This is a genomic window from Pseudomonas sp. RW409, from assembly GCF_003184125.1.
Taxonomy (GTDB): domain Bacteria; phylum Pseudomonadota; class Gammaproteobacteria; order Pseudomonadales; family Pseudomonadaceae; genus Aquipseudomonas; species Aquipseudomonas chlororaphis_I.
Map to the genome: position 1 here is coordinate 665,547 of NZ_QHHP01000004.1, position 103,429 is coordinate 768,975.

The following is a 103,429-nucleotide window of genomic DNA, read 5'->3' on the forward strand; positions in this document are numbered from 1 at the left end:
AGGTGCAGCGCCGGGTGATCGGGACGCAGCAGGGTCATGCCGTGCTCGCCTCGGGTCACCAGCAAGGCACCCAGCTCCAGGTCGTGCATCAGCTTCGCGCCTTTGCTGACCAGGTCGTGCTCGTCGACGCAACCGCCGACTATGGTTTCGAACTCGCTGAGGTTCGGGGTGATCAGGCTGGCGCCGCGGTAAATCGAAAAGTCCTTGCCTTTCGGGTCCGCCAATACCGGGATGCCACGGGCACGCGCGGCCTGGATCAGCGCCTGATGGTTCTTCAGGGCACCCTTGCCATAGTCGGACAACACCAGCACCTTGATGCCGTCCAGCAACTGGTCGACTTCAGCGCCCAACGCCAGGGCGTCGGTGGCGAAAGGTTCTTCGAAATCGATACGCAGCAATTGCTGGTGCCGACTCATGACCCGCAGCTTGACGATGGTCGGCTGATGGGCAATGCGCTGGAACAAGGCGCGGACGCCCGCCCCTTCAAGACTGTTGGAGAGACTGTCGGCAGCCTCGTCGTCACCGGTGACGCCGACCAGCGAGGCCGGTGCGCCGAGCGCGGCAATGTTCAAGGCAACGTTCGCGGCACCGCCCGGGCGGTCCTCGATTTGCTCGACCTTGACCACCGGTACCGGCGCCTCAGGGGAAATCCGTGAGGTACCACCATGCCAGTAACGGTCGAGCATGACATCGCCGACCACCAAGACAGGGGCTTGATCGAATCGCGGCATGGACAACTTCATGGAGCAACCCACATACAAAATGAACAGGGGCGCGATATTAACACAGGGTGAACGCTGCCTAGTTCTACCGCTGCACGAGTATTCGCGATCGCGCCAAACTGTTCATTTATTGAGCAAAAGCGCCATGAGCCGGTCTGTCGCACAGGCCAGCCCGACCGTTTCGGTATCGATCTCGCAGTCGGGATAAAGCGGCGCTTCGTAGGGGCTGTCGAGCCCGGTGAAGTCCCGGATACGCCCTGCGCTTGCCGCCTGATACAGGCCCTTGGGGTCGCGTCGGGCACAGGCAGCGAACGATGTACTCACGTACACCTCGAGAAAATCCCCCTCTGCGAACAAGGCCCGGGCAGCGGCGCGCTCCGCGCGAAACGGTGAAATTGCCGAAACGATCACGATCAACCCCGCCTCCACCATCAACCTCGCCACCTCGGCCAGGCGCCGGATGTTCTCCTTGCGCGCCTCGGCGCCCATGCCCAGGTCACGACACAGGCCGCCGCGCACGTTATCGCCATCAAGGACAAAGGTATGCAGGCCCTGCCCGTTCAACCGCAACTCCAGCAGATTGGCCAGAGTCGACTTGCCAGCGCCGGACAAACCGGTCAGCCAGATGCAACACGGACGCTGCTGCTTGAGCGCCGCCCGCTCGACCGCGGTCAGGGACAGGCTGCAGGGGTGGATATCCGGTCGCGGGCAATGCGCCGGCAGGGGGTCATTCATAGCCGAGCATCTCGTAGTCGCGCTGGTACGCCCGACGCACCAGCCGCCGGGTACGCACCGAACAGAAGTCCCGGGCAGGCTTCTGGTGCCGTTGCCGCGATTCATTGAGGTACGGCAGGGATTTGCTCACCCCCAGGTGCTCGCTGAGCAACTGATAGTCGCGCTGCAGGTGCTCCTGATAACCGATGAAGTCCATGTCCAGGCGCCCCATGGAATCCACCAGGAAGTCGGTCTGCGGAGCGAAATGCAGCTGTTTGTGGATATTTTCCGGGTGCAGCCAGCGGCCGACAAAATCGTCGAAATCACGATAGTGGCTGACCAGCCGCTGGGCGGCCTGGTCGCGGCGACTGAGTTCGTTGCCACGCAGGAAGGCATAGGCCGAATAGGCTCGTTCCAGGGGATCGCGGACCACGGCGAACTTGAAGCTGCCGGCGAACTGCTGGGGAAACTGTTGCTCGTACCAGTACAGAGGCAGGTGGCCTGGCGTCCAGCCATCGAACAATGCCGAACACAGGCTGCTGCCCGCGCACTTGGGCACATGGATGAACACACAACCGTGCTGACGGAACGGCTCCGGAAAACGGACGTTGGCGGACATGACCTTGTTCACCACCTGCCGGTCCACCACAGACAGGCGCCCAAGCAAGAAGGCCCGTTGCGACTTGGGCAATAACTTCCACAGATAACGTTGCAGCATTCCAGTACCCGCGCGACGGGGTTGGCCCCCTCGATTCAGTCGACGATTGAGGCTGGAACCATAACAAGCACGAGACGCGGAATTATTTAGGCTTGGTCAAGACTGTAAGGGGCGGGATACAAAGACCGGCCGGCGCATTGCACGCCGGGGTCGTTCCAGGATGGGCAGTGCCCACCCTGAAGCTCGGTCAGGCAATGCCTTCGGACGCAGGCTCGTCCAGGCCCATGGCATGCAGGCGCGAGTAGTAGCCGTTCTGCGCCAGCAGGTCGACATGGGTGCCGCGCTCGACGATCCGCCCCTGGTCCATGACCAGAATCAGGTCGGCCTTCTCGATGGTCGACAGGCGGTGTGCGATCACCAGGGTGGTGCGCCCCTTCATCACCTTGTCCAGGGCCGCCTGGATATGCCGCTCGGACTCGGTATCCAGGGCCGAGGTGGCTTCGTCGAGAATCAGCAACGGCGCATTTTTCAACAGGGCCCGGGCAATCGCCAGGCGCTGGCGCTGACCGCCGGAGAGCAGCACGCCGTTCTCGCCGACCTGGGTGTCCAGGCCTTCGGGCAGCTGCGAAATGAAATCCATGGCATAGGCATCCGCCGCCGCCTTCTCGATATCTTCCCGCGGCGCCCCGGCCAGATCGCCATAAGCAATGTTGGCGGCCACGCTGTCGTTGAACAGGGTCACATGCTGGGTCACCTGGGCCACATGCCGGCGCAGGTTGCGCAGACGGTAATCCTCGATCTCCACGTCATCGAGGAGAATCTGCCCCGTCTCATGGTGATAGAAGCGTGGAATCAGGCTGGCCAGGGTCGACTTGCCGCTGCCGGAGCGGCCGACCAGCGCGATCATCTGCCCGGGAGCCGCGGAGAAACTGATGTCCTTCAGCACTTCACGGTCGGTGCCCGGATAGGTGAAGCTCAGGTTGCGCACGTCCAGGCGACCCTCGATGCGCTCACGCTCGACCTGGCCCCGATCGACCTCAGGCTCGACGTCCAGCTGTTCGAAGATGCTTTCCGCGCCCGCCACGCCTTTCTGGATGGTCGAACTGACTTCCGAGAGCTGGCGAATCGGCTTGGGCAGCAGGCCCGCCGCGGTGATGTAGGCCACCAGGTCGCCCGCGGTGGCATCGCCACGCAGGAACAGCACCAGGAACATCAGCACCGCCATGGCGGAGTAGATCACCAACTGCAGCATCGGCGTGTAGACCGCACCAGTCTTGGTCATGCGCAGCTGCTTGTCGGTGTTGCTCTGGCTGGCGTCGACGAAACGCTGCTGCTCGTAGCTTTCGCCACCGAAGCTGCGCACCACGCGATAGCCTTGAATGGTCTCGGAGGCCACGTGGGTCACATCGCCCATCGCCACCTGGATCTTCTTGCTCTGCTTGCGGAATTTCTTGCTGGTGCTGCCGACCATGACCGCAATCAACGGCAGGATCGCCAGCATCACCAGGGTCAGCTTCCAGTTCATCCACAACAGGTAGACGAACAGGAACACCACCGTCAGGCCTTCACGAATCACTACCTTGATGGCGTCGGTGGCGGCACCGGTGACCATGGTGACGTTGAAGGTGATGCGGGAAATCAGATGCCCGGAGTTGTGGGTGTCGAAGTAGCGGTTCGGCAGCACCAGCAGCTTGTTGAACAGTTCGACCCGCAGGTCATGCACCAGCCCCAGGGAAACCTTCGCCAGGTAGTAGTTGCCGAGGAAGGAGCCGAGCCCCTGCCAGGCCGCGATCAGGATGATCAGCAGCGGTACCGCCATCAATAGCTGCAAGTCGCGCAGATAGGGAACGTTGGGGAAGAGCACCGCTTCGGGATTGCTCAAGCCGTCGACGAAATATTTGAGAATGCCCGCCAGCATCGGCTGGGTGGAGGCAAATATCACGAAGCCCACGATACTCAGCAGGAAAATGCCAATGTAGGGTTTTACATACCCCAACAGCCGAAAATAGATTTTCAGGCTGGAGTCCTGTTCCGCTTTACGCGGTGCGTCACTCATCGTCGAGCTCACTGTTTAGGAGGAACGCGGGATTTTATCACAGCCTGTGTGACTGCCCCGCGCCCAGACCAAAACAGTAGCCAGACCGATCGGCAGCCAACTGATGAACCATTCGGCGCGAGGGGTTCCGGTCAGGCTGGCGGCATCGAACTGCATGGCCAGGAAGGAGAACAGCCAGATGCCGATGACGCCCCGGCCATAGAGCGTTTCACGGGCGCGCCAGGCTTCGCGCAGCGCTGCAAACCAGGCCACGACCCAGAGCAAGAGCCCGGGGATCCCCAGTTCGATGGCAATGTGGCTGAACAGGTTATGGGCATGATCGAAAGCCTGCCCTTCGGCATGCACGCTATAGCCTGAACCCAGGCCGAGGCCTGTCCATGGATGTTCGGCGATCATCTGCAGGCTGGCCATCAGGATCTGCGGGCGAAAGGAAACGCCACGCGCCAGGACCAAAGGCTCGAGAAACCAGAACGCCGACATTGCCAGCAACAATGCTGCCGCCGCGAAAATTCGGCTGAGTCGGTCACGGCACCAGATCGGCATCGCCAGCACGGTCAGGAACAGGGCCAGGGCAGCACCGCGGCTCTGGCAGAGCACGACAAACCCACCGAGCACCGCCAACGCCACCAGCCACACCGTTTGAAGGGCGCGAGTACGCGGCACCCAGTGCAGCAGCCAGATGGCGGCCAGGCCGATGACATAACCACCCAGGATCGGATGCGCCAGCTCACCCAATCCCACAAGGCGTGCCCACCAGACATTTCCGTTGATCCAGTAGAACTGGATGATGGCCATCAGCGCCGTCACCGCCAGCCCCAGTCCGCCCCACTGCATGACGCGAATCACCCGCTCAGTCCGGGCACTGGCGAAAACCGGGAAGAACAGCAGGAACACTACGATGTACAGCAGGCGCTTGGCCTCACGCGATGGGTCCGCCGCCTGCGTCCATAGCAGGCTGACCAGCCCCCATACCGCCAACCCCAGCAACGCCAGGCCAAGCCAGCGTTGGGCATGCCACCATTCAACCAGGCGTTGACGCGCGGGCCAGGCCAGAATCATCGCCGGCAACCACAAAAAGGCCACCAGCCCCTGTTGGTAGAGCTTGTTGGTGGGCGCCAGTGCGATGGCCAGCAAAAACCATAGCAACCCGATTGTCATCCATACTTGCGCCCAACGTGTGGCCTGCATCTACTCGCTCCTAAATGATTCACCAGCCAACCCGGCATGGTTAAAACAGCAACTTTTCGGCATCATTGCCCGCCACTGTGCCCGCCACTTCGACAAGGCTTCCTACGATGCAATGCTCCCGGCTTCCCCAAGCCACTTTGAATCAGATGATTGAAGGCGCCAGAATTCTGGAGGCCGACAGTTACGGCCCGAAAGTCTACCTGTTGCAGGATGGGAATATTCTGAAACTGTTTCGGCGCAAGCGTCTTTTTTCATCCGCCCTGTTTCGGCCCTATTCGAGGCGCTTCATCGACAACGCCGCGCGCCTGGAACAACTCGGCGTTCCCACGCTGCAGGTTCTGGACTTCTACCGCCTGGAACAACCCGGCATGACCGCGGTGCTCTACCGACCGCTGCCAGGCGAAACCCTGCGTCAGGTCGCCAGCAAGGAAGGCTTCGACTGGCAACAGACCTTGCCGGCCCTGGTCGAGCTGATTCGCAGCCTGCACAACTCGGGGATCTACTTTCGCTCGCTGCACCTGGGCAACATCGTCATCACCCCAGATAACCGCTTCGGCCTGATCGATGTGGCCGACATGCGTTTTTTCCGCGGACCATTGCCGCGCCATCTGGTCAAACGCAACCTGCAACACTTCGCCCGTTATATTGCCCGGGAGAAGCTGAACGGGAGCTTTCCGATACAAGCGCTGGAACAGGCCCTACTTTCGGCATGACAGCAGGGAGGTAGCGGCCTGGCTGAAGCGTTGCCAGGCCAGGTCGGGGGCCAGAGCAGCATACTGATCCGCCGCGATGCTCTGGACGGGCAGGCCGAGGGCCTGAAAAATGGCCTCCTGCCAGGCGTCGATATCATTCACCGGCGCATAACGCCCGGTTTCAGCCAACTGCTCACGGAACACTGGCAAATCGCTGGTCAATACCGGCACACCGGACATCACGGCTTCCTGCAGGATCAACCCCAGGCCCTCGTCCAGCGACGGGATGGCCACCCAGTCGAATGCCTTGTAAAGCATTGCCGCATGCTTCAGATGTCCAGGCAGCGAAACCCTGTCCTGCAGGCCCAGCTGGTTGATGCGGGCCTCGAGCGCTGTACGATTCGAGCCCTCGCCGATAATCACCAGACGCATCTCCGGCCGGCTCGCCAAGGCCTTGGCGAAAGCCTCCAGCAGACAAGCAAAACCTTTATCGTCCACCAGACGGCCGACCGCGCCGAATACCGGAACATCGTCCACGGGCAGGCCGAGGGTGGCCCGGGCCTCGGCACGCGGCAGCAGCCTTGCATTGAACTCCTGCGGGTCGAACGCGCTGCGCAAGGCCGTCACTGGCATCTGCAAATCGTATTCGAGGGAAGACGCCAGGGTCTGCGAAACGGCCGCGAGCGTCAGCTGCGAGGCGGGGAACTGCCGGAACAGCTGCTGATCCTTGCGGTGCAAGCGCGTGGAGCCGTGGATCACCACCACCGCACGCATGTGCGGCAATGACTTGAGGACCGGCAACAAGGTACGCGCCACCCCCAGGCCATCGAGCAACAGCACCTGGGCATCAGTCTCCTGCAGAGCCTTGCGAAAGCGGGCCCGCAGCCAGGGTTTGAGCAAGCGCCAGAAATGCTTGCCCTTCAGGCGCACCGACGACAGGTTCCACTCCCGGCATTCCCCCACTTCGGCAACGCATCCGGTGGACGAGCCTTGCAGCAGCCAGGTCTTGACCACAGTGCCTGGCTCGGCCTGAGAGAGGATCTGCTGGTGAACCTTGTGAACGGAGGCAAATGCACTGCCGCCTGCCCACATGACGTTGAGAATGCTCATTGGGCACATAGCCCTTTCGCGGTATTCGGGTAAGTGAAACCGGTAGAACTAATTGATAAACCAGCCAATACCGACTCCAACCAACAGGACTAGAACAAGCTTGATTTGCTCGCGACGACTGCGCCGAGCCTTACGCTGCCGCTCGGCGGCAGTCTCCACATGCAGACCGAAGCCTGTATGCAGCACCGCGTCGCCTTCCAGGCTGACAGCCGTCAGGTTCAGCTCAGCATAGCGCTTGGACAGCGCTTTCTCGCCTCCGTGCCCGGCGAAAGGCGCGCACAGTCGATACTCTGCCATCCGGCGCAAGCCCGGGTTCAGGGAGAAACTCTGCCACTCGGGTTTATCGGAGATCAGCGGATAACAAGGCACACCACCGATCAACTCGCGGGCCCCCAAGTGGATGTAGGGACTATGGACTCGCAGGTCGTGGGCATAACTGCGCAACCAGACCTGCAGGATGTCCGGGCGCTGCTCGAGAATCGCTTTCGAATCCTCGACAAAACCCGGGCGATAGAACTCCCAATCGTCTTCGCAATGGAAGATATAGGGGGTCTTGACCTGCTCGTAGGCCAGGTCGATCGACGCCAATTGCCCGAGCTTCGGCCGGTTGACGAAGAAGGTACAGTGATCTTTCCAATGGGCGGGCACCGCCGTGCGCACCCGCTCGTCGCCAGCATCTTCAGTGATGAAGACTTCGCGGATCGGCGCGCTGTTGAAGCGATCGAAACTCTCCAGCGTGAGCTTGAGCAGGTCCAGACGACCGCAACTGGTGACCACCAGGGTGATGTCACTCTCTTGACTAAACTGCACTTGATTCTCACCTACGACAAAGTGCGATCACTATTAAGGGCTCAGTGATCGCTGTCAAACACCCAGCTTCGAGCGTACGCGCTCGATAAGGCTCAAGGGTGCACGAGGCCGCAATGCGGGCTGGAGTTCCTCGACAATACGCTGCCCGATACGGGCGAAGCTGAACTGAGAGACCGCCAGATCGCGGCCGTTTCGCGCGATGCTCTGCGCCAGGGCCGGATCGGCGCGCAGCATGGCGAGTTTTTCCTGCAATTGCGGGATGTTCTGATAAAAGACCACGTTGTGCAGGTCCTGCAAGCCCAGCGCGCGGTTTTCCGCCTCACCCTGGTCGAATGCCAGCAACACACAGCCACAGGCCATGGCCTCGAAATTCTTGATCATGTATTCGCCCATGCCGACGTCGGCACTGACGAAAAAGCGGATACGGTTGAGGGTGTCGCAATACTCTTCGCCCGACTTGGTCCGCGTCACCACCAGGGGCTCGACCTGGCCAAGTTCGTCGAGCAGCGCCTTGCGCCCGCTGTAGGCCACGCTGTTGGTGCTGCCGACGAATGCCAGTTCGATATCCCGCTCGCGGCCCTGATCCTGCAGCAGGGTCTGGTCGTAGCCCTTGGGCACGAATACCGCGTCGAAACCTTCCTGGCGCAAGCGCTCGCTGACCATGAACCCCGAGCTGATCACCCGTGCCCACGGCAGGCGGCGGTAGTGCGCGCTGAACTTGCCGGTGTACTTGCAAGGGATGTAGTTCTGGTAGGCGTCGTGCTCGAGGATCACCAGATTGGGAATGCTACGGATGAAACTCGCCTGGCGGATTTCCTGCTTGAAACGCAGGAAGAACACGATACGGTCGTAGCGCGATACATCCACCTCACGGCGGAAATAGCCACGCAGGTTGCGCTGCTCGTCGCTGCTCAACCACCGCAGGTCGCATTCGCAATGAGCGGCAACGCCTTCGTACAGGCGGTCCAGAATGGCCCGCTGTTCTTTCTGCACCAGAAATAGAACCTTCATCATCTTCCTTGCAGCCGTGAGCAACCGGACAAAAGAGCGAAACTACCCTGGCCGACAGGCAAAAGGGTGTCATGCAATATCAATTTACAAACGCCAGAACAGCTCATGCCGGCGTACCGCCTTGCGGAAAAACTCGTTCTCGCCATAAGGCGAAGCGGCGCGGCCGGCCAACACACGCTGCAGGACCCGGCGCAGGCGGCGCTTGAACGGCGCCCGCGGCTGCAGGTCATGCATCATGCCCAGGGCCATCGCCTTGTCGCGTTGCTGCTCGACCGACAGCGGCAAGCAGCAGGGCCTGAGCTCCTGGGCCGGGTCGAACACCGGTGGCAGGGCAATGCCCGCCCCCGAATCGCCCATCGGCCAACGGTCGTTGTCATGCAAGTGATTGGCGTAACCGAGCAAGGTGGTCGGCTGCCACTCCAGCCCCTGCAACGCTTCCAATACCGCCTGCTGGGCGCAGAGGTGGTCCGGGTGCGGGTCGAGTGTCGGATGCGGCAGCACGATCACCTCGGGGCGCGCCTTGAGCAACAGCGCCCGCAGGTCGGCCAAGAGGTTGTTCCAGGTCGGCGCGCCATCGGCATCCGCTGGCAGCGGGAACGGATTGAACTGGCGGAACAGGCGGATATCCGACAGCTCGGCCTCGCGGGACGCCACAGGGCGATTCGGCGCTGCCTGCATGGCCGGCAGTTGCAGGCAGAAGTACCCCAGCTGCACACAGCGCGCCTCGGCAACCCCGGCCCAACGCGGCACCGCGATGCTGTCCCAGGCCCGCAGCCGGCCCTTGATCCGCGCCGCATCGGCACCGTTCATGCCCATCTGCCGGTAATGCTCGGCCTCGATCTCGCCCGCGGTCAGCGTGACGATCCAGGTTTCGTCGGCCTGGCTGTACAGACCGAAGGCGGCCAGTTCGGCATCGTCGGCATGGGGGGCGATGACCATCACCCGCTGGTGGCGATAGTCCGGCTCGCGGAACACCGACAACAGCGGCTCGCCGTGCACCCGGCAGAAACGCCCGCGCAGTTGCAGCTTGCCGCTGGCCAGAGGCCGTGCCAGCCCGCTGAGGTTGAGATAACGCAAGCCGTTCACGCCGCGCTCGAATGTCTGCCGATCCTGCCCCGCCAAAGAGACGCAAGGGTCGAAAAAGCGCCCCAGCCAGGTGCTGCTGACCTTTACCGCGAGGATCAGGGTTTCATCCCCCGCCAGGTCGATCGCCTGGTCCAGCACCAGGCGCTCCTTGTCCAGGTGGACCTTGGGCTGCTCGGTGCCGAACGGAAAGCTGTACTGATAATCGTCCCGGGGCGAATAAAACAGGTGGTCGGCGAACCAGGCCTCATGGGCCACCCAGGCCAGCACCGCGAGCAGCAGCGGCAACCACCAGGCCACCAGCACACCGACGGCCACCAGTACCAGCAGGCCAATCAGCAGAGCGAGGCGCTTCTGCCGGCGATGGCGTTTGAGCAACTGTTGCTTGCGACTCGGTGGCTGATTCATACCGTGAACACCGGAACGGGGTTGCACCAGCGATCCTTGTACTCGCGATCGGCGCGACCGAAGGAAAAACGCAGCGGCTTGTCGATGGCCCGCGCCTGTTCCCAGGCACTTTGCGTATTGAGGAAACTCAACACGCTGCCAGGGCTGAACTCGCGGGTTCCAGGATCGACGCCACCGTTGATGTATTCGACGCTGATCCACTCCGGCGCTTCGACCCGATACACCAGTTGAATGGCGATCGGCGCATCGTTGAGGAAAATCACCGAGCCGATCAGCAGCTCGCGCAGCAACTCGATGACTTCGGCCATGCGCTCGGCACCGGTGGCCGGGAACCCCCAGCGCCGCTGGAACAGATCGCAGTAGATGGCCGCCAGCTCCTGGCTGGAGAACTCGCCGACCGGACGCACCACGCCGCCCGCCTCTTCCAGCAGGCGCAGCTCGCGGCGCTGGTTGTAGCGAAACTTCTTCGACAGCTCTTCAGGCGTGCGAGCCATGGCCAGTTGTTCGGCCTGGAGCTTGAGGGTGCTGAAGCGGCCCTGGTTCAAGGCCGACAGGTAACGGCCGCGATGACGCAGCGGGGCCTGGGCCTCAGGCGCGGCCGGCAGGATCAGCTCGGCGTTGCCCAGGTCGAACAGGCCTTTCTTGCCGCGACGCTTGAGCACGTCCTTGGACAGCGCCAGGTCGCGCCCCCAGGTCGGGATCGCCGCCCGCAGTTCGCCGGCTTGTTCCCAGGCCAGGTAGCGGACCGGAATGCCCGCCAGGTTCGCCAGGCGCTCCACCACCAAAGGATGGGTGGCGACACTGCCGCCAAAACGCTGCCAGGCAGCGGCATAAGTCGAGGCGTCGACGACCGACCAGCCACGCTCGCGCCAGCCTTGGAATCGATTGAGCATCAGGGCCTCGCGGTCAGATCGGTAACTTGCGGCAGACGCCAGAAGGCGTCGCGAACAGCGCGGTCGGAGAATCGCTCGCGCAGGCGCTCGAACATCAGTTCGGCGCACAGCAGGCGCTGGTTCTCATCCATTCCGGCCAGGTGTTGCAGACCTTGGGCCATATGCTCGGCATCGCCCAGCGGAAACAGGATGCCGACGCCTTCGACCACTTCCTTGGCCCCGCCACAGGCCGTCGCCAGCAGCGGCACGCCGGCGGCCATGGCCTCCAGCAACACCATGCCGAAGGGCTCGTGGTCGGAGCTCAGGGCGAAGGCATCGAAAGCGCGGAAGAAACGCCGGGCTTCTGTGACCTGGCCGAGGAACAGCACGCGGTCGGCGATGCCCAGCTCGCGGGAAAGATCCTTGAGGTTCTGCTCCAGGCGCCCGCTGCCGAGAATCGCCAGCTGGCTTTCCCGAGGCAGTCCCGGCAAGGCCGCGGCAAATCCGCGCAGCAAGGTGGCCTGATCCTTGTCCGGATGCAGACGCCCGACATTGCCGACGGTCCAGGCGGAAGACGACAGCCCCAGCTCCCGGCGCGCTTCGGCCTTCGGTAGCTGGGTCGCTTGCAAGGCTTCGACGTCGATCCGGTTGTACAGCGTCTGGATCCGCGCCGCCGGCCACTGCGGCAGGCAGCCGCGCATGTCGTCGCGCACCGCATCGGACACACCGAGCAGGCTCAGGCGCTTGCGGAACAGGTTGGCGAACAGGCGGCGACTGCCGCGCTGATAGTCGCCAAACGCGTGATGCACGCCAATCACCGGCAATGCGGTGCCCAGCAATGCGATGTAGATCGGCTTGAAGCGGTGGGCGATGCAGAAGCTGAAGTTGCGCGACGCGGCGATCTTGCGCAGGTCGCGTATCGCCCCCAGCTTCAGGCCACGGATGGCCTTGGAGCTGTATTCCATGAACAGCACTTCGTCGCTGGCACAGCCATCGGCCACCTCGGCATCGGCAACCCCGGTGAGGAACACCGTGGTCACGCGATAGCCGCTGCCCGCGAACAGGCTGGCATATTGCCGGGCGCAGTCCAGGAACGGCCCGTCATAGCCGTGGCAGAACTGCAGGACGTGACGCTCAGCCGAGCGTGTCATAAGGGTCCACGCCGTCTTTGACCACCAGGATGTCTTCCATGATCAGGTACTGCAGATCGGAGCCGAAGAACATGTTCAGGGCGTCGGTCGGCGAGCAGATCATCGGCTCGCCACGGCGGTTGAGCGAGGTGTTCAGCGACACGCCGTTGCCGGTCAGGACTTCCAGGGCCTTCATCATGTCGTAGTAGCGCGGGTTGTATTCGCGCTTGAGCACCTGGGCCCGGGAAGTGCCGTCTTCGTGGACCACTTCCGGCACGCGGGTCTTCCACTCTTCCGCCACTTCGAAGGTAAAGGTCATGAACGGTGCGGGGTGATCGACCTTGATCATCTGCGGACCGACGGTGTCGAGCATCGACGGGCAGAAAGGCCTCCAGCGCTCGCGGAACTTGATCTGCTCGTTGATCCGGTCGGCCACGCCGGTAGCGCTCGGGCAACCGATGATCGAACGACCGCCCAGGGCACGCGGACCGAACTCCATGCGACCCTGGAACCAGGCCACCGGGTTGCCGTCGACCATGATCTTGGCGATACGCTCGGGGGTGTTGTCGATCTGGCGCCAGGCCGGCTTGTTCGGGTGACGGGCACAGGCGGCGATCACGTCTTCGTTGCTGTAGGACGGGCCGAGATAGACGTGTTCCATCTTCTCCACCGGCACGCCGCGCGCGTGGGAAACATAGGCCGCGGCACCGACCGCGGTACCGGCATCGCCGGACGCCGGTTGCACGAACAGCTCTTTGACTTCCGGACGGGCGATGATCTTCTGGTTCAGCTTGACGTTCAGCGCACAGCCGCCGGCGAAGGCCAGCTTGCCGGTTTCCTTGAGGATGTCGCCCAGGTAGTGGTCGATCATCTGCAGCGCCAGCTTCTCGAACAGCGCCTGCATGCTAGCCGCGTAGTGGATGTACGGCTCGTCGGCGATGTCGCCTTCGCGCTTCGGCCCCAGCCACTCGATCAACTTCGGCGAGAAGTAGAAACCCTTGCCCTTCTCTTTATAGCGGCGCAGGCCGATGACGTTGGCGTAATCGGTGTTGATCACCAGTTCGCCGTTTTCAAAGCTGGCCAGGCGGGAGAAGTCGTACTTGCTGGCATCGCCGTACGGCGCCATGCCCATGACCTTGAACTCGCCGTCGAGCATCTCGAAGCCGAGGAACTCGGTGATCGCGCCATACAGGCCGCCCAGGGAGTCCGGATCGTAGAATTCCTTGATCTTGTGGATCTTGCCGTTTTCGCCGTAGCCGAAGAAGGTCGTGGCGTACTCGCCCTTGCCGTCGATCCCGAGGATCGCGGTTTTCTCCTTGAAGCCGGAGCAGTGGTAGGCGCTGGAAGCGTGGGCCAGGTGGTGCTCGACCGGCTCGATCTTGATCTTCTTCGGATCGAAGCCCAGTTGCTCGAGGCACCAGACGATCTTGTTGCGATAACGCTTGTAGCGACGGTTGCCCATCAGGATCGCGTCGAGGGCGCGGTCCGGGGCGTACCAGTAACGCTTGGCGTAGTGCCAGCGGGCCTTGCCGAACAGGCTGATCGGCGCGAACGGAATCGCCACCACGTCAACGTCGGAAGGCTTGATGCCGGCCTGTTCCAGACAGAACTTCGCCGATTCGTAGGGCATGCGGTTCTTTGCATGTTTATCGCGTACGAAGCGCTCTTCTTCGGCAGCCGCCACCAGCTTGCCGTCGATGTACAGCGCTGCGGAAGGATCATGGCTAAGGGCGCCGGACAGGCCAAGAATCGTCAATGCCACAGGGGTCTAGCCTCTTAAGTCTGCATGCAGGCGACGTGCGCCTGGAATTAATGTGCTCCCCGCCACGGGCGAGAAACAGCTAAAGGGCGGGATTATAGCGTAAACCTGCCGCGGGATGATCCCTGACGTTTCAGCGCCGGGCGCTGGCGCCAAATATGGCTTGCGAGGGATCTGTAGCCGCTGCCGCAGGCTGCGATAAGGCTCGAAGAGCCTTTCTGCGATCTCCAGAGCGCGACCGCTTCGCGCTCGATCGCAGCCTGCGGCAGCGGCTACAGGCCTTAGCCTACGGACGATTCGGCGGTTTTAGGCAGACGCTGGTCGATGACCTGATACAGCGCGCTGCTCTGCGGCCAGTTGCGCATGAAGCGCGCCCGGTCGCGGGCGTAGGCCGGGGCGAAGCTGCCGAGGCTGTGGTGCTGGCACATGGAGTCCAGGTCGATCAGCGCCCAGCGATCCTCTTGCCAGAACAGGTTGTGCCCCTTGAAGTCGCCATGGCTGATGCGTTCGCGGATCAACTCGGCAAACAGCCGGTCCAGCGCCTGCAGCTCGGCCTCTGGAGCCGCGCCGCTGTCGATATAGGGCGCGAAGCGCTCGATGATGTCCGGCCCGGCCAGGTATTCGGTCACCAGGTAGGCCCGGCTGCGCAGCCAGAGGAAACGCTTTTCCAGCAAGGCCAGCGGCTTGGGCGTGGCAATGCCGAGGAATGCCAGGCGATTGCCTTCCTGCCACGAATGCCAGGCCCGGCTGGGGCGCCAGAAGCGTTTGAGCCAATGGGCAAAACCCTTGATGTTGTAGCGCTTGACCACCAGGGTGCGGCCCGCCACTTCGACCCGGCCGACGCTGGCGGCGCCACCGGTCTTGTACAGGTGCCCCCGGTCCAGCAGCGCGTCTGCCTGTTCCAGCACCGGCAGCATCGCTGCTTCTTCCTCGCGCCGAATCGCCCGCAAGGCGAAGGGACCGCGCAGCACGCTGAACAGGGTGCACTCGCGACCGACCTTGTTGAGAAAATCCTTCAAGCGCCAGCTGCGCACCTTGTCCACCTGCTTCTGCAAGGCTTCCAGCGGCAAGGCATGCTCGGCATTGTTCAGCAGGTAATGCACCAGCAGCTCTTCGGTGAAGGGCTCCAGGCTCTTGGGCAACTGGGCGAAAAACACTCCGAGGTTTTCCAGGACCTTCTGCCGGGACAGCGGTTTGCCTGCCTGTTCCACGCAGATCCCGGCACCGTCGATCAGGTACAGCTTGCCCTGATGACGCAGCAGGTTGTCCAGATGCAGGTCTTCCTGCCACAGGCCCTTGCTGTGCAATTCGGCGATGGCGGCCAGGGCTTCGGCGAGTACCGCCTGCTGCTCATCGGCCAGCGCCGGCAACGATTCCACCTGTTTCCAGGCATCGCCCAGGCTCTCGGAACCTTCCAGGAACTCGAACAACAGCCAGCCGCCCTCGCCTTCCTTCAGGCCGTCGGCCAGCAGCAGCGGCGTGGTCATGCCCTGTTCTTCAAGCAGGCGCACGCCCTGCAGCTCACGCTGGAAATGCCGCGCTGCCTTGGCGCCCACCAGCAACTTGGCCAGCACCGGACGCCCGCGCCAGACACCGGCGCCGACATAACGCTGCCCTGGCAGCACCCGCAGCAGACTGAGCAACTGCAACGTCGCAGGTCCAGCAGCGTCGGCCAGCTCCAGGCTCAACGGCAGGCTTGGCGCACGGCCGGCCTGCTTGAGTTCGGACAGGCGCATCAGCGAGTCTCCTTATGGCTGCGGCGTGCACTCAGGCGGTTCAGCCAGGCATCGACCAGCGAGCTGTCCTGCGGCTGATCCAGGTAGGTCGCGAGCAAGGCACGTACATCGCCCTCACTCCAGACCGGGGCGCGACGCAACAGCGGCTCCAGGTCCTTGACCCGATCACGCTGGCCGAACAACAGCGGACGGGTCTTTTCCAGGTCGATCAATTGCGCCTGGTAACCGTCGCCGGTGGCCCGCAGAAAAATATGCTTGGGATAAAAACAGCCGTGCACCTGGCGCACCGCGTGCAGCTGGCGCGCCAGCAGGCCGCAGGCCCGCAGGATCGCCGCGTGCTGGTCCGGGCTGAGCTGCGCCCACTGTTGCAGCAGCGAGTCCAGGTCGTTCCAGCCATCCAGCGCCCGGGTCAGCAGGATCGCCCGGGTTTCGCCTGCCACCTTGCGCTCGCCAAAGAAGGCCGCCTGCAAAGCCGGAATACCCAACTGCTGGTAGCGGCTGATATTGCGAAATTCGCGGGCGAAGCTCGGCTCGCCGAACGGCCGGTGCAGGGTCCGCGTCAGGTAGTTGCTCTGGCGCTTGAGGTAGTAGCCGTGGCCTTCCAGGTCGAGGCGATACACGCTGCTCCAGCCACCGCCGTCGGTATTGGGCTCGTCCACTGCCTCAAGCTGCTTGGCCCACAACGCGTCGAAGCTGTCGAGGCCGTGGCGCTCCAGCAACGCACGGTCCTGAGCCGCCAGGAAATCGGTCATTCGCGTCCCTCGAAAAATCTCAGCACATGCCGGATACGGCACTTGTCCGCGGCGTTCAGCCGGGTGCGCTGGCGGTACTGCAAGTAGAAGCGCAGGCGCTGGGTGGCGGACAAATGATACTTGGCCACCTTGTCCAGGCACGCCAGGTCCTTGGTGATCCGGTACTTGAGCCAGAAACCGCGCCAGAAATCGCCATTGGGGCAATCGATCAGGTACAGCCGCGCATCGTCGTCGATCAGCAGGTTGCGCCACTTCAGGTCGTTATGAGTGAAGCGGTGCTCATGCATGATCCGCGTGTAGCGTGCCAGCTGCTGGCTGACCCGGTCCACCCAGGCCCGATCGGCCAGCAGCGGGTCGTTGCGCTCGGCCAGGACCGACAGGTCTTCGGTGCGTGGCAGCTCGCGGGTGATCATCGCCCCCCGGTCGTAGGCCAGGCCACGACGTTCCAGGCCCCAGGCCACCACCTCCGCCGTGGGAATGCCCCACTTGGCGAAACGCTTGAGGTTCTGCCACTCGGACTTGACCCGCGGCTTGCCCAGATAGCGCCGCAGGTTCTTGCCGGCGCCGGTGTAGCGCTTGACGTAATAGTTGATGCCGTTGCGCTCGACACGGATGACCTCCGACAACGGGTCGCGGGTCAGATGTTCACCCTTGAGGGCAAATACCGCATCCAGACTGCCGAAGTCCTGCGCCAGCTCCCGATACCCAGGTTCAAGGTTCCAACCCGCCATCAGAGCGCATCTCCGTACCGCTGCTTGCGTGCGTACAGCTTGTTGGCCTTGCCCTCCAGCCAGGTCAGCAGCGCCGCCTCGTCGCTCAGGATCTGCCGCAGCGGCTGCTGGAAATAGCCCTTGAGGAAACGCAGCTTGTCGCGCCGGGCCAGGCCAATATCCAGGGCCGAGAAATACAGCGCCGCCAGGTCCTTGTCGCGCCAGCGCCGGGTGATTGCCGGACGGGTCTGGGCGCGGTGCAAGTCGATCACCGAGAGCTTGAAGTCATCGGGCGTCACCGGCTTGTCGGTGTGCAGCAGGAAGTGGCAGATGTAGCAGTCGCGATGGTTGACCCCGGCGCGGTGCATCATGCCGGTCATGCGCGCCACTTCGGCGATCAGCGCGCGCTTGAGCCTGGGCTGCGGCGGCTGCTTGACCCAGTCGATGCTGAAGTCTTCGAGGCTGATGGTCGGCGCCAGCTCTTCGGTCACGATGAACGAATGCTGGTTGGCCGGGTTGCTGCCGCGCTCGCCATAGGCCACGGCGGTCATGGTCGGCACGCCGGCTTCCTGCAGGCGCTGGATGGCCTGCCATTCCTGGCCCGCGCCGAGCACCGGCAACTTGGCGGTGAGGAGGTTCTTGAAGATCTCGCCCCAACCGATACCGCGGTGAATCTTTACGAAGAACCCTTCGCCGGCCACCTCGGTACGCAAGGTACGGCGGGCTTCGAGTTCACGGTAGACCTGGCCGTCCAGACGCTCGACTTCGGCGAACGCATCGCGTCCGGCCCAAAGGGTCTTGAACGGTTCGGCAAGAATCAACTTCATCAGTGTTGCTCCGCCAGAATCACATCCGCAGCGTGCTGCGGCATGCTATAGAGGTCGGCCGTCTCGGCGAACGCCAGGCCGTTACGGCTCCAGGTCGCGCGTGCAGCGTCGTCGGTCAACATGGTGTTCAGGTATTGATTGAGCTGTCCCTGCTCCAATGGCTCGTCCAGCACCAGGCCGCTGTCGGCCTCGGCGATGTAATGGGCATAACCGCAGACCGCGCTGACCAGCACCGGCAAGCCGGCCACCAGCGCTTCCAGCAGCACAGTACCGGTGTTTTCGTTGTACGCCGGATGGATCAACAGGTCGGCGCCCAACAGGAAACGCGGGATATCACTGCGCCCCTTGAGGAACTGCACATGCTCGCCCAGGCCCAATGCGGCGCTCTGCAATTGGAATACTTTGGGGTCGTCCTGGCCAATTACAAATAGCCGGGTGCGTTTCTTCAGCTCCGGCGGCAAGGCGGCCACAGCCTTGAGGCTGCGATCCACGCCCTTGGTCTTGAACCCGGAGCCGATCTGCACCAGCAGCAAGTCATCGTCTTTCAGGGCGAACTCGCGACGGAATTCGGCGCGGATCTCCGCCGCGTTGGCCGGCGCGCGACGGTCCTGGGCGATGCCGGGCGGCAGCAGGTGGAAACGTTCCACCGGGGTGTCGTAATGCTTGATGAACAGCGGCTGCTGGACCTCGGAAATCATCAGCACTTCAGTCTTCGCGTCCCGGGCGAACACCGCCCGCTCGTATTCGGCGAAGTGCCGGTAGCGGCCCCAACGGCGGTACAGCGAATGACGCAGGTTCTGCGCCTTGTCTTCGAAGCAGCCGTCGGCGGCGTAATACACGTCCAGCCCGGGCATCTTGTTGAAGCCGATCAGGCGGTCCACCGGACGCTTGGCCAGGTCGGCCTCCATCCAGGCGCTGAGCTTCTCGTTACGCCGATGGTTGAAGAACGCCTTGACCGGCGCCACCAGCACTTCGAAACCTGGCGGTACATCGCCTTCCCAGATCAGCGTGTAGACACGGATCTGGTGCCCGCGCTTCTGGCACTCCAGGGCGATGCGCATGAAATCCCGCTGCAGGCCGCCGAACGGGAAGTATTTATAAAGGACAAAAGCCAATTGCATCAGCGCAGCTCCTCAGCCAGTAACAACCTGCTCAGCCGGCTGGCGACACGCTCAGGATTCAGACGCGTGAAGCACAACGGCCACTCGCGTTTCAGGTCGAACCGCCGCTGATCTTCAGCCGTCGGTTGATAGGTGCATTTTTTCTGCAGGCACGGCGCGCAAGGGAAGTCGCTGGCCATATGGATCTGCGCCTTGCCATAGGCGCCGGTCAGGCCCGGGTTGGTCGGGCCGAACAGGGAAATGGTCGGCACATCCAGCGCCGCTGCGAGATGGCCAAGCCCGGTATCCACCGCGACACAGGCCCGGGCTTGCGCCAGCACCTTGGCGACACCCGCCAGGTTCAGCTTCGGCAGCACAGTGGCGTTGCCCAAGCCCTTGGCAATACGCTCGGCCCGGGCCTTTTCCGCCGGGTTGCCCCACGGCAGCTTGACCTCGACGCCCAGTTGGCCCATGCGTTCGGCCAGCTCGCGCCAGTAGGCTTCCGGCCAGTGCTTGGTGTCCCAGGTGGTGCCGTGCAGGAACACCACGAACGGCTTGGGCCGCGGCAGTTCCACCAGCTTCTCGACGTTCAGGCCGTAATCGCCCAGCCCCTGGGGCAAGTCATACCCCAAGGCCACGGCGAACAGCTGGCGCACACGCTCCACGGCATGCTGGCCGCGGGCAACGGCCAGGCGCCGCGAGTAGAAACGCGCCGCCAAGGGCTCGCGCGCGGACTGTTTGTCCAGGCCGGCCACCGGCGCCTTGACGTAGCGCGTCAGCCAGGCGCTTTTCAGCAAGCCCTGGGCGTCGATCACCAAGTCGTATTGAGTCGCACGCACGCTCTGCTTGAAGCGCCGCCACTCGCCACTCTTGATGGTCTGCCAGATGTTCTTGCGCCAGCGGCGAATCGCCACCGGGATCACTTTATCCACAGCCGGGTGCCAGGTCGGGATTTCCGCGAAACCCTCTTCCACCACCCAATCGAACTTGATCCCCGGAATCGCCCGCGCCGCATCGGTCAACGCCGGCAGCGCATGGATCACGTCACCCAGGGAGGAGGTCTTGATCAACAGTACCCGCACTTACCGAACCTCGACCGCGGTGCCCTGCAACCGCTGCAAGGCCTGGTCCACCGAGTCTGGCAGCAGCTGGCGCAGGCAGTTGTAATGGCCAAAGCGGCAGGTGCGATCGAAGCACGGGCTGCACTCGATGCCCAGGCGCACGACTTCGACCTGGTCGGCCAGCGGCGGGGTGAAACCCGGCGACGTCGAGCCATACACCGCCACCAGCGGGCGATTCAGCGCCGCCGCCACGTGCATCAGCCCGGAGTCGTTGGACACCACGGAATCGGCGCAGGACAGCAAGTCGATGGCCTCGGCCAGGGAGGTGCCGCCGCAGAGGTTGACCGACTCTTCACGCAGCCCCGGAATCAGCCGGGCGCGAATATCTTCGCCAACCACGTGATCGTTCTTCGAGCCGAACAGCCAGACCTGCCAGCCCTCGCGGATCTTCAGCTCGGCGACCTTGGCGTAATGCTCGGACGGCCAGCGCTTGGCCTCGCCGAACTCGGCCCCCGGACACAGCGCCAGCACCGGGCGATCCAGGGTCAGGCCGAACTTGGCCAGCGCCGCTTCGCGGCTGGCCGGGTCGATCTGCAGGTCGGGACGCGGATACGGCTTGGGCAGCTCGGCACCCGGCTCGTAAGCCAGCGCCATGAAGCGCTCGATCATCAGCGGATAACGTTCTTTGTCCAGCGTGCGCACGTCGTTGAGCAGGCCGTAGCGGAACTCGCCACGCCAGCCGGTACGTTGCGCGATGCCGGCAAAGAACGGCACCAGCGCCGACTTCAACGAGTTGGGCAGCAGGATGGCCTGGTCGTACTGGCCGGCCAGGGATTTGCCGATGCGCCGGCGGGTCGCCAGTTCCAGCACGCCGTGGCCGAGCGGGAAGCTCAAGGCCTGCCGCACTTGCGGCATGCGCTCCAGGATCGGCCGGCTCCACTCGGGGGCCAGCACGTCGATCTCGCACTGAGGATGGCGTTGTTTCAGGCACTGGAAGAGTGTCTGCGCCATCACCATGTCACCGACCCAACTGGGCCCAACGATCAGAATATTCATGTGGTTTCCAAAAACGAACCGGGGAGGCTTACGCCTCCCCGCCTCGAGAATCCAGCCCTGCGGCATTCACCGCCAGCTCATTGTGGACGAGCCAAAACAGGGCTCGCCGGATACATTTGTGGCAACGCAGCGCACGCTGCCTAGCTTAGCCCCAGCTCGCGCCAAATCCGCAATACCTCCCGTCGCTCGCTGGCGAACTGGTCGCCGGCGATGACCCCGGCCTCGTTCTGCAAGGCCTGGCGGTGAGCCGCGGAACGGTAGGCCTTGTAGACCTCGCGCAGCAGACTGGCGTCGGTCGCGGGCATCAGCCCGACTTCCTCCAGACCTTCCAGAATGCGGATATTGTCGGTGTAGCGCAGCAATGACGGGTGCTCTTGCGACCACGCCAGGGCCGCGTATTGCACCATAAATTCGATGTCGACGATACCTCCGGCGTCCTGCTTGAGGTCGAACGGCGCCGTGGCCTCGAAGGCATTTGCCGCGGTTCCGGCGGCCGTCGCCTTGGTCCCCAGGTTGTCGCGCATCTTGGCCCGCATCTCGCTGACCTCCTGCTGCAACTTGGGCAGGTCACGGGCACGCCCCAGCACCGCAGCCCGCACTTTCTCGAAGGCCTGGCCGACATCCTGGCTACCTACCAATACCCGGGCGCGCACCAGCGCCTGATGCTCCCAGGTCCAGGCTTCGTTCTCCTGATAACGGGCGAACGCCCCCAGCGAACTCACCAGCAAGCCCGACGCCCCGGACGGCCGCAGGCGCATGTCCACTTCGTACAGCTGGCCGGAGTTGGTCTGGGTGGTCAGCAGGTGAATGATCCGCTGGCCCAGGCGGGTGAAGAACTGCGCGCCGTCGATCGGTTTCGGGCCATCGGTTTCCGCCTGCGGATCGCCGTCATGGATGAACACCAGGTCCAGGTCGGAACCATGCCCGAGTTCCAGGCCGCCGACTTTCCCATAACCGACAATAATGAAGCCGGGATCGCACAAGGTGCCATCGGTGCGCTGCGGAGCGCCGTATTTGGCCACCGTCTGGCGCCAGGCCAGGGCCAGCACCTGCTCGAGGATCGCCTCGGCCAGCCAGGTCAGGTAATCGCTGACTTTCATCAACGGCAGGCTGCCGGCGATTTCCGAAGCCGCCACTCGCAGACGGTGGGCCAGCTTGAAGTGACGCAGCGCCTCCATCTGCTGTTCCAGATCGTCCTCGGGGATGCGCGTCAGGCGCTCGCGCAACTCGGCGGCCAGTTCCGGCGCCAATGGCGGCTTGAACAGCCGGCCCTCGTTAAGCAACTCATCGAGCAGCAGCGGGAAGCGGGTGATCTGCTCGGCGATCCACGGGCTGGCAGCACACAGGGTCAACAAGCGGCGCAAGGCCCCGGGGTTCTCGGTGAGCAGCACCAGATAGGCGGAACGTCGCGCCACCGCCTCGACCAGCGGCAACACGCGCTCCAGCACCAGGTCCGGATCGGCGTGCTCCACTGCCTGAGCCAGCAGGCGGGGAATAAAGGCATCGAGGCGCTCGCGCCCCAAACGCTGCATGGCTCGCAATTGCGGGCTGCCACGCAGGCCGGCCAGCGCCCTGAGCGCCTTGGGTGCGTCATTGAAACCGCCTTCCTGCAACTGCCGACAAGCCGCTTCTTCGTCCTGGGCTTCTTCCCACAGCGGCAGCCATTCGCCGCCGACCACCACTTCGCACTCGTTGCCTTCGTCTTCATCCGGGTCGGCGATCACCTGGCGGAAATGCCACTCCACCCGACCGCGCCAGTACATCAGGCGCTCATGGAACGCCGCCCAGTCGGCAAACCCCAGCATGAAGGCAATGCGCGCCTGATCCTGCGGATTGTCCGGCAGCATCTGCGTCTGCCGGTCGGCGATCGCCTGGATCGCGTGCTCGGTGTAACGCAGGAATTCGTAACCTTCACGCAGTTCGGCGATCACCGCGAGCGGCAGGTAACCCTGCCCCTCCAGGGTGGTCAGCACCTTTAATAGAGGACGCTGCTGCAGGCTCAGATCGCGCCCACCATGGATCAGCTGGAAAGCCTGGGCGATGAACTCGACTTCGCGGATCCCGCCGGAACCCAGCTTGATATTGTCGGCCATGCCCTTGCGCCGCACTTCCTGCTGGATCAGCTGCTTCATGGTGCGCAGCGCTTCGATCGCCGAGAAGTCCAGGTAACGCCGGTAGACAAAAGGCCGCAGCATATCGAGCAACTGCGCGCCGGCGACCTGGTCGCCCGCCACCACCCGTGCCTTGATCATCGCGTAGCGTTCCCAGTCGCGGCCCTGATCCTGGTAGTACTGCTCCAGCGCATTGAAGCTCAGCACCAGGGCGCCCGCCGAACCGTAGGGCCGCAGGCGCATGTCGACGCGGAACACGAAACCGTCGACGGTCATCGGGTCCAGCGCCTTGATCAGGCGCTGCCCCAGGCGGATGAAAAATTCCTGGTTATCCAGCGCACGCTTCACGCCCACGGTTTCCCCGCCTTCGGGGTAGGCGAAGATCAGGTCGATGTCGGACGACAGGTTCAGCTCGACGGCGCCCAGCTTGCCCATGCCGAGGATGACCATCTGCTGCGGCTCGCCGCTGCGTCGGCCGGTGGGAACACCGAACTGCTCGCAGTGGCGCTGGTACAACCATTGATAGGCCTGGTCGATGCAGGCGTCGGCCATGTCCGACAGGTCGCGGCAGGTCTGCACCAGATCCGCCTGGCGCGTCAGGTCGCGCCAGATGATCCGCACCTGATGACGATTGCGCTGACGCCGCAGCACCCGCCCCAGTTCGTCTTCACTGGTGGCCTGTTGCACCGCTGCGGCGATCTGCGCGCACAGCTCGCCCGGGCCGAAGCCGCGGTCGAGTTCGCCGCCGTGCACCAGCTCCAGCAACATCAAAGGGTCACGAAGGCTCTGTTCAATGAAGAAGTCGCTGGCGGCGCTCACCCGGGCAAACTCGGCCCAGCGTTCAGGGGTCCAGGCGGCGAACCCGTGATCGTCGTCCAGGGTCGCCACGGCGCTACGGAACGACTGCTCCGCACGGCTGACAAAAGGCAGGAGAATCGCTGGGAGTTCGGCAAGCGCGGGCAGGCTCATGGGCTATCCTTGATCGGCGTAGAAAGGGGCGGTCGGGGCAAATTCTGCGGGCGCGGCCCTTGAAGGACTGTCGAACAAAAGTTAGAAATAGCTGAAATTTTTATTATTTTGGCAGCCAGCATCAAATTCTTACCCATTGGTGTTGGAAATCGACCAACAGTAACGATTATTCTCACAACACAGCAGGAGGCCACAAGCCAATCTTCTGTAGTTTTACTACTCGTCTATACATTCGAAAGGCTGAAATGGCCGACGATTTGTAGTAAAACTACACGCCGCCGTATCAACCTCCGGCAATCCAAGAATTTTATCGTCTGCCCACAAGGCCAGTCGCAAACTCAGGCAACCGATTCTGGAAGCCTTTCCGCCCTGGAGCAAGCCATGCAAGACCTCGATCCCGTCGAAACCCAGGAATGGCTGGACGCCCTGGAATCGGTTCTCGACAAAGAAGGCGAAGACCGTGCTCACTACCTGATGACCCGTATGGGCGAACTCGCGACCCGCAGCGGCTCGCAACTGCCCTACGCCATCACCACGCCGTACCGCAACACGATTCCCGTCACCCACGAAGCACGCATGCCTGGCGACCTGTTCATGGAACGCCGCATTCGCTCGCTGGTACGTTGGAACGCGTTGGCCATGGTCATGCGTACGAACCTGAAAGATTCTGACCTGGGCGGTCACATCTCCAGCTTCGCCTCCAGTGCGACTCTGTATGACATCGGCTTCAACTACTTCTTCCAGGCGCCAACCGAAGAACATGGCGGCGACCTGATCTACTTCCAGGGCCACGCCTCCCCTGGCGTCTACGCTCGCGCTTTCATGGAAGGCCGCATCAGCGAAGACCAGATGAACAACTTCCGCCAGGAAGTGGACGGCAACGGCCTGTCCTCCTACCCGCACCCATGGCTGATGCCTGACTTCTGGCAGTTCCCGACCGTATCCATGGGTCTGGGTCCGATCCAGGCGATCTACCAGGCGCGCTTCATGAAGTACCTGGAAGCCCGCGGCTTCATCCAGCCAGGCAAGCAGAAAGTCTGGTGCTTCATGGGCGACGGCGAGTGCGACGAGCCGGAATCCCTGGGCGCAATCTCCCTGGCCGGCCGCGAGAAGCTGGACAACCTGATCTTCGTCATCAACTGCAACCTGCAGCGCCTCGACGGCCCGGTTCGCGGCAACGGCAAGATCATCCAGGAACTCGAAGGCGTGTTCCGTGGCGCCCAGTGGAATGTGAACAAAGTCATCTGGGGCCGTTTCTGGGACCCACTGCTGGCCAAGGACACCCACGGCATCCTGCAACGCCGCATGGACGAAGTCATCGACGGCGAGTACCAGAACTACAAGGCCAAAGACGGCGCCTTCGTGCGTGAGCACTTCTTCAACACGCCTGAACTCAAGGCAATGGTCGAAGACCTGTCCGACGAGGAAATCTGGAAACTCAACCGTGGCGGCCACGACCCGTACAAGGTCTATGCGGCCTACCACGAAGCGGTCAACCACAAAGAGCAACCGACCGTCATCCTGGCCAAGACCATCAAGGGTTATGGCACCGGCGCCGGCGAAGCGAAGAACACCGCGCACAACACCAAGAAAGTCGATGTCGACAGCCTGAAGTTGTTCCGCGACCGCTTCGACATTCCGGTCAAGGACGAAGAAATCGAAAACCTGCCGTTCTTCCGACCGGAAGAAGGCAGTGCCGAAGCCCGTTACCTGAGCGAGCGTCGTGCCGCACTGGGCGGTTTCGTGCCTCAGCGCCGTGCCAAAAGCTTCAACATTCCGACCCCGCCACTGGAAACCCTCAAGGCTATCCTCGACGGTTCGGGCGACCGCGAAATCTCCACCACCATGGCCTTCGTGCGGATCCTCGCGCAACTGGTCAAGGACAAGGAAATCGGCCAGCGCATCGTCCCGATCATCCCGGACGAAGCCCGTACCTTCGGTATGGAAGGCATGTTCCGTCAGTTGGGCATCTACTCGTCCGTCGGCCAGCTCTACGAGCCAGTCGATAAAGACCAGGTGATGTTCTACCGCGAAGACAAGAAGGGCCAGATCCTCGAGGAAGGCATCAACGAAGCGGGCGCCATGAGCTCCTTCATCGCGGCCGGTACTTCGTACTCCAGCCACAACCAGCCGATGCTGCCGTTCTACATCTTCTATTCGATGTTCGGCTTCCAGCGTATCGGCGACCTGGCCTGGGCCGCTGGCGACAGCCGTACCCGCGGCTTCCTGATCGGCGGTACCGCCGGCCGTACCACCCTCAACGGTGAAGGCCTGCAGCACGAAGACGGTCACAGCCACATGCTGGCGGGCACCATCCCGAACTGCCGTACCTTCGATCCGACCTATGGCTACGAGCTGGCGGTGATCATCCAGGACGGCATGAAGAAGATGACCGAAGAGCAACAGGACGTCTTCTACTACATCACCGTGATGAACGAGTCCTACCAGCAGCCAGCCATGCCAGCCGGTGTCGAGCAAGGCATCATCAAGGGCATGTACCTGCTCGAGGAAGACACCCGCGAAGCAGCGCACCACGTACAGCTGATGGGCTCCGGCACCATCCTGCGCGAAGTCCGTGAAGCGGCGAAGATCCTGCGCGAAGAATTCAACGTGGGCGCGGACGTGTGGAGCGTTACCAGCTTCAACGAACTGCGTCGCGATGGCCTGGCAGTCGAGCGCAGCAACCGTCTGCACCCGGGCCAGAAGCCTAAGCTGAGCTATGTCGAAGAGTGCCTGAGCGGCCGTAAAGGTCCGGTCATCGCCTCTACCGACTACATGAAGCTGTTCGCCGAACAGATTCGTCAGTGGGTCCCGTCCAAGGAATTCAAAGTCCTGGGCACCGACGGTTTCGGCCGCAGTGACAGCCGCAAGAAGCTGCGTCACTTCTTCGAAGTCGACCGTCATTTCGTGGTGTTGGCAGCCCTGGAAGCCTTGGCTGACCGTGGTGACATCGAACCTAAGGTCGTGGCCGAGGCCATCACCAAGTTCGGCATCAACCCGGAAAAACGCAACCCACTGGACTGCTGAGGAGATTTTTTGTGAGCGAACTCATTCGCGTACCTGACATCGGCAGCGGTGAAGGTGAAGTAATCGAACTGTTTGTGAAGGTCGGCGACCGTATCGAAGCCGACCAGAGCATCCTGACGCTGGAATCGGACAAGGCCAGCATGGAAGTTCCGGCGCCCAAAGCCGGCGTCATCAAGAGCCTGAAAGTGAAGCTGGGCGATCGCCTGAAAGAAGGCGACGAGTTGCTGGAACTGGAAGTCGAGGGTGCCGCTGCCGCGGCGCCAGCGGCCGCCGCTCCGGCTGCCAAGGCCGAGGAAAAACCAGCTGTAGCGCCGGCTCCTGCCGCCCCTGCCGCTGCACCTGCCGCCGCTTCGACCCAGCAGGTCCACGTGCCGGATATCGGTTCGTCGGGCAAGGCCCAGATCATCGAGATCCAGGTCAAGGTCGGCGACACCGTCGAGGCCGACCAGTCGCTGATCACCCTCGAATCCGACAAGGCCAGCATGGAAATCCCATCGCCAGCCGCGGGCGTGGTCGAGAGCATCAGCGTCAAGCTCAACGATGAAGTTGGCACCGGCGACTTGATCCTGGCCCTGAAAGTGGCCGGCGCCGCCCCTGCCGCCGCTGCGCCTGCCCAGGCCGCCGCTCCAGCCGCTGCTGCTCCGGCACCGGCTGCTGCCGCACCTGCCGCCCCGGTAGCCGACAGCGTCCAGGACATCCACGTTCCGGACATCGGCTCGGCCGGCAAGGCCAAGATCATCGAAGTCCTGGTCAAGGCTGGCGACAGCGTTGAAGCCGACCAGTCGCTGATCACCCTCGAGTCCGACAAGGCCAGCATGGAAATTCCATCGCCAGCCGCCGGCATCGTGGAAAGCGTTGCGATCAAGCTGGACGACGAAGTCGGCACCGGCGACCTGATCCTCAAGCTGAAGGTCAAGGGCGCTGCCCCAGCGGCCGCCCCGGCGCCTGCCGCAGCCCCGGCTGCCGCCAAGCCTGAAGCCGCCCCTGCGGCCGCAGCAGCGGCACCTGCTGCAGCGCCAGCTGCCGCCCCGGCCCAACCGGGCGCGAAAGTTCATGCCGGCCCTGCCGTGCGCCAGCTGGCGCGCGAGTTCGGCGTCGAGCTGAACGCGGTGAGCCCGAGCGGCCCGCACGGTCGCATCCTGAAGGAAGACGTGCAGGTTTACGTCAAGGCCATGATGCAGAAGGCCAAGGAAGCTCCGGCAGCTGCCGGCGCAACCGGTGGCGCCGGCATCCCGCCGATTCCAGTGGTGGACTTCAGCCGCTTCGGCGAGATCGAAGAAGTGCCGATGACCCGCCTGATGCAGGCTGGCGCATCGAACCTGCATCGCAGCTGGCTGAACGTGCCTCACGTCACCCAGTTCGACTCGGCCGACATCACCGAACTGGAAGCCTTCCGGATCGCCCAGAAAGCCGTCGCAGAGAAGGCCGGCGTCAAGCTGACCATCCTGCCGCTGCTGCTGAAATCCTGCGCGCACCTGCTCAAGGAACTGCCGGACTTCAACAGCTCGCTGGCGCCTAGCGGCAAAGCGATCATCCGCAAGAAGTACGTGAACATCGGCTTCGCGGTCGACACCCCGGATGGCCTGCTGGTACCGGTGATCAAGAACGTCGATCAGAAGAGCCTGCTGCAACTGGCTGCCGAAGCCGCTTCCCTGGCTGAAAAAGCCCGGACCAAGAAGCTCTCGGCGGACGACATGCAGGGCGCCTGCTTCACCATCTCCAGCCTCGGTCACATTGGCGGCACCGGCTTCACGCCGATCGTCAACGCACCGGAAGTGGCGATCCTCGGCGTTTCCAAGGCAACCATCCAGCCAGTCTGGGACGGCAAAGCCTTCCAGCCGAAGCTGATGCTGCCGCTGTCGCTGTCCTACGACCACCGTGTGATCAACGGCGCCGCTGCTGCACGCTTCACCAAGCGTCTGAGCGATCTGCTGGCGGATATCCGCACCATCTTGCTGTAAGACCCGGCCGGCTTCCCTGTCATGGGGAAGCCGGCCGTTGCACCCTTTTCGAGCGCCACGCTCGTACCTCAACCCCGCCAATTTGGCGGGGCTTTTTTTGCCGAAAAATCGCTGCAACCAGCGGCCAAAGCCCGGTAAAACACCAGAAAATATTAGCTTTCAGAAATCTTCCGCGCTGCCGATAGATTCTTATAGCACTTAGCCTTCATCTCACTTGTCAGTCAGTGCCGCATGATGCAACCTTGCCGCAGGCAACAGTAAAGAGGGCGCGAGCCCGGCGCGATCAGCATTTACCAAGCGAGTTTCCCCATGAAAAGCCAACCCGATGCCGCCAGCCGTATGGTGGCCGAGGTAGTGACGCAGTTGCCCGTGCCCTCGCGGCTCGGCATGCTGCGTTTCGAACGGCTGAATGAAGCGAGCTGGGCCCTGCTGTTTCTCGACCCGAACTGTGAACGCCAATTCGGCCTGCCCGCCGTCGAGCTCTGTGCCCTGGTCGGCTCGCCCTATGCCAGCCTGATGGAACCGGAAGCCCGCTATCAGTTGCACGACGCGATCCAGCAGCAACTGACCCACAGCCCGCATTACCTGATTCGCTACACCCTGCACACCGCCAAGGGCTCACTCAGCCTGCTGGAACTCGGCGAAGCCTACAAACAGCACAATCGACACCTGCTGCGGGGTTATTTCCTGGTGGTCGACGGCCTGTTCAACGACGATCAGCCGCTCCCCGCGCCCGACCTGGAAACCCAGAACAGCCGCCTGCAAATCGCCCTGGAACTCAACCAGCGGGCCCAGCAGGAACAACTCCAGCACCTCGAACGGGTGCGCGCCCAGCAGGACCTGATCCTGCTCCTGGCCCGCCAGCGCTACAGCACCAACAACCCCCTGCTGGAAGCCGCCGAGCTGATTACCCGCAGCGCCTGCGACATCTACGAAATCGACTGTGCCAGCATCTGGAACCTGGAAGGCCAGTTGCTGGTGCCGATCTGCGCCTATCACCGCGACCTGCAGCAATACATCCTGCCGGAGGCGATCGACGCCAGCGATTTCCCCGACTACCTCGAAGCCCTGCACACCAGCCGGGCCATCGATGCGCACAATGCCATGCGCGATCCGCGCACCCGGGAAATGGCCGAAAGCCTGCGCCCGCGCAATATCAACGCCATGCTCGATGCCAGCATCCGCATCGACGGCCAGGTGGTCGGCGTGCTGTGCCTGGAACAAGTGGGCAACACCCGCGCCTGGCAATCCGATGAAATCGCCTTTGCCGGCGAGCTGGCCGACCAGTTCGCCCAGGTCATCAACAACCATAACCGCCGTACCGCCACCAGCGCCCTGCACCTGTTCCAGCGGGCGGTCGAGCAAAGCGCCAATGCCTTTCTGCTGGTCAACTGCGACGGCGTGGTGGAGTACGTCAACCCGAGCTTCACCGCGATCACCCAGTACAGCACCGAGGAAGTCCACGGCCATCGGCTGGCGGAACTGCCGGCGCTGGAGAACCTCAGTGAGCTGCTGTTCGACGCCCCCTCCAGCCTGGCCAAGAGCAACAGCTGGCAGGGCGAGTTCAAGAGCCGGCGCAAGAACCTGGAGCCGTACTGGGGCCAGCTGTCGATCTCCAAGGTCTATGGCGACAACCGCGAACTGACCCACTACATCGGCATCTACGAAGACATCACCCAGACCAAGCTCGCCCAGCAACGCATCGAACGCCTGGCCTACACCGACAACCTGACCAACCTGGGCAACCGCCCGGCCTTCATCCGCAATCTCGACGAACGCTTCGCCCGCGACAGCGACAGCCCCATCAGCCTGCTGCTGGTGGACATCGACAACTTCAAGCGGATCAACGACAGCCTCGGCCACCAGACCGGCGACAAGCTGCTGATCAGCCTGGCCCGGCGCCTGCGCAACAGCCTGAGCCCCAGCGGCAGCCTGGCGCGCTTCGCCAGTAACGAGTTCGCCGTACTGCTGGACGACACCGACCTGGAAGCCGGCCAACAGATCGCCAGCCAGCTGCTGATGACCCTCGACAAGCCGATGTTCGTCGACAACCAACTCATCAGCGTCACCGGCTCCGTGGGCCTGGCCTGCGCGCCGCTGCACGGCCGCGACCCGCAGACCCTGATGCGCAACGCCGGCCTGGCCCTGCACAAGGCCAAGGCCAACGGCAAGCATCAGGTGCAGGTGTTTACCGAAGCCTTGAACGCCGAAGCCAGCTACAAGCTGTTCGTGGAAAACAACCTGCGTCGCGCCCTGACCCAGAACGAGCTGGACGTGTTCTACCAGCCCAAGCTGTGCCTGCGCAGCGGACGCCTGCTGGGCCTGGAAGCGCTGCTGCGCTGGAACCATCCGGAAAAGGGCATGATCCGCCCGGACCAGTTCATCAGCGTCGCCGAAGAGACCGGCCTGATCATCCCGATCGGCAAATGGATCGCGCGCCAGGCCTGTCGCATGAGCAAGCAGCTCACCGCCGCCGGCCTGGGCAATCTGCAGGTGGCGATCAACCTGTCGCCCAAGCAGTTTTCCGACCCGGACCTGGTGGCTTCCATCGCCAGCATCCTCAAGGAAGAACAGCTGCCCGCCTCGCTGCTGGAGCTCGAGCTGACGGAGGGCCTGCTGCTGGAAGCCACCGAAGACACCCACCAGCAACTCGACCAGTTGAAAAAGCTCGGCCTGACCCTGGCCATGGACGATTTCGGCACCGGCTATTCGTCGCTGAGCTACTTGAAAAAATTCCCGATCGACATCATCAAGATCGATCGCAGCTTCATCCATGAAATCCCCGCCAACCAGGACGACATGGAAATTACCTCGGCGGTGATCGCCATGGCCCACAACCTGAAAATCCAGGTGGTGGCCGAGGGCATCGAAACCGCGGAGCAGCTGTCCTTCCTGCGTCGCCACCGCTGCGATGTCGGCCAGGGCTACCTGTTCGACCGGCCGATCCCCGGCTCGGAGCTGATCGACAAGCTCAAACGTTATCCGCGCGGCCCAATCGCCTGACAGCGCTGTAACACTCGGGCAAACTGCAAGTCTGGTTAATTACTCAATCCCACCCTGACTGAGAGGACTGATCATGGTTCTGCGCTCGGAAATTCTGGTGAACAAAAACGTGCTACCTACCAAAGAACAAGCTCTGCCTGGCCGCGAAACCCCGATGACCGTGCCAGCCGAACACTTCGTCAACGGCAACCCGCTGCTGGGCCCATTCCCGGGCAACGTGGAATTCGCCATCTTCGGCCTGGGTTGCTTCTGGGGTGCGGAACGCAAGTTCTGGCAGCGCGAGGGCGTGTTCAGCACGTCGGTGGGCTACGCCGGCGGCTTTACCCCGAACCCGACCTACGAAGAAGTCTGCTCGGGCCTGACCGGCCACAGCGAAGTGGTGCTGGTGGTCTACGAGCCGGAAAAAGTCAGCTACCAGGAACTGCTGGCAATGTTCTGGGAACTGCACAACCCGACCCAGGGCATGCGCCAGGGCAACGACATCGGCACCCAGTACCGCTCGGTGATCTATGCCACCAACCCGACCCAGCTGGAGCAGGCCAAGGCCAGCGAAAAAGTGTTCCAGGCCGAGCTGACCAAGGCCGGGCTGGGCGCCATCACCACGGAAATCGAAGAAGCCCCGACCTTCTACTACGCCGAGGCCTACCACCAGCAGTACCTGGCGAAGAACCCGGAAGGCTACTGCGGGATCGGCGGCACAGGCGTGACCTGCCCGATCTGACCCGTAGCCGCTGACGAGGCACGAGGCTGCGATGCGGTCCGCAGGAGCGCCCTCGGGGGCCGCTTCGCTGCCCATCGCAGCCTCGTACCTCGGCAGCGGCTACAACCTCACATTATTCGGCGATCAGCCAATCCATCTGCCAGCCGCCCTGGGTCTGGCCCAGTTTCTGCGCCAGCCACGGCAGCAGCTCGCGCAACTCCTCTTCCAGCCCCCACGGCGGGTTGGCGATCGCCAGGCCCGAGCCGTTCAGGCTGTTGGGGGTGTCCAGCGGGTGCACCAGCAATTCCACACGCAAAAGCTTCGGCGCGCCGGTACCGGCCAGGTCCTGGTAGAAGCGGCGTAGTGCCCGCTGATCCTTGACCGGGTACCAGATGGCCGCCACGGTCTGGCGCATCCGGCCGATGGCTTCTTTCAGCGACGCGGCGCAACGCTGCATTTCGTCGAGCTGTTCGAACGGCGGGTCGATCAACATCACCGCGCGCTTCTCGGCCACCGGCAACAATGCCCGCGCCACATGCCAGCCCTCGCCCAGGTGGACTGCCACCCGGCGATCGCCCTTCATGTTTTCCTTGAGCAGCAGCCCGTCTTCCGGGTGCTTCTCGTTGAGCAACACGCGGTCCTGGGGGCGGGTCAGGCGCCGCGCCAGCTCGGGCGAGCCCGGGTAATAACGCAGCTCGCCATCGGGGTTCATCTTGTGCAGCACCGCCATGTAGTCGGCGGTCAGCGCTGGCAGGTCCTGCTCGCCCCACAGGCGCGCGATGCCTTCCAGGTACTCGCCGGTGCGGTTGGCCTGATCGCCCTGGAGGTCGTACAGGCCGATGCCGGCATGGCTGTCCAGATAGGCGAACGGCTGCTCCTTGCGCGACATCAGGGCGATGAGGCGGGTCAGGGTCAGGTGTTTGAAGACGTCGGCGTGGTTGCCGGCGTGGAAGGCGTGACGATAGTTCATGGTTGCTCCTGCGCAGGGGGCGAAGTTTACCCTGTGCCACGGCCGGCGTCAGGTCGTGTCGGGAAGCTCCCTGGCGCAAAACGCACCCATGAAAAAGCCCGCATCCCAGGGAATGCGGGCTTTTCGAGTCACTGCAAGGGCGCCGCCTCAGCGGCTCCCGATCAGTGGTTGAGCTTGTAGTCTTTCTCGGCCGCCTCGAAACGCTGGACCATGCCGACGCTCGGCGCGCTCATCTTGCTCACCAGCAGGATGGCCAGGCTGGCGAAGATGAAGCCCGGGATAATTTCGTACAGGCCCAGCAGGTTGAAGTGCTTCCACAGGATCACGGTCACGGCACCGACGATGATGCCGGCCAGCGCGCCGTCGCGGGTCATGCCTTTCCACAGTACCGAGATCAGCACCACAGGGCCGAAGGCCGCGCCGAAACCGGCCCAGGCGTAGCTGACCAGGCCCAGTACGCGGTTTTCCGGGTTGGCGGCCATGGCGATGGCGACCAGGGCAACCAGCAGCACCATGGCACGACCGACCCACACCAGCTCCAGCTGGGAAGCATGTTTACGCAGGAAGGCCTTGTAGAAGTCTTCGGTCAGGGCACTGGAGCACACCAGCAGTTGGCAGCTCAAAGTACTCATCACCGCCGCCAGGATGGCCGACAGCAGCACACCGGCCAGCCAAGGGTTGAAGAGGATCTTCGCCAATTCAATGAACACCCGCTCGTGGTTCTCGGTCACGGGACCGGCCACTTCCGGGTGCGCCGAGAAGTAGGCGATACCGAAGAAGCCCACGGCCACGGTGCCGCCCAGGCACAGGATCATCCAGGTCATGGAGATGCGACGGGCGTTGGCGATCGACTTGACCGAGTCCGCGGCCATGAAGCGTGCCAGGATGTGCGGCTGGCCGAAGTAGCCCAGGCCCCAGCCCATCAGCGAGATGATGCCGATGAAGGTGGTGTTTTTCAGCATGTCGAAGTTGCTTGGGTCCTGGGCTTCGATCGCCAGGAAGGTGGTGTCGACGCCACCGGTGGCCAGCAGCACGATGATCGGTGTCAGCAGCAGGGCGAAGATCATCAGGGTGGCTTGCACGGTGTCGGTCCAGCTCACTGCCAGGAAACCACCGACGAAGGTGTAGGCGATGGTCGCCGCGGCACCGGCCCACAGCGCGGTCTCGTAGGGCATGCCGAAGGTGCTTTCGAACAGACGGGCACCGGCGACGATGCCGGAAGCGCAGTAAATGGTGAAGAACACCAGGATCACGATCGCGGAGATGATCCGCAGCAGCCCGCTCTTGTCCTCGAAGCGGCTGGAGAAGTAGTCCGGCAGCGTCAATGCATCGCCGTTGTGTTCGGTTTGTACTCGCAGACGACCGGCGACGAACAGCCAGTTCAGGTAGGCACCGACGATCAGGCCGATGGCGATCCAGCTCTCGGACAGGCCGGACATGTAGATGGCGCCCGGCAGGCCCATCAACAACCAGCCGCTCATGTCGGAAGCGCCGGCGGAAAGCGCGGTCACCACGCTACCCAGGCTGCGGCCACCGAGGATGTAGTCAGAAAGGTTGTTGGTCGAGCGATAGGCCATGAAGCCGATCAGCACCATAGCTGCGATGTAGATCACGAACGTGATCAAGGTTGGATTGCTTGCACTCATTGAGTTACGCCCTGGCTTTGTTTTTATGTAGCGGCGGTCAGCACCACCGCTCTCAAACGACTACGTTGGAGAGACGGCTGGGTACTCCGCGCATTTATGACTGATGTTTCCCCAGGAAAGCCATCAGCCGATGAACCAGTCGCGAGGACCGGTTGCACCTTGGGCGCGAATGCTATTCAACAACTCAAAGAAGGTGCAACCTGTTTCGCGAGAATAAGTTGCACCTAAGCGATTTTTCCGGCGAACGCCGCGTTTTTGCTCCTTTTTGGAGCAAAAACCAGGCGCGACAGAATTAAAAGCACCAAGCAGAAGCGCCGCCCCGGGACCGGAAATCAATTCCTGATGAGCTGTCGATCATTCCGATAAAAAACAGGTTGCACCCGGTTGCACCTCTTTCGGCGCACGGCTAATCTTGCCGCCAGCTGATGCCACGCAACCGTGGTAAACATGAGGATAAAAATATGGCTACCACCACCCTTGGGGTCAAACTCGACGACCCGACCCGCGAACGCCTGAAGGCCGCCGCGACCTCGATCGATCGCACGCCGCACTGGCTGATCAAGCAGGCAATTTTCAATTACCTGGAAAAACTCGAGGGTGGTGCAACCCTGACCGAGCTGAGCGGTTCGACCCGCACCGATGGCGATGACGCCGGCGAAGTACAGACCGACCACGCCCACCAGTGCTTCCTCGAATTCGCCGAAAGCATCCTGCCGCAATCGGTGCTGCGCGCCTCGATCACCGCTGCTTATCGCCGCCCGGAACCAGAAGTGGTACCGATGCTGCTGGAGCAGGCGCGCCTGCCGACCAGCATGGCCGAAGCCACCAACAAGCTGGCCGCGACCATCGCCGAGAAACTGCGCAACCAGAAGAGCGCCGGCGGCCGTGCCGGTATCGTCCAGGGCCTGCTGCAGGAGTTCTCCCTGTCGTCCCAGGAAGGCGTGGCCCTGATGTGCCTGGCCGAAGCCCTGCTGCGCATCCCGGACAAAGGCACCCGTGACGCGCTGATCCGCGACAAGATCAGCACCGGCAACTGGCAGCCGCACCTGGGCAACAGCCCGTCGCTGTTCGTCAACGCCGCCACCTGGGGCCTGCTGCTGACCGGCAAGCTGGTCGCCACCCACAACGAAGCCGGCCTGACCTCATCCCTGAGCCGCATCATCGGCAAGAGCGGCGAGCCGATGATCCGCAAGGGCGTCGACATGGCCATGCGCCTGATGGGCGAGCAGTTCGTCACCGGCGAAACCATCGCCGAAGCCCTGGCCAACGCCAGCAAGTTCGAAGCCAAGGGCTTCCGCTACTCCTACGACATGCTCGGCGAAGCGGCACTGACCGAGCACGACGCGCAGAAATACCTGGCGTCCTACGAGCAGGCCATCCACTCGATCGGCAAGGCCTCCCACGGTCGCGGCATCTATGAAGGCCCGGGCATCTCGATCAAGCTCTCGGCCCTGCACCCGCGCTACAGCCGCGCCCAGTACGAGCGCGTGATGGACGAGCTGTACCCGCGCCTGCTGTCGCTGACCCTGCTGGCCAAGCAATACGACATCGGCCTGAACATCGACGCCGAAGAAGCCGACCGCCTGGAGCTGTCGCTGGATCTGCTCGAGCGCCTGTGCTTCGAGCCACAGCTGACCGGCTGGAACGGCATCGGCTTCGTGATCCAGGCCTACCAGAAGCGCTGCCCGTACGTGATCGACTACGTGATCGACCTGGCGCGCCGCAGCCGTCACCGCCTGATGATCCGCCTGGTGAAAGGCGCCTACTGGGACAGCGAGATCAAGCGCGCCCAGGTCGAAGGCCTGGAAGGCTATCCGGTCTACACCCGCAAGGTGTACACCGACGTTTCCTATATCGCCTGCGCCCGCAAGCTGCTGTCGGTACCGGAAGTCATCTACCCGCAGTTCGCCACCCACAACGCCCACACCCTGTCGGCCATCTACCACATCGCCGGTCAGAACTACTACCCGGGCCAGTACGAGTTCCAGTGCCTGCACGGCATGGGCGAACCGCTGTACGAACAGGTGGTAGGCAAGGTCGCCGATGGCAAGCTGAACCGTCCGTGCCGCGTGTACGCACCGGTCGGCACCCACGAAACCCTGCTGGCCTACCTGGTGCGCCGCCTGCTGGAAAACGGCGCCAACACCTCGTTCGTCAACCGCATCGCCGACCAATCCATCTCCATCCAGGAGCTGGTGGCCGACCCGGTCAGCCAGATCGAGCAGATGGCGACCCTGGAAGGCGGCTTCGGCCTGCCGCATCCGCGCATTCCATTGCCGCGTGACCTGTACGGCAGCGAGCGCGCCAACTCCGCCGGCATCGACATGGCCAACGAACACCGCCTGGCGTCGTTGTCCTGCGCCCTGCTGGCCACCGCCCACAACCACTGGAAAGCCGCGCCGATGCTAGGTTGCGCCTCCAGCAGCGAAACCCCGGCGCAGGTCTTGAATCCGTCCGATCACCGTGACGTGGTCGGCCATGTCCAGGAAGCCACAGTCGAAGACGTCGACAACGCCATCCAGTGCGCGCTGAACGCCGCACCGATCTGGCAGGCCACGCCGCCGGCCGAGCGCGCGGCGATCCTCGAACGCGCCGCCGACCTGATGGAAGGCGAGATCCAGCCGCTGATGGGCCTGCTGGCCCGCGAAGCCGGCAAGACCTTCGCCAACGCCATCGCCGAAGTGCGCGAAGCCGTGGACTTCCTGCGCTACTACGCGGTGCAGGCACGCAACGATTTCAGCAACGACGCGCACCGCCCGCTGGGTCCGGTGGTCTGCATCAGCCCGTGGAACTTCCCGCTGGCGATCTTCAGCGGCCAGGTCGCCGCTGCCCTGGCCGCCGGTAACCCGGTACTGGCCAAGCCGGCCGAACAGACGCCGCTGGTCGCCGCACAGGCCGTGCGCCTGATGCTCGAAGCCGGCATTCCGCAAGGCGTGCTGCAACTGCTGCCGGGCCGCGGCGAAACCGTCGGTGCCCGCCTGGTGGGCGACGATCGGGTCAAAGGCGTGATGTTCACCGGTTCCACCGAAGTCGCGCGCCTGCTGCAACGCAACGTCGCCGGCCGCCTGGACGCCCAGGGCCGACCAATCCCGCTGATCGCCGAAACCGGCGGCCAGAACGCGATGATCGTCGACTCCTCGGCCCTGACCGAACAAGTGGTGATCGACGTCGTCTCCTCGGCCTTCGACAGCGCCGGCCAGCGTTGCTCGGCCCTGCGCGTACTGTGCCTGCAGGAAGACTCCGCCGACCGCGTGATCGAAATGCTCAAGGGCGCCATGGCCGAAAGTCGCCTGGGCAACCCTGAGCGCCTGTCCGTGGACATCGGCCCGGTGATCGACGCCGAAGCCAAGGCCGGCATCGAGAAACACATCCAGGCCATGCGCGACAAAGGCCGCAACGTGTATCAGGTGGCGATCGCCGATGGCGAAGAAATCAAGCGCGGCACCTTCGTGATGCCGACGTTGATCGAGCTGGAAAGCTTCGACGAGCTGCAACGCGAGATCTTCGGTCCGGTGCTGCACGTGGTGCGCTACAAGCGCAAGGACATCGACCAGTTGATCGCGCAGATCAACGCCTCCGGCTACGGCCTGACCCTGGGCGTGCACACCCGCATCGACGAGACCATCGCCAAGGTGATCGACAACGTCAACGCCGGTAACGTCTACGTCAACCGCAACATCGTCGGTGCCGTGGTTGGCGTGCAGCCATTCGGCGGCGAAGGCCTGTCGGGCACCGGCCCGAAAGCCGGTGGCCCGCTGTACCTGTACCGCCTGCTGTCGACCCGCCCGACCGACGCCATCGAGCAGTCGTTCGCCCGTAGCGACGCCCTGAACGCCCCGGACGTGCGCCTGCGCGATGCCATGAGCAAGCCGCTGAGCGCCCTGCAAGCCTGGGCCGACAGCAACAAGCTGGCGGATCTCAGCGCCCTGTGCGTGCAGTTCGCGGCGCAGTCGCAGAGCGGTATCACCCGCGTCCTGGCCGGCCCGACCGGCGAACGCAACAGCTACGCCATCCTGCCGCGCGAACACGTGCTGTGCCTGGCGGAAGTCGAAGGCGACCTGCTGAGCCAACTGGCGGCCGTCCTGGCCGTAGGCGGTTCGGCGGTCTGGCCGGAAGGCGAGCCGGGCAAGGCGCTCTACGCCCGCCTGCCGAAGGACGTGCAAGCGCGCATCCAGCGCGTGGCCGACTGGACCAAGGACGAAGTGGTGTTCGATGCGGTCCTGCATCACGGCCACTCCGACCAGCTGCGCGCGGTCTGCCAGCAAGTGGCCAAGCGTGCCGGCGCCATCGTCGGGGTTCATGGCCTGTCGCAAGGCGAAACCTCGATTGCCCTGGAACGCCTGGTGATCGAGCGTGCCTTGAGCGTCAACACCGCGGCGGCCGGCGGCAACGCCAGCCTGATGACTATCGGCTAAGCCGTCAGTCAGCAACATGAAAAGGGCGCCCTCACCGGCGCCCTTTTTCATGCCCTCCGCAAATCCCCCGTAGCCGCTGTCGAGCCCTGGCGAGGCTGCGATCGGGGCGCAGCCCCGTAAAACCAGGCGACGCGGTATGCCTGATGGATGGGGTCGTCTGGCTTGGCGCCTGCTGCGCAGGCGATCGCAGCCTCGCTGGCGCTCGACAGCGGCTACACCTGCCGCCATCCCTGTAGCCGCTGTCGAGCCCTGGCGAGGCTGCGATCGGGGCGCAGCCCCGTAAAACCAGGCGACGCGGTATGCCTGATGGATGGGGTCGTCTGGCTTGGCGCCTGCTGCGCAGGCGATCGCAGCCTCGCTGGCGCTCGACAGCGGCTACACCTGCCGCCATCCCTGTAGCCGCTGTCGAGCCCTGGCGAAGCTGCGATCGGGGCGCAGCCCCGTAAAACCAGGCGACGCGGTATGTCTGATGGATGGGGTCGTCTGGCTTGGCGCCTGCTGCGCAGGCGATCGCAGCCTCGCTGGCGCTCGACAGCGGCTACACCTGCCGCCCCCATCCCCTGTGTTTGGCACCTTTATCACCTTCATCAATCTTGCTATCCAGAGTTTATTCACCCGCCTAGACTCGGCTGAGTCCAATCACAGGTAGGCCGCCATGTCCGAGACGCTGCTCAGTTCCCGCAATCTGGCTTTCGAGCTGTATGAAGTCCTCGATGCCGAGGGCCTGACCCAGCGCGAGCGATTCACCGAGCACAACCGGGAAACCTTCGACGCCGCCCTCGGCACCGCGCGCAGCATCGCCGAGAAGTTCTTCGCCCCACACAACCGCAAAGGCGATGAAAACGAGCCACGTTATGAAGACGGCAAGGCGATCCTGATTCCGGAAGTGAAACCCGCGGTCGACGCCTTTCTCGAAGCCGGCTTCCTCAACGCCGCGCGCAGCTTCGAGGCCGGTGGCATGCAGTTGCCGACGCTGTTGTCCCAGGCCTGCTTCGCTCACTTCCAGGCGGCCAACGCGGCTTCCACCTCCTACCCGTTCCTGACCATGGGCGCGGCCAACCTGATCGAAAGCTTCGGCACCGAGGAGCAGAAACGGCGCTTCCTGCAGCCGATGATCGACGGGCGCTTCTTCGGCACCATGGCCCTGACCGAGCCCCATGCCGGCTCGTCGCTGTCGGATATCCGCACCCGCGCCGAACCGGCGGCGGACGGCACCTACCGGCTCAAGGGCAACAAGATCTTCATCTCCGGCGGCGATCACCCGCTGTCGGAGAACATCGTGCACATGGTGCTGGCCAAGCTGCCGGACGCACCGGCCGGGGTGAAAGGCATCTCGCTGTTCATCGTGCCCAAGTTCCTGGTCAACGACGACGGCAGCCTGGGCCCGCGCAACGACGTGCTGCTGGCCGGCCTGTTCCACAAGATGGGCTGGCGCGGCACCACCTCCACGGCGCTGAACTTCGGCGATAACGGGGAGTGTGTGGGCTATCTGGTGGGCAAGCCGCACCACGGCCTGAGCTACATGTTCCAGATGATGAACGAAGCGCGGATCGGCGTCGGCATGGGCGCGGTGATGCTTGGCTACGCCGGCTACCTGTATTCCCTGGAATACGCCCGCGAACGCCCGCAAGGCCGCCTGCCGGACAGCAAGGACCCGACTACCGCGCCGGTGTCGATCGTCCAGCACGCCGACGTCAAGCGCATGCTGCTGACCCAGAAGGCCTATGTCGAGGGCGCTTTCGACCTCGGCCTGTACGCCGCGCGGCTGTTCGACGACACCACCACCCTGCCCGACGAAGACCGGCGCAAACAGGCCCATGAACTGCTGGACCTGCTGACGCCCATCGTCAAATCCTGGCCCTCGGAGTTCTGCCTGAAGGCCAACGAACTGGCGATCCAGATCCTCGGCGGCCACGGCTATACCCGTGAATACCCGGTGGAACAGTACTACCGCGACAACCGCCTGAACCCGATCCACGAAGGCACCCACGGCATCCAGTCCCTGGACCTGCTGGGGCGCAAGCTGGCGCAGAACGGCGGCGCGGGGTTGAAACAACTGATCCGCCTGATCGCCGACACCAGCGAGCGGGCCCAGGCCCACGAAGCCCTGACAGTGCTGCGCCAACCGCTGGAAATACTGGTGGCGCGCCTGCAAGGCGTGACCATCGGCCTGCTCACCGACCTGGCCCAGGGCAAGGTCAACAGCAGCCTGGCCAACTCGGCGCTGTACCTGAAAGCCTTCGGTCATACGGTGATCGGTTGGCGCTGGCTGGAGCAGGCGATTCGCGCACAGGAAGGCCTGGCCAGGGGCAACACGGCGGATGTGGGGTTCTACAAGGGCAAGCTGCAGGCAGCGCGTTACTTCCTGACCTGGGAAGTGCCGGCCTGTCATCACGAACTGGCCTTGCTGGAAGCGCGGGACGATACCTGCCTGGGCATGCAGGACGAGTGGTTCTGAAGCGCTAAAAGCGTCGCGAGCAATCGAGCGCCGCCCGGCTGCTCGCGAAAACAATCAGTCCGACACAACCGCAACGGCGTTGCAGGTTGTGGGTAAACCCATCAGTTCTGGCTGATGGTCTTGGAGATCACTTCGACCGTGGCGCTGACTTGCTCTTGGTAACGGTCAAGTTCCTGCTGATGGCGCTTTTGCATCTCGAGCTGCTGGGAACACAGGTTCATCGCCGCCAGCACCAGCAAGCGGTCACCGATCAGCGTCGGGTATTTCTTCTTGGTCTCGGCCAGGGTGGCCTTCAACATCAACGCGGCATCCAGCAGGGTCTGCTCTTCCCCGGCCGGCGCCTTGATCGAGTAGTCCTCACCGAGAATCGAGACGACTTTTACCCCGTCGGCCCCCTGCCTCATGCGCTGACAGGACCGGCGCTGACGCGTTCGACCAGGGCCTGGATACGGGCCGCGGTGGCGCCTTGCTTCTCTTCCTGTTCCATCAGGCTCAGTTGCAGGCTTTCGTTCTCATCCTTGGCCTGGGCCAGTTCTGCCTTGAGGGTTTCGTTCGTGCCCGACAGTTCCTGGTTCTGTTGCACCAGGTCACTGACAAGCTGTTCCAATTGGCTTAGGGATGCTTCCAACATTTTGATTTTCCGAGCATTTTTCAAAGGGCGCGTACGATAAAGAAAAGTCACCCTGGATGCCAGGGTTATCCCGGCGCAACGCCTTGACCTGCCTGGTGGGTGACCTTGCCTGCGAACTTTAAAGACTGTCATTCACCCATCTGGTTCCTGACACTTCGTCGCCCATCAGATCTTTCTGAAACTCTTGCTCCAGCTTCAAGAATCCATTTTTCCGCGCGATAGGTCTGGGGAGCCCTATCAACCACCGCGGCATGGATTGCGCACTCTTGAGGTAAATCCCCATGTCTCTTCGCAACATGAACATCGCACCGAGGGCATTTCTCGGCTTTGCATTCATCGGCTGCCTGATGTTGTTCCTGGGCATTTTCGCCCTGAACCAGATGAGTAATATTCGCGCGGCGACCGTCACCATCTCCACCGACAACATGCCCAGCATCCAGAGCATCGACGAGTTCACCCAGCAGATGCTGCGCCTGCAGGTGCTGTCCTATCGCCTGGTGATCAACCGCGGTCCCGAGGTGCAGGCCAAGACCCGCGAGTCGCTCGAACTGGGCAACCAGCAGATCGAAAAGATCCGCACCACCTATGAAAAGCTGGTCAGCAGCCCGGAAGAGAGCGAAGCCTACGACCACTACCTCAAGCTGCTGGCCGAATACCGCAAGCTCGAAGAGCGCATCAAAGAGCTGTCGCGCAACAACCAGTTGAGTGAACTGCAAGAGGTGCTGAACAACGAGCTGATGAAGAACTCGCAGCAGATCAACAAGGTCCTGAACCTGCTGGTACAGATCAACAGCCAGCGCTCCAAGGCCGCCAACGAGCAGGCCGCCGAGGAATACGCCTCGGCATTCAACCTGGTGGTGGCCCTGCTGGTCCTGTCTACCACCCTGACCGTGGTGTTTGCCTGGTTGCTGACCCGCAGCATTACCCAGCCCATCGCCGACGCCTTGCATGCCGCGGAACACATCGCCGGAGGCGACCTCACCCAGAGCATCCAGGTCAACGGCCGCGACGAACCCGGGCGTCTGTTGCAGGCCATGGCGACCATGCAGGAAAAACTGCGCCAGACCCTGCTGCATATTTCCGGCTCCGCCGGCCAGCTGGCCTCGGCCGCCGAAGAGCTGAACAGTGTCACCGACGAAAGCGCCCGCGGCCTGACCCAGCAGAACAACGAAATCGAACAGGCGGCCACCGCCGTGAACGAGATGACCTGCGCCGTCGAGGAAGTCGCACGCAACGCCGTGAGCACCGCCGAGGCTTCGAACGACGCCACCCAGTCGGCCAGCGAAGGCCGCAACCTGGTGCGCGAAACCGTCAGCGCCATAGAGCTCATGAGCAGCGAAGTGCAGAGCTCGGCCAACAGGATCAGCGAACTGGCCGAGGAGTCGCGCGACATCGGCAAGGTGCTGGACGTGATCCGCGGCCTGGCCGACCAGACCAACCTGCTGGCCTTGAACGCCGCGATAGAAGCCGCCCGGGCTGGCGATGCCGGACGCGGTTTCGCCGTAGTCGCCGATGAAGTACGCGCCCTGGCTTATCGCACCCAACAATCGACCAGTGAAATCGAACGCATGATCGGCAGCATCCAGAGCGGCACCGAGCACGCCGTCGAGTCGATGCGCACCAGCACCGAGCGCGCCGACTCGACCCTGAGCATCGCCCGTGGCGCCGGCGGTGCACTGGACACCATCAACACCGCGGTCAACGAGATCAACGAGCGCAACCTGGTCATCGCCAGCGCCGCCGAGGAGCAGGCCCTGGTGGCCCGCGAAGTGGACCGCAACCTGGTGAACATCCGCGACCTGTCGGTGCAATCGGCCACCGGCGCCAACCAGACCAGCGACGCCAGCCACGAACTGTCGCGCCTGGCCGTGGACCTGAACAACATGGTGGCGCGGTTCACGTTGTAGGGCCCCGCACCCAGTCGCCAACAGCCGCGATCGCCGCCTGCGCCAGCCACTACGGACTGCCATGAAGTCCGTCAGTGGTCGGCGCCAGGCGGCGATTTTTTGCCGCCTGTAAACAGGCGCAAAAGCTTTTTGACAGCATCGTATTTCAACAGGTTAGAATCGCTGGCACGCAGACTGCATGGTCAGTTTGTGCCCGCCTTTCTGCTTCTGGAGTACTGCCTTTGAATGCGACGACCATCAACAGCCTGTTCTTGATCGGCGCGTTGCTGGTAGGTGCGAGCATTCTGGTGAGTTCCCTTTCGTCCCGCCTCGGTATCCCGATCCTGGTGATCATCCTGGCCGTGGGCATGGCCGCTGGCGTCGACGGCGGCGGCATCATTTTCAACAACTACCCGACCGCCTACCTGGTGGGCAACCTCGCACTCGCAGTGATTCTCCTCGACGGCGGCCTGCGCACCCGGGTCTCGAGCTTCCGCGTGGCCTTGTGGCCGGCGTTATCGCTGGCCACCGTCGGCGTGATGATCACCACCGGCCTGACCGGCATGGCGGCCGCCTGGCTGTTCGACCTGAACCTGATCCAGGGCCTGCTGATCGGCGCCATCGTCGGCTCCACCGACGCCGCGGCGGTGTTCTCGCTGCTGGGCGGCAAGGGCCTGAACGAGCGGGTCACCGCCAGCCTGGAGATCGAGTCGGGCAGTAACGACCCGATGGCGGTGTTCCTCACCGTGACCCTGATCGACATGCTCGCCAGCGGCCAGACCGGCCTGCACTGGAGCCTGCTGGGGCATCTGCTGCGCGAATTCGGCATCGGCGGCCTGATCGGCCTGGGCGGCGGCTGGCTGATGCTGCAACTGGTGAACCGGATCAACCTGGCCACCGGCCTGTACCCGATCCTGGTGATCGCCGGCGGCCTGGTGGTCTTCGCCCTGACCAACGCCCTGCATGGCAGCGGCTTCCTCGCGGTGTACCTGTGCGGCCTGGTGATCGGCAACCGCCCGGTGCGCAGCCGCCACGGCATCCTGCATATGCTCGACGGCATGGCCTGGCTGTCGCAGATCGGCATGTTCCTGGTGCTCGGCCTGCTGGTCACGCCCCACGACCTGCTGCCCATCGCCCTGCCGGCGCTGGGCCTGGCGCTGTGGATGATCCTGTTCGCCCGCCCGCTGTCGGTGATGGTCGGCCTGTTGCCGTTCAAGGCCTTCCACGGCCGCGAGAAAGCCTTTATTTCCTGGGTCGGCCTGCGCGGCGCGGTGCCGATCATTCTCGCGGTGTTCCCGTTGATGGCCGGGCTGCCCGAGGCCCAGCTGTACTTCAACCTGGCCTTCTTTATCGTGCTGGTGTCCCTGCTGGTGCAAGGCACCAGCCTGCCGTGGGTCGCCAAGTTGCTGAAGGTCACGGTGCCACCGGAACCGGCGCCGATCTCCCGGGCCGCCCTGGAAGTGCATGTCACCAGCGAATGGGAGCTGTTCGTCTACCGCCTCGGCGCGGAAAAATGGTGCATCGGCGCAGCGTTGCGCGAGCTGAAAATGCCCGAAGGCACCCGTATCGCCGCCCTGTTTCGCCACCAGCAACTGCTCCATCCGTCGGGTAGTACGGTGCTGGAAGCCGACGATCTGCTCTGTGTCATCGGCCATGAACACAACCTGCCAGCCCTCGGAAAACTCTTCAGCCAGGCACCGCAACGAGGCCTCGATCTGCGCTTCTTCGGCGACTTCGTTCTCGAAGGCGACGCCCAGCTGGGCGCGGTTTCGGCGCTGTACGGGCTGAAACTCGAAGGGCTCGATCCGGACATGCCGCTGAGCCGCTTCATCACCCAGAAAGTGGGGGGCGCTCCGGTGGTCGGCGACCAGGTGGAATGGAACAACACCATCTGGACCGTTGCCGTGATGGACGGGAACAAGATCAGCAAAGTGGGCGTCAGATTCCCCGAAGGAAGTCGCCCGGGCCCCGGACTCTTCCTCTAAACTGCCTAACTTCTCATCCAGCTTGACCGGTCTTTATGCCAATCCTGCGTACCCTTTTCGCCATTGCCCTGCTGGGCCTGAGCCTTTCTGTCGGCCCATTGCAAGCGGCCGAGCCGCCCAGTGCCGAGTCCGTCCAGCAGAGCCTGGATAAAATCGCCGAGCGCAAATTGCCGGAAGCCGATCAAAAGGCCCTGCAAGCGGTGCTGCAACAGACGCTGACCCAGCTGTCGAACAAGCAGGATTACGAGCAGCGCCTGAACGATCTCAAGCAGCAGCTGAGCAATGCCCCGCGCCAGACCAGCGAGAACCAGCGCGAGCTGACCCGCCTGAAGGCCACCAAGGTGGTGCCGGTGGCCCAACGTTACGCCAACCTGCCGGTATCGCAGCTCGAACAGTTGCTGACCGAGCGCACCACCCAGCAGGGTGACATGCAGAAAGCCCTGGCCGAGGCCAACAGCCTGGCGATTACCGCGCAGACCCGCCCCGAGCGCGCCCAGGCCGAGATCAGCAGCAGCCAGACCCGCACCCAGCAGATCAATACGATCCTCAAGAACGGCAAGGACGCCGGCAAGCCGATCAATGCCGACCAGCGCAATCAGCTCAATGCCGAACTGGCGGCGATCAACGCGCTGATCCCGCTGCGCCGCCAGGAACTGGCCGGCAACAGCCAGCTGCAGGACCTGGGCAACAGCCAGCACGACCTGCTGATGGAGAAGACCGCGCGCCTGGAGCAGGAAATCCAGGACCTGCAGACCCTGATCAACCAGAAGCGCCTGGCCCAGTCCCAGGAAACCGTCACCCAGCAATCGATCGAAGCGCAAAAGGCCGGCAGCAGCAGCCTCCTGGCCACCGAAAGCGCGGCCAACCTGAAGCTCTCCGACTACCTGCTCAAAAGCACCGACCGCCTCAACGAGTTGACCCAGCAGAACCTGCAGACCAAGCAGCAGCTCGACAGCGTGACCCAGAGCGATGCCGCGCTGGACGAGCAGATCAGCGTGCTCAAGGGCAGCCTGCTGCTGTCGAAGATCCTCTATAAACAGAAGCAGGCGCTGCCGCACCTGCGGCTCGACCGCGACCTGGCCGACCAGATCGCCGACATCCGCCTGTACCAGTTCGAGGTCAACCAGCAACGCGAGCTGATCAGCAGCCCCAGCAGTTACGTCGACAACCTGCTGGCTACCCAGCCATCCGAACAAGTCACCCCGCAGCTGCGCAAAACCCTGCTGGACCTGGCCATCACCCGCGCCGACCTGCTGGAACGCCTGAGCCGCGAGCTGAGCGCGCTGCTCAACGAATCCATCACCCTGCAGCTCAACCAGAAGCAACTGCTGAGCACCTCGCAAAGCCTGCGCGCAACCCTCGACGAACAGATGTTCTGGATTCCCAGCAACAAGCCGCTGGACAGCGAATGGCTGCAGACCATACCGCTGCGCCTGGCAAAACAGGTCACCACCCTGCCCTGGTCGTCCAGCCTGAGCGAGCTGGCCGACGGCCTGGCGCAACGGCCGCTGCTGTTCCTGCCATTGCTGTTGCTGATCGCGGCCCTGCTGTGGCGGCGCAAGAACCTGTACCTGCGCCTGAACAAGGTTCACAAGGACATCGGTCACTTCAAGCGCGACAGCCAATGGCACACGCCGCAGGCGATCCTGGTCAACATCCTGCTGGCGATGCCGGTCGCCCTCGGCCTGGCGCTGTGCGGCCTGGCCTTGCAGATCGACGCCCGCGGGCAGAACGCCAACCTCGGCGCGGCGCTGCTGCAGATGGCCCAGGCCTGGCTGGTGTTCTATACCGCCTACCGGATCCTCGCCCCCGGCGGCGTGGCGGAACTGCACTTTCGCTGGGAAAAGCCCCAGGTCGAATTCCTCCAGAGCTGGGTCCGTCGCCTCGGGCTGGTGGTCATGGCGCTGGTGGCGGTGGTCGCCGTGGCCGAACATCAACCGGCGGCGCTGGCCGATGACGTGCTCGGCATCGCCGTGGTCCTGACCTGCTACGCCCTGATGGCCTGGCTGCTCAGCCGCCTGCTGCTGAGCAGCCCGACGCACCAGAACGCCTCGCTGTTCCGCAAGGCGGTGGCGGTGCTGTTCACCGCGCTGCCGATCGCTTTGTTCATCGCCGTATGCTTCGGCTACTACTACACCGCGCTGAAGCTCAGCGACCGCCTGATCAATACCTTGTACCTGCTGATGTTCTGGCTGGTGATCGAAGCCACTTTCGTCCGCGGGCTGGGCGTCGCCGCCCGGCGCCTGGCCTACCAGCGGGCCCTGGCCAAACGCCAGGCCGCCAAGGAAGCCGGCGACGGCGAAGCGGTGGTCGAAGAGCCGACCCTGGACATCGAGAAGGTCAACGAACAGTCCCTGCGCCTGATCCGCCTGGCCCTGCTCGGTGGTTTCATCGCCGGGCTGTACTGGGTCTGGTCGGACCTGATCAGCGTGTTCTCCTACCTGGACAACATCACCCTCTACGAATACACCAGCGGTACCGGCGCCAACATGAGCATGGTGCCCATCAGCATCGGCGACATGCTCGGCGCGCTGATCATCGTCGGCATCACCTTCGCCCTGGCGCGCAACCTGCCTGGGCTGCTGGAGGTGCTGGTACTGTCCAGGCTGAACCTGGCCCAGGGCAGCGCCTACGCGACCACCACGCTGCTGTCCTATGTGATTGCCGGCGTCGGCTTCGTCTCGACCCTGTCGACCCTCGGCGTCAGCTGGGACAAGTTGCAATGGCTGGTGGCTGCGCTGTCGGTGGGCCTGGGTTTCGGCATGCAGGCGATCTTCGCCAACTTCATCTCCGGCATCATCATCCTGTTCGAGCGGCCGGTGCGCATCGGCGACACCATCACCATCGGCAACCTGTCGGGCACGGTGAGCAAGATCCGCATCCGCGCCACCACCATCACCGACTTCGATCGCAAGGACATCATCGTCCCGAACCAGACCTTCATCACCGGGCAACTGATCAACTGGTCGCTGACCGACACCGTCACCCGGGTGACCCTCAAGCTCGGCGTCGACTACGGCTCGGACCTGGACCTGGTCAAGGAGCTGCTGCTCAAGGCGGCCCGCGATAACCCGCGGGTACTGAAAGAACCCGAGCCGCATGTGTACTTCCTCAACTTCGGCGAAAGCACCCTGGACCACGAACTGCGCATGCACGTGCGCGAGCTGGGGGACCGCAACCCGGTGCTCGACGAGGTCAACCGCTTCATCAACCGCGAGTTCAAGAAGCAGCACATCAACATCTCGTTCCGCCAGATGGAGGTCTACCTGAAGAACCTCCATGGCCAGGAATACAAGATGGTGCCCATCGAGCCGGAGACCAAGACCATCGTCCCGCTGCCCGACGGCAAACCGCAGCAGGAACCGCCCTCCAGCAGGCTCGACTAAGGGCGCTATCCCTAGCAGAATGCTCGGACATTCTGCTGGAGATGGCCGTTGAAAGCCCTCGACGAACTGAGCTTCGACAATCGCTTCGCCCGCCTGGGCGACGCGTTCTCAACCCATGTGCTGCCCGAACCGATCGACCATCCACGCCTGGTGGTGGCCAGCCCGTCGGCCATGGCGCTGCTGGACCTGGACCCCGAGGCCGCCGAAAGCCCGGTGTTCGCCGAGCTGTTCGGCGGGCACAAGCTATGGGCCGAAGCCGAGCCTCGGGCGATGGTCTATTCCGGGCATCAGTTCGGCTCCTACAACCCCCAGCTAGGCGATGGTCGCGGCTTGCTGCTGGGCGAGGTGTACAACGCCGCCGGCGAACACTGGGACCTGCACCTCAAGGGTGCCGGCCAGACCCCCTACTCGCGCATGGGCGATGGCCGCGCCGTACTGCGTTCGTCGATCCGTGAATTCCTCGCCTCCGAAGCGCTGCACGCCCTGGGTATTCCGACCACCCGGGCGCTGTGCGTGATCGGCTCCGACACCCCGGTCTGGCGCGAGAAACAGGAGCGCGCAGCAATGTTGCTGCGCATGTCGCCCAGCCATGTCCGCTTCGGCCACTTCGAATACTTCTATTACACAAAACGCCCCGAGCAGCAGAAACAGCTGGGCGAGCACGTGCTGGCCATGCACTTTCCCGAGTGCCTGGAACAGCCGGAACCCTACCTGGCGATGTTCCGCGAAGTAGTCGAGCGCAATGCCGAACTGATCGCCAAATGGCAGGCCTACGGTTTCTGCCACGGGGTGATGAACACCGACAACATGTCGATCCTCGGCGTGACCTTCGACTTCGGGCCGTTCGCCTTCCTCGACGACTTCGATGCGCATTTCATCTGCAACCATTCCGACGACCAGGGGCGCTACTCGTTCAGCAACCAGGTGCCGATCGGCCAGTGGAACCTCAGTGCCCTGGCCCAGGCCCTGACGCCCTTCATCAGCGTCGAGGCCCTGCGGGAAACCCTCGGCCTGTTCCTGCCGTTGTTCCAGACCCATTACCTGGACCTGATGCGCCGCCGCCTCGGCCTGACCAGCGCCGAAGAAGAGGATCAGAAGCTGGTGGAGCGCCTGCTGCAACTGATGCAGGGCAGCAGCGTGGACTACAGCCTGTTCTTCCGCCGCCTGGGGGATGAATCAGCTGAACTGGCCGTGGCCCGGCTGCGCGACGACTTCGTCGACCGCCAGGGCTTCGATGCCTGGGCTGATCTGTACAAGGCCCGGGTCGCCCGCGAACAAGACGACACTCAAGAACAGCGCCGCGCGCGCATGCATGCGGTCAACCCGCTGTACATCCTGCGCAATTACCTGGCGCAGAAGGCCATCGATGCCGCCGAGCAAGGGGATTACTCCGAGGTGCGCCGCCTGCATGCGGTGCTGAGCAAGCCGTTCGAACAACAGGCCGGCATGGACAGCTACGCCGAACGACCGCCCGAATGGGGCAAGCACCTGGAAATCAGTTGCTCGTCCTGAGCCTCAGATAAATACCTCGGCCGAAACACCGAAGCGCTCGGCCAGCCAGCGGATCTGTCGCAGGTTGAGCTGGCGCTTGCCGCTCAGTACTTCCGAAACCACCGACTGCGCACCCACGCCTGGCAGATCACTCTGGGTCAGGCCGTGTTCGCGCATCAGGGAGCGCAAGACGTCAACGCCACTGGCTATCGGCATCGGTCGATGCTCTTCGTCGTAGGCTTCGATCCAATCGCCGATGATGTCCACCAGCGAAGTCACTGGATGGTTCTCGTCCTCTCCCATGAGATCCAGCAGTTCATCCAGCGCCGCGACCAATGCATCGTAATCGGCTTCAGTATTGGGTTTACGCAACACAGGGGCCACGAAATGCCAATGATCCGCCGCCTGCTTCACCAGAACGTTCATCCGGTCTCCTCCTTCCACCTGCCCTTGTCGTATTCGTGATGGTCCAGCACGTGCCTGATATAGAGACGTCGCACCTCATAACGCACCACGGTGATGATTCGTAACTTGTTGCCGCCAATATCGAAGACGTGAAACGCCCCCACTTTGTCGGTGGCCGGAAATACTGCCTTGATGGCTACAAAATCGGCCGGATTGAGGCTTTTGACTTTTCTGTACCAGGTCTCCAGCGCATTGGCCGATTGTGGCCAGCGGCTCTTGGCCTCCCAGATTCGTTTGGCGGTGATGATATGCATGCAATGTCCCTATCGCATATTGCTATAGACGGTAGTGTCGGAAGCGCGCCATAGCAAGTTGCTATGCGCTTGAACAGACCAACGGCATAAACCCATGGCTCCGTTTCAGCCTAGATTCACCAGCCGCCACGCATCTCAAAGATGTATGAAGGAATGCAACAGACCCGCCCCTCGCTTGATAAACCTTGCGCCAGACTCCAGATAACGCCCATCGCCCACTTATCCCGGAGCCCCCCTCATGTCCGATCCATTGCTGATCCCCTGCCCCCATTGCAACGGTTTGAACCGCATCCCCGCCGAGCGCCTGGGCGACCAGCCCAAATGCGGGCGCTGCAAAGGCCAGGTGTTGCTGAGCCAGCCTTTCGAACTGAAACAAGGCGACTACGCCAGCCAGATCAAGGGCGACCTGCCGTTGCTGGTGGATGTCTGGGCGGATTGGTGCGGGCCGTGCAAATCCTTCGCGCCGGTATTCGAGCAGGCGGCGGCGCAATTGGCGGGCAAATGCCGGCTGGCCAAGCTCGACAGCGAGGCCAACCAGCAATTGTCGGCGCAGTTGGGAATTCGCTCGATTCCGAGCCTGATTCTGTTCAAGAACGGACGGGAAGTGGCACGTCAGAGTGGCGCCTTCCCGTTACCGCAGTTGATGAGCTGGTTGCGCAGCCAGGGCCTCTGACCGCTATTTCAAAAGCACCTTGAACCGTAGGAGCGAGGCTTGCCCGCGATGAGTGCCTGACATTCAACATCGTCGTCGGTTGTCAGACCGTTATCGCGGGCAAGCCTCGCTCCTACAGAAGAGCGTCAGGCGCTTTCCAGCAGGTTGTGCAGGTCGACGAATTGCTGGGTCAGCTTGTGCCGGGGGTCAAGGTGGATCAGCGGCAGGCTGGCCTGGTGGGATTCGCGCATGCGCACCGAACTGGCCAGGTACACCGGCAAGACCGGCAGGCCTTCGGCGATCAGCTCATCGAGCATCTGCTGGGGCAGGCTGGCGCGGGCCTGGAACTGGTTGACCACGATGCCTTCGACCTGCAAGTCCTCGTTGTGGTCGTCCTTGAGCTCTTCGATTTCAGCCAGCAGGCCGTACAGCGCCTGGCGGGAAAAGCTGTCGCAGTCGAAGGGAATCAATACGCGATCAGCGGCAATCAGCGCCGAAACCGCGTAGAAGTTCAGGGCCGGCGGGGTGTCGAGGTAGATCCGGTCGTAGTCCTCGGCCAATTCGTCCAGCAGTTTGCGCAGCTTGTTGATCTTGTGCTTCGCCTCGAGCTTGGGCTGCAGATCCGCCAGCTCGGCGGTGGCCGTCACCACATGCAGGTTGTCGAACGGCGTTTCGTAGATATCGACCTGGTTCTTCTTCGAGAACGGTCCGGAAGACAGGGTCTGCTTGAAGAAGTCGGCGATCCCCATGGGAATGTCGTCGCCGGTCAGGCCGGTGAGGTATTGAGTGGAGTTGGCCTGGGCATCCAGGTCCACCAGCAGCGTGCGATACCCTTCGCTGGCGCTCACAGCCGCCAGATTGCAGGCAATGCTCGACTTGCCGACTCCCCCTTTCTGATTGAACACCACGCGCCGCATGTCAGAACCTCCCTGCATCAAAGATCACCGAGTGTAGTAGCGAGCAGCGCTGCTTCGCTACCTCGCTGACGGCAGAGCGCCAAGCCCGTTGCAATGACCGGAATCGGCCTAGACTTTCTGAAAGTCTGCGCGCCTCCCGCCCGGTGCCGCTCAATAATGGCCAAATGACACTTTTCTTCTGTCGAATGGGCCGTTTTCACTGAGTGAAACATAACCAATGTTTGCTACCAGCCAGTCACACCGGGATAATGCACGCCACTCGGCTGTAGCTCCGTGCCAGGTGAGTCTTCGATCGAAACGCCTGACCACGTCAAGTAAGCCCGCAGGGGCGGGATGAATTTTCAAGTGATCAACTTCAACATCGCTCAATGGCGCGCGTGGGCCCCTGGGCTCGAAAGCGTGGACGATTGGCAGGCCTGGAGCCGACAACCGGTCGTGCTCGAGAGCAGCGATGCCGCCCCCGACGTGTCGTTTCTACCGGCCATGCAACGCCGGCGCCTCAGCCGTCTGGCGCGCATGGCCTTCAGCGTGGGCTGGCCGCTGGCCGAAGGCCTGGAACAACTACCGTTGGTCTTTATTTCCCGGCATGGCGAAACGCCGCGGACCTTCGACATCCTCAGCGACCTGGCGGCCGACCAGCCATTGTCCCCGACCCAGTTCAGCCTCTCGGTGCACAACGCGGTGATCGGCCTGTGGTCGATCATGCGTGGCGAAACCAGCGAAATGACCGCCCTCGCCGCCGCCGGCGACGGCCTCGAACACGGCATGCTAGAGGCCGCGGCGCTGCTCGAGGAAGGCGCCCCGGCAGTGCTGCTGGTGGTCACCGAAGAGCAGCCGCCCGCCGCCTATGCCACCTGGATCGACGACGTGCCTTTTCCCTATGCGGTGGGCCTGTTGCTGACCCCCGGCAAAGAGTGGCAACTGACGCTCGGTACCGCCACCGAGGAAGCGCCGCGCGCCGAGTGGCCCCATGCCCTGAATCTCTTGCGTACCCTGCTCGGCGAGCAGACCTCCTGCCAACATGCCTGGAAGAACCGTGTATGGAACTGGCAACGCAACCTGTAAACACAAAACCCCGCGACGCCTACTACTGGCGCCTGGTCGCCACCGCGGCCAGCTTTGCCTTGTTCGGCCTCGGTGGCCTGTGCCTGCGCCTGGTGATTTTCCCGCTGCTCGCCTGCCTGCCCGGCGACGCCGAAGCGCATCGCCAGCGCGCGCGGCGCACCATTGGCCGACTGTTCTGGCTGTTCATCCGGTTCATGGCCCGCAGCGGCGTGCTGACCTATGACGTCGAAGGCGCCGAAAAGCTCGGCCGCCCCGGACAAATGATCATCGCCAACCACCCGTCGCTGATCGACGTGGTGTTCCTCATCGGCCTGGTGCGCAACGCCAACTGTGTGGTCAAGCAGAGCCTGTGGCAGAACCCGTTCACTCGCGGCCCGATACGCGAAGCCGAATACATCAGCAACGACGGCAGCATGGACATGCTCGACGCCGCCGGCGAAGCCCTGCGCAATGGCCAGACCCTGGTGATCTTCCCCGAGGGCACCCGCACCCCGCCGGGCCAGGCGCCGGCCTTTCATCGGGGGGGCGCGGCAATCGCCTTGCGGGGTGCGAGAATCATCACCCCGGTGGTCATCAAGGTCAGCCCGACCACCCTGACCAAGGCCGAACCCTGGTATCGCATCCCGATGCGCCGCGTGCACTTCAGTTTTCGCGTCGGAGCCGATATAGACCCGTATGCCTTTGCCGCCCAAGGCCCCGCACCGCAGGCCTCGCGCAAGCTCAACGATTATTTGCATCACTACTTCATTAAGGAGCTCGCCGAAGATGAGCGATCTGCACCAGGAAATTAAAATGCTGATCATCGATGCCCTGGGCCTCGAAGACATCAGCGTGCAAGACATCGGCAACGAGCAGACGCTCTTCGGTGAAGGCCTGGGCCTGGACTCGGTCGACGCCCTGGAGCTGGGCCTGGCGATCCAGAAACGCTACGGCATCAAGATCGACGCCGACGCCAAGGACACCCGCAACCACTTCACCAACGTGGCGAGCCTTGCGGCGTTCGTCACTGCAAAACAGGCAGCTTGAGACCGGACCATGCAAACTCGCGACGACATCTTCAACACCTTGCGTGATGCCCTGGTGGAACTCTTCGAACTGGAACCGGAACGCGTAAGCCTGGAATCCAACCTGTATCAAGACCTGGAAATCGACAGCATCGACGCCGTCGACCTGATCGATCACATCAAGCGCAAGACCGGCAAGAAAATCGCCGCCGAGGAATTCAAGTCGGTGCGTACCGTCAATGACGTGGTCGAGGCGGTATACCGTCTGGTCCAGCCGGCCGCATGAGCCGGCTGATCGGCCTTGGCCTGCTGCTGGCGGGCCTGTTGTATCCCTTTGCGGTGTATTTCGGCATGGAGCATTTCGCGCCATGGCAGTTCGGCCTGTTGCTCGGCAGCCTGTGGCTGGCCCGGGCCCTGACCGGCGAACGGCGTCCCGGCAGCCTGTTGATGGCGGGCGCGGCCCTGGTCTTCTGCGTGTTGCTGGCGCTGTTCGACAGCCCATCGTTATTGCGCTGGTACCCGGTGCTGGTCAGCGGCTTCATGCTCACGCTGTTCGGCCTGAGCCTGAAATTCGGTCCGCCGGTGGCCGAACGCCTGGCCCGCCTCAGCGAGCCGGAACTGCCGGAAAAAGCGATTCGCTACACCCGCCAGGTGACTGTCGCCTGGAGTGTATTTTTCCTCTGTAACGGATTGCTCGCCGCCGCCCTGACCCTGTGGGCGCCGCTGAGCTGGTGGACGTTGTACAACGGCCTGATCGCCTACGGGTTGATGGGTTTGCTGTTTGCCATTGAATGGCTGTTACGACAACGCGTACGAGGCCGCGCATGAATTGGATAAAGCTTGAGCACCTGCTGCTCAAGTCGTTGCCGGAACGGGCCGTCACGCTCGAACCGGCACTCGATCACAGCAAGCTGCAGCACCAGGCCCTGAGCCTGGCCGCGGGCTTGCGGGCCAGGGGCGTACAGCGCCTGGCCCTGCACCTGGAAGATGCCGCCGAGTTGGCCATCGCCCTGCTCGGCGCCTGGCGCGCCGGGGTCAGCGTACTGCTGCCCGCCGACCTGCAACCGCAGACCCGGCAACGCTGGTCGACCCAGGTCGACCTGTGGCTGACCGACCAGCCCGGTGATGCCCACTTGGCTGACTTCGACCAGCCGCCATTGCCCGCCGCCGAACTCGACCTCGACACCTGCCGCCTGAGCCTGTGCACCTCCGGTTCCAGCGGCGAACCCAAGCGCATCGACAAATCCCTGCGCCAGCTGGCCAACGAAGTCGAGGCCCTGGAGCAACTGTGGGGCGAGGAATTGGGCCAGGCCTGCATCATCGGCAGCGTCGCCACCCAACATATCTACGGCCTGCTGTTCCGTGTGCTCTGGCCGCTCTGCGCCGGGCGCACCTTCGTCCGCCGGCAGCTGCCGTTCCCGGAAGACCTGCAGCGCGCCAGCCGCGAACACCCGGCCTTTGCCTGGGTCGCCAGCCCGGCGCTGCTCAAGCGCATGGGCGACAACCTCGACTGGCCGGCCCTGAGCCCGGTGCGCCGGGTGTTTTCCTCCGGCGGCGCGCTGCCCGCCGACGCCGCGCAAGGCCTGCACCAGCGCCTGCGACAATGGCCAACGGAGATCCTCGGCAGCTCGGAAACCGGCGGCATCGCCTGGCGCCAGGGCGACAGCCTGTGGCAAGCCTTCGCCGGGGTCGAGCTGAGCCAGGACAGCGACGGCGCCCTGCTGATCGCCTCGCCCTACCTGCCGGCCGGGCATGTCGAACACACTGCCGATGCCGCGCGCATCGCCGCCGATGGGCGTTTCGAGCTGCTCGGGCGCCTGGACCGGATCGTCAAGCTGGAAGAAAAACGCATTTCCCTGCCGATGCTGGAACAGGCCCTGGCCGGGCATGCCTGGGTCGCCGAAGCGCGCCTTGGGGTGGTCCGGGAAAACCGCGCCTCCCTCGGCGCGCTGCTGGTCCTCAGCGAACAAGGCCTGCACGCCTTGCGCAATCAGGGGCGTCGGGCCCTCACCCAAGCGCTGCGCCAGCACCTGAGCCAGCATTGCGAGGCCCTGGCGCTGCCACGCCGCTGGCGCCTGCTGCGCCAGTTGCCCCTGAACAGCCAGGGCAAGCTGCCCCAGGCCGACGTCGAAGCCCTGCTGCTGGCCCCGCGCCCACGGGCGCCGGAAGTGCTGGAACAGCTCGAGGCCGACGGCGAATGGAGCCTGCAACTGGCGATCCCGCCGGACCTGGCCTACTTCAGCGGCCACTTCCCCCAGACCCCGGTGCTGCCGGGCGTGGTCCAGGTGGACTGGGCATTGGCCCTGGGCCAGCAGTTGCTCGATCTGCCGGGCCGCTTTGCCGGCATGGAAGTGCTGAAGTTCCAGCAACTGGTGCGCCCCGGAGACCAGGTGCAATTGCACCTGCGCTTCGATCATGAGCGCGGCAAACTCTACTTTGCCTACCGCAATGACACCGCCGCCTGCTCCAGCGGCCGCATCCTGCTGGAGAACGCCTGTGGATAAGTTATTGGCCCTCGGCGAGCGCTACGCGCTCGATCGCGAGCAAGCTCGCTCCTACAAGGGCCTGTACAAATCCTGTAGGAGCGAGCTTGCTCGCGACAAGGTCAGTGCCCATGCATAACCCCTGCGCCGTGATCCCGGTCTACAACCATGAAGCCGCCGTGCCGACGGTGGTCGATGCCCTGCTCGCCAGCGGCCTGCCCTGCGTGCTGGTGGACGACGCCAGCAGCCCGGCCTGCGCCGCCGTGCTGGAACAGCTGGCCGAGCGCGAACAGGTGTTCCTGGTCAAGCTCGCGGTCAACCAGGGCAAGGGCGGCGCGGTCATGGCCGGGCTGCGCGAAGCCTCGCGCCTGGGCTTCAGCCACGCCCTGCAAGTGGACGCCGACGGCCAGCACGACCTGCGCGATGTGGATAACTTTATCGCCACCTCCCGCACCCACCCCGAAGCGCTGGTCTGCGGTTATCCACAGTACGACGCCAGCGTGCCCAAGGGCCGTTTTTACGCGCGCTACCTGACCCACGTCTGGGTCTGGATCAATACCCTGTCGTTGCAGATCCCCGACTCCATGTGCGGCTTCCGGGTCTACCCCCTGCCGCCAGTCCTGGCGCTGATCGACTCGGTGAAGATCGGCCGGCGCATGGATTTCGACACCGACATTCTGGTGCGCCTGTCCTGGCGCAACCAGCCGATGCGCTGGTTGCCGACCCAGGTCCGTTACCCGGTGGATGGCCTGTCGCACTTTCGCCTGTTCCACGACAACCTGCTGATTTCCAGCATGCACGCCCGGCTGTTCTTCGGCATGTTGCTGCGCGCGCCGCTGATCCTCTGGCGACGGTGGCAAGCATGACGGCGCTACCAGACAAACAGGACAAACAGCCGGACAAGCAACATTGGGCCGAGCACAAGGAGCGCGGCAGCTTCTGGCTGATGAAGCTCACCGCCTTGGGCGTGCGGGTGCTCGGGCGCCGGGTGTTGAGCCCGGTGCTGTACATCATCGTTTTCTACTTTTTCCTGTTCGGCCGCGGTGCCCGCCGCAGCGCCTGGTTGTACCAGCGGCGCCTGGCCGACTGGAGCGGCAAGGCCGAGCTGCGTCCCAGCCACTGGCGGGTCTTCGGCCAGTTCATGGCGTTCGCCGACTCCCTGCTGGACAAGCTCGACGTGTGGAACGGCAAGCTGCGCCTGGAACAGATCGAGATCGTCGACCCGGCCCGGCTGCGCGACCAGTTGCGCGGCACCCGCGGACAGATGCTGGTGGGCGCGCACCTGGGCAACCTCGAAGTCTGCCGCGCCCTGGCCGAGCTGGGCGAGAAGGTCACCATGAACGTGCTGGTGCACACCAAGCACGCCGAACGTTTCAATCGCCTGCTGGGCGAGGCCGGGGCCACCAACCTGCGGCTGATCCAGGTCAGCGAGCTGGATCCGGCGGTCATGCTGCAACTGAGCCAGCGCCTGGATCGCGGCGAGTGGCTGGCGATTGCCGGCGACCGTGTACCGCTGCACGGCGGGCGCAACGTGCGGGTGGATTTCCTCGGCCATCCGGCGCCCTTTCCCCAGGGGCCGTGGCTGCTGGCGGGCCTGCTGAAATGCCCGGTCAACCTGCTGCTGTGCCTGAAAAACAATGGTCGCTATCGAGTGTTCCTCGAACCCTTCACCGAGGCCGTGGCGTGGAAACGCAGCGACCGCGAGCAGGTCATCGCCCAGTGGACTGCTCGCTACGCCGAGCGCCTGGGCCAGTACTGCCTCGAAGCGCCCCAACAATGGTTCAACTTTTACCCTTTCTGGAAGACCGATGACGACGCATCCGCTTGAGCCGGTAACCTTCGGCGAACTCCCTTTGCGCATCGAAGACGTGCTGGCCCTGGCCAACCGTCAGGCGCCGACCCGGCTGCAGGACGACAGCGCATTCCGCCAGCGCATCGCCAAGGGCGCGCAATTCCTCGATTCGCTGCTGGACAAGGAAGGCGTGATCTACGGCGTGACCACCGGCTACGGCGACTCCTGCGTGGTCGCGGTGCCGCTGCAGCACGTCGAGGCGTTGCCCCGTCATCTGTACACCTTCCACGGCTGCGGCCTGGGCAAGCTGCTGGACGCGCAAGCCACCCGCGCGGTGCTGGCGGCGCGCTTGCAGTCGCTGTGCCACGGCGTGTCCGGGGTGCGCGTGGAACTGCTGGAGCGCCTGCAGGCGTTCCTCGAGCACGACATCCTGCCGCTGATTCCCGAAGAGGGTTCGGTAGGCGCCAGCGGCGACCTGACGCCGCTGTCCTACGTGGCCGCGACCCTGTCCGGCGAGCGTGAGGTGATGTTCCGCGGCGAGCGCCGGACCTCGGCCGAGGTGCACCGCGAGCTGGGCTGGGAGCCGCTGGTGCTGCGGCCCAAGGAAGCCCTGGCGCTGATGAACGGCACCGCGGTGATGACCGGCCTGGCCTGCCTGGCCTTCGCCCGCGCCGACTACCTGCTGCAACTGGCCACGCGCATCACCGCGCTGAACGTGGTCGCCTTGCAGGGCAACCCGGAACACTTCGACGAGCGCCTGTTCGCCGCCAAGCCGCACCCGGGGCAGATGCAGGTCGCCGCCTGGCTGCGCCAGGACCTGGCCATCGACGCACCGACCGCGCCGCTGCACCGCCTGCAGGACCGCTACTCGCTGCGTTGCGCGCCCCATGTGCTGGGCGTGCTGGCCGACAGCCTGGGCTGGCTGCGCGGCTTCATCGAAACCGAGCTGAACAGCGCCAACGACAACCCGATCATCGATGCCGAGGCCGAACGCGTGCTGCACGGCGGGCACTTCTACGGCGGGCACATCGCCTTCGCCATGGACAGCCTGAAGAACCTGGTGGCCAACGTCGCCGACCTCTTGGACCGTCAGCTCGCGCTGCTGGTGGACGAGCGCTACAACCACGGCCTGCCGAGCAATCTGTCCGGCGCCCCGGCGGACCGCGCCATGATCAACCACGGCTTCAAGGCGGTACAGATCGGCACCAGCGCCTGGACCGCCGAAGCGCTGAAAAACACCATGCCGGCCAGCGTGTTCTCGCGCTCCACCGAATGCCACAACCAGGACAAGGTGAGCATGGGCACCATCGCCGCCCGCGATGCGATCCGCGTGCTGGAGCTGACCGAACAGGTCGCCGCCGCCACCCTGCTGGCCGCCAACCAGGGCGTCTGGCTGCGCAGCCGAGCCGAGGATGCACGGCCATTGCCGCCAGCCCTGGCCGCCATGCACCAGGAGCTGGCCAAGGACTTCCCGCCGGTGATCGAGGACCGCGCCCTGGAAGGCGAACTGCGCCTGTGCCTGCAACGCATTGCCGAGCAACACTGGAGGCTGCATGCGTAGCCGGGGCGTGCTGCACGCGGACACCGAGATCCAGGTGCCGTTTTTCGACGTCGACACCATGCACGTGGTCTGGCACGGGCATTACGTGAAGTACCTGGAAGTGGCCCGCTGCGCCCTGCTCGACAAGCTCGGCCACAACTACAACCAGATGCTCGAGTCCGGCTACGCCTGGCCGGTGATCGACCTGCAACTGCGCTATGTGCGCGGCGCGGTATTCGGCCAGAAGCTCAAGGTCCGCGCCAGCCTGGTGGAGTGGGAAAACCGCCTGAAGATCAACTACCTGATCAGCGACCTGGAAACCGGCGAACGCCTGACCCGCGCCAGCTCGGTGCAGGTGGCGGTGGAGATCGCCAGCCGCGAGATGCAACTGGCCTCGCCCAAGGTGTTCACCGATGCCGTCGAGAGGCTTCTGCCATGACCCGACCGCTTCCCGTAGGAGCGAGCTTGCTCGCGAAAATCGTCAACGATTGCGCGAGCTACCTGACACGTCACGGCGTTCTGCGGTTTTTCGCGAGCAAGCTCGCTCCTACAGTGCTCGTACTGTTGGGCACTCCAGGCTTGGCCAATGCCTTCGACCTGCAACAGCTCAGCGACCAGTTGGCCAGACCCGAGGTGATCCACGGCAGCTTCGTCCAGGAGAAACACCTGCGCGCCCTGCCCCAGCCGCTGACCAGCAAGGGCAGCTTCGTCCTGGCGAAGAACCATGGCCTGCTGTGGCTGCTGAAAACACCGCTGCAACAGGACTACCGCATCACCGGCAAAGGCATCGCCCGCCGGGATGGCAGCGGCTGGCAAATGCTGCCGAACAAGAGCGCCGGGGCCGAACAGAACCGCCTGTTCCTCGCCGTGCTGCAAGGCGACAGCAGCGGCCTGCAACGCGACTTCGAGCTGGCCCTGGCCGGCGACGCCAAGGCCTGGAAACTGACCCTGACCCCACGTTCGCTGCTGCTCAAGCAGGTGTTCAACCAGATCAACATCGACGGTGGCGAACTGGTGCAGCGCATCGAGCTACTGGAAACCCAGGGCGACAGCACTGTGCTGGAGATGCACGACAGCATCAGCAACCAGCCCTTGAGCGACGCGGAGCAACATGACTTTGCCGAGTGAACGCTGGTGGCCGCGCCTGTTCCTGCTCCTGCTGGTAGCCGTGCTGGCCCTGGCCGGCTGGCAATGGCGCCATGGCGCGCCGCTGTCGGCCAACCTCATGGAGCTGGTGCCGGGCACCGACCCCGATGCCCTGGAGCTCAAGGCCGAGCAGCGCATGCAGGAGCCGCTGAACCGCGAAATGCTGGTGCTGGTGGGCCACGCCGAGCGCCAGCAGGCCATCGCCATGGCCCAGCGCCTGGGTGAGCAATGGCAGGCCAGCGGGCTGTTCGAGAAGGTCCAGTGGAACCTGCAGGCCGACCTGCCGGCGCTGCGCACGCAATTGCTGCAAGGGCGCCTGGCGATGCTTGCTGCTGCCGACCGCCAGCAGTTGATCGAGCACCCCGAGGCCTTTATCCAGCAGCGCGTACAGACGCTGTTCGACCCCTTTAGCGGTTTCAGCCTGGTCCCGAGCCAGGACGACTGGCTGGGCCTGACCGGGCGCATCCAGAACAGCCAGCCGCAACGCGGCGCGGTGCAACTGGACATCGGCAGCGGCACCCTGATCGCCGATGCCGACGGCAAGAGCTGGGTGCTGCTGCGAGCACGCACCACCGGCAACGCCTTCGACATGCAACTGCCGCTGCAGGTGGCGGCCTTGCTTCAGCACAGCCGCGAACAGGCCGCCCAGGCCGACGTCCAGCTGCTGGCCGCCAGTGGTCTGCTCTACGCCGCCAACGGCCAGCAGCAAGCCTCCCGCGAGATCACCTGGGTCGGCGGCGGCGCTACTGTCGGCATCCTCCTGCTGCTGTTGCTGGCCTTCCGTCGCTGGCGGGTGTTGCTGGCGTTCGTGCCGGTGCTGGTGGGCATGCTGTTCGGCGCGGTGGCCTGCGTGGCCTTCTTCGGTCATATGCACGTGATGACCCTGGTGCTGGGTTCGAGCCTGATCGGCGTCGCCGTCGACTACCCCCTGCACTACCTGTCCAAGAGCTGGAGCCTGCGCCCCTGGCACAGCTGGCCAGCCCTGCGCCTGACCCTGCCGGGGCTGAGCCTGAGCCTGGCCACCAGTTGCATCGGCTACCTGGCATTGGCCTGGACACCGTTCCCGGCCCTGACCCAGATCGCTGTGTTTTCCGCCGCCGGCCTGTTGGGTGCCTACCTGAGCGCGGTGTGCCTGCTGCCGGCGCTGCTGCGCGGCGTCGAGCTGCAACCGGCGCAATGGCCGCTGCGCGTGGCCGAATGGCTGCTGAACCTGCGCACGCAGTTGCTCAAGCGCGTGTCCAGCCCCTGGCTGCTGGCGCTGGTGATCGCCTTCTGCGCCGGCGGCCTGTGGCAGCTCGACAGCAAAAACGATATCCGCCAGTGGATCGGCGCGCCGCCACAACTGCTCAACGAAGCCCAGGCCATCGCGCGGATTACCGGCTACCAGCCCACCAGTCAGTTCTTCCTGGTGCGCGGGGCCGATCAGCAACAGCTGCTCGAACGCCTCGGCGCCCTGAGCGAGCGCCTGGAGCAATTGGTCAACCTGGAAAAACTCCAGGGCTACCTGTCGCTCAACCAACTGGTGAGCCTGCCCAGCGAGCAACAGCGCCTGCGCCAGGCCCTGGACGCGCTGCCGCGGTACTGGCAGCCGCTGCTGGATCTCGGAGTCCCGGTCACGGCCCTGAACGCGGAACTTGCGCAACTGCGGGCGCTGCCCGACGAAGACATCGACAGCGCCCTGCAAGGCCCGCTGGCCGAGCCTTACCGCACCCTGTGGCTGGGCCCCACCGACAACGGCGTGGCGGCCATGGTCAGCCTGCAGGGGCTGAACAACCCACAGCTATTGCGGATCCAGGCGCAGGATCTGCCGGGGGTGCAATTGGTGGACCGCCTGGGTGAGCTGAACCAAGTGTTCGCCGCCACCCAGGTCAGCGCCGCCGAGCTCAAACTCGCCTCCTGCGTGCTGATCGTCTTGCTGCTGATCCTGCCGTTCGGCCTCGGCGGCGCCCTGCGCCTGGTCGCCCTGCCGCTGCTGGCGGCCCTGTGCAGCCTCGCCAGCCTGGGCTGGCTGGGGCAACCGCTGACCCTGTTCAGCCTGTTCGGCCTGTTGCTGGTGACCGCCATCAGTGTCGACTACGCCATCCTCATGCGTGAACAGGTCGGCGGGGCCGCCGTGAGCCTGCTCGGCACCTTGCTTGCAGCGCTGACCACCTGGCTGTCGTTCGGCCTGCTGGCGATTTCCAGCACCCCGGCGGTCAGCAACTTCGGCCTGGCGGTGAGCCTGGGCCTGGCCTTCAGCTTTATCCTGGCGCCCTGGGCCGGTCGCCAGCGCCATCGCCAGCCCGTTACGGAGCCAGCCCTGTGATGATTGCCCTGTTCTGGCTCATGGCGCTGCTGCTGTTCGCGCTCGCCACCCGCATCGGCAGCCGTTTCGGCCTGATCCCGATCGTCAGCCAGTTGCTGCTGGCGACCTTCGGCCTGCCGCTGCTGATGCTGTTCTGGATCGAACCGCACTGGCAGTTGAGTGGCGCCCAACTGGTCTCGCCGACTTGGCTGAAGAACCTGTACGGCCTGAGTTTCGCCCTGCTGCTGGGGCATATCCTCAGCGACGTGATCGACCTGCGCCTGGACCGCCAGAGCCTGAAGATCGCCCTGCCGAGCTTCGCCATTCCCTTCGCCTGCGGCCTGGCCACGGCGGTCTGGCTGTTGCCGGCGCAACCCTGGCTGAGTTCCCTGGCGGTCGGCCTGCTGTTCGCCATTACCGCAATTCCGGTGTTGTACCTGTACCTGCGGCACATCGATTATCCGCCGCTGGCCACCCGGCGCCTGGTGCAGACCGCGATCCTTATCGACCTCGGCTGCTGGACCCTGTTCGGCGTCGCCCAAGGCAGCCTGCACCTGAGCAGCCTGCTGCTGCCGCTGGCCGGTGCCTGCCTGCCGCTGCTCCTGCGCGGCCTCGGCCTGCGCCAGCCGCTGCTGCACAGCCTGGGCTTCTTCGGCCTGCTGGTGGTGGCCGAACACTACAAACTCAACGCGCTGATTTTCGGCATCGGCTACCTGCTGTGCATGGCCGCCCTCAAGGTGCCGCTAGTGCTGCCGTTAAAGGCAGCCTGGATGAGCCGTTTGCAGACCTTTATCGCCATTCCGCTGATCCTCACGTTCGGCATCGTGCAGATCAATGTGCACAGCGCCATGGACAGCCTCGGCTGGGTGCAACTGGGGGCGTTGCTGCTGTTGCCGATTGCCAGCAAGCTGCTCGGCAACTGGCTCGGCCTGGGCTGGGCCGGCGCCTCCTTCAAGGGCGCCAGCCGCTGGCGGGAAAGCCTGCTGCTGAATATTCGCGGGCTGAGCGAGATCGTTTTTCTCAACCTGCTGCTGCAACAACAGCTGATCAGCCCGGCGCTGTATTTCGCGCTGATGCTCATGGGCCTGATCGCTACCCTGATGCCGGCCCTGGCCGGGCTGCACCGAACACCTTTGGTCCCTTCGAACCCGAACATCGCCGAACCGGCAAGGAGCCCCAGTGCCAACAGTTGAAATGGAACGCCGCCAGATTGTGGTGATCGGCGCCGGCCCATCGGGCGCCATCGCCGCCGCGCTGCTCAAGGGCAAAGGCCACGACGTGCTGATCGTCGAGCGCCAGCATTTCCCACGGTTTTCGATCGGTGAAAGCCTGCTGTCCCACTGCCTGGATTTCGTCGAAGAGGCCGGCATGCTCGAGGCGGTCAAGGCGGCGGGCTTCCAGCTGAAGAACGGCGCCGCGTTCGCCTGGGGCGAGCGTTACAGTGCCTTCGATTTCGGCGACACCTTCAGCGAGGGCAAGCCCACCACCTTTCAGGTGCAACGCGCCGATTTCGACAAGCTGCTGGCCGATCAGGCCGCCCTGCAAGGCGTTGAAGTGCGTTATGGCGAGGCCATCGTCAGCGCCGACTTCAACCTGGCCAGGCCGCAGCTGCAGGTGCTGCGCGAAGACGGCAGCGAGTACCGCGTGGAGGCCGGTTTCGTCCTCGACGCCAGCGGCTACGGCCGTGTGCTGCCACGCCTGCTGGACCTGGAAGCACCCTCGAACTTCCCGGTCCGCCAGGCGGTGTTCACCCATATCGAAGACCACATCGACAGCCCGGCTTTCGAGCGGGAAAAGATCCTCATCACCACTCACCCCAGCAAACGCGATGTGTGGTTCTGGACCATCCCGTTCAGCAACGGCCGCTGCTCGATCGGCGTGGTGGCGGCCAAGGAGCACTTCGACGGTCGTGACGACGACCTGGACCAGTGCCTGCGCGGTTTCATCGAGCAAACCCCGAGCCTGGCCAAGGTCCTGCACAACGCCGTGTGGGACACCCCGGCGCGGACCATCGGCGGCTACTCGGCCAACGTCAAGACCCTGCACGGCCCGGGCTTCGCGCTGCTGGGCAACGCCGCGGAGTTCCTCGACCCGGTGTTCTCCTCCGGCGTGACCATCGCCATGCGTTCGGCGAGCATGGCCGCCGCCGTGCTGCATCGGCAGTTGCAGGGCGAAAGCGTGGATTGGGAAACAGAGTTCGCCATCCCCCTCAAGCGCGGTGTCGACACCTTCCGTTGCTACGTCGAAGGCTGGTACGCCGGCACCTTCCAGGACGTGATCTACCACCCGGGCAGCTCGCCGGAGATTCGCCGGATGATCAGTTCAATCCTCGCCGGCTATGCCTGGGACGAACGCAACCCGTTCGTCAGCGAACCCAAGCGCCGGCTGCGCATGCTCTCGGAAATCTGCGCCATGGAGGCTCCATGAACGACACCCAGCCGCAATACCTGAGCGCCAGCTACGTCGAGGAAACCCGCTTCGGCTTCTGGTTCCTGCGCAGCCACACCTGGCAGCACCATGTGCTGCGGGTGGCGATCAACGACCTGCGCCGCCTGTTCGACAACCAGCCACCGGCCAACCCGGTGCTGCTGGATGCCGGTTGCGGCCAGGGCAAGTCGTTCCAGTACCTGCGCCAGGTGTTCGCCCCGCGGCGCCTGATCGGCCTGGACGCCGACCCGCACAGCCTCAGGCTCAGCAGCGAAGAGGCGGCGCGCCAGGGCCTGCAGGTCGAGCTGATCGGCAGCGACTGCGCGACCCTGGACGTGGCCGATGCCAGCGTCGACCTGCTGTTCTGCCACCAGACCTTTCACCACCTGGTGGAACAGGAAAAAGCCCTGGCCGAGTTCTATCGCGTGCTCAAGCCGGGCGGTTACCTGCTGTTCGCCGAATCCACCGAGGCCTACATCGACACCTGGGTGATCCGCTGGCTGTTCCGCCACCCGATGCATGTACAGAAAAGCGCGGCGCAGTATCTGGAAATGATCCGACGACAGGGTTTTGAATTTACCCCGCGCAATGTGTCTTATCCCTATCTGTGGTGGAGCCGTGCCAAGGATTTCGGGCTGCTCGAACGCTTCGGCCTGCGCCGCCCGAAACCCTTTGGCCAACGGGAAGAAACCCTGGTCAATGTGGTCGCCCGCAAACCCTTGCACGAAGGTGCCGCCGGATGATCCGTGCCCTGCTCGTCGGCTGCCTGCTGTTGCTGAGCGCCTGCGCCAGCCAGCCGCCGCTGCCCGAGAAAACCCCGAGCCTGGCCCTGCCGCTGCAACTGCATATCGAGCGGCAACAGGCCGGGCAGCGCCAGGACTGGCTGCTGGTGATCCAGGCCGAAGGGCCGGGCATCCGCTGGTCGCTGCTCGACCCGCTGGGCATTCCCCTGGCGCGCCAGCAACTGATCGACGGTCGCTGGCAGGCCGATGGCCTGCTGCCGCCGAACCCGGAGGCCCGCGAACTGTTCGCCGCCCTGCTATTCGCCCTGACGCCCGCGGGCGAACTGCGAGATAATTATCCAGCCGCCCGGCAGCACGGCGCGCAGCGCGACCTCGCCCCGCACTGGCAGGTCCGCTATCGCCAGGCCCTGGATTTTCGCCTGGAGCTGCCCCAGGGCTTGTACTACCACATCAGCCCGCTGACCGCCGAGAACGCCTCATGACGGCCTACCTGAATGCCCTCGGGGTGATCTGTGCCCTTGGGCGCGACAAGCAGCAAGTGGCCCGCAGCCTGTTTGCCGGCGACTGCTCCGGCATGCGCGCCGCAGCCGGCTGGGTGCCGGAGCGCAGCGTGCCGGTGGCCGCCGTCCAGGGGCCGCTAGCGAGCATTCCGCCGGAGCTGGGACAGCAGAGCAGCCGCAACAACCAGCTGCTGCTGGAGGCCGCCCTGCAGATCCGTGGCGACATCGACCAGGCCATAGCCCGCTACGGCCACAGCCGCATCGGCATCGTCCTCGGCACCAGCACCTCGGGCATCGACGAAGCCAGCCGCGGCATCGCCCACTACCTGCGCGACCGGCATTTCCCGGCCGACTACGACTACCGGCAGCAGGAGCTCGGCGCGCCGGCGAACTTTCTCGCCGACTGGCTCGACCTCAGCGGCCCGGCCTATGTGATCTCCACCGCCTGCACCTCCAGCGCCCGCGCGCTGATGAGCGCCCGCCGCCTGCTCGACCTGGGCCTGTGCGACGCGGTGCTGTGCGGCGGCGTCGACAGCCTGTGCAAGCTGACCCTCAACGGTTTCTCGGCCCTGGAAGCAGTGTCCGACCAGCGCTGCAATCCGTTCTCGGTCAACCGCGATGGCATCAATATCGGTGAAGCCGCCGTGCTGTTCCTGATGAGCAAGGAAACCCTCGGCGCACAACCGATCGCCCTGCTCGGCGCCGGCGCCAGCTCCGACGCGCACCATATTTCCGCGCCCGAACCCAGCGGGCGCGGCGCCCTGCAAGCCATGCAGAAGGCCTTGCACAATGCCGGCCTGCAAGCCGGACAGATCGGCTACCTGAACCTGCACGGCACGGCCACCCAGCACAACGACGCCATGGAAAGCCTGGCGGTCGACCAATTGTTCCCGGCTGGCGTGCCCTGCTCGTCGACCAAACCCATGAGCGGCCATACCCTGGGCGCCGCCGGCGCCCTGGAAGCGGCGTTCTGCTGGCTGAGCCTGTCCGCCGCGAACAGCGCGCACGCCCTGCCGCCCCATGTCTGGGACGCCCAGGCCGACCCGCAACTGCCGCCGCTGCATTGGGTCACCGCCACCACACGTCTGGAGCAGAACGCTCCGCGCTGCCTGATGAGCAACTCCTTTGCCTTCGGTGGCAACAACGTCAGCCTGATTATCGGAGACGCCCCATGATTGACTGGCCGCTCGCCGAACTGCTGCCCCACGCGGGCGACATGATCCTGATCGATCAGGTCCTGGCGTTCGATGAAGAGCAGATCCACACCCGCCTCACCGTCAAACCCGGTGGCCTGTTCAGCCGTGCCGACGGCAGCCTGCCGGCCTGGGTCGGCATTGAAATAATGGCCCAGAGCATCGCCGCCTACGCCGGTTGCCATGCGCGCCAGAAAGGCCAGGCCGTCGAGCTGGGGTTCCTCCTCGGCACCCGCAAGTTCGAATGCAATGTGGACCACTTCCCGGCCGGCAGCGAACTGCAGATTCACGCCTTGCGCTCCCTGCAAGACGACAACGGCATGGGCGTATTCGAATGCCACCTGAGTGCCCCCGGCATCCAGGCCGTCGCCCGCCTCAACGTGTTCTGTCCGCCCCAGGCGGACAGCTACCTGAACGAATCACCCGCTTTATCAACAGGAGTCCAGCCATGACTGAATCCATACTGGTCACCGGCTCCAGCCGTGGTATCGGCCGCGCCATCGCCCTGCGCCTGGCCCAGAGCGGCTATGACCTGATCCTGCATTGCCGCAGTGGCCGCAGCGAAGCCGAGGCCGTGCAGGCCGAAATCGAGGCCCTGGGGCGCCAGGCGCGCATCCTGCAATTCGATGTGACCGACCGCGCCAGCTGCAAGGCCGTTCTCGAAGCCGACGTGGAAGCCCACGGCGCCTACTACGGTGTGGTGCTCAACGCCGGCCTGACCCGCGACGGCGCCTTCCCGGCCCTGAGCGAAGACGACTGGGACACCGTGCTGCGCACCAACCTCGACGGTTTCTACAATGTCCTGCACCCGGTGATGATGCCGATGATCCGGCGCCGCACCGCCGGGCGTATCGTCTGCATCGCCTCGGTGTCCGGACAGGTCGGCAACCGTGGCCAGGTCAACTACAGCGCGTCCAAGGCCGGCCTGATCGGCGCCGCCAAGGCCCTGGCCATCGAGCTGGGCAAACGCAAGATCACCGTCAACTGCGTGGCGCCAGGCCTGATCGACACTGCCATGCTCGACGAGAACGTGCCGGTGGACGAGCTGCTTAAGATGATCCCGGCCCAGCGCATGGGCACCCCGGAGGAAGTCGCCGGCGCGGTGAACTTCCTGATGTCCGCCGAGGCCGCCTACATCACCCGCCAGGTGCTGGCGGTGAACGGAGGCCTGGTCTGATGAAGCGTGTGGTCGTCACCGGCATGGCCGGCATCACTTCGCTGGGCAGCGACTGGGACACCATCGCCGCCAACTTCGGCGCCAACCGCAGCGGCATTCGCCGGATGGACGAGTGGGATCGCTTCAGCGAACTCAATACCCGCCTGGCCGGCCCCGTGGACGACTTCAAGGTACCGGACCACTGGACCCGCAAGCAGCTGCGCAGCATGGGCCGGGTGTCGCGGCTCGCCGTGGGCGCTGCCGAACAAGCCCTGGCCGATGCCGGCCTGCTGGGTGACGAGTCGATCAAGGACGGGCGCATGGGCGTGGCCTGTGGCTCGTCCACCGGCAGCACCGACGAGATCAAGGCGTTCGGCAACATGCTGCTGAACTCGGTTGCCGAAGGCCTCAACGCCAACTCCTACGTGCGCATGATGCCGCACACCACCGCGGCCAATATCAGCATCTTCTTCGGCCTCACCGGCCGGCTGATCCCGACGTCCAGCGCCTGCACCAGCGGCAGCCAGGGCATCGGCTACGCCTACGAGGCGATCAAGTTCGGCCGCCTGCCGCTGATGCTCGCCGGCGGCGCCGAAGAGCTGTGCCCGACCGAAGCCATGGTGTTCGACGCGCTCTACGCCACCAGCCTGAAAAACGATGCCCCGCACACCAGCCCGCGGCCCTACGACAGCGACCGCGACGGCCTGGTGATCGGCGAGGGCGGCGGCATGCTGGTACTCGAAGAGCTGGAACACGCCCTGGCTCGTGGCGCGCATATCCATGCCGAGATCGTCGGTTTCGGCAGCAACGCCGACGGCCAGCACACCACCCGTCCGGAGCAGGCCACCATGCGCCGGGCCATGGAGCTGGCCCTGGAAGACGCCGGCCTCGAGCCTTCGGCCATCGGTTACGTCAATGGCCACGGCACCGCTACAGAACAGGGCGACATTGCCGAAACACTGGCCACCAGCAGCCTGTTCGGCAGCCGGATGCCCATCAGTTCGCAGAAGAGTTTCCTCGGCCACACCCTGGGGGCCTGTGGCGCGCTGGAGTCCTGGTTCAGCATCGAGATGCTCAACCGCGACCTCTACGTGCACACCCTCAACCTCGACACGGTCGACCCGCGCTGCGGCGAGCTGGATTACCTGCGCGGCGAATTCCGGCAGATGAGCTGCGAGTACGTGATGAACAACAACTTTGCCTTTGGCGGCGTCAACACTTCGCTGATCTTCCGCCGCTGGCCTCAATGACGTTACCCCCTGGAGAAAATGGAATGCCCTCCCTGCTTCGCGCCTGCCTGATCGTGCTGGCCCTGCTGACCTGCGTCTCGTGCACCAGCAAGCGCATGTACACCCCGGACCGGGTCCTGCCCGCCACCCTCAAGGCCGACCATGAGGAAATGAAACAGGCGATCCTGAAAAACCTGGTCGCCCGCAAGTGGACCGTGCAGCGCATCAGCCCGGAGCTGATCCAGGCCGAGATCACTGTGCGCGAGCAATACCACGTGGAAATCGACATCCAGTACGCGCCGACCCACTACAAGATCCTCTACCGCGACAGCCGTGGCATGGGCTACGCGGACGGCAAGATCCACAAGAACTACATCCGCTGGGTGCGCCTGCTGGACAAGGGCATCCTGCGCGAGCTGAAGGACAACCAGAACGAACGGACCGCGCAACAGCTGTCCAGCTCGGCCCAGGCGATTGCCGCGCCTAATTGAGCGCCAGCCGCTACCCGCTTTCTACGTCAAGGAGACCACCATGCAATTGAAGACCCTGGCCGCTGCCGCCACCCTGCTGCTCTGCACCCTGCCCGGCGTCAGCCAGGCCCGTGATACCGCACTGTACCTGCCGTTCGACAAGGTGGTCGCCGAAGCCATCAGCACCGGCAAGATCGACGGCAGCGTGAAGTTCTACCTGGCCGGCAACCAGCCCGCCGGCAAGGTCACGGTGATCAGCGCGGGCGCGGTCACCAACAAGAAGACCAACGCCTTCAACAAGAGCGACGAAGTGGCCTGCGAATGGGTCCTGCAATCGGCGCTGATCACCCTGCACCAGGCCGCCAAGAAAGTCGGCGCCAATGCGGTGACCGACATTGCCAGCTTCTACAAGAGCAACGAGCGCAAGGACGCGAAAACCTACGAATGCCACGCGGGCGCCCTGATGGCAGGCGTCGCGCTGCGCGGCGATCTGGCGAAGGTGCAGTAAGGCGCCTGCCGATGAAATCGGCATGACCTGATCCACAGTTTCCATCCCCCGGAAACGACAAAGGGCGCCTTTCGGCGCCCTTTCACAAACAGGCTGGCTTGTCATCGCGCTCTGCCTGTCTGGCTCTGCGATGGCTGGTTGCCCAGGATCCTCAGAGTCTCACAAGTCCCTTTCGGGTACGCGCGCAGTGTCGCTCGAAGCCTGCCGCCCGGCAACCGTGGCCAATTGCCGTTTTCCACAGGAAAGTCGGTATCAGAGCCCCAAAGCCTTGCGTACAGCGGCTTTGACGGCAGCGAGCTCTTCGTCTGTAAGTTGCAAGACTTCGTAAACTCGTCGGCCATGACGGCCTTTGCGCCTGATCCGATCGAGTCGCGGCAAGCCGACCGTGGCAAGCATGTCGCACTTTGCCCAGCAGACCGTTACAACTCAGCCTTGCGGGTCAGCAGCTCGACAAAGGCCTTGGCCATTGGCGAGCGCTGGTCGGTGCGCTGCGCCAGCCACACCGCCGAGACTGCCTCGGGGTCGAGCAGCGGTCGATAGACCACGCCGTCGATACGCATGCGCTGGTAGGACGCCGGCAACACCGAGACCCCCAGCCCCGCCGCCACCAGGCCGATGATGGTCATGGCCTCGCCCGCTTCCTGGGCGAAATGCGGGGTGAAACCGACATCCCGGGCCAGGGTCAGCAACTGCGCATACAGGCCGCTGCCGTAGCTGCGCGGGAAGAACACGAAGGGTTCGTGGGCCAGGGCCGACAGCGCCAGGCCGGCTTCGCTGCCGGCCACCAGCGGGTGCTTGGAGCTAAGCACCGCCACCAGCGGTTCGCGCAGCAACTCCACCACGCTCAGGGAGTCCGGCAGCGGCAACGGCCGCATGATGCCGACCTGGATCGACTCGTCCAGCAGCGCCTCGGCTACCTGGGTACTGCTCATCTCCCGCAGCTTCAGGTGCACGTCGGGAAAGCGCTGGCGAAAAGCAAAGATCGCCTGGGGAATGCTCGAGTTGAAAGGCGCCGACGAGGTGAAGCCGATTTTCAGCTCGCCCAGTTCCCCCCGCTGCGCCCGCCGGGCCACATCCGCGGCCTTGTCGACCTGGGCCAGCACCTGTCGCGCCTCATCGAGGAACAGCCTGCCGGCCTCGCTGAGTTCGACCCGACGATTGGTGCGCTCGAACAGGCGCGCGCCGACCTCCTGCTCCAGCACCTGGATCTGCTGGCTCAAGGGCGGTTGGGAGATGCCCAAAACCTGGGCGGCGCGGCCGAAATGCAGCTCTTCGGCCACCGCGATGAAGTAACGCAGGTGACGCAATTCCATGATCGCCTCATTAGGTCGTAAAACATATCAATCAGGTCGAACAATATATTGGAAAGAAACATTAGCCAGCTATATGCTTTTTTCCATTGCCTGACCGGCTGCGCTCCCCCGAGGTCTCCCGTGAAAACCGCTGTCGCTCCACTCGCCCACGAACTCCCTCCCACCGCCCTCGATGAGGTCGTCGCGCAACTGAACGAGGTCTACATCGAAAAAGGCACGCCGATGTTCATGCGCACGGTGCTGGCGCTGTTCTCCGGCGGTTTCGCCACCTTCGCCCTGCTCTACTGCGTGCAACCGATGATGCCGCTGCTGTCCCGGGAATTTTCCATCAACGCCGCGCAGAGCAGCCTGATCCTCTCGGTCGCCACCGGCCTGCTGGCCATCGGTTTGCTGGTCACCGGGCCGATTTCCGACCGCATCGGCCGCAAGCCGGTGATGGTGGCCGCCCTGTTCGCCGCCGCGCTGTGCACCATTGCCAGCGCCCTGATGCCGAGCTGGCACGGCGTGCTGCTGATGCGCGCGCTGGTGGGGCTGTCCCTGAGCGGTCTGGCGGCGGTGGCGATGACTTACCTGAGCGAGGAGATCCATCCGCAGCACATCGGCCTGGCCATGGGCCTGTACATCGGCGGCAACGCCATTGGTGGCATGAGCGGCCGCCTGATCACCGGGGTGCTGATCGACTTCGTCAGCTGGCACACGGCGATGCTGGTGATCGGTGGCCTGGCGCTGATCGCCGCGGCGGTGTTCTGGAAGATCCTCCCCGAATCGCGCAACTTCCGCGCCCGCTCGCTGCACCCGCGCAGCCTGCTGGACGGCTTCACCATGCACTTTCGCGATGCCGGCCTGCCGCTGCTGTTCCTTGAAGCCTTCGTGCTGATGGGCGCGTTCGTCACGCTGTTCAACTACATCGGCTATCGCCTGCTGGCCGAGCCGTATCACATGGATCAGGCCTTCGTCGGCCTGCTGTCGGTGGTGTACCTGTCGGGGATCTACAGCTCGGCGAAAATCGGCGCCCTGGCCGACCGCCTGGGGCGACGCAAAATGCTCTGGGCCACCATTTCGCTGATGCTCGCCGGCCTCGCCCTGACCATGCTCAGCCCGTTGTCGGTGGTGATCATCGGTATGCTGATCTTCACGTTCGGCTTCTTTGGTGCCCATTCGGTCGCCAGCAGCTGGATCGGCCGGCGCGCCCTCAAGGCCAAGGGCCAGGCTTCATCGCTGTACCTGTTCAGCTATTACGCCGGATCGAGCATCGCCGGGACGGCGGGCGGGGTGTTCTGGCACATGGCCGGGTGGAACGGCATCGGCCTGTTCATCAGCGCCCTGCTGGTGGTGGCGCTGCTGGTGGCCTTGAAGCTGGCCAAGCTGCCGCCGCTGGCCACTCAGTAGTCGCTAAACCAACATGCCGGCGACCAGCCCCCGCGATCCATATGCGGGGTCCGGTCGCCGGCATGGGCGATATCTGTCGATCGGCTTACTTGACGATTTCCACCAGGTCGACGTCGATCTCGCGCTTCATCAACCCCTTCTCGACCTCACCGGTCAGCCTGACCTGGGTCTTCTCGTTGAACGCCACCGGCGGCAGGTCTTCGTCGTCGATCTCAACGGTGATGGTGCCGCTGGCATCCTTGAATTCGTACTTGTCGTCGTTGTTCAGCTTCTTGACCACATGGCCCTGCAACACCACCGGCGTATCGTCCGAGGCATCGTTGGCCGCCGCGACGGTGGTGACGGCCTGGGCGCCAGGACCGGTGTAGCCGACAGCCAGGGCGGCGGTGCTGAACAGCGGGGCGAGCAACAGAACGAGGTAACGGGTTTTCATGGCAGTGATCCAATGTGGGTTTCGATAAAGCCAGATTAACCAGCCAGGCTGAATTGAAACTTAATCCGCCGGCCCTTTCCTGAAGGCAAAAAAAGCCCGGCAAATGCCGGGCTTGCTTATCAGGCCGCGATCACTGGTGATACTGCGCCGACAGTTCGTGCACCGCGCGCAGGAAGGCGCCGGCGTGCTCCGGGTCGACTTCCGGGGTGATGCCGTGGCCGAGGTTGAACACATGGCCGCTGCCCTTGCCATAGCTGGCGAGGATGCGCCCGACTTCGGCACGGATCGCTTCCGGCTTGGCGTAGAGCACGGTCGGGTCCATGTTGCCTTGCAGCGCGACCTTGTTGCCGACCCGTTGGCGCGCTTCGCCGAGGTCGCAGGTCCAGTCCAGGCCCAGGGCGTCGGCACCGGCGTCGGCAATGCTTTCCAGCCACAGGCCGCCGTTCTTGGTGAACAGGATCACCGGCACCTTGCGCCCTTCGTGTTCGCGGATCAGGCCGCTGACGATCTTGCGCATGTAGGCCAGGGAGAACTCCTGGTAGGCCGCCGCCGACAGGTTGCCGCCCCAGGTGTCGAAGATCTGCACCGCTTGCGCACCGGCCTTGATCTGGCCGTTGAGGTAGCTGGTGACCGACTGCGCCAGCTTGTCCAGCAGCAGGTGCATGGCTTGCGGGTTGTCGTAGAGCATCGCCTTGATCTTGCGGAAGTCCTTCGACGAGCCGCCCTCGACCATGTAGGTGGCCAGGGTCCAGGGGCTGCCGGAGAAGCCGATCAGCGGCACGCGGCCGTTGAGCTCGCGGCGGATGGTGCTGACCGCGTCCATCACGTAGCCCAGGTCCTTGTGCGGATCCGGGATCGGCAGGGCCTCGATGTCGGCCAGGGTGCTGATGACCTTCTTGAAACGCGGGCCTTCGCCGGTTTCGAAGTACAGGCCCTGGCCCATGGCGTCGGGGATGGTCAGGATGTCGGAGAAAAGGATGGCCGCATCCAGCTGTGGATAACGGTCCAACGGTTGCAGGGTGACTTCGCAGGCGAACTCCGGGTTCATGCACAGGCTCATGAAGTCACCGGCGTTGGCACGGCTGGCGCGGTATTCAGGCAGGTAGCGCCCAGCCTGACGCATCATCCACACCGGGGTGACGTCTACGGGTTGCTTGAGCAGGGCACGAAGGAAACGGTCGTTCTTCAGGGCAGTCATGTCGGCATCCGGAAAAAAAGTGCGGGCATTTTCTCAGAGCGCGACGCAAAAGGCACGGCGAGAGCCGTGCCTTTTATCTATCGGGTCAATTGGTCGCAGGGAGAGCAGCGCCAAGTTTCAAGCTGCAAGCCCCAAGCGCCGTGGCTTTGAGCTTGCAGCTAATAGCTTGAAGCTTGTCGCTGGCGTTGTCAGACGCCCAGGTAGTCGAGGATGCCTTCGGCGGCGTTACGGCCTTCGAAGATCGCCGTCACCACCAGGTCGGAACCGCGCACCATGTCGCCACCGGCGAAGATCTTCGGGTTGCTGGTCTGGTGCTTGTACTGGCCCTGCTCCGGCGCCACGACGCGGCCCTGGCTGTCGGTCTGGATGCTGAACTGCTCGAACCACGGCGCCGGGCTCGGGCGGAAACCGAAAGCGATGACCACGGCGTCGGCCGGGATGACCTCTTCGGAACCCGGGATCGGCTCGGGGCTGCGACGGCCACGGGCGTCCGGCTCGCCGAGACGGGTCTCGACCACCTTCACGCCTTCGACCTTGTCTTCGCCGACAATGGCGATCGGCTGGCGGTTGTAGAGGAACTTCACGCCTTCTTCCTTGGCGTTCTTCACCTCTTTGCGCGAGCCCGGCATGTTCGCTTCGTCGCGACGATAGGCACAGGTCACCGCCTTGGCGCCCTGGCGGATCGACGTGCGGTTGCAGTCCATCGCCGTGTCGCCACCACCGAGGACCACGACCTTCTTGCCCTTCATGTCGACGAAATCTTCCGGCGACTTTTCAAAGCCCAGGTTGCGGTTGACGTTGGCGATCAGAAAATCCAGCGCATCGTGCACGCCCGGCAGGTCCTCACCGGCAAAGCCGCCCTTCATGTAGGTGTAGGTGCCCATGCCCATGAACACGGCATCGTATTCTTCGAGCAGTTGCTCCATGGTCACGTCCTTGCCCACCTCGGTGTTGAGGCGGAACTCGATGCCCATGCCGCTGAAGACTTCGCGACGATTGCTCAGCACGGTCTTTTCCAGCTTGAACTCGGGGATACCGAAGGTCAGCAGGCCGCCGATTTCCGGGTTCTTGTCGAACACCACCGGGGTCACGCCGCCGCGTACCAGCACGTCGGCACAGCCCAGGCCCGCCGGGCCTGCGCCGATCACCGCGACACGCTTGCCGGTCGGCTTGACCTTGGACATGTCCGGACGCCAGCCCATGGCGAAGGCGGTGTCGGTGATGTACTTCTCCACCGAACCAATGGTCACCGCGCCGAAGCCGTCGTTGAGAGTGCAGGCACCCTCGCACAAACGGTCCTGCGGGCACACCCGGCCGCAGACTTCCGGCAGGGTGTTGGTCTGGTGCGACAGCTCGGCAGCGGCGAGGATGTTGCCCTCGGCCACCAGCTTGAGCCAGTTGGGAATGAAGTTGTGCACCGGGCACTTCCATTCGCAGTACGGGTTACCGCAACCCAGGCAGCGGTGGGCCTGGTCGGCCGACTGCTGGGGTTTGAAGGGTTCGTAGATCTCCACGAACTCTTTCTTGCGTTGACGCAACAGTTTCTTCTTCGGATCCTTGCGCCCGACCTCGATGAACTGGAAGTCATTATTCAGACGTTCAGCCATTATCAAAACCTCTTAACAGCAGCTCGAAGCTACAAGCTTCAAGCTGCAAGACAATCACGTGTGCAGGCATATCGCGCACTGCCGTTAACTTGCGGCTTGAAGCTTGCCGCTTGCAGCTGCGTCGTTATTGCGGATTCGCACGAGTACTGGAAAGCAGAGATTTCAAGCTCGCCGCCTTAGGTTTGACTAGCCAGAAACGACGCAGGTAGTCATCGAGGTTCTCGGCCAGGTTACGGCCCCACTCGCTACCGGTTTCCTCGACGTATTCGTCCAGCACGCGCTGCAGGTGGCTGCGATAGGCTTCCATCGCTTCGCCGCTGATCCGCTGGATTTCCACCAGCTCGTGGTTGACCCGGTCAACGAAGGTGTTGTCCTGGTCGAGCACGTAGGCGAAACCGCCGGTCATGCCTGAGCCGAAGTTGTAACCGGTCTTGCCCAGCACGCAGACGAAACCACCGGTCATGTATTCGCAGCAGTGATCGCCAGTGCCTTCCACCACGGTGTGGGCACCGGAGTTGCGCACGGCGAAACGCTCGCCCGCGGTGCCGGCGGCGAACAGCTTGCCGCCGGTGGCGCCGTACAGGCAGGTGTTGCCGATAATCGCGCTGTCCTGAGTCTTGTAGGCGCTGCCTTTCGGCGGAACGATCACCAGTTTGCCGCCGGTCATGCCCTTGCCCACGTAGTCGTTGGCGTCGCCTTCGAGGTAGAGGTTCAGGCCGCCGGCGTTCCACACGCCGAAGCTCTGACCAGCAGTGCCCTTGAAGCGGAAGGTGATCGGCGCCTTGGCCATGCCCTGGTTGCCGTGGACCTTGGCGATTTCACCGGAGATCCGCGCACCGATGGAACGGTCGCAGTTGCAGATGTCGAGCGCGAACTCGGCACCGCTGAGGTCGTTGATCGCAGGCTTGGCCATGGCGACCATTTTCTCGGCCAGCAGGCCCTGGTCGAACGGCGGGTTGCGATCGACCTGGCAGAACTGCGGCTTGTCCGCCGGGATATGGTCGCTGCCCAGCAGCGGGGTCAGGTCCAGGTGGTGCTGCTTGGCGGTCTGGCCTTCGAGGATTTCCAAGAGATCGGTGCGACCGATCAGCTCTTCCAGCGAGCGCACGCCCAGCTTGGCCAGCCACTCACGGGTTTCCTCGGCGACGTAGGTGAAGAAGTTCACCACCATCTCGACAGTACCGATGTAGTGGTCCTTGCGCAGCTTCTCATTCTGAGTCGCGACACCAGTGGCGCAGTTGTTCAGGTGGCAGATACGCAGGTACTTGCAACCCAGGGCGATCATCGGCGCGGTGCCGAAGCCGAAGCTTTCGGCGCCGAGGATTGCCGCCTTGATCACGTCAAGGCCGGTTTTCAGGCCACCGTCGGTCTGCACCCGGACCTTGCCGCGCAAGTCGTTGCCGCGCAGGGTCTGGTGGGTTTCCGCCAGGCCCAGTTCCCACGGCGCACCGGCGTACTTGATCGAAGTCAGCGGCGAGGCGCCGGTGCCACCGTCGTAGCCGGAGATGGTGATCAGGTCGGCATAGGCCTTGGCCACGCCAGCGGCGATAGTGCCGACGCCGGCCTCCGCCACCAGTTTCACCGAGACCAGCGCCTGCGGATTGACCTGTTTCAGGTCGAAGATCAGCTGCGACAAGTCTTCGATGGAGTAGATGTCGTGGTGCGGCGGTGGCGAAATCAGGGTCACGCCCGGCACCGCGTAACGCAGCTTGGCGATCAGGCCGTTGACCTTGCCGCCAGGCAGCTGGCCGCCTTCACCGGGCTTCGCGCCCTGGGCCACCTTGATCTGCAGCACTTCGGCGTTGACCAGGTATTCCGGGGTCACACCGAAACGGCCGGTGGCCACCTGCTTGATCTTCGAGCTCTTGATGGTGCCGTAGCGCGCCGGGTCTTCGCCACCTTCGCCGGAGTTGGAACGCGCGCCCAGGCGGTTCATGGCTTCGGCCAGGGCTTCGTGGGCTTCCGGCGACAACGCGCCCAGGGAAATACCGGCGGAGTCGAAACGCTTGAGGATCGATTCCAGCGGCTCGACTTCGCTGATGTCCATCGGCGTGTCCAGGGTCTTCACCTTGAACAGGTCGCGGATCATCGACACCGGGCGGTTATCCACCAGCGCGGTGTATTCCTTGAACTTGGCGTAGTCGCCCTGCTGCACGGCGGCTTGCAGGGTATTGACCACGTCCGGGTTGTAGGCGTGGTATTCGCCACCGTGGACGAACTTCAGCAGGCCGCCTTGCTGGATCGGCTTGCGCGGGCTCCAGGCTTCGGCTGCCAGGGCTTTCTGCTCGGCTTCGATGTCGACGAAACGCGCGCCCTTGATGCGGCTCGGCACGCCACGGAAGCTCAGCTCGCAGACTTCCTCGGACAGGCCGATGGCCTCGAACAGCTGCGCACCGCGGTAGGACGCGATGGTCGAGATGCCCATCTTCGACAGGATCTTCAGCAGGCCCTTGGTGATGCCCTTGCGGTAGTTCTTGAACACCTCGTAGAGGTCGCCCAGCACTTCACCGGTACGGATCAGGTCGCCCAGCACTTCGTAGGCCAGGAACGGATAGACCGCCGAGGCACCGAAACCGATCAGCACCGCGAAGTGATGCGGATCGCGCGCGGTGGCGGTTTCCACCAGGATGTTGGAGTCGCAGCGCAGGCCCTTCTCGGTCAGGCGGTGGTGCACCGCGCCGGTGGCCAGGGAAGCGTGGATCGGCAACTTGCCCGGGGCGATATGGCGGTCGCTGAGCACGATCTGGGTGCGACCGGCGCGCACGGCTTCTTCGGCCTGGTCGGCCACGTTGCGGATCGCTGCTTCCAGGCCGAGGCTTTCCTCGTAGTTCAGGTCGATGACCTGACGCTCGAAGCCCGGACGGTCGAGGTTCATCAGCGAGCGCCACTTGGCGGGCGAGATCACTGGCGAGCTGAGGATCACGCGGGAAGCGTGCTCAGGCGATTCCTGGAAGATGTTGCGCTCGGCACCGAGGCAGATCTCCAGCGACATGACGATGGCTTCGCGCAGCGGGTCGATCGGCGGGTTGGTGACTTGGGCGAACTGCTGGCGGAAGTAGTCGTACGGCGTGCGCACACGCTGGGACAGCACGGCCATCGGCGTGTCGTCGCCCATGGAGCCGACCGCCTCGTAGCCTTGCTCGCCCAGAGGACGCAGCACCTGATCACGCTCCTCGAAGGTGACCTGGTACATCTTCATGTACTGCTTGAGCTGGTCGACGTCGTAGAACGCCGAACCGTGGTCATTGTCTTCCATGGTCGCCTGGATGCGCAGGGCATTCTTGCGCAGCCATTGCTTGTACGGATGACGGGACTTCAGGCGGTTGTCGATGGCGTCGGTGTCGAGGATCTGCCCGGTTTCGGTGTCCACGGCGAAGATCTGGCCCGGGCCGACCCGGCCCTTGGCGATCACGTCTTCGGGCTGGTAGTTCCAGACGCCGATTTCCGAAGCCAGGGTGATGAAACCGTTCTTGGTGGTGACCCAGCGCGCCGGGCGCAGGCCGTTACGGTCGAGCAGGCAGACGGCGTAGCGGCCGTCGGTCATGACCACGCCCGCGGGACCGTCCCACGGTTCCATGTGCATGGAGTTGTATTCGTAGAACGCGCGCAGGTCGGCGTCCATGGTCTCGACGTTCTGCCACGCTGGCGGAATGATCATCCGCACGCCACGGAACAGGTCGATGCCACCGGTGACCATCAGCTCCAGCATGTTGTCCATGCTCGAGGAGTCGGAACCCACGCGGTTGACCAGCGGGCCGAGCTCTTCCAGATCCATCAGGTCATTGGTGAACTTGGTGCGCCGGGCCTGGGCCCAGTTGCGGTTGCCGGTGATGGTGTTGATCTCGCCGTTGTGGGCGAGGAAGCGGAACGGCTGCGCCAGCGGCCATTTCGGCAGGGTGTTGGTGGAGAAGCGCTGGTGGAACACGCAGATCGCGGTTTGCAGGCGCGGGTCACCCAGGTCCGGATAGAAGGCGGCCAGGTCGGCCGGCATCATCAGGCCTTTATAGATGATGGTCTTGTGGGAAAAGCTGCAGATGTAGTGGTCGGTATCGGCGGCGTTGGCCACCGACGAGCGACGACGGGCGCTGAACAACTTGACCGCCATGTCCTGGTCGCTCAGGCCTTCACCGCCGATGTAGATCTGTTCGATCTGCGGCAGGCGCTCCAGGGCCAGGCGGCCGAGAACGCTGGTATCGATCGGCACTTTGCGCCAGCCGATCAGTTGCAGGCCTTCGGCCAGGATCTCGCGGTTCATGTTCTCGCGAGCGGCTTCGGCCTTGGCCGGATCCTGGTTGAAGAAGACCATGCCCACGGCATATTGCTTGGGCAATTCGACACTGAAGGTTTCCTGGGCAATGGCTCGCAGGAACGCGTCAGGCTTCTGAATCAGCAGACCGCAACCGTCGCCGGTCTTGCCGTCCGCGTTGATCCCACCGCGGTGGGTCATGCAGGTCAGGGCCTCGATGGCCGTTTGCAAAAGGGTATGACTGGGTTCGCCCTGCATATGGGCTATCAGGCCGAAACCGCAGTTATCCTTGAATTCATCTGGTTGGTACAGACCTGCTTTCATAGACACTTTCTCACCAGGCTGCCTCTTATCGAGACAAATTTCTTTTCAATTCAACCAGTTACCATCCACGCCGAACGTACGCCGGCTTTGCGGGGGCAAAAGGGAGGTCATTGTACACACCGACACAGACGCTCACAAATTTGGCGACGAAATGTCGCAAATCTATGTCGCATTTATGAAAGGTTTAAAGCGATATGCTGTGCTAGTCAAAACTTTTTTAGTTCGGACCGCGACGACTCAAAAGCTACTGTGACGCAGACACCACAAGGCACGCGGCCTTGAAGGCAGCATGCGCATGCGGATTTTTTTGAGGTGCTGGGAGAGGCGGCCTGGGTAAGGCCGCCGAATCTTCAGCGAGTTGCTGCCAGTTCCTGTTGGACGCTGGCGACAGTGCGAGGCCAAGGTTTACCAGCCTGAACCTTCGCTGGCAAGGCCTTGATAGCGGTAACGGCTGCATCACGGCTGCTGAAGCTGCCGTAAGTGATCACATACAGCGGTTTGCCGTTGAGGACTTTCTTGAAATAACGGTACTGGGCGCCCTGTTCCTTGACGAAGTTCTGCGCGGTGGCTTCGGAACTGGTGCCAAGGATCTGCACGACGTAGTTGCCTGGCGCCTGGCCGGCGTACCAGCTACCGCCAGTAGCGGCCTTGGCCACGGTGACAGGCTTCTCGGCTGGCTTGGCGGCCGGTGCGGCCGGTTTGCTGACTGGAGCAGGAGCAGGCTTGACCACCGGAGCCGGCTTGGCGGCAGCGACCTGGGTTGGCGCCGGGGTCGGACGAACTTCAGGCGTCGGCGCCGGACCGGCCGGCACGCCGGCTGGCGGTGCAATGGTGGTCACGGTCGGTGGCGTGGCGCTGGAGCCTTCCACCGGCACGCCATCGTCACCCTCGGTGATCCCGCCTGCGGCTTCGGCCAGAGGACCGCGCATCACCGGTTGCGACTGGCCGACCAATGGCAGCGGCATGGGCTGGGAAGAGCCGTTGAACTCGACAGCCGGGCTGCCATTGCTGTTCGGTTGCGGTGTCTGGCCCAGCGGCAGCTGCGCCTGTTCGTTGGCTGGCGCACCAGCAGTGCTTGGTGCCTTGCTGCGACCCGGCATCAGCCAGGCAGCGGCAACGGCTACCACTACGACTGCAGATATCGCCAATACGTGTTTCTTCGGCATATTGAACCCCATACTTGGACGCTTGACCGCTGAGCGGCTGGCAATCATGGCTTCGATCATTGCATCCCGGGCGACCTGGTTGATGTTGCCAGGCCAGCCATCGGAGCCTTCGTGAATATCACTGATCTGATCCGCGGAGAAAAGTTCGATACCGCGCCCTGCGCCTTCGAGACGCTGCGCCAGGTATTCACGGGTTTCTTCTTCGGTGTAGGGCTGCAGTTCGATGACATGGAAGCGCTCTTCTTCCGCGCTCAGCAGCTCCAGGCCGGCAATCAGCGACGACTCGCCGAACAGGAACACATGCGGACGTCCTTCCGGCGCGCCGGCGGCGAGCGCCAGCAGCGCCTCGAGCGCCGACTCGTCGAGCTGCTCGGCGTCATCCACCAGCAGATAGACTTCCTGGCCGGTCAGCGCCAGCTGCACCACTTGCGCCAGGATCGGGCCGATCTCGGCCTGTTCGACGTTCAGCGCCTGGGCCACCTGGCGCAGCACGCCTGCCGCGTCGCCGGCACCACGGGCGGAAACCACCACGCTCTGTACCGATTGCTTGTTGGTGCTGGCGACCAGCGCCTGACGCAGCAGCGTCTTGCCGCTGCCCTGCGGGCCGGTCACCACCAGCAGCAGTTGGCTGTAGCGCGCCAGATGGTGCAACTGCCCCAGCACCGGCTTGCGCTGGGCGGGGAAAAACTTGAAGCCAGGCACCCGTGGAGCAAAAGGGTCATGGCTCAACTGATAGTGGCCGAGGAAAGCCTCGTCGGCATGCAAACTAGTCATGGGGATCTTATTAACCTTTAAGCTGAGCCAGGGCGCGGTAATCCGCTCCCAGCGTGGCCTGTAAAACCTCTTTCGGATAATCGTCGGTCACTACGGCTTCGCCCATGCGGCGCAACAGCACCAGACGCAAACGACCATCGATCACTTTCTTGTCAATTGCCATGTGTTCGAGAAAATCCGCTTCGGTCATTTCCTCCGGCGGAATGACCGGCAAGCCCGCGCGCTGGAACAGGCGAATACCGCGGTCACGCTCCTCGGCGGTGATCCAGCCGAGGCGTGCGGACATCTCCAGCGCCATTACGGTGCCAGCAGCGACCGCTTCACCATGCAGCCAGACACCATAGCCCATGTGGGTTTCGATGGCGTGGCCGAAGGTATGCCCCAGGTTCAGCGTGGCGCGCACGCCGGACTCACGCTCGTCGGCACCGACCACGGCCGCCTTGGCCGCGCAGGAGCGTTCGATGGCATAGGTCAGCGCCTGCTGGTCCAGGGCTCGCAAGCGGTCGACGTTGTCTTCGAGCCAGGTCAGGAAGGGCTCGTCGCAGATCAGACCGTACTTGATGACTTCCGCCAGGCCAGCCGACAGTTCGCGGGCCGGCAGGGTATTGAGCGAGGTGGTATCGATCAGCACCACGTTCGGCTGATAGAAGGCGCCGACCATGTTCTTGCCCAGCGGATGGTTGATACCGGTCTTGCCGCCCACCGACGAATCGACCTGGGACAGCAAGGTGGTAGGAATCTGGATGAAATCGACGCCGCGCTGGTAGCAGGCAGCGGCAAAGCCGGCCATGTCGCCGATCACCCCGCCGCCGAGGGCGATGATCGTGGTGCGGCGGTCGTGCCGTGCGGTCAGCAGGCCATCGAAAATAAGCTGCAGGGTTTCCCAGTTCTTGAATGCTTCGCCGTCGGGCAGAACCACGGAGATCACCGAGAACTGCGCAAGGCTGCGTTTCAGACGCTCAAGGTACAGCGGCGCTACGGTTTCATTGGAAACGATCGCCACTTGCCGCCCGGCGATGTGCGGAGCCAGCAACTCGGGCCGGTCCAACAAACCTTCGCCAATATGAATCGGGTAGCTGCGCTCGCCTAGATCGACCTTAAGTGTCTGCATGTGTCCCCACAGTGAAATGGAAGCTGGTGTCCTGCCTTACATTAACGACGGGCATCACCTGGTTTTCTGACGCCGCGCAATAGCCATGCGCCACAACCGCAAGCGATCATGGCAAGGCGCCGAGGATAGCGCATTTCACGCTGCGCATTAACGGGGAGGCAGTTGCTGCAGGCGGTCCAGTATGTCCAGCACCACCATGCGCGGTGGCCGTTCATCGGTTTCAACCACCAGGTCGGCGATTTCCCGATAAAGCGGATCGCGAATCGCCAACAGGTCCCGCAGGGTCTTCGCCGGATCGGCCGTGCGCAGCAGCGGTCGATTGCGATCCCGGGCGGTACGACCGACCTGCTGCTCCACCGAGGCATGCAGATAGACCACACGCCCCCCGGCATGCAGCGCCAGGCGATTGGCTTCACGCATCACCGCGCCGCCGCCGGTCGCCAGGACCACGCCATCGGCGGAGCACAGCTCGGCGATCATGGCCTGTTCCCGATCACGAAAGCCCGGCTCGCCTTCCTTATCGAAGATCCACGGGATATTGGCGCCCGTGCGCAACTCAATTTCCTTATCGGAATCTTTGAATGGCAGGCGCAGCTCTTTGGCCAGCAAGCGACCAATGGTGCTTTTGCCAGCCCCCATTGGCCCAACAAGAATCAAATTTCGCACAGAATCAACGACTCACAGCAATCGCCTGGTTGTTCATGATACGCGGAGTGAGAAATACCAGCAGCTCGGATTTTTTCTCCGACACCACGTCACGCCTGAAAAGGCGGCCAAGATACGGCACATCGCCTAGAAATGGCACCTTATCTACAACCTTGCTTTGCGTATTGGAGAAAACCCCACCGATGACGATGGTTTCTCCGTCGTTGATCAGGACCTTGGCGTTGACCTCGTTCTTCTTGATCGGCGGCACGTCCTGGACCTTGTTCAGGTAGTCCGGCTCGTCCTTGGTGACCTTGACCTCCATGATGATGCGGTTATCCGGGGTGATCTGCGGCGTCACCTCCAGGGACAGCGAAGCCTCCTTGAACGACACCGAAGTCGCCCCGCTGGAGGCGGCTTCCTGATAGGGGATTTCCGTACCCTTGAGGATCTTCGCCGTCTCCTTGTCGGAGGTGACCACCTTGGGCTGGGAGACGATTTCGCCGTTACCGGTTTTTTCCATGGCTGTCAGCTCAAGGTCCAGCAACACGTTGTCGGTGATGAAGGCGATACCCAGGCCGGAGGTATTGGCGGTGGTGCCCAGGTCGACGAACGGTGAATTGCTGCTGGTGCTGCCCGGCGTACCAATGGTGGAAGAGCCGTTGGTGCCGTTGCTGACCCCCGAGGCATTCCAGTTGCCCTGGTTCTGGATCGAGCCACCCCAGCGCACGCCCAGGCTTTTGTCGTAGTCGACGTTGGCCTCGACGATCCGCGCCTCGATCATCACCTGGCGCACCGGGATATCCAGCTGGCTGACAATCCGCCGCAGCTCGTCCAGGCGCTCCCGGGTCTGGTAGGCAATGATGTTGTTGGTCCGCTCATCGACCGTGATCGAACCACGCTCGTCAGACTTGTCCTCAGCGCGGGTGACCGACTGGAACAGCTTGGCGATCTCCGCCGCCTTGGCATAGTTGACCTGCAGCAGTTCACGCCGCAGCGGCTCGAGATCGGCGATCTGCTTCTGCGACTCCAGCTCCTGGCGTTCGCGGGCCGCGATTTCATCGGCTGGCGCCACCAGCAACACATTGCCCACCTTGCGCTTGTCCAGCCCCTTGGTCTTGAGCACCAGATCGAGAGCCTGGTCCCACGGCACATTTTGCAGGCGCAAGGTAATGCCGCCCTGCACCGTATCGCTGGCCACCAGATTGAGGTTGGTGAAGTCGGCGATCAGTTGCAGCACCGAGCGGACCTCGATGTCCTGGAAGTTCAGCGAGAGCTTTTCGCCGTTATAGGCTGAGCGCTCGGCGTTGCGTTTCTGCAGATCGCCCGAAGTCATCGGCCTGACACTTACCGTGAGTTTGTTGTCCGTCTGGTAGGTCGAGTAATCGAAGGTGCCGCCGGGCTCGATGGTGACGATGGCCTTGCCGGACTCCGCCCGGGCGCTGACGAATTGCACGGGAGTGGCGAAGTCCTTGACGTCCAGCCTGACCCGCAGGGGTTCTGGCAGACGGGCCTTGGCGAAGGTAAGGACGAGCTTGCCGTCGCGTTCCTGGATATCCGGGCTCATTCCCGAGTCGGAGAGGTCGATCAGTACATTGCCTTCACCCTGCTCGCCGCGCTGGAAATCCACACTGCGAATCGACCGCCCCGCCGAAGCCGTGGCCTTGGCCCGCCCGGACGCGACAGCCGGCTGCCCCGGTGCACTCTGCGCCACCGTCGCCCCCTGGCCGATCACCACAAACAGCTGATTGCCGGCGACTCGAGTGCTGTAGGGCGCCAGCGCGACCAGATTGACCACCACCCGGGTACGCGGCCCCGATTCGACCACCGTCACGCTGCGCGCATTGCCATTGCCCAGATCGCGGCTCTTGTTCGCCAGCTGGCTGACGACACCCGGCAGATCGAGGGCGATCCGCGCCGGCTGGTCGGTGGTATAACCCCGCGGCTCGGGCACCGGTCCATCGAAGGTGAGTTTCAACTCCAGGCGATCCCCCGGCAGCGCCGCGACATCCAGGGCCTTGAGGCTGGCCGCCATGGCCATCGGTGAAAGCAGCGCCATCCATAGCGCAATACCGAAGGCTGAAAAGATCCTGTTCATGATGCGAGTTCCACTATGAGTGTTCTTTTAATGGAATGGTCCGTGGTCGCTCCAGCCACGCTCCCGCTCCATCGGGAACAATCTCGACCACGTCGACCTGTGAATCGCTGATCGCGACAATCCGCCCATCGTTACGCCCCAGGTAGTCGCCGACCTTCAGCCGATGCACACCACCGGCACCGCGCAACAACGCAAAGACGCCAGAGGCATTGGAAAGGGTGCCCACCATCTCGAACTGCTCGATGCTGAAGCCCTCGAGATACTGCTTGCTGCGGCTCGGATCCGGCCTGACCGCGGGCGAGCCCGCCCGGCGTGCCGCCAGGTCCACCCGAACCGCAGGCTGAAACGGGCTGCGCAAGGGTGCAGCGTTGTAGGTGAACGTTGGGTAAGACCCGAATGCCGGCATTGGTTCAATCTCACCGGGCGGCCGTAGCCGCACCTCGTTCATGTAGGCATCCAGATCGCTGAAGTCGTCATTGCCGCCACAACCGGCCAGCCCGACAAATGCCAGCACGAGCAACAAGCCGCGAACGCGCTTCATGGACGGGGCACCTTGTAGCGGTAAGTCCTGGCCAGAATGTTCATGCGCAGCTTCGAGCCGACTTCCGGCGTGACCGGTTTGATCTCGAAATCATGCAGGGTGACGATTCGCGGCAAGCCGGCCACGCCGCTGACGAAAGTTGCCAGTTCGTGGTACCCACCGGTGACCGTGATCTGGATCGGCAATTCGACGTAGAACGGCTGGACCACCTCAGGCAACAGCTTGATCTCTTCGAACTCCAGCCCGCTGCCAAGCCCGGTGCGACTGATATCTTCCAACAGCCCCGGCACTTCGGTATCGCTGGGAAGCTGGCGCAGCATGAGGTCAAAGGCGGTTTCCATGGCCTTCATCTGTTCGGTGTAAGGCCCCAGGTTGGCCACCAGGCGCGCCTTGCTGGCGAACTGCTGTTTCAGCACGGCCTCGTCCGCCCGGCGCTGGTCGAGTTGCAGCAACAGATCCTTGAGGTACAGGTTGTAACCAAGGGCCAGCACCAGCAGCATGACCAGCGCCGAGACCACGCCTTTGACCAGCGCGGGCCAGCCCCCCATGTTGCTCATGTCCAGCTCGCCGAGATCGATCCGGCGCATCTGCGCCCACCCGCCGGAAAGGCTCATTGCCCACCCTCGCCCATGGCGGGCCGGGTCTGATGGACGGTCAGTTGAAACACATTGGCCTGGTCGGCGTTGTCCGCCCCGGCGGCCTTGACCTCCGTCAGGCTCGGCGCGTCGAACCAGTCGGAGGCGTCCAGATTGCGCATCAGGTCCGAAACACGATGGTTCGATTCGGCCGCCCCGGTGATGGAGAGGGTCTGCCCGCTCATCCTGACATCGGTGAAATACACCCCGTCCGGCAGGGTGCGGGCCAACTGGTCGAATACCCGCGCGCTGGTGGAGCGATTGCCTTGCAGGTCCTGGATGATCTTCATCCGTTCCACCAACTGCTCGCGATGCAGCTTCAGCTCGCCGATCTTGGCGATCCGCTGATCGAGCAAGGTTATTTGAGCGCCTACATGATTGTTGCGCGCCAGCTGCCTGTCGATCGCCCGGTCGATGATCCTGTCGCCCGCGAACAGCGCACCCAGGGCCACCGCCGCAGCCGCTGCCAGGCCCAGGAGAAAGTGGCGACGCCGTTGTTCACGCCGCGCCTCGCGCCAGGGAAGAAGATTGATCCGCGCCATCAGTCGAAACTCCGCAAGGCCAGCCCACAGGCGATCATCAAGGATGGAGCCTCGCTGGCCAGGGCCGCGGCGTCGACCTTGCCGCCGATGCTCATGCCAGCGAAGGGGTTGGCGATCAGCACAGGCAAGCCCAGGCGCTGCTCGATCAACGGCGCAAGTCCCGGAACCGAGGCGCTGCCGCCCGCCAACAGGATAGAGTCGACCTGGCGCTGCGGGCCGGAGGCCTGGAAAAACTGCAACGAGCGCGAAACCTGCTGCACCACCGCCTCCTGAAAGGGTTGCAGCACCTCACTGGCGTAATCGTCCGGCAGGCCGCCCTGCTTTTTCGCCAGGCTGGCCTCTTCTTTCGACAGCCCGTAACGACGCTGGATGTGCTCGGTCAGTTGGTGCCCACCAAACAACTGCTCGCGGGAATAGATGATCTGCCCTTCATGCACAACGCTCAGGGCGGTCAGGGTGGCTCCGATATCGACCAGCGCCACAGTCCGGGCAACCGACGCCCCGGCCGCCAGGGCGAACGAGCGCTCCAGCGCGCAGACCTCCAGGTCCACCACCCGCGCCGTCAGCCCGGCGAGCTCCAGCGCCGCCTCGCGAACTTCGATGTGTTCCTTGCGACAAGCCGCCAACAGCACATCGACGCGTTCGGGATTGCGCGCCGAATAGCCGAGGACGTCGAAATCGATGGCGGCCTCATCCAGCGGATAGGGGATGTACTGGTCGGCGTCGACCTTGAGCTGGCTCTCCCGATCGTCATCGCAAAGCCCGGCCTCCATCTCGATAACCTTGCTGATCACCGCCGAGCCGGCCATCGCCAGCGCCGCGTGCTTCGCTCCCGGCCGGGCCCTGGCCAGCAGGCGAGACAAGGCATGCCCCACCCCTTCGGGCTCGACGATGTTTTTTTCGACCACGGCGTTGGCCGGCAACGGCTCCACCCCATAGGCCTCGACCCGAAAACGGCCGCCGACCCGGCTCAACTCAAGAAGCTTGACCGAGGTGGAGCTGATATCGATCCCCAGAAGGGAACTCGCCTTTTTACTGAAGAGTCCTAGCACTACCAATTCCCTATGACTATCCGTGACTTACGGACTCTGGAATGTCCATTGCGTTCAATCACCCCGTCTTGACAGACGGGCAAATGACGCCCTCTACGGAAAAATGCTTATAATGCCCAGCGATTTTTCCGCGATTTATCTGCTGCGTGAGCCGATTCCTGACTGTGAATACCTGACGCCTAATTCATTCCTTTCTCTGGAAATCCAAAAGCCTTGATTCGTCTGCTGAAGTTTTTCGGGTGGTCCATCGTCGCTGTGTTCTGCGGGCTGCTCCTCGCTCTCTCCGGCGCGTTTCTCTATCTTAGTCCTGGGTTACCGTCGGTAGAGGCGCTCAGAAGTATCCAGTTGCAGATTCCCCTGCGGGTGTACAGCAGCGACGGCAAGTTGATCGCAGAATTCGGTGAAATGCGCCGCACTCCGATCCGTTTCGCCGACATTCCCCCCAACTTCATTAATGCGTTACTAAGTGCTGAAGACGACAATTTCGCCAACCACTACGGCGTCGATCCCAGCAGCCTGATGCGCGCCGCGACCCAACTGATCAAGAGCGGGCACATCCAGTCCGGCGGCAGCACCATCACCATGCAGGTGGCGAAGAACTTCTTCCTGAGCAGCGAACGCAGCTTCTCGCGCAAGACCACCGAGATCCTCCTGGCCCTGCAAATCGAGCGCCAACTGACCAAGGACGAGATCCTCGAGCTGTACGTCAACAAGATCTACCTGGGTAACCGCGCCTACGGCATCGAAGCCGCCGCGCAGGTGTACTACGGCAAGTCGATTCGCGATGTCAGCCTGGCGCAGATGGCCATGATCGCCGGCCTGCCCAAGGCACCGTCGCGCTTCAACCCGCTGGCCAACCCGGCGCGCAGCAAGGAGCGCCGCGACTGGATCCTGGGGCGCATGTACAAGCTCGGCAAGATCAGCGAGGCCGATTACCAGGCCGCCGTGGCCGAGCCGCTGAACGCCAGCTACCACGTACCGACGCCGGAAGTGAACGCACCGTACGTCGCCGAGATGGCCCGCGCCGAGATGGTCGGTCGTTATGGCAGCGACGCCTACACCGAAGGCTTCCGCGTCACCACCACGGTACCGAGCGACCTGCAGGAACTGGCCAACACCGCCGTCCATGAAGGCCTGATCACCTACGACCAGCGCCATGGCTATCGCGGCCCCGAATCGCGCCTGCCCGGCAAGACCCACGCCGCCTGGGCTCAGGAACTGACCAAGCAACGCAGCATCAGCGGCCTGGAGCCGGCGATCGTCACCCAGGTCGACAAGAACGGCCTGCAGGTACTGACCCGCACCGGCGAAGAGCACGTGGGCTGGGACAGCATGAAATGGGCGCGTCCGTTCCTGAACACCAACAGCATGGGCCCAGCGCCCAAGCAGCCGAGCGATGTCGCCCAGGTCGGCGACCTGATTCGCGTGCAGCGCCAGGCGGACAACTCGCTCAAGTTCCGCCAGATCCCGGTCGTTCAGGGCGCGCTGGTGTCCCTCGACCCGCAAAACGGCGCCATTCGCTCGCTGGTGGGCGGTTTCGCCTTCGAGCAGAGCAACTACAACCGGGCACTGCAGGCCAAGCGCCAACCCGGTTCCAGCTTCAAGCCGTTCGTCTATAGCGCCGCGCTGGACAATGGCTACACCGCCGCCAGTCTGGTGAACGATGCACCGATCGTCTTTGTCGACGAGTACCTGGACAAGGTCTGGCGTCCGAAAAACGACACCAACACCTTCCTCGGCCCGATCCGCATGCGCGAGGCGCTGTACAAGTCGCGCAACCTGGTTTCGATCCGCCTCCTGCAAAGCCTGGGCGTGGACCGCACCATCGACTACATCAGCAAGTTCGGCTTCAACAAACAGGACCTGCCGCGCAACCTGTCGCTGGCCCTGGGCACCGCGACCCTGACCCCGATGGAAATCGCCACCGGCTGGAGCGTGTTCGCCAACGGCGGCTACAAGGTCACGCCGTACATCATCGACAAGATCGAAAGCCGTAATGGCGAAACCCTGTTCACCGCCAACCCGCCGAGCGTACCGACTGGCGACACGGCCAGCAGCGGGATCGCGGCACCGACAGAACAGAGCTTCACGGTGAACAACGTCCCGGGCGAAACCCCGAGCCAGGCTCCTGTACAGGCGCCGGCGGTGGCCGAACGCATCATCGACGGGCGTACCACCTACATCCTCAACAGCATGCTGGAAGACGTGATCAAGCTCGGCACCGGGCGACGCGCCCTGGCCCTGGGCCGCACCGACCTGGCCGGCAAGACCGGGACCACCAACGAATCCAAGGACGCCTGGTTCTCCGGCTACAACGCCGACTACGTGACCACGGTCTGGACCGGTTTCGACCAGCCGGAAAGCCTGGGCCGCCGCGAATACGGCGGCACCGTGGCCCTGCCGATCTGGATGAACTACATGGGCGCCGCCCTCAAGGACAAGCCGGCCCATACCCAGGCCGAGCCGGAAGGCATTCTCAGCCTGCGGGTCGATCCGGTCAGCGGCCGCGCTGCGACACCGGGCACGCCGAACGCCTACTTCGAACTGTTCAAGAGCGAAGACACACCGCCTTCGGTCAACGAACTGGGCAATGGCTACGCCCCTGGCAGCCCGCTGCCGGCGGACGAGTCGGCGCCGATCGATCTGTTCTAAAGAGCAGCTACAAGCTGCGAGCTTCAAGCTGCAAGGAGGAGCGACACTGCCTCCTCTTGCAGCTTGAGGCTTGAAACTTCCCCATAAAAAAACCCGGCTCGAAGGCCGGGTTTTTTATGGACTGCTATTAACCGTTGAACACGTCATCCACGCTTTTCAGCGGGTAGTTCTTCGGATACGGCAGGGTCGCCACGCCGGTCTCGATCGCGGCCTTGGCCACGGCGTCGGAGATCACGGTGATCAGGCGGGCATCCATTGGCTTCGGAATGATGTACTCACGACCGAATTCCAGCTTGATGCCGCCGTAGGCGTCGCACACTTCCTGAGGCACCGGCAGCTTGGCCAGTTCGCGCAGGGCGTTGGCCGCGGCCACTTTCATTTCTTCGTTGATGCGCTTGGCGCGAACGTCCAGGGCACCGCGGAAGATGAACGGGAAGCCCAGCACGTTGTTGACCTGGTTCGGGTAGTCCGAACGACCAGTGGCCATGATCACGTCGCTGCGGGTGGCGTGCGCCAGCTCCGGGGCGATTTCCGGATCAGGGTTCGAGCAGGCAAACACGATCGGGTTGGCAGCCATGGAGCTCAGGCCTTCGGCGCTCAGCAGGTTCGGGCCGGACAGGCCAACGAACACGTCGGCACCTTTCAGGGCGTCAGCCAGGGTGCGCTTGTCGGTCGTGTGGGCGAAGACCGCCTTGTACTGGTTCAGGTCGTCGCGCTCGGAGTGGATCACGCCGGTACGGTCGACCATGAAGATGTTTTCGATCTGGGCGCCCATGCTCACCAGCAGCTTCATGCAGGAGATGGCGGCGGCACCGGCGCCCAGGCAGACGATCTTCGCGTCCGGCAGGGTTTTGCCAGCGATTTCCAGGGCGTTGATCATGCCGGCCGCGGTCACGATAGCGGTGCCGTGCTGGTCATCGTGGAATACCGGAATGTCGCACTGCTCGATCAGGGCGCGCTCGATCTCGAAGCACTCTGGCGCCTTGATGTCTTCCAGGTTGATGCCACCGAAGGTGATGGAGATGCGCTTGACGGTGTCGATGAAGGCTTGCGGGCTTTCGGAGTCGACTTCGATGTCGAATACGTCGATGCCGGCGAAGCGCTTGAACAGCACGCCCTTGCCTTCCATCACCGGCTTGGAAGCCAGTGGGCCGAGGTTACCCAGGCCGAGAATCGCGGTGCCATCGGAAATGACTGCAACCAGGTTGCCCTTGCCGGTGTATTTGTAGGCCAGTTCAGGGTCGCGGGCGATTTCGCGTACTGGTTCGGCTACGCCGGGGCTGTAGGCCAGCGACAGGTCGCGGGCGGTAGCGGTGGCCTTGGTGAGCTCGACACTCAGTTTCCCTGGACGGGGATTGGCGTGATATTCGAGAGCGGCAGTTTTCAGATCAGACATGTGGGCATTCCGCTTTTTACTGTTGGACAGACGGACCGCCGAGGATACGCGTGTCGCAAAGTCCCTACAAGACTGGTCAGTCACCCCTGTCAAGGCCCGCAGGCTACGACTTTGGGCCAAGAGCCACGGAACACAAGGGATAGACTGTTCACAATCGAAATAAAAAATGTCTACAATTTTTTATTTATTGAACCAGCTGGAACATTCCGGGATGGGTCAGCGGCAACATCCAGCGCGCCTGACCCGATTTCAAGCCACCCTTGCGCGAACGGTCAAGCACCCAGCCGCGCGCCTCGATCCGCTGTCCCGGCAGGCGATCCAACTGCGCGACATCGAATTGGCCAAGCAGATTGGGTGCAATGCGCAATACAACCGAATCCTGCAATTCGATCCAGATGCCGCCCCGATTGCGTTGCACCTTGCTCACCCGGCCACTGAGCAGCGCAAAACCGGGGGCCTTTATCTGATCCGCTTTCAGTACAGACGATTGCCGCCACAGCCCCAGCCGGGACTGGCGAGCACTGCGCTCGGCGGCTTGCTGGCAGCCGAACAAATCGACGTTCGGCGCTACCGCCACCTGGTATCCCAGGCCTTCGGCAAGCAATTGCGCTTCAAGGTTGGCGCCATCGGTGCCATAGACATGGGCCAGGGTCCGCCCATAGTGATCTTTGCTTTCCCGACCGGGAAGCAGGCCGACCCGGCCGTTGCTGGCCTTCACCAACGCCTGCAGGCGCTGGCGGGCGGCAACCGCGAAGGGCTCGTCGGTGCGGCCTTTTTTGCCCAGCTCCGGCGCATTGAGGCCGATCATGCGCACGCTGCGCCCATCGGTGAGGCGCAAGGTGTCGCCATCGACCACCCGCTGGACCTGCACGGAGGCCAACCCAACCGGCGCCGGGCAGAACGCCTGGGCGCTGGAGAGCCAAATCGCGGACATAAAAAAGGCGCCCGCAAGGGACGCCTTTTTCATCAGCGAGGAAAAGCTGAAACAGCTTTCCAGACCGATCAGCCTTAGGCCTTTTTCGCGCCGAAAGCGCCGAAACGGTCGGCGAACTTCTGAACGCGGCCGCCGGTATCCAGAGTCTTCTGCTTACCGGTGTAGAACGGGTGGCACTCGTTGCAAACGTCGATCGCCAGCGGCTTAGCGTAGGTCGAACGAGTTTCGAACTTGTTGCCGCAGCTGCAGGTCACGGCAACTGCTGGGTATTCTGGATGGATATCGGCTTTCATGGTGTCTTCCTCAGGCTAGCGTGCCGCCACCCAACACTATTGTTGAATACCGCACGTAATTAGGCCGCGGATTCTACCAGACCTTTGCGATCACGCAAGCTGTCCCTCGCACCGACCGTCTGCTAGGCTCCGGGCCTTCTTCACCGCCCGTTCACTGAGATTTCCCCGCGTGCCCGACGCCATTTTGCGCCTCGCCCTGCCTTCGCCCCTGCGCCGCCTGTTCGATTACCGGGCCCCTGCCGGCGTACTGCGTACGCAGTTGCATCCCGGCATGCGCCTGCGAGTGCCGTTCGGTCGCCGGGAGATGATCGGCATCCTGGTCGAGGTCACGGACAGTAGCGAAGTCCCCGCCGAGAAACTCAAGCCGGCCTTGGCCCTGCTGGACGCCACCCCACCGCTGCCGCCCGCGCTGTTCAAGCTGTGCCTGTGGACCGCGCAGTATTACCAGCACAGCCTCGGCGACACCCTGAGCTGGGCGCTGCCGGTCCTGCTGCGCCAGGGCGAGCCGGCAGAGGCCCGGCAGGAGCGCTTCTGGTCGGTCAGCCCCGGCGCCAGCCTCGACGACCCACGCATCGCCCGCGCCCCGCGCCAGCGCGAAGCCCTGGCAACGCTGGCCCAGCACCCGCACGGCGTCGCCCACCAATTGCTGAGCAAGCTGATGCTGAGCAAGGACAGCCTGGACCTGTTGCTGGCCAAGGACCTGGTGCAGGTGGAAGTCCGCCGGCACGCCCCGGGCGAACGCCACGAACATTGGCTGGCCCAGCCGGAACTGCCGCTCAACAGCGAACAGCGCGCTGCCTGTGAGGCCATCCGCTCCGGTTTCGACAGCTATCACGCCTTCCTGCTGGCCGGGGTCACCGGCAGCGGCAAGACCGAAGTCTATCTGCAGCTGATCCGCGAAACCCTGGAAGCCGGCAAGCAGGCGCTGGTGCTGATCCCGGAAATCAACCTCGGGCCACAGACCCTGGCGCGCTTCGAGCAACGCTTCAACGCGCGCATCGCCCTGCTGCACTCGGCGGTCAACGACCGCGAGCGCCTGGACGCCTGGCTGGCGGCCCGCGACGGCGAGGCCGACATTATTATCGGCACCCGCTCGGCGCTGTTCACGCCGATGAAGAACCCCGGGCTGATCATCATCGATGAAGAGCACGACGGCTCCTATAAACAGCAGGAAGGCCTGCGCTACCACGCCCGCGATCTGGCCCTGGTCCGCGCCCGCCAGGAAAACATCCCTATTGTGCTGGGCTCCGCCACTCCATCGATGGAAAGCCTGCACAACGCCTACACCGGCCGCTATGGCCTGTTGCGCCTGAACGAGCGGGCTGGCGGCGCCAAGCAGCCGCGCTTCCTGCGCCTGGACGTGAAGAGCCGGCCGCTGGACAGCGGCATTTCCGGCCCCATGCAACAAGCCATCGGCCAGACCCTGGCGGCAGGCCAGCAGGTGTTGGTGTTCCTCAATCGCCGCGGCTTCGCGCCGACCCTGCTGTGCCACGACTGCGGCTGGATGTCCGAGTGCGAACGCTGCGACGCGCGAATGACCGTACACCAGCGCTACGGCGAGCTGCGCTGCCACCATTGCGGCCACTCCGAGCGCGTGCCGCGGCATTGCCCGAAATGCGGCAAGGTCGACCTGCGCCCGGTCGGCGCCGGCACCGAGCGCGCCGAAGAGCGGCTGGCGATCCTGTTCCCGGACTACCCGGTCCTGCGGGTCGACCGCGACAGCACCTCGCGCAAGGACGCGATGAACCAGTTGTTCGCCACTATCCAGAAGGGCCAGCCCTGCATCCTCGTCGGCACCCAGATGCTCGCCAAGGGGCACCATTTTCCGCGGGTGACCCTGGTCTCGATCCTCGATGCCGACGGCGGCCTGTTCTCCGGCGACTTCCGCGCCAGCGAACGCATGGCGCAGTTGATCGTCCAGGTCGCCGGCCGGGCTGGCCGGGCCGAGGAGCCGGGCAAGGTGATCATCCAGACCCACCTGGCCGACCACCCGCTGCTGGTGCAACTGACCGAACAGGGTTACTTCGCCTTTGCCGAACAGGCCTTGAGCGAACGCCGCGCCGCCGGCCTGCCACCATTCGCCCATCTGGCGCTGCTGCGCGCCGAGGCGCACAAGCCGGGGCAGGCCGAAGGCTTCCTCGACGAAGCCTGCAGCGAGGCCGAGCGTTTGCTGGCAGAGATGAACCTGGGCGGCATCGAGCTGCTGGGGCCGGTACCGGCGCCCATGGAGCGCCGGGCCGGGCGTTATCGCGCGCAACTGTTATTACAGGCCAATGCCCGGGCGCCGCTGCACAAACTGCTGAGTCACTGGCTGCTGGTCCTGGAACAGATGCCCAGCGGGCGCCAGGTACGCTGGTCGCTGGATGTTGACCCTGTGGACCTGTATTGATAGAAAAACCGCCATCTCGGGCCAGTACGCTTCTGTAGGAGCGAGGCTTGCCCGCGACAAGGCCCGAATAGCCACCGCACAGCCGGCTATAGTTGGCAAGCCCGTCTTCGCAACGGATAATGCCCAGTTTTTCCACCTGCGCATCGAAGCGCCGCCGCGCCAGCGGTTGAAAGAGAAGACCATGAAAGACACCATTCGCCAGCTCATCCAGCAAGCCATCACCCAACTCGTCACCGAAGGTGTGTTGCCAGAAGGCCTGACGCCGGCGATCCAGGTAGAAAACTCCCGCGACAAGACCCACGGCGACTTCGCCAGCAACATCGCCATGATGCTGGCCAAGCCGGCCGGCATGAAACCACGCGACCTGGCGGAAAAGATCATCGCCGCCCTGCCCGCCGACGAGCAGGTCAGCAAGGCCGAGATCGCCGGCCCCGGTTTCATCAACTTTTTCCAGAACACCCAGGCCCTGGCTACCCGCCTGGACGTCGCCCTGGCCGACGCCCACCTTGGCGTGCGCAAGGCCGGCGCGTTGCAACGCACCGTGGTCGACCTGTCGGCCCCGAACCTGGCCAAGGAGATGCACGTCGGCCACCTGCGCTCGACCATCATTGGCGATGGCGTGGCACGGGTCCTGGAGTTCCTCGGCGATACCGTGATCCGCCAGAACCACGTGGGCGACTGGGGCACCCAGTTCGGCATGCTGATGGCCTACCTGCAGGAAAACCCGATCACCAGCGATGAGCTGTCGGACCTGGAGAACTTCTACCGCGCCGCCAAGCAGCGCTTCGACGAATCCGAAGAGTTCGCCGACCGTGCCCGCGGCCTGGTGGTCAAGCTGCAGGCCGGTGACGCGGACTGCCTGGAGCTGTGGACCAAGTTCAAGGACATCTCCCTGTCCCACTGCCAGAAGATCTACGAACTGCTGAACGTCAAACTGACCATGGCCGACGTGATGGGCGAAAGCGCCTACAACGACGACCTGATCAACGTGGTCAACGATCTCAAGGCCAAGGGCATGCTGGTCGAGAGCAACGGCGCCCAGTGCGTGTTCCTCGACGAGTTCAAGAACGCCGAAGGCGAGCCGCTGCCGGTGATCATCGTCAAGGCCGACGGCGGCTACCTGTACGCCACCACCGACCTGGCGGCCGTGCGCTACCGCAGCGGCAAGCTCAAGGCCGACCGCGCGCTGTACTTCGTCGACCAGCGCCAGGCCCTGCACTTCCAGCAAGTGTTCGCGGTGGCCCGCAAGGCCGGCTTCGTGACCCACCCGATGGAAATGGAGCACATGGGCTTCGGCACCATGAACGGCGCTGACGGCCGTCCATTCAAGACCCGCGACGGTGGCACCGTGAAGCTGATCGACCTGCTGACCGAAGCCGAAGAGCGCGCCTACAGCCTGGTCAAGGAAAAGAACCCGGAGCTGGCCGAGGCCGATCTGCGAAATATCGCCAAGGTGGTCGGCATCGACTCGGTGAAATACGCCGACCTGTCCAAGCACCGCACCAGCGACTACAGCTTCAACTTCGACCTGATGCTGAACTTCGAAGGCAACACCGCGCCTTACCTGCTGTACGCCTACACCCGCGCCGCCGGCGTGTTCCGCAAGCTGGGCAAGGACTTCAGCGAAGTACAGGGCCAGATCAACCTGGAAGCCGCCCAGGAACTGGAGCTGGCGGCCAAGCTGGCACAGTTCGGCGAAGTGCTGAACGGCGTGGCCGACAAGGGTACGCCGCACATCCTGTGCACCTACCTGTACGACGTGGCCGGGCTGTTCTCCAGCTTCTACGAGAACTGCCCTATCCTCAGTGCCGAATCGCCGACGCAGATGCAGAGTCGCTTGCGCCTCACCGAGCTGACCCGTCGTACCCTCAAGCAAGGTCTGGAGTTGCTGGGCCTGAAAGTTCTGGAGCAAATGTAAGTTGGCTGCCAAGAAAAAACCTGCACCCAAGCGTGGCGCCAGCCGTTACCAAGCTCCTGCAAAGCAACCGATCCCGGGCTGGTTGTGGATGGCCATCGGCCTGGCCGTGGGCGCCTTCATCGTGTTCCTGATGAAGCTGGAGCCAGGCAAGGGTGGTGACAGCGTCAAGCGCGAGCGGCTGGAGCAACAGAAAACCACCAAGATCGCCGAGGCCAACAAGACCCCGCCGAGCCCGCAGCAACCGGTGAAGCCGAAGTACGACTTCTATACCCTGCTGCCGGAATCGGAGGTGATAGTGCCACCGGAAGCCGTACCGGAAAAAACCCTGCCGACGCCGCAGACCGCGCCAGTGGTTCCGACCACCCCGGTGACCCCGGCGGAAGCGGCGAAGATCGACACCGCGCGTGCCCAGGCCGCCTTGGCCGGCATCACCCCGCCGCCCGCACCACCGGTGGCACAGCCACAGGTGGCGAAGGCCGCACCGGTGACCAAGTTCTTCCTGCAGGCCGGTTCGTTCCGCAAGCAGACCGATGCCGACAAGGTCCGCGCGCAGATCATCCTGCTGGGGCAATCGGTGTCCGTCGAGTCCGGCACCGTCAAGGACGAGACCTGGTACCGCGTACTGGTGGGCCCGTTCAGCAACCGCGAACAGCTGACCACCGCGCAGAAGCAACTGTCTGGCGCCGGCTTCAGCAACCTGCTGTTACAACAGCGCCAGAGCCGCTAAAGCGGCTGATCGCGAGCAAGCTCGCTCCTACAAGGCCTGTGCCAAACCTGTAGGAGCGAGCTTGCTCGCGATGGCGCCCTCATTGACACCGCCTCCCCCAGCAGCAAAGACCGCTCGTCCCACA

At 63.7% G+C, this 103,429-nt stretch carries 83 protein-coding genes (1 of these 83 running past the window's edge); 40 read left to right on the forward strand and 43 right to left on the reverse strand.

All coding sequences use genetic code 11. The annotated features are described in order from the left end of the window. The 5 genes from hldE to DK261_RS05675 form a co-directional block, all read right to left on the reverse strand. A protein-coding gene (hldE, locus tag DK261_RS05650) for a bifunctional D-glycero-beta-D-manno-heptose-7-phosphate kinase/D-glycero-beta-D-manno-heptose 1-phosphate adenylyltransferase HldE (RefSeq protein ID WP_009046663.1) crosses the window boundary here: on the reverse strand, positions 1-743 show its 5' portion. It extends 682 nt beyond the left edge of the window; only the first 743 of its 1,425 coding nucleotides appear in the window; it begins with the start codon at positions 741-743; the stop codon falls past the left edge of the window. A 102-nt stretch (positions 744-845) separates the two neighbouring features. Next, positions 846-1,457 carry an adenylyl-sulfate kinase gene (cysC, locus tag DK261_RS05660; protein WP_110175386.1) on the reverse strand — a complete coding sequence of 204 codons (612 nt, stop codon included), beginning with the start codon at positions 1,455-1,457 and terminating at the stop codon, positions 846-848. After that, positions 1,450-2,154: a sulfotransferase family 2 domain-containing protein gene (locus tag DK261_RS05665; RefSeq protein WP_028683748.1), complete on the reverse strand. Its 705-nt coding sequence runs from the start codon at positions 2,152-2,154 to the stop codon at positions 1,450-1,452. Before DK261_RS05665 ends, cysC begins: the two co-directional genes overlap by 8 nt. A gap of 187 nt (positions 2,155-2,341) precedes the next feature. Then, the gene (gene msbA, locus DK261_RS05670; protein ID WP_016704490.1) at positions 2,342-4,150 is read right to left on the reverse strand and encodes a lipid A export permease/ATP-binding protein MsbA; all 1,809 of its coding nucleotides are present in this window, start codon (positions 4,148-4,150) and stop codon (positions 2,342-2,344) included. Between the two features lie 15 nt (positions 4,151-4,165). Beyond that, positions 4,166-5,338 carry an O-antigen ligase gene (locus tag DK261_RS05675; protein ID WP_110175387.1) on the reverse strand — a complete coding sequence of 391 codons (1,173 nt, stop codon included), beginning with the start codon at positions 5,336-5,338 and terminating at the stop codon, positions 4,166-4,168. A 107-nt stretch (positions 5,339-5,445) separates the two neighbouring features. On the opposite strand from DK261_RS05675, the gene DK261_RS05680 reads away from it, so the two are divergent. Beyond that, entirely contained in the window at positions 5,446-6,051 is a 606-nt protein-coding gene (locus tag DK261_RS05680) for a hypothetical protein (RefSeq protein ID WP_009046658.1), read from the forward strand. Here the strand turns inward: DK261_RS05680 and DK261_RS05685 are convergent. The 15 genes from DK261_RS05685 to glnE all read right to left on the reverse strand — a co-directional run bounded on the left by DK261_RS05685 (position 6,037) and on the right by glnE (position 24,535). Beyond that, positions 6,037-7,140: a glycosyltransferase gene (locus DK261_RS05685; RefSeq protein ID WP_029527142.1), complete on the reverse strand. Its 1,104-nt coding sequence runs from the start codon at positions 7,138-7,140 to the stop codon at positions 6,037-6,039. The two genes, DK261_RS05680 and DK261_RS05685, sit on opposite strands and share 15 nt — an antisense overlap. 48 nt (positions 7,141-7,188) lie before the next feature. Then, positions 7,189-7,950 carry a hypothetical protein gene (locus DK261_RS05690; RefSeq protein ID WP_009046656.1) on the reverse strand — a complete coding sequence of 254 codons (762 nt, stop codon included), beginning with the start codon at positions 7,948-7,950 and terminating at the stop codon, positions 7,189-7,191. Positions 7,951-8,004: 54 nt separating this feature from the next. Next, positions 8,005-8,961, reverse strand: coding sequence for a glycosyltransferase (locus tag DK261_RS05695; RefSeq protein WP_009046655.1), 957 nt, complete (start codon positions 8,959-8,961; stop codon positions 8,005-8,007). Positions 8,962-9,045: 84 nt separating this feature from the next. Next, entirely contained in the window at positions 9,046-10,452 is a 1,407-nt protein-coding gene (locus DK261_RS05700) for a PIG-L deacetylase family protein (RefSeq protein WP_028683753.1), read from the reverse strand. Next, on the reverse strand, positions 10,449-11,345 hold the full coding sequence (locus tag DK261_RS05705) for an antimicrobial resistance protein Mig-14 (RefSeq protein ID WP_110175388.1): 897 nt from the start codon (positions 11,343-11,345) through the stop codon (positions 10,449-10,451). The genes DK261_RS05700 and DK261_RS05705 overlap by 4 nt, the downstream gene beginning before the upstream one ends. After that, positions 11,345-12,475: a glycosyltransferase gene (locus DK261_RS05710; protein WP_110175389.1), complete on the reverse strand. Its 1,131-nt coding sequence runs from the start codon at positions 12,473-12,475 to the stop codon at positions 11,345-11,347. Before DK261_RS05710 ends, DK261_RS05705 begins: the two co-directional genes overlap by 1 nt. Then, on the reverse strand, positions 12,459-14,216 hold the full coding sequence (locus DK261_RS05715) for a carbamoyltransferase (RefSeq protein ID WP_009041869.1): 1,758 nt from the start codon (positions 14,214-14,216) through the stop codon (positions 12,459-12,461). The genes DK261_RS05710 and DK261_RS05715 overlap by 17 nt, the downstream gene beginning before the upstream one ends. A 278-nt stretch (positions 14,217-14,494) precedes the next feature. Then, positions 14,495-15,949, reverse strand: a complete 1,455-nt coding sequence (locus DK261_RS05720) for a lipopolysaccharide kinase InaA family protein (protein ID WP_053268081.1) — start codon at positions 15,947-15,949, stop codon at positions 14,495-14,497. Further along, positions 15,949-16,701, reverse strand: coding sequence for a lipopolysaccharide kinase InaA family protein (locus DK261_RS05725; protein ID WP_016704482.1), 753 nt, complete (start codon positions 16,699-16,701; stop codon positions 15,949-15,951). The genes DK261_RS05720 and DK261_RS05725 overlap by 1 nt, the downstream gene beginning before the upstream one ends. Further along, entirely contained in the window at positions 16,698-17,432 is a 735-nt protein-coding gene (locus DK261_RS05730; protein WP_009046649.1) for a lipopolysaccharide kinase InaA family protein, read from the reverse strand. The genes DK261_RS05725 and DK261_RS05730 overlap by 4 nt, the downstream gene beginning before the upstream one ends. Next, positions 17,432-18,238 carry a lipopolysaccharide core heptose(I) kinase RfaP gene (rfaP, locus tag DK261_RS05735; protein WP_110175390.1) on the reverse strand — a complete coding sequence of 269 codons (807 nt, stop codon included), beginning with the start codon at positions 18,236-18,238 and terminating at the stop codon, positions 17,432-17,434. Before rfaP ends, DK261_RS05730 begins: the two co-directional genes overlap by 1 nt. Beyond that, positions 18,238-19,359, reverse strand: coding sequence for a glycosyltransferase family 4 protein (locus DK261_RS05740; RefSeq protein WP_009041865.1), 1,122 nt, complete (start codon positions 19,357-19,359; stop codon positions 18,238-18,240). Before DK261_RS05740 ends, rfaP begins: the two co-directional genes overlap by 1 nt. Next, a complete protein-coding gene (gene waaC, locus DK261_RS05745; RefSeq protein WP_110175391.1) occupies positions 19,359-20,420 on the reverse strand; it encodes a lipopolysaccharide heptosyltransferase I in 1,062 nt (353 codons plus the stop codon). The genes DK261_RS05740 and waaC overlap by 1 nt, the downstream gene beginning before the upstream one ends. Then, positions 20,421-21,455 (reverse strand): lipopolysaccharide heptosyltransferase II, encoded by a 1,035-nt coding sequence (waaF, locus tag DK261_RS05750; RefSeq protein WP_103330895.1) that lies wholly within the window; start codon positions 21,453-21,455, stop codon positions 20,421-20,423. A 140-nt stretch (positions 21,456-21,595) separates the two neighbouring features. Next, entirely contained in the window at positions 21,596-24,535 is a 2,940-nt protein-coding gene (gene glnE / locus DK261_RS05755) for a bifunctional [glutamate--ammonia ligase]-adenylyl-L-tyrosine phosphorylase/[glutamate--ammonia-ligase] adenylyltransferase (protein WP_016704479.1), read from the reverse strand. Between the two features lie 381 nt (positions 24,536-24,916). On the opposite strand from glnE, the gene aceE reads away from it, so the two are divergent. The 4 genes from aceE to msrA all read left to right on the forward strand — a co-directional run bounded on the left by aceE (position 24,917) and on the right by msrA (position 33,247). Further along, positions 24,917-27,562 carry a pyruvate dehydrogenase (acetyl-transferring), homodimeric type gene (gene aceE / locus DK261_RS05760; protein WP_009046644.1) on the forward strand — a complete coding sequence of 882 codons (2,646 nt, stop codon included), beginning with the start codon at positions 24,917-24,919 and terminating at the stop codon, positions 27,560-27,562. 11 nt (positions 27,563-27,573) lie between these two features. Then, positions 27,574-29,523 (forward strand): dihydrolipoyllysine-residue acetyltransferase, encoded by a 1,950-nt coding sequence (aceF, locus tag DK261_RS05765; RefSeq protein WP_110175392.1) that lies wholly within the window; start codon positions 27,574-27,576, stop codon positions 29,521-29,523. 309 nt (positions 29,524-29,832) lie between these two features. Next, complete coding sequence (locus DK261_RS05770) at positions 29,833-32,526, forward strand: bifunctional diguanylate cyclase/phosphodiesterase (RefSeq protein ID WP_023970169.1); 2,694 nt, start codon at positions 29,833-29,835, stop codon at positions 32,524-32,526. Positions 32,527-32,599: 73 nt separating this feature from the next. Continuing rightward, positions 32,600-33,247, forward strand: a complete 648-nt coding sequence (gene msrA / locus DK261_RS05775) for a peptide-methionine (S)-S-oxide reductase MsrA (protein WP_007926804.1) — start codon at positions 32,600-32,602, stop codon at positions 33,245-33,247. Between the two features lie 112 nt (positions 33,248-33,359). Here the strand turns inward: msrA and DK261_RS05780 are convergent, their stop codons facing one another. Both DK261_RS05780 and putP read right to left on the reverse strand, forming a co-directional pair. Then, positions 33,360-34,196: a 23S rRNA (adenine(2030)-N(6))-methyltransferase RlmJ gene (locus DK261_RS05780; RefSeq protein ID WP_016704476.1), complete on the reverse strand. Its 837-nt coding sequence runs from the start codon at positions 34,194-34,196 to the stop codon at positions 33,360-33,362. A 161-nt stretch (positions 34,197-34,357) separates the two neighbouring features. Beyond that, complete coding sequence (gene putP, locus DK261_RS05785; RefSeq protein ID WP_009046639.1) at positions 34,358-35,842, reverse strand: sodium/proline symporter PutP; 1,485 nt, start codon at positions 35,840-35,842, stop codon at positions 34,358-34,360. 461 nt (positions 35,843-36,303) lie between these two features. Between putP and putA the strand changes: the two genes are divergently transcribed. Next, complete coding sequence (gene putA / locus DK261_RS05790; protein ID WP_110175393.1) at positions 36,304-40,257, forward strand: trifunctional transcriptional regulator/proline dehydrogenase/L-glutamate gamma-semialdehyde dehydrogenase; 3,954 nt, start codon at positions 36,304-36,306, stop codon at positions 40,255-40,257. Between the two features lie 655 nt (positions 40,258-40,912). Continuing rightward, positions 40,913-42,715 (forward strand): acyl-CoA dehydrogenase, encoded by a 1,803-nt coding sequence (locus DK261_RS05795; RefSeq protein WP_009046637.1) that lies wholly within the window; start codon positions 40,913-40,915, stop codon positions 42,713-42,715. Between the two features lie 101 nt (positions 42,716-42,816). On the opposite strand, the gene DK261_RS05800 is transcribed toward DK261_RS05795, so the two are convergent. Together DK261_RS05800 and DK261_RS05805 are read right to left on the reverse strand one after the other, a co-directional pair. Next, positions 42,817-43,119, reverse strand: a complete 303-nt coding sequence (locus DK261_RS05800) for a cell division protein ZapA (protein WP_009041856.1) — start codon at positions 43,117-43,119, stop codon at positions 42,817-42,819. Further along, positions 43,116-43,346, reverse strand: coding sequence for a hypothetical protein (locus DK261_RS05805; protein WP_007926810.1), 231 nt, complete (start codon positions 43,344-43,346; stop codon positions 43,116-43,118). Before DK261_RS05805 ends, DK261_RS05800 begins: the two co-directional genes overlap by 4 nt. 281 nt (positions 43,347-43,627) lie before the next feature. Between DK261_RS05805 and DK261_RS05810 the strand changes: the two genes are divergently transcribed. The 4 genes from DK261_RS05810 to selO all read left to right on the forward strand — a co-directional run bounded on the left by DK261_RS05810 (position 43,628) and on the right by selO (position 52,115). Beyond that, on the forward strand, positions 43,628-45,253 hold the full coding sequence (locus DK261_RS05810; RefSeq protein WP_009046635.1) for a methyl-accepting chemotaxis protein: 1,626 nt from the start codon (positions 43,628-43,630) through the stop codon (positions 45,251-45,253). A gap of 221 nt (positions 45,254-45,474) precedes the next feature. Further along, the gene (locus DK261_RS05815; protein ID WP_038630427.1) at positions 45,475-47,217 is read left to right on the forward strand and encodes a potassium/proton antiporter; all 1,743 of its coding nucleotides are present in this window, start codon (positions 45,475-45,477) and stop codon (positions 47,215-47,217) included. Positions 47,218-47,252: 35 nt separating this feature from the next. After that, positions 47,253-50,603, forward strand: a complete 3,351-nt coding sequence (gene mscK / locus DK261_RS05820) for a mechanosensitive channel MscK (protein ID WP_009046633.1) — start codon at positions 47,253-47,255, stop codon at positions 50,601-50,603. Positions 50,604-50,651: 48 nt separating this feature from the next. After that, on the forward strand, positions 50,652-52,115 hold the full coding sequence (selO, locus tag DK261_RS05825) for a protein adenylyltransferase SelO (RefSeq protein ID WP_110175394.1): 1,464 nt from the start codon (positions 50,652-50,654) through the stop codon (positions 52,113-52,115). A 3-nt stretch (positions 52,116-52,118) separates the two neighbouring features. On the opposite strand, the gene DK261_RS05830 is transcribed toward selO, so the two are convergent. Both DK261_RS05830 and DK261_RS05835 read right to left on the reverse strand, forming a co-directional pair. After that, complete coding sequence (locus DK261_RS05830; RefSeq protein WP_009046631.1) at positions 52,119-52,520, reverse strand: type II toxin-antitoxin system HigA family antitoxin; 402 nt, start codon at positions 52,518-52,520, stop codon at positions 52,119-52,121. Then, positions 52,517-52,813 (reverse strand): type II toxin-antitoxin system HigB family toxin, encoded by a 297-nt coding sequence (locus DK261_RS05835; protein WP_103330902.1) that lies wholly within the window; start codon positions 52,811-52,813, stop codon positions 52,517-52,519. Before DK261_RS05835 ends, DK261_RS05830 begins: the two co-directional genes overlap by 4 nt. A gap of 238 nt (positions 52,814-53,051) precedes the next feature. Here DK261_RS05835 and trxC point away from each other — a divergent pair, with 238 nt between their 5' ends. Then, the gene (gene trxC / locus DK261_RS05840; protein ID WP_016704469.1) at positions 53,052-53,486 is read left to right on the forward strand and encodes a thioredoxin TrxC; all 435 of its coding nucleotides are present in this window, start codon (positions 53,052-53,054) and stop codon (positions 53,484-53,486) included. Positions 53,487-53,611: 125 nt separating this feature from the next. Here the strand turns inward: trxC and DK261_RS05845 are convergent, their stop codons facing one another. After that, positions 53,612-54,382 (reverse strand): ParA family protein, encoded by a 771-nt coding sequence (locus tag DK261_RS05845; RefSeq protein ID WP_007926828.1) that lies wholly within the window; start codon positions 54,380-54,382, stop codon positions 53,612-53,614. A 333-nt stretch (positions 54,383-54,715) separates the two neighbouring features. Here DK261_RS05845 and DK261_RS05850 point away from each other — a divergent pair, with 333 nt between their 5' ends. The 23 genes from DK261_RS05850 to DK261_RS05955 are packed head-to-tail and all read left to right on the forward strand — an operon-like array spanning position 54,716 to position 73,922. After that, positions 54,716-55,447, forward strand: coding sequence for a beta-ketoacyl synthase chain length factor (locus DK261_RS05850; RefSeq protein WP_041985527.1), 732 nt, complete (start codon positions 54,716-54,718; stop codon positions 55,445-55,447). Further along, the gene (locus DK261_RS05855; RefSeq protein ID WP_016704468.1) at positions 55,423-56,238 is read left to right on the forward strand and encodes a 1-acyl-sn-glycerol-3-phosphate acyltransferase; all 816 of its coding nucleotides are present in this window, start codon (positions 55,423-55,425) and stop codon (positions 56,236-56,238) included. The genes DK261_RS05850 and DK261_RS05855 overlap by 25 nt, the downstream gene beginning before the upstream one ends. Beyond that, a complete protein-coding gene (locus DK261_RS05860; protein WP_007926834.1) occupies positions 56,213-56,473 on the forward strand; it encodes a phosphopantetheine-binding protein in 261 nt (86 codons plus the stop codon). The genes DK261_RS05855 and DK261_RS05860 overlap by 26 nt, the downstream gene beginning before the upstream one ends. A gap of 9 nt (positions 56,474-56,482) precedes the next feature. Continuing rightward, complete coding sequence (locus DK261_RS05865) at positions 56,483-56,737, forward strand: acyl carrier protein (RefSeq protein ID WP_007926835.1); 255 nt, start codon at positions 56,483-56,485, stop codon at positions 56,735-56,737. After that, entirely contained in the window at positions 56,734-57,279 is a 546-nt protein-coding gene (locus DK261_RS05870) for a membrane protein (protein WP_009046626.1), read from the forward strand. The genes DK261_RS05865 and DK261_RS05870 overlap by 4 nt, the downstream gene beginning before the upstream one ends. Beyond that, the gene (locus DK261_RS05875) at positions 57,276-58,955 is read left to right on the forward strand and encodes an acyl-CoA synthetase family protein (protein ID WP_110175395.1); all 1,680 of its coding nucleotides are present in this window, start codon (positions 57,276-57,278) and stop codon (positions 58,953-58,955) included. The genes DK261_RS05870 and DK261_RS05875 overlap by 4 nt, the downstream gene beginning before the upstream one ends. Then, positions 58,948-59,073, forward strand: a complete 126-nt coding sequence (locus tag DK261_RS33475) for a hypothetical protein (protein WP_016704466.1) — start codon at positions 58,948-58,950, stop codon at positions 59,071-59,073. Before DK261_RS05875 ends, DK261_RS33475 begins: the two co-directional genes overlap by 8 nt. After that, a complete protein-coding gene (locus DK261_RS05880) occupies positions 59,066-59,800 on the forward strand; it encodes a glycosyltransferase family 2 protein (RefSeq protein ID WP_009046624.1) in 735 nt (244 codons plus the stop codon). Before DK261_RS33475 ends, DK261_RS05880 begins: the two co-directional genes overlap by 8 nt. Continuing rightward, entirely contained in the window at positions 59,797-60,762 is a 966-nt protein-coding gene (locus DK261_RS05885; RefSeq protein ID WP_009046623.1) for a glycosyl transferase, read from the forward strand. Before DK261_RS05880 ends, DK261_RS05885 begins: the two co-directional genes overlap by 4 nt. Continuing rightward, positions 60,743-62,287 carry a histidine ammonia-lyase gene (gene hutH, locus DK261_RS05890; protein ID WP_016704463.1) on the forward strand — a complete coding sequence of 515 codons (1,545 nt, stop codon included), beginning with the start codon at positions 60,743-60,745 and terminating at the stop codon, positions 62,285-62,287. The genes DK261_RS05885 and hutH overlap by 20 nt, the downstream gene beginning before the upstream one ends. Beyond that, positions 62,280-62,705: a thioesterase family protein gene (locus tag DK261_RS05895; RefSeq protein WP_016704462.1), complete on the forward strand. Its 426-nt coding sequence runs from the start codon at positions 62,280-62,282 to the stop codon at positions 62,703-62,705. The genes hutH and DK261_RS05895 overlap by 8 nt, the downstream gene beginning before the upstream one ends. Further along, a complete protein-coding gene (locus DK261_RS05900) occupies positions 62,702-63,394 on the forward strand; it encodes an outer membrane lipoprotein carrier protein LolA (RefSeq protein ID WP_110175396.1) in 693 nt (230 codons plus the stop codon). The genes DK261_RS05895 and DK261_RS05900 overlap by 4 nt, the downstream gene beginning before the upstream one ends. Next, entirely contained in the window at positions 63,378-65,717 is a 2,340-nt protein-coding gene (locus DK261_RS05905) for an MMPL family transporter (protein WP_110175397.1), read from the forward strand. The genes DK261_RS05900 and DK261_RS05905 overlap by 17 nt, the downstream gene beginning before the upstream one ends. Further along, positions 65,714-66,889: a hypothetical protein gene (locus DK261_RS05910; protein ID WP_038630419.1), complete on the forward strand. Its 1,176-nt coding sequence runs from the start codon at positions 65,714-65,716 to the stop codon at positions 66,887-66,889. The genes DK261_RS05905 and DK261_RS05910 overlap by 4 nt, the downstream gene beginning before the upstream one ends. Beyond that, positions 66,876-68,123, forward strand: a complete 1,248-nt coding sequence (locus DK261_RS05915; protein ID WP_110175398.1) for an NAD(P)/FAD-dependent oxidoreductase — start codon at positions 66,876-66,878, stop codon at positions 68,121-68,123. Before DK261_RS05910 ends, DK261_RS05915 begins: the two co-directional genes overlap by 14 nt. After that, on the forward strand, positions 68,120-68,866 hold the full coding sequence (locus DK261_RS05920) for a class I SAM-dependent methyltransferase (protein WP_038630417.1): 747 nt from the start codon (positions 68,120-68,122) through the stop codon (positions 68,864-68,866). Before DK261_RS05915 ends, DK261_RS05920 begins: the two co-directional genes overlap by 4 nt. After that, complete coding sequence (locus tag DK261_RS05925) at positions 68,863-69,348, forward strand: DUF3261 domain-containing protein (protein ID WP_009046615.1); 486 nt, start codon at positions 68,863-68,865, stop codon at positions 69,346-69,348. The genes DK261_RS05920 and DK261_RS05925 overlap by 4 nt, the downstream gene beginning before the upstream one ends. Next, positions 69,345-70,541 (forward strand): beta-ketoacyl-[acyl-carrier-protein] synthase family protein, encoded by a 1,197-nt coding sequence (locus tag DK261_RS05930; RefSeq protein WP_016704455.1) that lies wholly within the window; start codon positions 69,345-69,347, stop codon positions 70,539-70,541. The genes DK261_RS05925 and DK261_RS05930 overlap by 4 nt, the downstream gene beginning before the upstream one ends. After that, positions 70,538-71,011 (forward strand): hotdog family protein, encoded by a 474-nt coding sequence (locus tag DK261_RS05935; protein WP_110175399.1) that lies wholly within the window; start codon positions 70,538-70,540, stop codon positions 71,009-71,011. The genes DK261_RS05930 and DK261_RS05935 overlap by 4 nt, the downstream gene beginning before the upstream one ends. After that, positions 71,008-71,736: a 3-oxoacyl-ACP reductase FabG gene (gene fabG / locus DK261_RS05940; RefSeq protein ID WP_110175400.1), complete on the forward strand. Its 729-nt coding sequence runs from the start codon at positions 71,008-71,010 to the stop codon at positions 71,734-71,736. Before DK261_RS05935 ends, fabG begins: the two co-directional genes overlap by 4 nt. Further along, the gene (locus DK261_RS05945; protein ID WP_016704452.1) at positions 71,736-72,965 is read left to right on the forward strand and encodes a beta-ketoacyl-ACP synthase; all 1,230 of its coding nucleotides are present in this window, start codon (positions 71,736-71,738) and stop codon (positions 72,963-72,965) included. The genes fabG and DK261_RS05945 overlap by 1 nt, the downstream gene beginning before the upstream one ends. Positions 72,966-72,988: 23 nt before the next feature. Further along, positions 72,989-73,435 carry a hypothetical protein gene (locus DK261_RS05950; RefSeq protein ID WP_009046610.1) on the forward strand — a complete coding sequence of 149 codons (447 nt, stop codon included), beginning with the start codon at positions 72,989-72,991 and terminating at the stop codon, positions 73,433-73,435. Positions 73,436-73,475: 40 nt separating this feature from the next. Further along, positions 73,476-73,922 carry a hypothetical protein gene (locus tag DK261_RS05955; RefSeq protein WP_009046609.1) on the forward strand — a complete coding sequence of 149 codons (447 nt, stop codon included), beginning with the start codon at positions 73,476-73,478 and terminating at the stop codon, positions 73,920-73,922. A gap of 419 nt (positions 73,923-74,341) precedes the next feature. On the opposite strand, the gene DK261_RS05960 is transcribed toward DK261_RS05955, so the two are convergent. Next, complete coding sequence (locus DK261_RS05960; RefSeq protein ID WP_110175401.1) at positions 74,342-75,235, reverse strand: LysR family transcriptional regulator; 894 nt, start codon at positions 75,233-75,235, stop codon at positions 74,342-74,344. Positions 75,236-75,355: 120 nt separating this feature from the next. On the opposite strand from DK261_RS05960, the gene DK261_RS05965 reads away from it, so the two are divergent. Beyond that, positions 75,356-76,624 (forward strand): MFS transporter, encoded by a 1,269-nt coding sequence (locus tag DK261_RS05965; protein ID WP_028683774.1) that lies wholly within the window; start codon positions 75,356-75,358, stop codon positions 76,622-76,624. A gap of 85 nt (positions 76,625-76,709) precedes the next feature. Here the strand turns inward: DK261_RS05965 and DK261_RS05970 are convergent, their stop codons facing one another. From DK261_RS05970 to DK261_RS06030, 12 genes are all read right to left on the reverse strand, one after another. Continuing rightward, positions 76,710-77,057 (reverse strand): YgiW/YdeI family stress tolerance OB fold protein, encoded by a 348-nt coding sequence (locus DK261_RS05970; protein WP_009046606.1) that lies wholly within the window; start codon positions 77,055-77,057, stop codon positions 76,710-76,712. 130 nt (positions 77,058-77,187) lie between these two features. Continuing rightward, complete coding sequence (gene hemE, locus DK261_RS05975) at positions 77,188-78,255, reverse strand: uroporphyrinogen decarboxylase (RefSeq protein WP_028683775.1); 1,068 nt, start codon at positions 78,253-78,255, stop codon at positions 77,188-77,190. A gap of 188 nt (positions 78,256-78,443) precedes the next feature. Then, on the reverse strand, positions 78,444-79,862 hold the full coding sequence (locus tag DK261_RS05980) for an FAD-dependent oxidoreductase (protein WP_007925837.1): 1,419 nt from the start codon (positions 79,860-79,862) through the stop codon (positions 78,444-78,446). 124 nt (positions 79,863-79,986) lie between these two features. Beyond that, a complete protein-coding gene (gene gltB, locus DK261_RS05985) occupies positions 79,987-84,432 on the reverse strand; it encodes a glutamate synthase large subunit (protein WP_053268068.1) in 4,446 nt (1,481 codons plus the stop codon). Positions 84,433-84,782: 350 nt separating this feature from the next. After that, complete coding sequence (locus DK261_RS05995; RefSeq protein WP_016704448.1) at positions 84,783-86,372, reverse strand: SPOR domain-containing protein; 1,590 nt, start codon at positions 86,370-86,372, stop codon at positions 84,783-84,785. A 10-nt stretch (positions 86,373-86,382) separates the two neighbouring features. After that, entirely contained in the window at positions 86,383-87,483 is a 1,101-nt protein-coding gene (gene aroB, locus DK261_RS06000; RefSeq protein WP_110175402.1) for a 3-dehydroquinate synthase, read from the reverse strand. Positions 87,484-87,630: 147 nt separating this feature from the next. Further along, the gene (gene aroK, locus DK261_RS06005; protein WP_009041824.1) at positions 87,631-88,149 is read right to left on the reverse strand and encodes a shikimate kinase AroK; all 519 of its coding nucleotides are present in this window, start codon (positions 88,147-88,149) and stop codon (positions 87,631-87,633) included. 4 nt (positions 88,150-88,153) lie between these two features. Further along, positions 88,154-90,226, reverse strand: a complete 2,073-nt coding sequence (gene pilQ, locus DK261_RS06010) for a type IV pilus secretin PilQ (protein ID WP_110175403.1) — start codon at positions 90,224-90,226, stop codon at positions 88,154-88,156. A 13-nt stretch (positions 90,227-90,239) separates the two neighbouring features. Continuing rightward, positions 90,240-90,767 (reverse strand): pilus assembly protein PilP, encoded by a 528-nt coding sequence (locus DK261_RS06015; RefSeq protein WP_009046600.1) that lies wholly within the window; start codon positions 90,765-90,767, stop codon positions 90,240-90,242. Continuing rightward, on the reverse strand, positions 90,764-91,381 hold the full coding sequence (locus DK261_RS06020; protein ID WP_009046599.1) for a type 4a pilus biogenesis protein PilO: 618 nt from the start codon (positions 91,379-91,381) through the stop codon (positions 90,764-90,766). Before DK261_RS06020 ends, DK261_RS06015 begins: the two co-directional genes overlap by 4 nt. Beyond that, on the reverse strand, positions 91,378-91,944 hold the full coding sequence (locus tag DK261_RS06025) for a PilN domain-containing protein (protein ID WP_009046598.1): 567 nt from the start codon (positions 91,942-91,944) through the stop codon (positions 91,378-91,380). The genes DK261_RS06020 and DK261_RS06025 overlap by 4 nt, the downstream gene beginning before the upstream one ends. Beyond that, a complete protein-coding gene (locus DK261_RS06030) occupies positions 91,944-92,996 on the reverse strand; it encodes a pilus assembly protein PilM (RefSeq protein ID WP_009046597.1) in 1,053 nt (350 codons plus the stop codon). Before DK261_RS06030 ends, DK261_RS06025 begins: the two co-directional genes overlap by 1 nt. Positions 92,997-93,212: 216 nt before the next feature. Here DK261_RS06030 and DK261_RS06035 point away from each other — a divergent pair, with 216 nt between their 5' ends. Beyond that, positions 93,213-95,648 carry a penicillin-binding protein 1A gene (locus DK261_RS06035; RefSeq protein WP_164485464.1) on the forward strand — a complete coding sequence of 812 codons (2,436 nt, stop codon included), beginning with the start codon at positions 93,213-93,215 and terminating at the stop codon, positions 95,646-95,648. A 127-nt stretch (positions 95,649-95,775) separates the two neighbouring features. Here the strand turns inward: DK261_RS06035 and DK261_RS06040 are convergent, their stop codons facing one another. From DK261_RS06040 to rpmE, 3 genes are all read right to left on the reverse strand, one after another. Further along, positions 95,776-97,044, reverse strand: coding sequence for a malic enzyme-like NAD(P)-binding protein (locus DK261_RS06040; protein ID WP_009046595.1), 1,269 nt, complete (start codon positions 97,042-97,044; stop codon positions 95,776-95,778). A gap of 184 nt (positions 97,045-97,228) precedes the next feature. Next, positions 97,229-98,011 carry a thermonuclease family protein gene (locus tag DK261_RS06045; RefSeq protein ID WP_038630414.1) on the reverse strand — a complete coding sequence of 261 codons (783 nt, stop codon included), beginning with the start codon at positions 98,009-98,011 and terminating at the stop codon, positions 97,229-97,231. A gap of 41 nt (positions 98,012-98,052) precedes the next feature. Continuing rightward, a complete protein-coding gene (gene rpmE / locus DK261_RS06050) occupies positions 98,053-98,271 on the reverse strand; it encodes a 50S ribosomal protein L31 (protein WP_009046593.1) in 219 nt (72 codons plus the stop codon). A 169-nt stretch (positions 98,272-98,440) separates the two neighbouring features. On the opposite strand from rpmE, the gene DK261_RS06055 reads away from it, so the two are divergent. From DK261_RS06055 to DK261_RS06065, 3 genes are all read left to right on the forward strand, one after another. Further along, on the forward strand, positions 98,441-100,660 hold the full coding sequence (locus DK261_RS06055) for a primosomal protein N' (RefSeq protein WP_009046592.1): 2,220 nt from the start codon (positions 98,441-98,443) through the stop codon (positions 100,658-100,660). Positions 100,661-100,841: 181 nt separating this feature from the next. Further along, positions 100,842-102,578 (forward strand): arginine--tRNA ligase, encoded by a 1,737-nt coding sequence (gene argS, locus DK261_RS06060; RefSeq protein WP_110175404.1) that lies wholly within the window; start codon positions 100,842-100,844, stop codon positions 102,576-102,578. Between the two features lies 1 nt (position 102,579). Next, positions 102,580-103,305, forward strand: coding sequence for an SPOR domain-containing protein (locus tag DK261_RS06065; RefSeq protein WP_016704441.1), 726 nt, complete (start codon positions 102,580-102,582; stop codon positions 103,303-103,305). Positions 103,306-103,429: the final 124 nt, after the last annotated feature.

Excerpts from the sequence above, each read along its gene's own strand:
- cysC (WP_110175386.1), bottom strand. The coding sequence starts at position 1,457 with ATGAATGACCCCCTGCCGGCGCATTGCCCGCGACCGGATATCCACCCC.
- DK261_RS05665 (WP_028683748.1), bottom strand. The coding sequence starts at position 2,154 with ATGCTGCAACGTTATCTGTGGAAGTTATTGCCCAAGTCGCAACGGGCC.
- msbA (WP_016704490.1), bottom strand. The coding sequence starts at position 4,150 with ATGAGTGACGCACCGCGTAAAGCGGAACAGGACTCCAGCCTGAAAATC.
- DK261_RS05675 (WP_110175387.1), bottom strand. The coding sequence starts at position 5,338 with ATGCAGGCCACACGTTGGGCGCAAGTATGGATGACAATCGGGTTGCTA.
- DK261_RS05680 (WP_009046658.1), top strand. The coding sequence starts at position 5,446 with ATGCAATGCTCCCGGCTTCCCCAAGCCACTTTGAATCAGATGATTGAA.
- DK261_RS05685 (WP_029527142.1), bottom strand. The coding sequence starts at position 7,140 with ATGAGCATTCTCAACGTCATGTGGGCAGGCGGCAGTGCATTTGCCTCC.
- DK261_RS05695 (WP_009046655.1), bottom strand. The coding sequence starts at position 8,961 with ATGAAGGTTCTATTTCTGGTGCAGAAAGAACAGCGGGCCATTCTGGAC.
- DK261_RS05700 (WP_028683753.1), bottom strand. The coding sequence starts at position 10,452 with ATGAATCAGCCACCGAGTCGCAAGCAACAGTTGCTCAAACGCCATCGC.
- DK261_RS05705 (WP_110175388.1), bottom strand. The coding sequence starts at position 11,345 with ATGCTCAATCGATTCCAAGGCTGGCGCGAGCGTGGCTGGTCGGTCGTC.
- DK261_RS05710 (WP_110175389.1), bottom strand. The coding sequence starts at position 12,475 with ATGACACGCTCGGCTGAGCGTCACGTCCTGCAGTTCTGCCACGGCTAT.
- DK261_RS05720 (WP_053268081.1), bottom strand. The coding sequence starts at position 15,949 with ATGCGCCTGTCCGAACTCAAGCAGGCCGGCCGTGCGCCAAGCCTGCCG.
- DK261_RS05725 (WP_016704482.1), bottom strand. The coding sequence starts at position 16,701 with ATGACCGATTTCCTGGCGGCTCAGGACCGTGCGTTGCTGGAGCGCCAC.
- DK261_RS05730 (WP_009046649.1), bottom strand. The coding sequence starts at position 17,432 with ATGGCGGGTTGGAACCTTGAACCTGGGTATCGGGAGCTGGCGCAGGAC.
- rfaP (WP_110175390.1), bottom strand. The coding sequence starts at position 18,238 with ATGAAGTTGATTCTTGCCGAACCGTTCAAGACCCTTTGGGCCGGACGC.
- DK261_RS05740 (WP_009041865.1), bottom strand. The coding sequence starts at position 19,359 with ATGCAATTGGCTTTTGTCCTTTATAAATACTTCCCGTTCGGCGGCCTG.
- waaF (WP_103330895.1), bottom strand. The coding sequence starts at position 21,455 with ATGAATATTCTGATCGTTGGGCCCAGTTGGGTCGGTGACATGGTGATG.
- glnE (WP_016704479.1), bottom strand. The coding sequence starts at position 24,535 with ATGAGCCTGCCCGCGCTTGCCGAACTCCCAGCGATTCTCCTGCCTTTT.
- aceE (WP_009046644.1), top strand. The coding sequence starts at position 24,917 with ATGCAAGACCTCGATCCCGTCGAAACCCAGGAATGGCTGGACGCCCTG.
- DK261_RS05770 (WP_023970169.1), top strand. The coding sequence starts at position 29,833 with ATGAAAAGCCAACCCGATGCCGCCAGCCGTATGGTGGCCGAGGTAGTG.
- msrA (WP_007926804.1), top strand. The coding sequence starts at position 32,600 with ATGGTTCTGCGCTCGGAAATTCTGGTGAACAAAAACGTGCTACCTACC.
- DK261_RS05780 (WP_016704476.1), bottom strand. The coding sequence starts at position 34,196 with ATGAACTATCGTCACGCCTTCCACGCCGGCAACCACGCCGACGTCTTC.
- putP (WP_009046639.1), bottom strand. The coding sequence starts at position 35,842 with ATGAGTGCAAGCAATCCAACCTTGATCACGTTCGTGATCTACATCGCA.
- putA (WP_110175393.1), top strand. The coding sequence starts at position 36,304 with ATGGCTACCACCACCCTTGGGGTCAAACTCGACGACCCGACCCGCGAA.
- DK261_RS05795 (WP_009046637.1), top strand. The coding sequence starts at position 40,913 with ATGTCCGAGACGCTGCTCAGTTCCCGCAATCTGGCTTTCGAGCTGTAT.
- DK261_RS05800 (WP_009041856.1), bottom strand. The coding sequence starts at position 43,119 with ATGAGGCAGGGGGCCGACGGGGTAAAAGTCGTCTCGATTCTCGGTGAG.
- DK261_RS05805 (WP_007926810.1), bottom strand. The coding sequence starts at position 43,346 with ATGTTGGAAGCATCCCTAAGCCAATTGGAACAGCTTGTCAGTGACCTG.
- DK261_RS05810 (WP_009046635.1), top strand. The coding sequence starts at position 43,628 with ATGTCTCTTCGCAACATGAACATCGCACCGAGGGCATTTCTCGGCTTT.
- mscK (WP_009046633.1), top strand. The coding sequence starts at position 47,253 with ATGCCAATCCTGCGTACCCTTTTCGCCATTGCCCTGCTGGGCCTGAGC.
- DK261_RS05830 (WP_009046631.1), bottom strand. The coding sequence starts at position 52,520 with ATGAACGTTCTGGTGAAGCAGGCGGCGGATCATTGGCATTTCGTGGCC.
- DK261_RS05835 (WP_103330902.1), bottom strand. The coding sequence starts at position 52,813 with ATGCATATCATCACCGCCAAACGAATCTGGGAGGCCAAGAGCCGCTGG.
- trxC (WP_016704469.1), top strand. The coding sequence starts at position 53,052 with ATGTCCGATCCATTGCTGATCCCCTGCCCCCATTGCAACGGTTTGAAC.
- DK261_RS05845 (WP_007926828.1), bottom strand. The coding sequence starts at position 54,382 with ATGCGGCGCGTGGTGTTCAATCAGAAAGGGGGAGTCGGCAAGTCGAGC.
- DK261_RS05850 (WP_041985527.1), top strand. The coding sequence starts at position 54,716 with ATGAATTTTCAAGTGATCAACTTCAACATCGCTCAATGGCGCGCGTGG.
- DK261_RS05855 (WP_016704468.1), top strand. The coding sequence starts at position 55,423 with ATGGAACTGGCAACGCAACCTGTAAACACAAAACCCCGCGACGCCTAC.
- DK261_RS05860 (WP_007926834.1), top strand. The coding sequence starts at position 56,213 with ATGAGCGATCTGCACCAGGAAATTAAAATGCTGATCATCGATGCCCTG.
- DK261_RS05865 (WP_007926835.1), top strand. The coding sequence starts at position 56,483 with ATGCAAACTCGCGACGACATCTTCAACACCTTGCGTGATGCCCTGGTG.
- DK261_RS05870 (WP_009046626.1), top strand. The coding sequence starts at position 56,734 with ATGAGCCGGCTGATCGGCCTTGGCCTGCTGCTGGCGGGCCTGTTGTAT.
- DK261_RS05875 (WP_110175395.1), top strand. The coding sequence starts at position 57,276 with ATGAATTGGATAAAGCTTGAGCACCTGCTGCTCAAGTCGTTGCCGGAA.
- DK261_RS05880 (WP_009046624.1), top strand. The coding sequence starts at position 59,066 with ATGCATAACCCCTGCGCCGTGATCCCGGTCTACAACCATGAAGCCGCC.
- DK261_RS05885 (WP_009046623.1), top strand. The coding sequence starts at position 59,797 with ATGACGGCGCTACCAGACAAACAGGACAAACAGCCGGACAAGCAACAT.
- hutH (WP_016704463.1), top strand. The coding sequence starts at position 60,743 with ATGACGACGCATCCGCTTGAGCCGGTAACCTTCGGCGAACTCCCTTTG.
- DK261_RS05895 (WP_016704462.1), top strand. The coding sequence starts at position 62,280 with ATGCGTAGCCGGGGCGTGCTGCACGCGGACACCGAGATCCAGGTGCCG.
- DK261_RS05900 (WP_110175396.1), top strand. The coding sequence starts at position 62,702 with ATGACCCGACCGCTTCCCGTAGGAGCGAGCTTGCTCGCGAAAATCGTC.
- DK261_RS05905 (WP_110175397.1), top strand. The coding sequence starts at position 63,378 with ATGACTTTGCCGAGTGAACGCTGGTGGCCGCGCCTGTTCCTGCTCCTG.
- DK261_RS05920 (WP_038630417.1), top strand. The coding sequence starts at position 68,120 with ATGAACGACACCCAGCCGCAATACCTGAGCGCCAGCTACGTCGAGGAA.
- DK261_RS05925 (WP_009046615.1), top strand. The coding sequence starts at position 68,863 with ATGATCCGTGCCCTGCTCGTCGGCTGCCTGCTGTTGCTGAGCGCCTGC.
- DK261_RS05930 (WP_016704455.1), top strand. The coding sequence starts at position 69,345 with ATGACGGCCTACCTGAATGCCCTCGGGGTGATCTGTGCCCTTGGGCGC.
- DK261_RS05935 (WP_110175399.1), top strand. The coding sequence starts at position 70,538 with ATGATTGACTGGCCGCTCGCCGAACTGCTGCCCCACGCGGGCGACATG.
- fabG (WP_110175400.1), top strand. The coding sequence starts at position 71,008 with ATGACTGAATCCATACTGGTCACCGGCTCCAGCCGTGGTATCGGCCGC.
- DK261_RS05945 (WP_016704452.1), top strand. The coding sequence starts at position 71,736 with ATGAAGCGTGTGGTCGTCACCGGCATGGCCGGCATCACTTCGCTGGGC.
- DK261_RS05950 (WP_009046610.1), top strand. The coding sequence starts at position 72,989 with ATGCCCTCCCTGCTTCGCGCCTGCCTGATCGTGCTGGCCCTGCTGACC.
- DK261_RS05955 (WP_009046609.1), top strand. The coding sequence starts at position 73,476 with ATGCAATTGAAGACCCTGGCCGCTGCCGCCACCCTGCTGCTCTGCACC.
- DK261_RS05960 (WP_110175401.1), bottom strand. The coding sequence starts at position 75,235 with ATGGAATTGCGTCACCTGCGTTACTTCATCGCGGTGGCCGAAGAGCTG.
- DK261_RS05970 (WP_009046606.1), bottom strand. The coding sequence starts at position 77,057 with ATGAAAACCCGTTACCTCGTTCTGTTGCTCGCCCCGCTGTTCAGCACC.
- hemE (WP_028683775.1), bottom strand. The coding sequence starts at position 78,255 with ATGACTGCCCTGAAGAACGACCGTTTCCTTCGTGCCCTGCTCAAGCAA.
- DK261_RS05980 (WP_007925837.1), bottom strand. The coding sequence starts at position 79,862 with ATGGCTGAACGTCTGAATAATGACTTCCAGTTCATCGAGGTCGGGCGC.
- gltB (WP_053268068.1), bottom strand. The coding sequence starts at position 84,432 with ATGAAAGCAGGTCTGTACCAACCAGATGAATTCAAGGATAACTGCGGT.
- DK261_RS05995 (WP_016704448.1), bottom strand. The coding sequence starts at position 86,372 with ATGACTAGTTTGCATGCCGACGAGGCTTTCCTCGGCCACTATCAGTTG.
- aroB (WP_110175402.1), bottom strand. The coding sequence starts at position 87,483 with ATGCAGACACTTAAGGTCGATCTAGGCGAGCGCAGCTACCCGATTCAT.
- pilQ (WP_110175403.1), bottom strand. The coding sequence starts at position 90,226 with ATGAACAGGATCTTTTCAGCCTTCGGTATTGCGCTATGGATGGCGCTG.
- DK261_RS06015 (WP_009046600.1), bottom strand. The coding sequence starts at position 90,767 with ATGAAGCGCGTTCGCGGCTTGTTGCTCGTGCTGGCATTTGTCGGGCTG.
- DK261_RS06020 (WP_009046599.1), bottom strand. The coding sequence starts at position 91,381 with ATGAGCCTTTCCGGCGGGTGGGCGCAGATGCGCCGGATCGATCTCGGC.
- DK261_RS06025 (WP_009046598.1), bottom strand. The coding sequence starts at position 91,944 with ATGGCGCGGATCAATCTTCTTCCCTGGCGCGAGGCGCGGCGTGAACAA.
- DK261_RS06040 (WP_009046595.1), bottom strand. The coding sequence starts at position 97,044 with ATGTCTGATCTGAAAACTGCCGCTCTCGAATATCACGCCAATCCCCGT.
- DK261_RS06045 (WP_038630414.1), bottom strand. The coding sequence starts at position 98,011 with ATGAAAAAGGCGTCCCTTGCGGGCGCCTTTTTTATGTCCGCGATTTGG.
- rpmE (WP_009046593.1), bottom strand. The coding sequence starts at position 98,271 with ATGAAAGCCGATATCCATCCAGAATACCCAGCAGTTGCCGTGACCTGC.
- argS (WP_110175404.1), top strand. The coding sequence starts at position 100,842 with ATGAAAGACACCATTCGCCAGCTCATCCAGCAAGCCATCACCCAACTC.